Annotated in this window: 118 protein-coding genes, 1 tRNA gene and 1 pseudogene; 68 read left to right on the forward strand and 52 right to left on the reverse strand. The window is 61.4% G+C overall.

Translation table 11 applies throughout. The features are described from left to right. The 4 genes from EFD55_RS04530 to EFD55_RS04545 form a co-directional block, all read right to left on the reverse strand. On the reverse strand, positions 1-194 hold a 194-nt coding region (locus tag EFD55_RS04530; protein ID WP_502362131.1), incomplete at its 3' end, for a transposase. A 98-nt stretch (positions 195-292) separates the two neighbouring features. Next, positions 293-754, reverse strand: coding sequence for a BA14K family protein (locus EFD55_RS04535; protein WP_125843432.1), 462 nt, complete (start codon positions 752-754; stop codon positions 293-295). Between the two features lie 149 nt (positions 755-903). Further along, the gene (locus tag EFD55_RS04540) at positions 904-1,119 is read right to left on the reverse strand and encodes a cold-shock protein (protein ID WP_003561293.1); all 216 of its coding nucleotides are present in this window, start codon (positions 1,117-1,119) and stop codon (positions 904-906) included. Positions 1,120-1,604: 485 nt separating this feature from the next. Then, the gene (locus tag EFD55_RS04545; RefSeq protein WP_125843433.1) at positions 1,605-2,495 is read right to left on the reverse strand and encodes a DMT family transporter; all 891 of its coding nucleotides are present in this window, start codon (positions 2,493-2,495) and stop codon (positions 1,605-1,607) included. A gap of 100 nt (positions 2,496-2,595) precedes the next feature. On the opposite strand from EFD55_RS04545, the gene EFD55_RS04550 reads away from it, so the two are divergent. Beyond that, positions 2,596-3,060 carry a DUF3052 domain-containing protein gene (locus EFD55_RS04550; RefSeq protein WP_125843435.1) on the forward strand — a complete coding sequence of 155 codons (465 nt, stop codon included), beginning with the start codon at positions 2,596-2,598 and terminating at the stop codon, positions 3,058-3,060. A 4-nt stretch (positions 3,061-3,064) separates the two neighbouring features. Here EFD55_RS04550 and EFD55_RS04555 read toward each other — a convergent pair whose 3' ends face one another. The 3 genes from EFD55_RS04555 to EFD55_RS04565 are packed head-to-tail and all read right to left on the reverse strand — an operon-like array spanning position 3,065 to position 7,384. Beyond that, positions 3,065-4,207 (reverse strand): PQQ-dependent sugar dehydrogenase, encoded by a 1,143-nt coding sequence (locus tag EFD55_RS04555; RefSeq protein WP_125843436.1) that lies wholly within the window; start codon positions 4,205-4,207, stop codon positions 3,065-3,067. A 59-nt stretch (positions 4,208-4,266) separates the two neighbouring features. Beyond that, the gene (locus EFD55_RS04560; protein WP_125843437.1) at positions 4,267-5,040 is read right to left on the reverse strand and encodes a class GN sortase; all 774 of its coding nucleotides are present in this window, start codon (positions 5,038-5,040) and stop codon (positions 4,267-4,269) included. Next, entirely contained in the window at positions 5,030-7,384 is a 2,355-nt protein-coding gene (locus EFD55_RS04565; RefSeq protein WP_125843438.1) for a marine proteobacterial sortase target protein, read from the reverse strand. The genes EFD55_RS04560 and EFD55_RS04565 overlap by 11 nt, the downstream gene beginning before the upstream one ends. A gap of 384 nt (positions 7,385-7,768) precedes the next feature. Here EFD55_RS04565 and EFD55_RS04570 point away from each other — a divergent pair, with 384 nt between their 5' ends. From EFD55_RS04570 to EFD55_RS04595, 6 genes are all read left to right on the forward strand, one after another. Next, positions 7,769-8,971: a pyridoxal phosphate-dependent aminotransferase gene (locus EFD55_RS04570; protein ID WP_125843439.1), complete on the forward strand. Its 1,203-nt coding sequence runs from the start codon at positions 7,769-7,771 to the stop codon at positions 8,969-8,971. 97 nt (positions 8,972-9,068) lie between these two features. Continuing rightward, on the forward strand, positions 9,069-9,329 hold the full coding sequence (locus EFD55_RS04575; protein WP_125843764.1) for a type II toxin-antitoxin system Phd/YefM family antitoxin: 261 nt from the start codon (positions 9,069-9,071) through the stop codon (positions 9,327-9,329). 2 nt (positions 9,330-9,331) lie between these two features. Further along, complete coding sequence (locus EFD55_RS04580; protein WP_125843765.1) at positions 9,332-9,718, forward strand: type II toxin-antitoxin system VapC family toxin; 387 nt, start codon at positions 9,332-9,334, stop codon at positions 9,716-9,718. Positions 9,719-9,899: 181 nt separating this feature from the next. Further along, positions 9,900-10,805 (forward strand): glycosyltransferase family 8 protein, encoded by a 906-nt coding sequence (locus tag EFD55_RS04585; RefSeq protein WP_125843440.1) that lies wholly within the window; start codon positions 9,900-9,902, stop codon positions 10,803-10,805. Positions 10,806-10,852: 47 nt separating this feature from the next. After that, positions 10,853-11,722 carry a 3-deoxy-manno-octulosonate cytidylyltransferase gene (locus tag EFD55_RS04590; protein ID WP_125843441.1) on the forward strand — a complete coding sequence of 290 codons (870 nt, stop codon included), beginning with the start codon at positions 10,853-10,855 and terminating at the stop codon, positions 11,720-11,722. Between the two features lie 104 nt (positions 11,723-11,826). Next, positions 11,827-12,516 carry a glycosyltransferase family protein gene (locus EFD55_RS04595; protein ID WP_125843442.1) on the forward strand — a complete coding sequence of 230 codons (690 nt, stop codon included), beginning with the start codon at positions 11,827-11,829 and terminating at the stop codon, positions 12,514-12,516. A gap of 98 nt (positions 12,517-12,614) precedes the next feature. Here EFD55_RS04595 and EFD55_RS04600 read toward each other — a convergent pair whose 3' ends face one another. Then, complete coding sequence (locus EFD55_RS04600; protein ID WP_245438391.1) at positions 12,615-12,764, reverse strand: hypothetical protein; 150 nt, start codon at positions 12,762-12,764, stop codon at positions 12,615-12,617. A gap of 231 nt (positions 12,765-12,995) precedes the next feature. Between EFD55_RS04600 and EFD55_RS04605 the strand changes: the two genes are divergently transcribed. Next, positions 12,996-13,277, forward strand: a complete 282-nt coding sequence (locus EFD55_RS04605; RefSeq protein WP_125843443.1) for a DUF2188 domain-containing protein — start codon at positions 12,996-12,998, stop codon at positions 13,275-13,277. A 105-nt stretch (positions 13,278-13,382) separates the two neighbouring features. Here EFD55_RS04605 and EFD55_RS04610 read toward each other — a convergent pair whose 3' ends face one another. Beyond that, positions 13,383-13,892: a GrpB family protein gene (locus EFD55_RS04610; protein WP_125843444.1), complete on the reverse strand. Its 510-nt coding sequence runs from the start codon at positions 13,890-13,892 to the stop codon at positions 13,383-13,385. 62 nt (positions 13,893-13,954) lie between these two features. After that, entirely contained in the window at positions 13,955-14,851 is an 897-nt protein-coding gene (locus tag EFD55_RS04615) for a LysR family transcriptional regulator (RefSeq protein ID WP_125843445.1), read from the reverse strand. A 91-nt stretch (positions 14,852-14,942) separates the two neighbouring features. Between EFD55_RS04615 and EFD55_RS04620 the strand changes: the two genes are divergently transcribed. Continuing rightward, positions 14,943-15,965 (forward strand): NAD-dependent epimerase/dehydratase family protein, encoded by a 1,023-nt coding sequence (locus tag EFD55_RS04620; protein WP_125843446.1) that lies wholly within the window; start codon positions 14,943-14,945, stop codon positions 15,963-15,965. Here EFD55_RS04620 and EFD55_RS04625 read toward each other — a convergent pair. The 4 genes from EFD55_RS04625 to EFD55_RS04640 all read right to left on the reverse strand — a co-directional run bounded on the left by EFD55_RS04625 (position 15,962) and on the right by EFD55_RS04640 (position 19,451). Continuing rightward, positions 15,962-16,762 carry an aminoglycoside phosphotransferase family protein gene (locus tag EFD55_RS04625; RefSeq protein WP_125843447.1) on the reverse strand — a complete coding sequence of 267 codons (801 nt, stop codon included), beginning with the start codon at positions 16,760-16,762 and terminating at the stop codon, positions 15,962-15,964. The two genes, EFD55_RS04620 and EFD55_RS04625, sit on opposite strands and share 4 nt — an antisense overlap. A gap of 77 nt (positions 16,763-16,839) precedes the next feature. After that, a complete protein-coding gene (locus tag EFD55_RS04630; RefSeq protein ID WP_125843448.1) occupies positions 16,840-17,964 on the reverse strand; it encodes an alkene reductase in 1,125 nt (374 codons plus the stop codon). Positions 17,965-17,989: 25 nt separating this feature from the next. Further along, a complete protein-coding gene (locus tag EFD55_RS04635) occupies positions 17,990-19,156 on the reverse strand; it encodes an MFS transporter (RefSeq protein WP_125843449.1) in 1,167 nt (388 codons plus the stop codon). 1 nt (position 19,157) lies between these two features. Then, entirely contained in the window at positions 19,158-19,451 is a 294-nt protein-coding gene (locus EFD55_RS04640; protein WP_125843450.1) for an ArsR/SmtB family transcription factor, read from the reverse strand. A gap of 154 nt (positions 19,452-19,605) precedes the next feature. Between EFD55_RS04640 and EFD55_RS04645 the strand changes: the two genes are divergently transcribed. Continuing rightward, on the forward strand, positions 19,606-19,977 hold the full coding sequence (locus EFD55_RS04645; RefSeq protein ID WP_125843451.1) for a hypothetical protein: 372 nt from the start codon (positions 19,606-19,608) through the stop codon (positions 19,975-19,977). A gap of 26 nt (positions 19,978-20,003) precedes the next feature. Here EFD55_RS04645 and EFD55_RS04650 read toward each other — a convergent pair whose 3' ends face one another. Both EFD55_RS04650 and trxB read right to left on the reverse strand, forming a co-directional pair. Next, a complete protein-coding gene (locus tag EFD55_RS04650) occupies positions 20,004-20,900 on the reverse strand; it encodes a LysR family transcriptional regulator VtlR (RefSeq protein ID WP_004671024.1) in 897 nt (298 codons plus the stop codon). A 22-nt stretch (positions 20,901-20,922) separates the two neighbouring features. Next, complete coding sequence (trxB, locus tag EFD55_RS04655; protein ID WP_125843452.1) at positions 20,923-21,897, reverse strand: thioredoxin-disulfide reductase; 975 nt, start codon at positions 21,895-21,897, stop codon at positions 20,923-20,925. A gap of 231 nt (positions 21,898-22,128) precedes the next feature. Here trxB and EFD55_RS04660 point away from each other — a divergent pair, with 231 nt between their 5' ends. Beyond that, entirely contained in the window at positions 22,129-22,596 is a 468-nt protein-coding gene (locus EFD55_RS04660; RefSeq protein ID WP_125843453.1) for an Lrp/AsnC family transcriptional regulator, read from the forward strand. Between the two features lie 23 nt (positions 22,597-22,619). Here EFD55_RS04660 and EFD55_RS04665 read toward each other — a convergent pair whose 3' ends face one another. Together EFD55_RS04665 and EFD55_RS04670 are read right to left on the reverse strand one after the other, a co-directional pair. Next, positions 22,620-23,966 carry a sigma-54-dependent transcriptional regulator gene (locus EFD55_RS04665; protein ID WP_125843454.1) on the reverse strand — a complete coding sequence of 449 codons (1,347 nt, stop codon included), beginning with the start codon at positions 23,964-23,966 and terminating at the stop codon, positions 22,620-22,622. A 4-nt stretch (positions 23,967-23,970) separates the two neighbouring features. After that, on the reverse strand, positions 23,971-25,827 hold the full coding sequence (locus EFD55_RS04670) for a sensor histidine kinase (protein WP_125843455.1): 1,857 nt from the start codon (positions 25,825-25,827) through the stop codon (positions 23,971-23,973). A gap of 240 nt (positions 25,828-26,067) precedes the next feature. On the opposite strand from EFD55_RS04670, the gene EFD55_RS04675 reads away from it, so the two are divergent. Then, the gene (locus tag EFD55_RS04675; protein ID WP_125843456.1) at positions 26,068-27,399 is read left to right on the forward strand and encodes a dicarboxylate/amino acid:cation symporter; all 1,332 of its coding nucleotides are present in this window, start codon (positions 26,068-26,070) and stop codon (positions 27,397-27,399) included. Positions 27,400-27,462: 63 nt separating this feature from the next. Here EFD55_RS04675 and EFD55_RS04680 read toward each other — a convergent pair whose 3' ends face one another. From EFD55_RS04680 to EFD55_RS04700, 5 genes are all read right to left on the reverse strand, one after another. Further along, on the reverse strand, positions 27,463-28,521 hold the full coding sequence (locus EFD55_RS04680) for a glycosyltransferase family 4 protein (RefSeq protein ID WP_125843457.1): 1,059 nt from the start codon (positions 28,519-28,521) through the stop codon (positions 27,463-27,465). Between the two features lie 27 nt (positions 28,522-28,548). Further along, complete coding sequence (greA, locus tag EFD55_RS04685) at positions 28,549-29,025, reverse strand: transcription elongation factor GreA (protein ID WP_010028762.1); 477 nt, start codon at positions 29,023-29,025, stop codon at positions 28,549-28,551. 410 nt (positions 29,026-29,435) lie between these two features. Further along, on the reverse strand, positions 29,436-32,924 hold the full coding sequence (gene carB / locus EFD55_RS04690; protein ID WP_125843458.1) for a carbamoyl-phosphate synthase large subunit: 3,489 nt from the start codon (positions 32,922-32,924) through the stop codon (positions 29,436-29,438). A 169-nt stretch (positions 32,925-33,093) separates the two neighbouring features. Beyond that, complete coding sequence (locus EFD55_RS04695) at positions 33,094-34,122, reverse strand: zinc-dependent alcohol dehydrogenase family protein (RefSeq protein ID WP_125843459.1); 1,029 nt, start codon at positions 34,120-34,122, stop codon at positions 33,094-33,096. Positions 34,123-34,201: 79 nt separating this feature from the next. Beyond that, positions 34,202-34,978 (reverse strand): LytTR family DNA-binding domain-containing protein, encoded by a 777-nt coding sequence (locus EFD55_RS04700; protein WP_125843460.1) that lies wholly within the window; start codon positions 34,976-34,978, stop codon positions 34,202-34,204. Positions 34,979-35,025: 47 nt separating this feature from the next. Between EFD55_RS04700 and EFD55_RS04705 the strand changes: the two genes are divergently transcribed. Both EFD55_RS04705 and ypfJ read left to right on the forward strand, forming a co-directional pair. Continuing rightward, entirely contained in the window at positions 35,026-35,556 is a 531-nt protein-coding gene (locus EFD55_RS04705) for a DUF2306 domain-containing protein (RefSeq protein WP_125843461.1), read from the forward strand. Between the two features lie 76 nt (positions 35,557-35,632). Then, positions 35,633-36,556: a KPN_02809 family neutral zinc metallopeptidase gene (ypfJ, locus tag EFD55_RS04710; protein WP_125843462.1), complete on the forward strand. Its 924-nt coding sequence runs from the start codon at positions 35,633-35,635 to the stop codon at positions 36,554-36,556. A gap of 130 nt (positions 36,557-36,686) precedes the next feature. Here the strand turns inward: ypfJ and EFD55_RS04715 are convergent, their stop codons facing one another. Continuing rightward, complete coding sequence (locus EFD55_RS04715) at positions 36,687-37,682, reverse strand: aldo/keto reductase (RefSeq protein WP_125843463.1); 996 nt, start codon at positions 37,680-37,682, stop codon at positions 36,687-36,689. A 136-nt stretch (positions 37,683-37,818) separates the two neighbouring features. On the opposite strand from EFD55_RS04715, the pseudogene EFD55_RS34265 reads away from it, so the two are divergent. The 4 genes and pseudogenes from EFD55_RS34265 to EFD55_RS04735 form a co-directional block, all read left to right on the forward strand. Continuing rightward, positions 37,819-37,953: pseudogene (locus tag EFD55_RS34265) on the forward strand (LysR family transcriptional regulator); the annotation flags it as partial. 44 nt (positions 37,954-37,997) lie between these two features. Continuing rightward, positions 37,998-39,680, forward strand: coding sequence for an adenylate/guanylate cyclase domain-containing protein (locus EFD55_RS04725; RefSeq protein WP_125843465.1), 1,683 nt, complete (start codon positions 37,998-38,000; stop codon positions 39,678-39,680). A gap of 219 nt (positions 39,681-39,899) precedes the next feature. Continuing rightward, positions 39,900-41,144 (forward strand): TCR/Tet family MFS transporter, encoded by a 1,245-nt coding sequence (locus EFD55_RS04730; RefSeq protein ID WP_125843466.1) that lies wholly within the window; start codon positions 39,900-39,902, stop codon positions 41,142-41,144. 144 nt (positions 41,145-41,288) lie between these two features. Then, entirely contained in the window at positions 41,289-42,692 is a 1,404-nt protein-coding gene (locus tag EFD55_RS04735; protein WP_125843467.1) for an MATE family efflux transporter, read from the forward strand. A 73-nt stretch (positions 42,693-42,765) separates the two neighbouring features. Here the strand turns inward: EFD55_RS04735 and EFD55_RS04740 are convergent, their stop codons facing one another. Both EFD55_RS04740 and carA read right to left on the reverse strand, forming a co-directional pair. Beyond that, the gene (locus EFD55_RS04740; RefSeq protein WP_125843468.1) at positions 42,766-43,086 is read right to left on the reverse strand and encodes an antibiotic biosynthesis monooxygenase family protein; all 321 of its coding nucleotides are present in this window, start codon (positions 43,084-43,086) and stop codon (positions 42,766-42,768) included. A gap of 128 nt (positions 43,087-43,214) precedes the next feature. Continuing rightward, on the reverse strand, positions 43,215-44,420 hold the full coding sequence (gene carA / locus EFD55_RS04745; protein ID WP_125843469.1) for a glutamine-hydrolyzing carbamoyl-phosphate synthase small subunit: 1,206 nt from the start codon (positions 44,418-44,420) through the stop codon (positions 43,215-43,217). A 270-nt stretch (positions 44,421-44,690) separates the two neighbouring features. Between carA and EFD55_RS04750 the strand changes: the two genes are divergently transcribed. Further along, entirely contained in the window at positions 44,691-45,143 is a 453-nt protein-coding gene (locus EFD55_RS04750; protein WP_125843470.1) for a GatB/YqeY domain-containing protein, read from the forward strand. On the opposite strand, the gene EFD55_RS04755 is transcribed toward EFD55_RS04750, so the two are convergent. Next, positions 45,124-46,023, reverse strand: a complete 900-nt coding sequence (locus EFD55_RS04755) for a hypothetical protein (RefSeq protein WP_125843471.1) — start codon at positions 46,021-46,023, stop codon at positions 45,124-45,126. The two genes, EFD55_RS04750 and EFD55_RS04755, sit on opposite strands and share 20 nt — an antisense overlap. Positions 46,024-46,688: 665 nt before the next feature. Between EFD55_RS04755 and dnaG the strand changes: the two genes are divergently transcribed. The 16 genes from dnaG to EFD55_RS04835 all read left to right on the forward strand — a co-directional run bounded on the left by dnaG (position 46,689) and on the right by EFD55_RS04835 (position 63,451). Then, positions 46,689-48,680, forward strand: a complete 1,992-nt coding sequence (gene dnaG, locus EFD55_RS04765) for a DNA primase (RefSeq protein ID WP_125843472.1) — start codon at positions 46,689-46,691, stop codon at positions 48,678-48,680. Further along, complete coding sequence (gene recQ, locus EFD55_RS04770) at positions 48,680-50,548, forward strand: DNA helicase RecQ (RefSeq protein ID WP_125843473.1); 1,869 nt, start codon at positions 48,680-48,682, stop codon at positions 50,546-50,548. The genes dnaG and recQ overlap by 1 nt, the downstream gene beginning before the upstream one ends. A gap of 68 nt (positions 50,549-50,616) precedes the next feature. After that, positions 50,617-51,345 (forward strand): class I SAM-dependent methyltransferase, encoded by a 729-nt coding sequence (locus EFD55_RS04775; RefSeq protein ID WP_125843474.1) that lies wholly within the window; start codon positions 50,617-50,619, stop codon positions 51,343-51,345. Positions 51,346-51,408: 63 nt separating this feature from the next. Next, complete coding sequence (locus tag EFD55_RS04780; protein ID WP_125843475.1) at positions 51,409-52,596, forward strand: glycine C-acetyltransferase; 1,188 nt, start codon at positions 51,409-51,411, stop codon at positions 52,594-52,596. A gap of 218 nt (positions 52,597-52,814) precedes the next feature. After that, entirely contained in the window at positions 52,815-53,852 is a 1,038-nt protein-coding gene (gene tdh, locus EFD55_RS04785; RefSeq protein WP_125843476.1) for an L-threonine 3-dehydrogenase, read from the forward strand. Between the two features lie 9 nt (positions 53,853-53,861). After that, positions 53,862-54,209 (forward strand): GFA family protein, encoded by a 348-nt coding sequence (locus EFD55_RS04790; protein ID WP_125843477.1) that lies wholly within the window; start codon positions 53,862-53,864, stop codon positions 54,207-54,209. Positions 54,210-54,676: 467 nt separating this feature from the next. Continuing rightward, on the forward strand, positions 54,677-56,731 hold the full coding sequence (rpoD, locus tag EFD55_RS04795; protein ID WP_125843478.1) for an RNA polymerase sigma factor RpoD: 2,055 nt from the start codon (positions 54,677-54,679) through the stop codon (positions 56,729-56,731). A 243-nt stretch (positions 56,732-56,974) separates the two neighbouring features. Next, positions 56,975-57,268 (forward strand): GYD domain-containing protein, encoded by a 294-nt coding sequence (locus tag EFD55_RS04800; protein ID WP_018242976.1) that lies wholly within the window; start codon positions 56,975-56,977, stop codon positions 57,266-57,268. A gap of 167 nt (positions 57,269-57,435) precedes the next feature. Beyond that, on the forward strand, positions 57,436-58,176 hold the full coding sequence (locus tag EFD55_RS04805; protein WP_125843479.1) for a DUF930 domain-containing protein: 741 nt from the start codon (positions 57,436-57,438) through the stop codon (positions 58,174-58,176). A gap of 78 nt (positions 58,177-58,254) precedes the next feature. Then, entirely contained in the window at positions 58,255-59,340 is a 1,086-nt protein-coding gene (locus tag EFD55_RS04810) for a DUF930 domain-containing protein (protein ID WP_125843767.1), read from the forward strand. 106 nt (positions 59,341-59,446) lie between these two features. After that, positions 59,447-59,608, forward strand: coding sequence for a hypothetical protein (locus tag EFD55_RS33035; protein WP_165504922.1), 162 nt, complete (start codon positions 59,447-59,449; stop codon positions 59,606-59,608). Continuing rightward, a complete protein-coding gene (locus EFD55_RS04815) occupies positions 59,605-60,393 on the forward strand; it encodes an APH(3')-II family aminoglycoside O-phosphotransferase (RefSeq protein WP_125843480.1) in 789 nt (262 codons plus the stop codon). The genes EFD55_RS33035 and EFD55_RS04815 overlap by 4 nt, the downstream gene beginning before the upstream one ends. Before the next feature lie 89 nt (positions 60,394-60,482). Then, complete coding sequence (locus EFD55_RS04820; protein WP_125843481.1) at positions 60,483-61,286, forward strand: AraC family transcriptional regulator; 804 nt, start codon at positions 60,483-60,485, stop codon at positions 61,284-61,286. 84 nt (positions 61,287-61,370) lie between these two features. Then, positions 61,371-62,270, forward strand: a complete 900-nt coding sequence (locus tag EFD55_RS04825; protein WP_125843482.1) for a DMT family transporter — start codon at positions 61,371-61,373, stop codon at positions 62,268-62,270. Between the two features lie 3 nt (positions 62,271-62,273). Continuing rightward, complete coding sequence (locus EFD55_RS04830; RefSeq protein ID WP_125843483.1) at positions 62,274-62,972, forward strand: B3/B4 domain-containing protein; 699 nt, start codon at positions 62,274-62,276, stop codon at positions 62,970-62,972. 80 nt (positions 62,973-63,052) lie between these two features. After that, positions 63,053-63,451, forward strand: coding sequence for a DUF427 domain-containing protein (locus EFD55_RS04835; protein WP_125843484.1), 399 nt, complete (start codon positions 63,053-63,055; stop codon positions 63,449-63,451). 135 nt (positions 63,452-63,586) lie between these two features. On the opposite strand, the gene EFD55_RS04840 is transcribed toward EFD55_RS04835, so the two are convergent. Next, positions 63,587-63,832: a DUF6894 family protein gene (locus tag EFD55_RS04840; protein ID WP_125843485.1), complete on the reverse strand. Its 246-nt coding sequence runs from the start codon at positions 63,830-63,832 to the stop codon at positions 63,587-63,589. A 313-nt stretch (positions 63,833-64,145) separates the two neighbouring features. Here EFD55_RS04840 and EFD55_RS04845 point away from each other — a divergent pair, with 313 nt between their 5' ends. Further along, entirely contained in the window at positions 64,146-65,072 is a 927-nt protein-coding gene (locus EFD55_RS04845) for a LysR family transcriptional regulator (protein WP_125843768.1), read from the forward strand. A 28-nt stretch (positions 65,073-65,100) separates the two neighbouring features. On the opposite strand, the gene EFD55_RS04850 is transcribed toward EFD55_RS04845, so the two are convergent. Then, on the reverse strand, positions 65,101-66,027 hold the full coding sequence (locus tag EFD55_RS04850) for an NADP-dependent oxidoreductase (RefSeq protein ID WP_125843486.1): 927 nt from the start codon (positions 66,025-66,027) through the stop codon (positions 65,101-65,103). Continuing rightward, positions 66,024-66,494, reverse strand: coding sequence for an ester cyclase (locus tag EFD55_RS04855; RefSeq protein WP_125843487.1), 471 nt, complete (start codon positions 66,492-66,494; stop codon positions 66,024-66,026). Before EFD55_RS04855 ends, EFD55_RS04850 begins: the two co-directional genes overlap by 4 nt. 224 nt (positions 66,495-66,718) lie before the next feature. Here EFD55_RS04855 and EFD55_RS04860 point away from each other — a divergent pair, with 224 nt between their 5' ends. Then, on the forward strand, positions 66,719-67,939 hold the full coding sequence (locus EFD55_RS04860) for an MFS transporter (protein ID WP_125843488.1): 1,221 nt from the start codon (positions 66,719-66,721) through the stop codon (positions 67,937-67,939). 46 nt (positions 67,940-67,985) lie between these two features. On the opposite strand, the gene EFD55_RS04865 is transcribed toward EFD55_RS04860, so the two are convergent. Further along, positions 67,986-68,438 carry a VOC family protein gene (locus tag EFD55_RS04865; RefSeq protein ID WP_125843489.1) on the reverse strand — a complete coding sequence of 151 codons (453 nt, stop codon included), beginning with the start codon at positions 68,436-68,438 and terminating at the stop codon, positions 67,986-67,988. 164 nt (positions 68,439-68,602) lie between these two features. Here EFD55_RS04865 and EFD55_RS04870 point away from each other — a divergent pair, with 164 nt between their 5' ends. Beyond that, complete coding sequence (locus tag EFD55_RS04870; protein ID WP_245438394.1) at positions 68,603-69,202, forward strand: DUF922 domain-containing Zn-dependent protease; 600 nt, start codon at positions 68,603-68,605, stop codon at positions 69,200-69,202. A 31-nt stretch (positions 69,203-69,233) separates the two neighbouring features. On the opposite strand, the gene EFD55_RS04875 is transcribed toward EFD55_RS04870, so the two are convergent. After that, entirely contained in the window at positions 69,234-69,584 is a 351-nt protein-coding gene (locus EFD55_RS04875; protein ID WP_125843490.1) for a YidB family protein, read from the reverse strand. Positions 69,585-69,654: 70 nt separating this feature from the next. Then, positions 69,655-70,134: a hypothetical protein gene (locus EFD55_RS04880; protein WP_125843491.1), complete on the reverse strand. Its 480-nt coding sequence runs from the start codon at positions 70,132-70,134 to the stop codon at positions 69,655-69,657. Positions 70,135-70,394: 260 nt separating this feature from the next. Here EFD55_RS04880 and EFD55_RS04885 point away from each other — a divergent pair, with 260 nt between their 5' ends. From EFD55_RS04885 to EFD55_RS04905, 5 genes are all read left to right on the forward strand, one after another. Next, entirely contained in the window at positions 70,395-70,748 is a 354-nt protein-coding gene (locus tag EFD55_RS04885; RefSeq protein ID WP_125843492.1) for a DUF1428 domain-containing protein, read from the forward strand. A 108-nt stretch (positions 70,749-70,856) separates the two neighbouring features. After that, a complete protein-coding gene (locus EFD55_RS04890; protein ID WP_125843493.1) occupies positions 70,857-71,609 on the forward strand; it encodes a carbonic anhydrase in 753 nt (250 codons plus the stop codon). An 87-nt stretch (positions 71,610-71,696) separates the two neighbouring features. Next, positions 71,697-72,119 carry a secondary thiamine-phosphate synthase enzyme YjbQ gene (locus EFD55_RS04895; protein ID WP_125843494.1) on the forward strand — a complete coding sequence of 141 codons (423 nt, stop codon included), beginning with the start codon at positions 71,697-71,699 and terminating at the stop codon, positions 72,117-72,119. Positions 72,120-72,243: 124 nt separating this feature from the next. Next, positions 72,244-72,549, forward strand: a complete 306-nt coding sequence (locus tag EFD55_RS04900) for a hypothetical protein (protein WP_125843495.1) — start codon at positions 72,244-72,246, stop codon at positions 72,547-72,549. A 149-nt stretch (positions 72,550-72,698) separates the two neighbouring features. Next, the gene (locus EFD55_RS04905; protein ID WP_125843496.1) at positions 72,699-73,067 is read left to right on the forward strand and encodes a hypothetical protein; all 369 of its coding nucleotides are present in this window, start codon (positions 72,699-72,701) and stop codon (positions 73,065-73,067) included. A gap of 131 nt (positions 73,068-73,198) precedes the next feature. On the opposite strand, the gene EFD55_RS04910 is transcribed toward EFD55_RS04905, so the two are convergent. Next, positions 73,199-73,939, reverse strand: coding sequence for an SIMPL domain-containing protein (locus tag EFD55_RS04910; RefSeq protein WP_125843497.1), 741 nt, complete (start codon positions 73,937-73,939; stop codon positions 73,199-73,201). A gap of 371 nt (positions 73,940-74,310) precedes the next feature. Here EFD55_RS04910 and EFD55_RS04915 point away from each other — a divergent pair, with 371 nt between their 5' ends. Beyond that, a complete protein-coding gene (locus EFD55_RS04915) occupies positions 74,311-74,862 on the forward strand; it encodes a hypothetical protein (RefSeq protein ID WP_125843498.1) in 552 nt (183 codons plus the stop codon). A 63-nt stretch (positions 74,863-74,925) separates the two neighbouring features. Here EFD55_RS04915 and EFD55_RS33040 read toward each other — a convergent pair whose 3' ends face one another. Further along, positions 74,926-75,072, reverse strand: coding sequence for a hypothetical protein (locus EFD55_RS33040; protein WP_165504921.1), 147 nt, complete (start codon positions 75,070-75,072; stop codon positions 74,926-74,928). A gap of 222 nt (positions 75,073-75,294) precedes the next feature. Here EFD55_RS33040 and EFD55_RS04920 point away from each other — a divergent pair, with 222 nt between their 5' ends. From EFD55_RS04920 to EFD55_RS04935, 4 genes are all read left to right on the forward strand, one after another. Then, on the forward strand, positions 75,295-75,483 hold the full coding sequence (locus tag EFD55_RS04920; protein ID WP_125843499.1) for a hypothetical protein: 189 nt from the start codon (positions 75,295-75,297) through the stop codon (positions 75,481-75,483). A gap of 228 nt (positions 75,484-75,711) precedes the next feature. Next, positions 75,712-75,993, forward strand: a complete 282-nt coding sequence (locus EFD55_RS33045; RefSeq protein WP_165504920.1) for a hypothetical protein — start codon at positions 75,712-75,714, stop codon at positions 75,991-75,993. Between the two features lie 88 nt (positions 75,994-76,081). Beyond that, positions 76,082-76,567: a hypothetical protein gene (locus EFD55_RS04930; protein ID WP_125843500.1), complete on the forward strand. Its 486-nt coding sequence runs from the start codon at positions 76,082-76,084 to the stop codon at positions 76,565-76,567. A gap of 115 nt (positions 76,568-76,682) precedes the next feature. Then, positions 76,683-77,570, forward strand: coding sequence for a three-Cys-motif partner protein TcmP (locus EFD55_RS04935; protein WP_125843501.1), 888 nt, complete (start codon positions 76,683-76,685; stop codon positions 77,568-77,570). On the opposite strand, the gene EFD55_RS04940 is transcribed toward EFD55_RS04935, so the two are convergent. Together EFD55_RS04940 and EFD55_RS04945 are read right to left on the reverse strand one after the other, a co-directional pair. After that, on the reverse strand, positions 77,546-78,295 hold the full coding sequence (locus EFD55_RS04940; protein WP_125843502.1) for a DUF5131 family protein: 750 nt from the start codon (positions 78,293-78,295) through the stop codon (positions 77,546-77,548). The two genes, EFD55_RS04935 and EFD55_RS04940, sit on opposite strands and share 25 nt — an antisense overlap. Before the next feature lie 148 nt (positions 78,296-78,443). Then, positions 78,444-78,519: transfer RNA gene (locus EFD55_RS04945), tRNA-Ile, on the reverse strand. 203 nt (positions 78,520-78,722) lie between these two features. On the opposite strand from EFD55_RS04945, the gene EFD55_RS04950 reads away from it, so the two are divergent. Continuing rightward, positions 78,723-79,091, forward strand: coding sequence for a response regulator (locus tag EFD55_RS04950; protein WP_125843503.1), 369 nt, complete (start codon positions 78,723-78,725; stop codon positions 79,089-79,091). Between the two features lie 93 nt (positions 79,092-79,184). Here EFD55_RS04950 and EFD55_RS04955 read toward each other — a convergent pair whose 3' ends face one another. From EFD55_RS04955 to EFD55_RS04965, 3 genes are all read right to left on the reverse strand, one after another. Next, positions 79,185-79,379 carry a hypothetical protein gene (locus tag EFD55_RS04955; RefSeq protein ID WP_125843504.1) on the reverse strand — a complete coding sequence of 65 codons (195 nt, stop codon included), beginning with the start codon at positions 79,377-79,379 and terminating at the stop codon, positions 79,185-79,187. Continuing rightward, entirely contained in the window at positions 79,376-80,041 is a 666-nt protein-coding gene (locus EFD55_RS04960) for an acyl-homoserine-lactone synthase (RefSeq protein ID WP_125843505.1), read from the reverse strand. Before EFD55_RS04960 ends, EFD55_RS04955 begins: the two co-directional genes overlap by 4 nt. 217 nt (positions 80,042-80,258) lie before the next feature. Further along, on the reverse strand, positions 80,259-80,984 hold the full coding sequence (locus EFD55_RS04965; RefSeq protein WP_125843506.1) for a LuxR family transcriptional regulator: 726 nt from the start codon (positions 80,982-80,984) through the stop codon (positions 80,259-80,261). Between the two features lie 122 nt (positions 80,985-81,106). Here EFD55_RS04965 and EFD55_RS04970 point away from each other — a divergent pair, with 122 nt between their 5' ends. Beyond that, positions 81,107-81,301, forward strand: a complete 195-nt coding sequence (locus tag EFD55_RS04970) for a hypothetical protein (protein WP_125843507.1) — start codon at positions 81,107-81,109, stop codon at positions 81,299-81,301. Positions 81,302-81,690: 389 nt separating this feature from the next. Then, on the forward strand, positions 81,691-83,619 hold the full coding sequence (locus EFD55_RS04975) for a DUF5054 domain-containing protein (RefSeq protein WP_125843508.1): 1,929 nt from the start codon (positions 81,691-81,693) through the stop codon (positions 83,617-83,619). Between the two features lie 19 nt (positions 83,620-83,638). On the opposite strand, the gene EFD55_RS04980 is transcribed toward EFD55_RS04975, so the two are convergent. Both EFD55_RS04980 and EFD55_RS04985 read right to left on the reverse strand, forming a co-directional pair. Further along, positions 83,639-83,878, reverse strand: coding sequence for a DUF2934 domain-containing protein (locus EFD55_RS04980; protein WP_125843509.1), 240 nt, complete (start codon positions 83,876-83,878; stop codon positions 83,639-83,641). Between the two features lie 31 nt (positions 83,879-83,909). Beyond that, positions 83,910-84,116, reverse strand: a complete 207-nt coding sequence (locus tag EFD55_RS04985) for a hypothetical protein (protein ID WP_125843510.1) — start codon at positions 84,114-84,116, stop codon at positions 83,910-83,912. 360 nt (positions 84,117-84,476) lie between these two features. Between EFD55_RS04985 and EFD55_RS04990 the strand changes: the two genes are divergently transcribed. Together EFD55_RS04990 and EFD55_RS04995 are read left to right on the forward strand one after the other, a co-directional pair. Further along, positions 84,477-84,860 carry a BRA0787 family protein gene (locus EFD55_RS04990; protein ID WP_008531003.1) on the forward strand — a complete coding sequence of 128 codons (384 nt, stop codon included), beginning with the start codon at positions 84,477-84,479 and terminating at the stop codon, positions 84,858-84,860. A gap of 120 nt (positions 84,861-84,980) precedes the next feature. Beyond that, a complete protein-coding gene (locus EFD55_RS04995; RefSeq protein ID WP_125843511.1) occupies positions 84,981-85,394 on the forward strand; it encodes a DUF4174 domain-containing protein in 414 nt (137 codons plus the stop codon). 63 nt (positions 85,395-85,457) lie between these two features. Here EFD55_RS04995 and EFD55_RS05000 read toward each other — a convergent pair whose 3' ends face one another. Next, positions 85,458-86,165, reverse strand: a complete 708-nt coding sequence (locus tag EFD55_RS05000; protein ID WP_125843512.1) for a GntR family transcriptional regulator — start codon at positions 86,163-86,165, stop codon at positions 85,458-85,460. 267 nt (positions 86,166-86,432) lie between these two features. Between EFD55_RS05000 and EFD55_RS05005 the strand changes: the two genes are divergently transcribed. The 9 genes from EFD55_RS05005 (at position 86,433) to EFD55_RS05045 (ending at position 94,237) form a co-directional block, all read left to right on the forward strand. Next, a complete protein-coding gene (locus EFD55_RS05005) occupies positions 86,433-87,521 on the forward strand; it encodes an ABC transporter ATP-binding protein (RefSeq protein WP_125843770.1) in 1,089 nt (362 codons plus the stop codon). Between the two features lie 47 nt (positions 87,522-87,568). Next, positions 87,569-88,867 carry an ABC transporter substrate-binding protein gene (locus EFD55_RS05010; protein WP_125843513.1) on the forward strand — a complete coding sequence of 433 codons (1,299 nt, stop codon included), beginning with the start codon at positions 87,569-87,571 and terminating at the stop codon, positions 88,865-88,867. Positions 88,868-89,035: 168 nt separating this feature from the next. Further along, positions 89,036-89,950, forward strand: coding sequence for an ABC transporter permease (locus EFD55_RS05015; RefSeq protein WP_125843514.1), 915 nt, complete (start codon positions 89,036-89,038; stop codon positions 89,948-89,950). A gap of 1 nt (position 89,951) precedes the next feature. Further along, positions 89,952-90,773: an ABC transporter permease gene (locus EFD55_RS05020; protein WP_125843515.1), complete on the forward strand. Its 822-nt coding sequence runs from the start codon at positions 89,952-89,954 to the stop codon at positions 90,771-90,773. A 3-nt stretch (positions 90,774-90,776) separates the two neighbouring features. Continuing rightward, entirely contained in the window at positions 90,777-91,520 is a 744-nt protein-coding gene (locus tag EFD55_RS05025; protein WP_125843516.1) for an aspartate/glutamate racemase family protein, read from the forward strand. 4 nt (positions 91,521-91,524) lie between these two features. Then, positions 91,525-92,136 carry a flavin reductase family protein gene (locus EFD55_RS05030; protein WP_125843517.1) on the forward strand — a complete coding sequence of 204 codons (612 nt, stop codon included), beginning with the start codon at positions 91,525-91,527 and terminating at the stop codon, positions 92,134-92,136. 88 nt (positions 92,137-92,224) lie between these two features. Beyond that, on the forward strand, positions 92,225-92,719 hold the full coding sequence (locus EFD55_RS05035) for a heme-degrading domain-containing protein (protein ID WP_125843518.1): 495 nt from the start codon (positions 92,225-92,227) through the stop codon (positions 92,717-92,719). Between the two features lie 132 nt (positions 92,720-92,851). Continuing rightward, positions 92,852-93,475 (forward strand): DUF2799 domain-containing protein, encoded by a 624-nt coding sequence (locus tag EFD55_RS05040; RefSeq protein WP_125843519.1) that lies wholly within the window; start codon positions 92,852-92,854, stop codon positions 93,473-93,475. Positions 93,476-93,643: 168 nt separating this feature from the next. Then, the gene (locus tag EFD55_RS05045; RefSeq protein ID WP_125843520.1) at positions 93,644-94,237 is read left to right on the forward strand and encodes a DUF2799 domain-containing protein; all 594 of its coding nucleotides are present in this window, start codon (positions 93,644-93,646) and stop codon (positions 94,235-94,237) included. A 39-nt stretch (positions 94,238-94,276) separates the two neighbouring features. Here EFD55_RS05045 and EFD55_RS05050 read toward each other — a convergent pair whose 3' ends face one another. After that, positions 94,277-95,536, reverse strand: coding sequence for an AGE family epimerase/isomerase (locus EFD55_RS05050; RefSeq protein WP_125843521.1), 1,260 nt, complete (start codon positions 95,534-95,536; stop codon positions 94,277-94,279). Between the two features lie 272 nt (positions 95,537-95,808). Between EFD55_RS05050 and metH the strand changes: the two genes are divergently transcribed. After that, positions 95,809-99,582 carry a methionine synthase gene (gene metH, locus EFD55_RS05055; protein ID WP_125843522.1) on the forward strand — a complete coding sequence of 1,258 codons (3,774 nt, stop codon included), beginning with the start codon at positions 95,809-95,811 and terminating at the stop codon, positions 99,580-99,582. A gap of 120 nt (positions 99,583-99,702) precedes the next feature. Here the strand turns inward: metH and EFD55_RS05060 are convergent, their stop codons facing one another. From EFD55_RS05060 to EFD55_RS05075, 4 genes are read right to left on the reverse strand one after another with little or no spacing between them, the layout of a single operon-like run. Beyond that, a complete protein-coding gene (locus tag EFD55_RS05060; RefSeq protein ID WP_125843523.1) occupies positions 99,703-100,131 on the reverse strand; it encodes a hypothetical protein in 429 nt (142 codons plus the stop codon). Between the two features lie 7 nt (positions 100,132-100,138). Further along, positions 100,139-100,393: a type II toxin-antitoxin system prevent-host-death family antitoxin gene (locus tag EFD55_RS05065; protein WP_125843524.1), complete on the reverse strand. Its 255-nt coding sequence runs from the start codon at positions 100,391-100,393 to the stop codon at positions 100,139-100,141. A gap of 60 nt (positions 100,394-100,453) precedes the next feature. After that, positions 100,454-101,218: a GntR family transcriptional regulator gene (locus EFD55_RS05070; RefSeq protein ID WP_125843525.1), complete on the reverse strand. Its 765-nt coding sequence runs from the start codon at positions 101,216-101,218 to the stop codon at positions 100,454-100,456. Then, the gene (locus EFD55_RS05075; protein WP_125843526.1) at positions 101,215-102,099 is read right to left on the reverse strand and encodes a glucosamine kinase nucleotide-binding domain-containing protein; all 885 of its coding nucleotides are present in this window, start codon (positions 102,097-102,099) and stop codon (positions 101,215-101,217) included. The genes EFD55_RS05070 and EFD55_RS05075 overlap by 4 nt, the downstream gene beginning before the upstream one ends. Before the next feature lie 530 nt (positions 102,100-102,629). Between EFD55_RS05075 and EFD55_RS05080 the strand changes: the two genes are divergently transcribed. From EFD55_RS05080 to EFD55_RS05100, 5 genes are all read left to right on the forward strand, one after another. Further along, entirely contained in the window at positions 102,630-103,889 is a 1,260-nt protein-coding gene (locus tag EFD55_RS05080) for an ABC transporter substrate-binding protein (protein ID WP_125843527.1), read from the forward strand. A 218-nt stretch (positions 103,890-104,107) separates the two neighbouring features. Further along, complete coding sequence (locus EFD55_RS05085) at positions 104,108-105,055, forward strand: carbohydrate ABC transporter permease (RefSeq protein ID WP_125843528.1); 948 nt, start codon at positions 104,108-104,110, stop codon at positions 105,053-105,055. Between the two features lie 9 nt (positions 105,056-105,064). Further along, positions 105,065-105,904, forward strand: coding sequence for a carbohydrate ABC transporter permease (locus EFD55_RS05090; protein ID WP_125843529.1), 840 nt, complete (start codon positions 105,065-105,067; stop codon positions 105,902-105,904). Beyond that, the gene (locus EFD55_RS05095) at positions 105,901-106,962 is read left to right on the forward strand and encodes a Gfo/Idh/MocA family protein (RefSeq protein WP_125843530.1); all 1,062 of its coding nucleotides are present in this window, start codon (positions 105,901-105,903) and stop codon (positions 106,960-106,962) included. The genes EFD55_RS05090 and EFD55_RS05095 overlap by 4 nt, the downstream gene beginning before the upstream one ends. Before the next feature lie 10 nt (positions 106,963-106,972). Then, the gene (locus EFD55_RS05100) at positions 106,973-107,974 is read left to right on the forward strand and encodes an ABC transporter ATP-binding protein (protein WP_125843531.1); all 1,002 of its coding nucleotides are present in this window, start codon (positions 106,973-106,975) and stop codon (positions 107,972-107,974) included. Positions 107,975-108,043: 69 nt separating this feature from the next. Here EFD55_RS05100 and EFD55_RS05105 read toward each other — a convergent pair whose 3' ends face one another. The 4 genes from EFD55_RS05105 to EFD55_RS05120 form a co-directional block, all read right to left on the reverse strand. Further along, positions 108,044-108,349, reverse strand: a complete 306-nt coding sequence (locus tag EFD55_RS05105; RefSeq protein WP_012758329.1) for an NIPSNAP family protein — start codon at positions 108,347-108,349, stop codon at positions 108,044-108,046. A gap of 198 nt (positions 108,350-108,547) precedes the next feature. Beyond that, positions 108,548-109,609: an ABC transporter ATP-binding protein gene (locus EFD55_RS05110; protein ID WP_125843532.1), complete on the reverse strand. Its 1,062-nt coding sequence runs from the start codon at positions 109,607-109,609 to the stop codon at positions 108,548-108,550. A 12-nt stretch (positions 109,610-109,621) separates the two neighbouring features. Beyond that, the gene (locus EFD55_RS05115) at positions 109,622-110,410 is read right to left on the reverse strand and encodes an ABC transporter permease (RefSeq protein WP_125843533.1); all 789 of its coding nucleotides are present in this window, start codon (positions 110,408-110,410) and stop codon (positions 109,622-109,624) included. Then, positions 110,407-111,300 (reverse strand): ABC transporter permease, encoded by an 894-nt coding sequence (locus EFD55_RS05120; protein ID WP_125843534.1) that lies wholly within the window; start codon positions 111,298-111,300, stop codon positions 110,407-110,409. The genes EFD55_RS05115 and EFD55_RS05120 overlap by 4 nt, the downstream gene beginning before the upstream one ends. Positions 111,301-111,369: the final 69 nt, after the last annotated feature.

The following is a 111,369-nucleotide window of genomic DNA, read 5'->3' on the forward strand; positions in this document are numbered from 1 at the left end:
AGCGCCTTGAACATCAAGGTCGGATCGAGCGGTGGGCGGCCGTTGTCGGCGCAATAAAGCCCCGCAACGCGATCGTGGATGAAGGAAAAGTCGATCACCGCGTCGATCTTGCGAAGCAGGTGATCCTTCGGCACCAGGCTATCGAGCGTCACCATCTCAAGAGCCGTCTGGGTGGGGGCAGGTTTCTTCAACATGTCCCAATGAATCATAAACCCCTGGACGGTGCCAGGGGTTTGTCAGCAGTCTGAGCGCCGCTCGGAAGCGGCGCTTTGTATCAGGGATCGCTGAGCGATCAGCCGGCGGTGCAGAAATGGCTGCGGCCGTCACCGCCGATATAGGTGCCGCTGCGCGGGTCGAAGGAGCGGTAGCGGTAGGAGCAGTAACGCTCCCATTGCGGCGACCAGGGCTCGACCGCCGTGCGGACCGGCGCATAATACCGCGGCTGCTCGACGTATTGCGGCTGCTCGACATAGACGCGGCGCGGCGCGCGGTAGACCGGGGCGGGCTCGTAATATCCGGGCTGATAGGGCGGGTCGATGTAGCGAGGCTCATCGTAGACAGGACCGTTGTTGGCATTGGCGATCGCCGAGCCGACGATCAAGCCCGTGGCGAGGCCGACTGCGCCGCCGACAAGGGCGTCGTTGCGGTCATGATGGCGCCAATGATGGTCGCCGGCCGATGCCTCGCCGATGGCGGAGAGGGTGAGCGCGGCAGCCGTTGCCGTCAGAAGAAGAGTTTTGGCGAGCCTGTTCATAAGCGTAAAGTCCTAATCCCCGGGAACCGAACGCCGGTTCCTTCTCGATGGTGTTAGTACTAAAGATTTATAGCTGAACGAAGGCTGAACGACAAAACCCGGCATCGCTGCCGGGCTTCAACTCGAAATTCGACAGCCTTGTTAAGGGCTCAGCCTGCAATCTGCAGATTGACGGCCTTGGGGCCCTTGCCGCGGCGATCCGGCTCCGTGTCGAAGCTTACCTTCTGATTTTCCGTCAGACCGGCCAGCCCGGAGGCCTGAACGGCAGAAATGTGAACGAAGATATCGGCGCCGCCCCGGTCCGGCTTAATGAAGCCGAAGCCTTTGTCGGTATTGAAGAACTTTACAGTGCCAGTCTCTGCCATGCCTCAGGTCCTTTTCTCTCTGCCCGCCATCCACACGGGCAGCATCATAGCATTGCCTCCTTGCGGGAGGTGTTGGCAGGCAATTCTTGAAATGTGAGAAAAAGGTCCCCTCTACCTCGGCCTGTTCCAGGCAGAACTTTCGCCTGCCTTTTCGGAACCGGCTGACCGGGATATTAGCGTTCCCGGCGCGCAAATACTTAAGGACTTCCCATGCTCGCAAAATGCCCGAACGAGCCGAGAGTGCTGCGTTTAAAGGCTTTTGGCAAGCAAAAGTTTTTTAATGGATCCTTTCGGGCGCACCTCCGCCGATGCCGAATTTTCGCAAAAACGCAAAATTTCCTCCTCGAATAGGGAATGATTAACGTTTTATATCGTCTGCAATGTAAGTTCCGAGCAGATTTTGCCAAAAATGCAACGTAAACGCGCTTTTGAGGTCCGCTAAAATTTTTTTCGAATCCGGCACTCACCCATATTTGGACGCGTGTTCAGCCGGCCACTACGCGTCGGCGGGTGAATCCCGGCACGAGCTCGACTACAAGCATAGCGATAAACATTAGCGCACAACCTGTATAGCCGGTGGCCGGCATCGTCTCGCCGAGCAGGAGGGCTGCGAGCGATGCGCCGAAGAGCGCTTCGGACGAGAGGAAGATCGCCGCCTGCGAAGGCGTGGTGTAACGCTGGGCGATCACCTGCAGCACGAAGGCCAGGCCGGAGGAGAAGATGCCGACATAGAGTATCTCAGGTGCCGCGTCCGATATGGCCGAAAGGCTGATCGGTTCGACAGCTGCGGCAATGGCCAGCGCGCAGGCTGCGGTGACGGCGAATTGCACGGCGGAGAGGGCAAGCGGCCTTCCGGTCTCGGAGACCGTGGTGCCGGCAAGGGTAATCTGGATCGCCCAGAAGACGGCGCAGACGACGGTCAGGAAATCGCCTACCGTCAATGCCGAGAGATGGCCGCCGGACAGAAGATAGATGCCGCCGACAGCCATCAGCGCACCCGGCCAGATGATCCAATGTGGTGCACGGCGCAGGAAGAATACGGCAATGAGCGGCACGAACACGACATAGAGGCCGGTGATGAAGCTGGAATTCGTCACCGATGTCGTCTGCAGGCCCATCTGCTGCGTGGCTGCGCCGCTGAAAAGGGCAAAGCCGGTCAGGATATAGAGTTTTGCATGGCGCGCGCTTGTCTTCACCTTTGCTTTGCCAGCTTCGAAGACAACGAAAGGCAGCACGGCCAATGTGGCGACGGCGAAACGCAAGGCGATGAACCAGAAGGGACCGATCGCCTTCATTGCCGTCGATTGCGCGACGAAGCCGCCGCCCCAGATGGCGGCTGCAAGCAACAGGAGAAGGTTCGCCTGAACGCGCGTCATGTCGATCCTCGATCGGGAAGGGAGATATGCCCGAGCGGTTAGCAGTTGCGTTTCCTCGAGGCAAGGGCGAAGACTTCACGCCTGACGACGGAGGCGAGGCATGCGACGTGAAGAACGGGCCGGCGATACGACAACGCCGAGCACGGCAGGCTATTCCGGTACGCCGCTCGCGAGGAAGCTCGGCCTTGTGCGCGGGCAAGTGGCCGCACTTCTCGGCGTTCCCAAAATGATCGAAGACATCAATGGCTTCGATGGTTTTGCTTCGGTCGTCCACGCGCTTCCCGAGATGCCGCAGCGGGTCTTCGATTATGTGCATCTATTCGCAACTGAGCGCGCGGCACTGGAAGCGGTAGCACCTGCGCTCTTCCGTGCCTTGAGGCCGGACGGCATGATCTGGATCTCCTGGCCGAAAAAGAGTTCACGCATGCCGACCGACATTACAGAGGACGTGCTTCGGGAAATCCTGCTGCCGACCGGTCTGGTCGACGTCAAAGTCTGCGCCGTCGACGAGGTCTGGTCCGGACTGAAATTCGTCATCCGCAAGGAATTGCGCGGCGCGTTGTGACCGCTCAACCGTTGTTGGCTTCGGCTCTGGAGATCCTGAGCAGCGCGCCGTTATCCTCGTCCGTCACCATCAGCAGCGCGCCGTCGGGCGCGACGATAACGTCGCGGATGCGGCCGTATTCGCCTTCGAACAGGCGCTCCTCGGCGACGAAGGCACCGCTTCCGTCACGCTGCATGCGCGAAAGCAGCTGAAATTTCAGCGCTGCGACGAGGAAATTGCCGTCCCATTCCGGGAACATGGCGCCGCGATAGACGACGAGCGCGCCGGGCGCGATCGAAGGGTCCCAATAATGCAACGGCTGCTCAAGCCCTTCCTTGGCGGTGCCTTCGCCAATCTCGGCGCCTGAATAGTCGCGGCCATAGGTGATGATCGGCCAGCCGTAATTCTTCCCGGCCTCGGGCTGGTTGATCTCGTCGCCGCCGCGCGCGCCGTGTTCGACGGTGTAGAGCTTGCCGTCCTTGGCATCGAAGGTGATGCCCTGCGGGTTGCGATGGCCCTTCGACCAGATTTCCGGCAGCGCCTTGCCGCCGTCCCTGAACGGATTGTCGGCGGGGATGCTGCCGTCGGCGTTGATGTGGATGATCGAGCCGGCATCGTCCTTCCAGTCCTGCGAGCGGTCGCGGTCGCCGCGATCGCCGACGCTGATGAACAGCGAGCCGTCGGGAGCGATCGCGATGCGCGAGCCGTATTGGATATTGCCCGGCGTAAAGCGCCGCATGGTGAAGACGGGCGTGACGGCCTCGAGCTGCTTTTCATCGGCGGAAAGTGTCGCGCTGAAGGCTTCGGTGCCGGAGCCCTGGCCGCTGGCGATGGCGGCGGTGAAATAGAGTATGCGAGATGTCGCAAAGTCCGGAGCGAGCGCCACGTCCATCAGGCCGCCCTGGCCGCGATCGCTCACCTTGGGCACGCCGCCGATCGGATCGGAGACCTTGCCGTCGCGGACGATGCGCATGCGGCCCGGCCGCTCAGTGACGAGATAGGCGCCATCGGGCAACACCTCGACCGCCCAGGGATGTTCGAGGCCGTCGGCGAGTTTTTCGACGCGGACGGTTGGACCCTGCGTGTTGACGGTATCGGCCGCATCAGCGGATGTGGCGGCGAACACGATCAGCGCCGCGGCGAAATGGAAGGCAGATGTTCTCTTCATTGGCTTCCCCGTCGTTTCTCCATGCGGAACGTGGAGCGGGCAAGGGAAGGCTTCAACCCTCATTCGGCCTGCAATAACGGCTTTGTGTTTACCGGTTGAACGGAGCCTGTCGCCTGGCTATCGACCAGTTCCGCTTCGACGATGTAGCGCAAGGGGCCGCGTTCGGTGGCGTTGAAGGGCCAGCAGGTGGTCAGCACCAGGTGGCGGCCGTCGGAGGCGGAATCGATGCCGCTGGCATCCCATGGAGCGATGCGGCCTTCGCCTGCCTTGAAGGTCAACACCTTGCCGTCGCGGCGGGTAACTTCGATCGCATCGCCCGGTCTTATATATTGCAGCCAGCGGAAATGCGTGTCGCGATGGGCCGCGATGACGGAGGTGCCTTCTTCGCCCGGCTGCGGCGTATTGGCGAGCCAGGCCGGACCGAAGGCCAGAGCTTCGCCGGAGGCGCCGGCGAGCACGATCGCCTCCTTGCCGAGGCGCGGTGCGCGCACCTTGGCTTCCGTGGTGAAATCCGCCCAGGGCCAGGGCTTTGTCCCTTCGCCACGCAGTTCGGCGGCGAAAGCGCGTTTCAGCAGGACCTGCGAGAGCTCCGCCTTCGCCTTCAGCAGGAAGCCGTCGCCGATCAGCGCCAGGCCGTAAAGGGCAAGGCCGGCGATGGCAAAGGCGATCGCCTGTTCGATCGGCGAAAGACGCCAGAGGAAGAAACCTTTCTTCGCCCGCTTCTTCGGCCTGTCGTCAGCCGTGGCGGCAGCCATGGCGAGTTCCAGATAGGTCGGAAGCGGCTCGAATTCGGCCGCTTCCTCATTCTGGCTTTCCGAGAGCCTAGAGACCATTGCGCTTGGCTCCGGCCGTGATCAGCCCCTTGAGGCGGCGGCGCCAGACGGCGAGCCCGCTTGCCGCCGTCAGCGCCAGCAGCAGCATGGTCAGCCCGCGCAGGATCTGCTCGTCGGCGCGCGTCGCCGTCTGCGGCAGGTTTACGGTCGAGCTCTTCTGAGCAACCAGTGTTGCGGCCTTTGCCGTCGGCGCTGCGGCCATCAGGTTTGCGATCTCCGGCGATGCGGCGAGTGCCGGTGTTCCCGCCGGCGTCGCCGAGCTATGGTCTTCTCCGCCGCCAAGAGGGGCAGCGTTTTCGCCGAAAACCTTATCGAAGTCCCAGCCCTCGGGCAGGTTGAGCGGCAGCTTCGGCGAACCAAGCGGCTGATCGGCCGGTCGCGAGGGGGTGACGTCGACAGCGACCAGGCTGGTGACGCGGGAGACGAGATGGTGGGCGAGCGCCACGGTCTCGATATCCTTGTCGAGCGCGGCCGGATCCTGGCGCTCATAGGCGCGGGCTTCGAAATCGTCGATCTTGCGCCGCGCCCAGAGCTTGGAGATGCCGTTGCCGTCGGCGGCATTGGCGATATCCATTTCGACGCGCCAGGGCTGATTGCCTGTCCTGCCGACGATCTGCAGCTTGCCGGCCGGCTTCTCCTGCGGCAGTTCCGCCGTCAGCACGACAGGCTCGCCGCTGTAGAGGTCGGGCATCGGGTTCGGCGTGATATCCTGAGCTTCGATGCCTTCGAAGGTCGCGGCGATATCGGTCATGGCGGGGTTCTGCAGCTTGGCGAAGAGCTCGCCCATGCGGCTTGCCACCTGATCGGTCGAGCCGATCTCGGTGAAGGTGCCCCGGCCGATCTCGGCAGCCTTGGTCATGAAATAGGTGTTCGGCGCCGAGCCGATGCCGACGGTAAAGACGCGGGCGTCGCCGCGGTTTGCCGTGATTTCCTGGAAAAGCTGCTGTTCGTTGCCGATCGCGCCATCCGTCAGGAACACGATCTGGCGCAGCGCTCCGCTTGCGACCGGTCCCTGATTGCGCAACGCATCCTCAAGGGCGGGCAGCATTTCCGTGCCGCCGTCGGCGGTCAGGCCCCTAACATAGGCGATGGCCCTTTCGCGGTTGTCCGGTGTCGCGGCGACGAGGCCCTTGAAATAATCGGTCATCGTATCGTCGAAACGGATGACGTTGAAGCGATCGTCGGGGCCGAGCTTGGAAATGGCAAGCGCCAGGCTCTGCCTTGCCTGCTCGATAGACTGACCGGACATGGAGCCGGAATTGTCGATGACGAAGACCACCTCGCGTTTTGCCGGCGGCATGGCCGCATCCGGCGTCGTGGGCGGGGTGACGAAGGCAAGCAGATAGGTCTTGCCATCAATCACTTCGCGGAAGAGGCCGGCACTCGGCATCTTGCCTGAAGCGGCCTTCCAGGTGAGTTCGAAGTCCTTGTCGGCGGGAACGGCGTTGCCCTTCAGGCTGATCGTCCTCGCCTGGTCGCCGTCCTGCCGGATATCGACTTCGTGGAAGGAGGATTTGACGTCGCCGAGCGGGAAGCCGGCTTTCAGATCGACGGTCAGGGAGAGTGGGTTGATCTTGGCGTTCTCGCGCGGATCGAGCACCGGGGCTTCAATCTTGTCGCGGTTTTCCACCGGATCGCGCGGCGTGGCGAAACCGGCGCCGTTGTTGAACTCGACGGTCTGGACGATCGGCGCCGGATTGTAGCGCGGGGCGACGACCATCGGGAAGCGCAGCGAGAACTCGTCGCCCGACTGGCGGACAGCCTGCTGATATTCGATCTGCACGACGATATCTTCGCCGGGGCCGATATTGGCGACCTGGTTGGTGAAGACGTTCGGCCGCTGCTGTTCGAGAAGCGCCGTCTTCTTGCCCTCGGCCTTGGCCTGTTCATAGATCTCGCGAGCCTCCTGGCGCGGCTTGATCTGGCCTTCGATGAAGCGCTCGCCGATCTGCATCTTCAGCGCATCGACGGCGGAATTGTCCGGCAGCGGGAAGACGTAGGTGCCTTCGACCCAACCATGGCTCGGGTTCCGGAAGCGCTGCGTCACCTTCACCCTGGCGATCGGGCCGGAAACATCGATTGCGACGTCGGTCTTCAGCCTCGGAGCCTCGACATAGAAGCCCGGCTCCTTCGACGGAAAGAGCAGCGAGCCGCTGTTGACGTCGTTCGGCCGGACCAGGGCCGCGAGCTGGCTGGATGCCTGCTGTGTCTCGGCGCGGGCGACAGAGGCAAGCCCCAGCATCGCGGCGATGCAGGCGGCAAAAGCGGTGATGGCGACAAAACATGAAATGGAGATCCGGCGCATGCGCATGCGCCCGATGGCAAACTCATCTTCCAGAAACATTGGCCTACCCTCAATAACCAATTTTGGATGCCGAATGATGCGGCTTCGATCTCGGCGCGCTCGCGACGGAATTGCGGCGGCGTGCGGCATTTGTTGCGGCTTATTCGTGGCGACGGCCGAATCCGACGATGCCTCTGATTTTAGGGGTAAAATTCCGATGGCTTCGGAAAGGGATTCAAGATCTGCACCTGGTGGTCGTGGACTGTGGCGCAAGCTTGCCGAGAGGGGACCGGCGTGCCGGCGGGCCGTGCGGCGAATTGATCAATAAGAATCATGTCGCCATGACGCCTTTACGCTTGAAATGCCGTCATACATTGGACATAGAGCTAACCGCAGAACTCCGGTCCCGGCTTTCTGCCCGTTTCAACCATTAGGACCGATATCATGGCCTTCCTTGCCGATGCTCTTTCCCGTGTGAAGCCTTCAGCCACCATCGCCGTTTCCCAGAAAGCGCGCGAGCTGAAAGCAAAAGGACGCGACGTCATCGGCCTCGGCGCGGGTGAGCCGGATTTCGATACGCCCGACAATATCAAGAAGGCCGCCATCGACGCGATCAACCGCGGCGAGACGAAGTACACGCCAGTTTCCGGCATCCCTGAGCTGCGCAAGGCGATCGCCGCCAAGTTCAAGCGCGAGAACGGCCTCGACTATTCCTGGGAACAGACGATCGTCGGCACCGGCGGCAAGCAGATCCTGTTCAACGCCTTCATGGCGACGCTGAACCCCGGCGACGAAGTCGTCATCCCGGCACCTTACTGGGTCTCCTATCCTGAGATGGTGGCGCTGTGCGGCGGCACGCCGGTTTTCGTTTCGGCCACCCAGGAGCATAACTTCAAGCTCCAGCCGGCCGATCTCGAAAAGGCGATCACGCCGAAGACCAAGTGGTTCGTCTTCAACTCGCCGTCCAACCCGACGGGTGCTGCCTATACGCACGCCGAGCTGAAGGCGCTGACCGACGTGCTGATGAAGCATCCGCATGTCTGGGTGCTGACGGATGATATGTACGAGCACCTGACCTACGGCGACTTCAAGTTCGCCACGCCCGTCGAAGTCGAGCCGCAGCTCTACGACCGCACGCTGACGATGAACGGCGTCTCCAAGGCCTATGCGATGACCGGCTGGCGTATCGGCTATGCGGCAGGCCCGCTCCAGCTCATCAAGGCGATGGACATGATCCAGGGACAGCAGACCTCGGGCGCGACGTCGATCGCCCAGTGGGCGGCTGTCGAAGCGCTGAACGGCACGCAGGACTTCATTCCTGAAAACAAGAAGATCTTCGAAGGTCGCCGCGATCTCGTCGTTTCCATGCTGAACCAGGCCAAGGGCATCGTCTGCCCGGTGCCGGAAGGCGCCTTCTACGTCTATCCGTCCTGCAAGGGCCTGATCGGCAAGACGGCTCCGTCGGGCAAGGTCATCGAGACGGACGAAGACTTCGTTTCCGAGCTGCTGGAATCCGAAGGCGTCGCCGTCGTTCACGGCTCGGCCTTCGGCCTCGGCCCGAACTTCCGCATCTCCTATGCGACCTCGGAAGAGCTTCTCGAGGAAGCCTGCCGCCGCATCCAGCGCTTCTGCGGCGCCTGCAAGTAAGCGTGGGGTAATATCTATCGAAGGCCTGCCGGTGACGGTGGGCCTTTTTGTTTGCGCGGCGTTGACGGTGTGGCTGCATGTGGCTACATTTGATGTCATGAAGACCGTTTCGATCCGCGATGCGAAGAACCGCCTGACCGAGCTTGCCCGCGAGGTGGAGGCAGGCGAGACCATTGTGGTCACGCGGAACGGCCGGCCGGTGTTCGATCTCGTGCCGCATCAGAAGCGTGGCGGTTTGAATCTGGAGGCTGGCGAAGCCTATCTTCGTTCCAAGGGTATAACGAGGACGGAGATGTATATTGCCGACGACTTCGACGATCCTTTGCCGGAAGATTTCCTTCTCAAGCCATTGCCGTGACCATGCGCGTGCTGCTCGACACGCATATGGTCATCGCAATCGTCCAGCGAAAGCTGAAGGACCGTTTTCCTGACGTCCAGCATGTGCTTTTGGACGCGGCGACCGAAGGCTTCGTTAGCGTCGCCAGCCTTTGGGAAATCGCGATCAAGACACGACTCGGCAAATTGCAGCCGGGACTAGCCCTGGAGATCATTCCACCCTACCTGCAGGGGACCGGGCTGACGATCCTTTCCATCGATATCCCGCACGTCATCACCGCCGCCGACCCGGAGCCCGAGACGCGCGATCCCATTGACCGGCTGCTGCTGGCCCAGTGCAAGGTCGAGGGGCTGCAGCTTGCGACGGTCGACCGGCTGCTCGTCGATCATCCGCTTGCATTGCGGCTCTGATCTCACATCCCGATTCAACAGGCTGAGCATTCGATTCCGCTTTGCCTCGCAAGTCATTGAAATCCGATTCAAAACGTGACGAGGAGCGGCGGTTCGCCAGGTGATCTGCGGTTGCGGGCGGACGTCAAACCAACTAGATATCCGGCATCAAGTTTAAGTCGCCATTTCGGGAGGCCGAGTTTTGCAGCAGAGTGCCGTTATCGTATGTTCGGATGTCAACATGTTGCCGGCCGCCTGCTGTACCCTGCTTTCCGTCAAGCGCAACCTCGCAGTCTCTCCCGTGGAGTTCCTGCTTCTCGGCATCGACCTTAAGCCGAAGGAGATCGCCGAGGTCGAAAACTTCGCGCGGGTGCACGACATGGCAATCAAGGTGCTGCCTTACAATACGCCGGATGCGGCGCGGCAGACGCGGGGGCGCTGGTCCATGGCGACGCTGGCGCGACTTTATATGGATCTGCATGTGCCCGCTCATGTCGAGCGCCTGCTTTATCTCGACGCCGACGTGCTCGCGGTGGCGCCTCTCGACGAACTCTTCACAAGGGATCTGCAAGGAAAGGCGCTTGCCGCAGTCGATGATTACATCATGGCCTTTCCGGAGAAATCCGGCGCACGGCAGCGCAAGATCGGCATGCGCGAGGGTGGCCGTTACTTCAATGCCGGTGTGCTGCTCTTCGACTGGTCGGCCTGCCGGGCGAGGGGGCTTTTCGCCAGGACGCGGGAGACATTCGAGGAGCGGTCGCATCTTTTCCAGTACAATGACCAGGATGTGCTGAACGTCACTTTCGACGGCGACTGGCTGGTGCTCGATCTGCGCTTCAACACGCAGACGGGGCTCCTGCCTTTCGTCCGCCGGCCGGCGATCCTCCATTTCACCGGAAGAAGGAAACCATGGCAGGCGACCGTTCCCTGGGTGCACCGGCGGATGGCCAGGCGTTACGTCGAGGATCTCCGCGATACGCCATGGGCCTCCTTCTGCAAGCAGCCGTCGATGACACGCCGCATCGGTGGTTTCTTCACGTATCTGGGAAAGCGGATCAGCGGACGGACGCGGTTTGCCCAGACGCGCGCCTATTTCGGCAACAGCTAGTGCGGCGGGCAGAGCGCATCGTCCTTGGAAAGTGCATGTGAGCCGATATGGAAACAATCCCCAGCAACACGCAGACCATGATCGCCCCGGACGGCGGCCTCAATTTCCTGGCGCCGGATGCGTGGAAGGCGCTGCTGTCGCGCTATTCCCATATCGTGCTGGTGGCAAATAGTGAGGCGGTCGATTTCGAGCGGCTACGCAGCGAATTGCCGGTAACTGCGCTCTACGTCTTCTTCAACAAGGTCTACAAGGTGCTCGACGAACCGTTCGTCGGCAATGCCGTGCTGGTCGCCCGCAGCGGTGTGATGGGCGCCAATATCGTGCATAGGCGCGAAGTGACGGATGTCCTGCGTTTCTTTGGCGGCGACGATTTCCTGGGAATCGTCAACGTTCGCGTCGCTGCGGAGGAAAATTTCAGCGAGGAGAGCCGCTTCGAAGGCGCCAAAACCCGTCACCTTGATCTGACGCAAATACTCGGCGATCTCTATCCGGTAGGCAGGATTGCGACGAGCGGCTTTGCGCTGGCATTGTGGCTCGCCGACCTGCAGCTGCCGGGCAAGATCGTACTTGCCGGTTTTTCGGCAAAGAGGAGCGAGAAGTGGAAGGTCTTCGACGTGCACGACTGGACATTCGAGCAGATCTTCCTGCGTCTCTTTGCCAGAATGGGCACGATCTCGATGATGGGCGGCGTCGATGCCAGCCCCTATTCGGCGCTTGCCAAACGGTTTCCACAAGTGCCGCCGGTCGAGATTGCGATGACGGCGGCCGAAGTCTTATCGGAGCGGCTCGACAATGCGAACGGCCAGATCGACAGGCTCATGTCCGTCACCAAATCCATCCGCGCCATCGAGAATTTCTTCCGGCGCTTCAAGCCGAAAACCCGCAAGCAGCGGTTCCTCGAAAAGTCCAAGGAATGACTGTCTCAGGCCCTCGCCGACGGGCGCGGGCTGGCAAGAATGCTGTTTCGAAGATCGGTTCAACTCTTTATAACGCTCACGACCGTGGGCCATCGAGGTAGAAAATGGAACAACAGACCGTCAGGATTTTCGTGGGATTCGATTCCAAGGAAGTCGTCGCCTATCACGTCCTCGCGCAGAGCATCATCGAGAAGTCGTCGATCCCGGTCGAGTTCTCGCCGATCGTGCTTTCCAATCTCGGCGGGCTCTTCACCCGCGAGCGCAATGCGCTGCAATCGACGGAGTTCTCCTTCTCGCGCTTCCTGACGCCCTATCTCAGCGGCTATGAGGGCTGGAGCATCTTCATGGATTGCGACATGCTGATGCGCACTGACATCGCCGAGCTTTGGGCCCTGCGCGACGATCGCTACGCCGCCATGTGCGTCAAGCACGACTACCAGCCGAAGATCGAGACGAAGTTCCTCGGCCAGACGCAGACCAAATATGAAAAGAAGAACTGGTCGAGCTTCATCCTGTTCAACAATGACAAATGCCGGGCGCTGACGCCTGACTTCGTCAATACGGCGACCGGTCTGCAGCTGCATCAGTTCAAGTGGCTTGAAAATGATGACCTGATCGGCGAACTGCCGGTGACCTGGAACTACCTCGTCAACGAATACGACTACCGCGAAGACGCAAAGAATGTGCACTTCACCGACGGCGGGCCGTATTTCGATGAATACAAGAACGACGACTATGCCGAAGAGTGGTTCGCGGCCCGCGAACGCATGCTCTTCGTCCAGCAGCGCGCCTAAGCAGCCTGCTCTTTCTCTCCCTTCCCCGCTGGGGAAGGGAAGCCCTCAAAGCCCAACCACCGTCAGCATGACGAAGGTGGCGAAGAGGATGAAATGCGTCATGCCATCATGATGGCGAGGGCGGCGGCAATCAACGCGACGCTGCTCCGCATCTCCATTACCGCGTGTTCAAAGAGATAGGCGATCGTCGCAACGACACGTGCGGCGAGCAGAAACTTTTCCCCTTTAAAGCGCGACGCGATCCTCAACCCCCAGCTCCGATCCCGATTTATGTCCTTTATCTAAGTCACTGATTTTGCGTGTAGAGCAAGTCACGGTCCGGTCCTATTTGCAGTCTTCGGCGTTTAATGGAATACTGCACGCCATCGGGGCCGGAAAGCAGATCGCGGCGTCCTCGAATTCTTGTAAAGCGGCCGCGATGATCCGGACCCTGTCCGGAAGCGTGCGAATGCGCAACAAGAGGATGAGGAGTCGGATGCATGATCAAGGTGGTCTACGAAGTCGTGCCGCATGACGGCGGCTGGGCCTACAGGCTGGGAGGCGTCTACTCCGAAGCATTCCCGACCCATGCCGAGGCGCTCGAAGCTGCGCGCATCGTTGCGGACGAACAGCAGGTCGGCGGCGATTCCGCCGAGATCAGTTGGCAGGACGAGAACGGTAAATGGCATGAGGAATATGCCGAAGGCGGCGACCGGCCGGAAACCGAAGTGGTGGACGGAATGTGGCAGAATCGCGGGGCCGGGGCCTCACAAAGCGTCTGACACCAAAGCGCGGCGCGATCTTTCAGCTTCGCCTGCCACGCTTCTGGTCGTCGATTTTCGCATGTCCCCGTGGCAAAACCGCTGCACGCTTTTGCTCGATATGCTTTAGCCATTGCCCGCCCGCGCGACGATCGCGTCGACGAATTCGCGCTTCTCCGCGGTGTAGCGATCGCCGTCCATCCGGAATTCAACTGCCAGCCTGCGCTTGAGCGCGGCATAATCGGCCGCCGCCTGCGGATGCGCGATGAGATAATCCCGGAAAGCCAGCCTGTTTCGATGCGTGCCGTTGCCGGCCGGGCAAAGGTAGACCCGTTCCGCCGGCTCGGCGCCTCTCGATAAAAACGCCCAGACCTCGTCGTCATAGCGGTTGCCGCGCGGCTCGTAGTCTTGCGAGAGAAGCACACGTGTCGCATCCTCGATGTGTCCGAGGCCGGGAAGAACGATGTCGATATCGATGAGCGGCTTGGCCGCCATTCCCGGTATGGAGGTGCTGCCGATGTGATCTATGGAGAGCGCGTTCGGCAGCAAGGCCAGCAGCCTGGCGCGGATGTTCCGGAAGGCCTGCGGCCATTGCGGATCGTAGCTCACAAGTTCAACCGGCTTTTGCATCGTCATCTCCACCCCAGCGAGTGGGATTAGCGCATGATTCTTGCCGGATATCGATTCCGATTTTTGCGTCAGGTGCCTGTGGAATAGCGGTGGTAGTCCTGGAGACCCTTGACCAGCGCGTCGAAGGTGACGCGGCAGCGCGGGGAGGTTTTCAGGCTCTCATGCATCGCCACCCATGTGCCAAGGGGGATGTTGAACGCCTCGGGCAGGATATGAATCAGATCGGGGTTTTCCCGCGCAAGCCCGGTCTGGCAGATGCCGATGCCGACGCCGGCGCGGATGGCGGACAGCTGGGCGAGATTGCTGTCGGAACGAAAGGCGAAATTGATGTCAGGCATCGAATAACGGCTGATCATCAGGCGGATATAGGCCGTTTGCCGGTCGAAGCCGATGAGGCGGTGCCTTGCAAGATCGGCAAGGGTCTCCGGCAAGCCGTGGCGCTCGATATAGCGACGATGGGCGTGGAAGCCGAGCGGAAGATCGCCGATCCGACGCACGACGAGCGCATCCTGCCGGGGCTCGGCCATGCGCACGGCGATATCGGCTTCACGATTGAGAAGGTCCTCGATCGCATCGGACGCCGACAGTTCGATCTGGAGTTCCGGATAGGTCTCCTGCAGCGGCCCGAGGATGCGCGGCAGGATCTCGACGCCGACGATCTCGCTGGCGCTGACCCTGACGGTGCCCGCCACGCTCTCGCGCTGGCCGGATGCCGTCCGCAAAAGTGCTGCCGTGGTTGCGGCGAGCGTTTCGGCATAGGGCTTCAGTGCCAGTGCGGTGTCGGTCGGCAGCAGGCCGTTCGGCGAGCGGGTGAAAAGTTCGGCGCCAATTGCTTCTTCCAGCGCGTCGACATGGCGGCCTATGGTCGGCTGGGTCAATCCGAGTTCGCGGGCGGCGGCCGAAAGCGAACCTTGCTGCAGCACGGTCAGAAAACTGCGGTAGAAATCCCAACTCAGCTCGCTCATATATTTTTGTATATCAGGCGCACTTATTTAGTCAATTTTGTTTATCAGGCGCAGATGGCATCATGCCTTCATTCAATCGAAGGAGATGATCATGAGCAGCGACATGAATAAGACGGCACTCGTTCTCGGTGCCACCGGCGGTATCGGCGGGGCGGTCGCCCGCAAGCTTGCCGAGCGCGGCTGGCAAATCCGAGCGCTAAACCGCAATGCCGCCAAGGCATCCCGAAGCCAGCCGGCATTCGAATGGGTGCAGGGCGACGCCATGAATTCAGGTGACGTGCTGAAGGCGGCGGAGGGCGCCAGCCTGATCGTCCACGCCGTCAACCCGCCCGGCTATCGCGACTGGGAAAAGCTGGTGCTGCCGATGGTCGACAATACCATCGCGGCAGCCCGAAGCGTGGGTGCCCGCATCGTACTGCCCGGCACGGTCTATAATTTCGGTCCCGATGTCCTCCCGATGCCGACGGAGGAAAGTGCCCAGCATCCGGTGACCAAGAAGGGAGCGATCCGCGTCGAGATGGAGAAGCGGTTGAAGGCTGCGTCACAGTCCGGCGTCGGCGTCATCATTGTTCGCGCCGGCGATTTCTTCGGTCCAGGCACGACATCAAACAGTTGGTTCTCATCGGCCATGGTTACACCGGGCAAGCCGGTCGCCGCGATCAAGAACCCGGCACGACGCGGCATCGGTCATCAGTGGGCCTATCTGCCCGACGTGGCCGAAACCATGGTCCAGTTGATCGCGCGGGCCGATCAACTGCCGCCCTTCGCCGTCTATCATATGGAGGGCTTCTGGGATGCTGACGGCATGCAGATGGCCGAAGCGATCAAGCGCGTGGCTGGCGGCAAGGCCAAGATCGTCGGCTTCCCCTGGTGGATCGTGCCGCTTGCCGCGCCCTTTATGCCGATCATGCGGGAGATCAAGGAGATGCGCTATCTCTGGAAGGTGCCGCTCAGGATGCAAAACAGCAAGTTGACGGCCGAACTCGGCAAGGAGCCGCACACGCCGATCGACGAGGCGGTGAGGGCCTCGCTTGTGGCGCTCGGCTACCTGCCGGAGCCGCATCAAGGCGCGGCATCGACTTTCATCGGGCATTCGCTGAAGGATGCGGGTTAGTTATCAAGCTCGGCCAGCGCGATCCGGGCCACCGTCAAGGCTTTCTCTGCCTGCTCGATGTTCGGATCGCCAAGGAACCAGGCGGCGGAAAGGCCGGAATAGGCGGCGATCCATTGCAGCAGCCGTTTCGGCTCGAGCTCGGCCTCCGCCGAGACGACGGCGAGCTGGCGGCGGAAGCGAGCCGGATCGGTGATCGTCGGCAACTCCTCATTGGCGAAGATATTGGCGAAATCGAATCCGCGCTCGCCGTGGAGCCGCTTCGGATCGATCGCCAGCCAGCCGCGCGCTTCAAAATCAAGGATATTTTCGTGATGAATATCGCCGTGGAGGACGGCGAGGTCGCGCGGATCGGCAAGCAGGGCGTTGGCGATCGCCGAGCAATCGGAAAGCGTGCCGCCGTGTTTGGCGGCGGCCGGTTCGAGATCGCGGAGCCAGCGGCTGAGGGGCGCGGGATCGGGAAGCGGTTTTTCACGCGGCGCATGCAGCCGTGCGGCAGTGCGGCACAGGATGCGGCTTGCTTCATCGTCCTCACCGTCCATCGCCATGGTAAGCAGCGAGCGTTTTCCCATCGCTCTTTCCAACAGCACGGCGTCGTCCTCACGGGCGTAGACATGGGCTGCGCCGTCACCATCCCACCATTGCATCAGCAGCGCGCCATATCGTTCGTCGATATCGGCAGCCACCTTCAACATGGCAGGCTTACCCTGCCAGAGGACCGGCAGCAGGTGGCTCGAATGGGTTATGATAGGCTCGCCGTCTGAGATGAGCGACCAGCGATGGAGATGGGAATCAAACATGGCGGCACACTACAAAGCTGCATCGAAAATGGAAATCCCGCCTTTCGGCGGGAATTCTCGGTTCGTATCCTGAAGGTTCAGGCAACCTTTTCGAGGGTGGGATAGTCGATATAGCCCTTGGCGGTGCCGCCGTAGAAGGTCGACTGGTCGGGCGTGTTGAGAGGCAGCTTCTTTGCCAGCCGTTCGACGAGATCGGGATTGGCGATGAAGGGCTTGCCGAAGGCGACGAGGTCGGCACGGCCGCTTTCAACGGCGTCGACCGCCAGGTTGCGATCGTAGCCGTTGTTGACCATCCAACTGGCCTTGCCGCCGGCCTTTTCATAAGTCTGGCGCAGCGCCTTGTAGTCGAAGGAAGGGTTGTCGCCCTGTCGATAATCGCGGTCGCCGCCCGTCTGGCCTTCGATGACGTGGAGATAGGCGAGGTCGTATCTGGCCAGGCCTTCGACGACGCGGGTGAAGGTTGCCTGCGGATTGGAATCGTAGCTTTCGCCTGACGGCGTCACCGGCGAGATGCGGATTGCGGTGCGACCCGCGCCGATTTCCTTCACGACGGCGTCGACGACTTCGAAGGTCAAACGGGTGCGGTTTTCGATCGAACCGCCATATTGGTCGGTGCGGTCGTTGACGCCGTCGCGGATGAACTGATCGAGCAGGTAGCCGTTGGCGCCATGGATCTCGACACCGTCAAAGCCGGCATCGATCGCCGCACGGGCAGCCTTGCGGTAGTCCTCGACGATGCCGGGGATTTCGGCGGTTTCGAGCGCGCGCGGCTCGGAGGTGTCGGCAAAGCTGCCGGTGCCGTCGGCGTTGACCAGATAGGTCTTGGCCTTGGCGACGCGGTTGGTCGAGGAGACCGGCTTGGCGTCGTTCGGCTGCAGCGTCGTGTGCGAGATCCGGCCGACATGCCACATCTGCACGACGATCCTGCCGCCGCCAGCGTGAACGGCGTCGGTCACGCGCTTCCAGCCATCGAGGGCCTCTTTGCTATAGAGGCCGGGCACGTTGGCGTAACCCTGGCCCTGATGGGTGATCGCGGTCGCTTCGGTGATGATCAGGCCGGCAGAGGCGCGCTGGCGGTAATATTCGACGTTGAGGTCGTTCGGAATCGCGCCCGGCGAGCGGTTGCGGGTGAGCGGCGCCATGACGATGCGGTTCCTGACTGTGATATCGCCAACTTTGGCGGGGTCGAAAAGCTTGGCCATGATAGTCCTTTCTTTTGCGGGAAGATCACTCGGCAGGGGCAAGGGCGGCCCGGCCCCTGGCGGAGAGATAGGTGAGCGCCGTCGCGCCAAGGCCGATCAGGGCCATCAAGGCTGCGGCGAGCGGAACGCGGGTGAGATCGAAGCCGGCGTCGATGACCAGGCCACCTGCCCAGGCACCCAGCGCATTTCCGGTGTTGAAGGCGCCGATGTTGATCGTCGAGACGAGGTTCGGGGCATCCTTGCCGAAGCCGACGACGCCGACCTGAAGCGCCGGCACGGCGGCAAAGCTTGCCAGCGCCCAGAGGAAGAGGGTGATTTCAGCCGGGATCAAGAAGCGGCTCGTATAGCTGAAGGCGATCGAGGTGACGGCGATCGCCACGAAGACACCGGCAAGCGTCGCGCCGAGCCGCCAGTCGGCAAGCTTGCCGCCGACAAGGTTGCCGACAGTCAACCCGAGGCCGATCAGAAACAGCGTCCAGGTGACGCCTTCCGGCGAAACGCCGGTCACATCCCGCAGGAGCGGTGCGATATAGGTGAAGAGGGTAAACATCGAGGCGGCGAAGAAGACGGTGGTGGAGAGCGCCAGCCACAGGCCGCCATTTCTGAGCGCGGCGATCTCGCGCAGGATGCTGCCGTTTTCCTGCTGCCTGTCCTTCGGCAGGACGGCGATCAGGCCCGATATGGTGACGATGCCGATGACGGTGACGACACCGAAGGTGGCGCGCCAGCCATAGGCCTGGCCGATCGCGGTGCCGAGCGGCACGCCAAGGACGTTGGCGAGCGTCAGCCCGGTGAACATGAGCGCGACGGCGCGAGCCTTGCGGTCTTCCGCGACGAGGCCGGCGGCGACGACCGAGCCGATGCCGAAGAAGGCGCCATGGCAGAGCGCAGTGACGATGCGCGCGATCATCAAGACCCAATAATCGCTCGCGAGAGCGCAAAGCAGGTTGCCGACGATGAAGAAGGCCATCAGTGCGATCAACGCGGTGCGGCGTTTCAGCTTCGCGGTCAAAACGGCCATCACGGGTGCGCCGATGGCGACTGCCAGCGCATAACCGGTAACCAGCCACCCGGCCTGAGGAATGGTCACCTGGAGATCGGCGGCGACCTCCGGCAGAAGGCCCATGATGACGAATTCGGTGGTGCCTATCGCAAAGGAGCTCAAGGCAAGAACGAGAAGGGAAAGCGGCATGTCATAGATCCTGTGTCAGCTGCTTCAGGAAAGCGGCGATCGTTTCTTCGTTGCGCTTGTAGAAGATCCACTGGCCGACGCGTTTGGTGGTGACGAGGCCGGCGCGGTGCAGCGTTCCCAAATGGGCGGAGACCGTCGACTGCGACAGGCCGCAGCGCTCGAACTGGCTGGCACAGACACCCATTTCGAAAGGGTGTTCCTGCGAGGGGAAGTGTTCCTCAGGATTTTTCAGCCAACTCAGAATGTCCATCCGTGCGGGATGGGCGAGGGCTTTGATGATTTCGTCTTTATCCATCGTCATTCGCCGAACTATAAATCGTATTTAGCCGATATATGGATCGGTAGGTGTCGATATGCAAATCACGGAGATGTGAGGCGGCGGGTTTTGCTGAGTGAGCAAATTTTAGGCAAAAAAAGAGGGCCGCTGGAAAACCAGGGCCCTTATAATTGTGAAGGTCAAAAACCTCCAGAGGGGAACAGCTAATGCGGTGGTACTGGGAGAGAAACCACAAAATGCATCAGCTGGAATGGATATGGTGCTTCCTTGTGCAGGTTTCAATGCTTTTTTGTGCATGTCTGCTATGCGCCGCACAATTTTTTTGCGATGCGGCATTTATCGAGGAGGCAAGGCAAAAAAAGAGGGCCACTGGAAAACCAGGGCCCTTATAAGTGTGAAGGTCAAAAACCTCCAGAGGGGAACAGCTAATGCGGTGGAACTGGGAGGAAAAGCCACCATGTGCATCAGCTATGTGCGATATGGTCGTTTAATGGGCAAACAACAACCCTTTTTTGTGCATGCCAGTCATGCGCCTTCTGCATAGTTGCAATTTATTCCATAAAACCGGGATCAAAAGTTCCAGTTTCTGGCCTTGCTGACGATGAAATCTCGGAAGGCCTTCAACTTGGCGGCGTTCTTGATTTCGTCGGGATAGCAGAAATAAGTATCGAAAGAGGGGACATCGGCGTTGATCGCCAGCTGAATCAGGCCCGGGTCGCGGCCGACGATGTAATCCGGCAGGCAGGCGACGCCGATGCCGAGCAGGCAGGCCCGCTTGATCGAGGTCTGGCTGTTGATCTGCAGATGCGGGATGCGCTTGTTGTCGGACGAGCGACCGGCGACCTCAAGCCAGTTGACGTCGAGCAGGTAGCTCGGTGCCGGCTCGCCGAAGGTGATGATGCGGTGATTGTCGAGATCCTCGATCTTCTGCGGTTCGCCGTGGCGGTTGATATAGGAAGGCGCCGCATAGACGTGCATGTGCACGGTGAAGAGCTTGCGCTGGATGAGGTCGGACTGCTGAGGCTGGCGCAGGCGGATCGCGCAGTCGGCATGGCGCATGTTCACATCCACTTCCTCGTTGTCGAGGATGAGCTGGATCTGCACATCGGGATAGAGCTGCAGGAATTCCTGGATCTTGTCGGTCAGCCAGCCCTGGCCGAGGCCGACGGTCGTCGTGACGCGCAGCTTGCCGGACGGCGTCTCGGTCGTCTCGGTGAGCTGCATCTTCACGGTTTCGAGCTTCAGCAGCACGTCATGGGCGGTGCGGTAAAGCAGTTCGCCCTGTTCCGTCAGGATCAGGCCGCGCGCATGGCGGTGAAATAGCTTGGTGCCGACATCCTGCTCCAGCGCGCTTACCTGACGGCTGATGGCGGATTGGGACAGATGCAGTTTATCTGCCGCATGCGTGAACGAACCCGCCTCGGCCGCTGCGTGAAAAATACGCAGCTTGTCCCAATCCAATGGCATTCCCCCGCCTCTCATGCCGGTCTTACTCCGCGGCCACGGCGACGGGCATGTGGCCCGTCAGGTATCGTTCGGCTTCAAGCGCTGCCATGCATCCCATGCCGGCGGCGGTGATTGCCTGGCGGAACGTATCGTCCGTGACGTCGCCGGCGGCATAGACCCCCTCCAGGCTGGTCGCGGTCGAATCGGGCGCCGTCCAGAGATAGCCATTGTCCTTCAGCTTCAATCTGTCCTTGAAAAGCTCGGTTGCCGGGGCATGGCCGATCGCGACGAAGACGCCGTCGATCGCCATTTCCGTGATGGCGCCCGTGCGCGTGTCGCGCAGGCGCGCGCCGGAAACGGATTGCGGCATCGGGGGCTTGGCCGGCGTACCAGTGATTTCGGCCACCTCGGTGTTCCACAGCACCTTGACGTTTTCCTTGGAGAACAGGCGTTCCTGCAGGATCTTCTCCGCCCGGAAGAAATCGCGACGATGCACCAATGTGACCGATTTGGCGATATTGGAGAGATAAAGAGCCTCCTCGACGGCGCTGTTGCCGCCGCCGACTACGATCACGTCCTTGTTGCGATAGAAGAAACCGTCGCAGGTGGCGCAGGCCGAGACGCCGAAGCCCTGGAAATGCTGTTCACTCTCGATGCCGAGCCACTTGGCCTTGGCGCCCGTGGCGATGATCAAAGTATCTGCTGTCCAGACCTGGCCGCTGTCGGTGCGGGCGACGAAGGGACGCTGGTTCATATCGACTTCGGTCACGAGGTCGTTGACGATCTCGGCGCCGACATGTTTGGCCTGCTGCAGCATCTGCTCCATCAGCCAGGGACCCTGGATCGGATCGGCAAAGCCCGGATAATTCTCGACGTCGGTGGTAATCATCAGCTGGCCGCCCTGTTCGAGACCGGCGATCAGAACCGGTTTCAGCATGGCGCGCGCGGCATAGACCGCGGCGGTATAGCCGGCGGGTCCGGAACCGATGATGAGCACCTTCGTGTGGCGGGCAGGCATGTCATTTCCTTTCGACTGGCAGGAGAGCGGCGGCTAGGTGGCGATTGCGGCCGTTTCGCGGTCCATGCGCCATTTATGAACGTCCAATGCTATTATTCAAGGGCAGCCTTGCATTACCAACAAGGCAAATCTTCCTGTTGTGCAAGAATCCGTCATCACAGTGAAACTTTCTTGCGTATTCCGCGGCTTTATATAGAAGCTCGCCGCGGAGAATTAAAGAAAGGCAATGATGTGGGGCGGACGGAACTCGACGTCATCGACATAAAGATCCTCCGGGAGCTGCAGGCCGACGGCCGCATGACCAACGTGGAGCTCGCCGACCGGGTCGGCATCTCGGCGCCGCCGTGCCTCCGCCGGGTGCGCAAGCTCGAGGAAGCGGGGGTCATCGAGGGCTATCACGCGATGCTGAACAGCCCGAAGCTCGGCTTCGACCTCGTCGCCTTCTGCATGGTCGGCCTCAAGCACCAATCGGAAGGCAACCTCAAGGCCTTTGCCGCCGCCACCACCGAATGGCCGCTCGTGCGCCAGGCCTGGATGGTCTCGGGCGACAGCGATTTCCTGCTGCATTGCGTGGCGGAAAACCTCACCAGCTTCCAGGATTTCGTCATCGAGGTGCTGACGGCGAACGAGCACGTGGATACGGTGCGCACCATGCTGACGATCCGGCAGGTGAAGAAGCTGGGACTGGTGGAAGTCTGAACGGCCACGGACCTTGATCGCCGCTACTTGCGCGAGGCATAGCCGCCGCGGTTGATGCCGTGGCGCTGGAGCTTGTCGTAGAAGGTCTTCCTGGGAATGCCGAGCGCCTCGATGGTGCGGCGCACGTCGCCGTCATTGGCCGACAGAGCGTCGCGAATGATCTCCGCCTCATAACGTTCCAGCCGTTCGGGAAGCGTGCCGCCCGCCGGCGGTTGAGGAACTACTGCCGGTCCACGGCCTTCGACGCCGAGCACCACGCGTTCGGCATAATGGGAAAGCTCGCGGACATTGCCCGGCCAGGCATGTGCGGCGAGATGGCGTCGCACATCGGGCGAAAGCTCGGGCACATCGCGGCGGAAGCGCTCGGCGGCGCGAGCGGCGAAATGAGAAAACAACAGCGGAATATCGTCGCGGCGTTCTCTCAGCGGCGGAATGGAGATCGTCACGACGTTCAGCCGGTAATAGAGATCCTCGCGAAAATCGCCGCGCACATCGGGATCTCCGAGGTCGATCTTGGCAGCAGCGACCACGCGCAGATCGACCGGGCGCACCTCGTTGGTGCCGAGCGGCGTGATTTCACGCATTTCCAGCACCCTCAGCATCTTAACCTGCGTGGCGACGGGCATGCTCTCGATCTCGTCGAGGAAAAGCGTGCCGCCGCTTGCGTGTTCGATGCGGCCTGTACGGCGCTTCTGGGCACCGGTAAAGGCGCCGGCCTCGTGGCCGAAGAGCTCGCTTTCGATGACGGTTTCGGGGAGCGCCCCGCAGTTCAGCGCCACGAAATTACCCTTCCGGCGCCGGCTCCACTGGTGCAGGATCTGGGCGACGACTTCCTTGCCGCTGCCGGTTTCGCCGGCGACTAGCACGTCCACATCGGTATCAGCGATGTGGCGAAGAATGTTTCTCAGGTTTTCCATGACCGGCGTCTGGCCGATCAGGGGCAAGGTTTCCTGCGCATTTTCGGCCGCCCTGCGCAACATGCGATTTTCCAGAACGAGCCGTCGTTTTTCGCTCGCGCGGCGCACGCTTTGGACGAGCCGGTCGGCGGCGAAGGGTTTGGCGATGAAATCATAGGCGCCGTCCTGGATGGCCTGGACGGCCATGGGAATATCGCCGTGGCCGGTCATCAAAATCACCGGCAGGTCTGCATCCATGCCCTTGAGCGTGGCGAAGAACTGCAGCCCATCGATTTCGGGCATGCGGATATCGGTGACGACGGGGCCGGCAAAATCCGCCGGCAGGTCCGCCAGCGCGGCTTTCGCGCCGTCATAGGCTGAAACGGAAAAGCCGGCGAGTTCGAGCGTCTGGGCGGTGGCGCGGCGCAAATCCTTGTCGTCGTCGATCAGCGCAACGGGGCTTAGTGTGTCCATGATCTCAAGCCCTCCGGAGATGAACGATGAACCGGGTTCCCTTGTCGTCGCTGTCGACCTCCATCCGGCCGCCGTAATCGCCGACGATATCCTTGGAGATGACGAGCCCGAGCCCCAGGCCCTTTTCCTTTGATGTGTTGAACGGCGTGAACAGGCCTTTGCGGATATCAGGCGAAATGCCGGGGCCGTTGTCGGCGACCGTCAGGGTCACCGTCTTCGCATCGACCGAGGTCCGGACCTCGACGCGGCCGAGGTCGGCTTTCGGGGCGACAGCCTCCAGCGCATTCTGAAGCAGGTTGATGAGCACCTGTTCGAGGCGGATCCTGTTTCCCATGACCTGCAGGTCGGCAGGCGGCAGGTCGATATCAAGCGTGTCCATGCGCCCGGCAAAGCGGCTGCGGAGCAGCATCACGGCCCCCTCGATGACGTCCTTCAAGCCGGTCGGCTCGGCACTACCGCGGCCCTTGCGGGCAAAGGTCTTTAGTTCCTCGGTGATCGCGCCGATACGCTCCGTCAGCGTCGCGATATTCTCGAGGTTTTCGCCGGCGGGCGCGGTCTGGCCGCGGTCGAGGAAGGTGCGGGCGTTGTCCGCATAGGCGCGAATGGTCGCGACCGGCTGGTTGATCTCGTGGGCGACGCCGGCGGCCACCTGACCGAGGATCGCCAGGCGGTTCGCCTGCACCAGATCCTGCTGCACCGCCTGCAGCTTCTGCTCCGTGCTCCTGTGACCGACGATTTCGGCTTGCAGCCGGTCGCGCGCCTGGCTGAGATCGAGCGTCCGCTCGGTCACACGCCGTTCCAGTTCCTCGCGCGCCTGCTGCTCCCTTGATATCCTGAGGGTGACCGCCTGGCGCCGGCGCAGCAGGAAGGCGGCTGCGGCGAGCAGCGGCAGGAGTGTGAGGAGCGCCAGCATGCGGGCTTCGCGAATTCCGGCATCGACGGCGGGGCCGAGCGCCACCAGGTGCTGCAAACGCCATCCGGTCTCGGGAACCGGCGTGCCGACATCGAGAAACCTGGTCTTTCCGGCGCCGCCCGGCATGACGATCTCGACGACGTCGAGCCTGTCGCCGAGGTTTCGGACGGTATCGAGCGGCAGAGGCTGAAGCGGCGCATCGCCGAACTGCAGACTTTCGCGGATCGCCGTCAGCCGGTCCCCTGCGATCCGGCCGATCGTCATGAACCGCCATGACGGAATGCTGGTGATAAGGACGATGCCGCGATCGTCGACGACATAGGAAGGGGCGTCGGTGGCGTTCCAATCCGCCTCGACGTCGTCGAATTCCACCTTGACCACGACGACGCCGAGGAGGCCGTTGCTGCCGGATATTCGCTCCGAGATATAAAGGCCGGGTTTCTTGCTGACGGTGCCGAGGGCGAAATGCTCGGCCTGTCCTTGGGCGACGGCGCCCTGAAAATATTCCCGGAAGCGATAGTCATTGCCGACGAAACTGGTCGGCTCGCGCCAGTTGCTGGCCGAAACGGCCATGCCGTCCTTGTCGATAACATAGATGACGGCGGCTTTCGTGCCCGCCGCCAGCATTTCCAGCTTCTGGCTGAGCCGCTCGAAGGCGCCGGCATCGCCTCCGGCGAGTGCTGTGGCGAGTGCGTTGTCCTGTGACAGCACGAAGGGAAGGGCCCGGTATTTTTCAAGGACGGTGCGCAGCAGCGCGGCATTCAGCCTTGCATCCATGCGGGCCTGTTCCGCGAGGGCGGCCTCTGCCCGGCGCCGGCCGATCTCGCCGCTCGCCCAGAGGCTTGCCACGACGGCAAGGAGCGCGACGACCGCATAGGCCCACCACATCCGACGGATGCGATGGTGCAGGGGCAGGGCGGGCCACAGCGACGATACGGATAAGGACATGGGGGAATTTGTGCACTTTTCTGCACTAGATGCAAATGGATTTGTGCGGATTTCCGCATTTCTTAACGATGCATTGATAGGTGCGAAAATTTTTATTTAATCAAATCAAGTTGTTATGGCGGTGCTGCGAAACTGGCACGGCGGTTGCGAAGGAGGTGGTAACAACGGCTGAGCTGTTGGAGTGAAGCGAACGGCTCGGGAGGCCGGAGTTCGTTCCGGACGAGCCTTTAGGAGGACATCATGATCGCAGCACCATTGCATGCAGTCGCAGACAGCAAGGGCAAGAAGCCCTTTTACGCGCATCTTTACGTTCAGGTTCTCGTGGCAATCGCCGCGGGTATCGTTCTCGGCCATTTTTATCCCGACCTCGGCACGCAGCTGAAGCCGCTCGGCGATGCCTTCATCAAGCTCGTCAAGATGGTGATCGCGCCGGTCATCTTCCTGACGGTCGCAACCGGCATCGCCGGCATGAGCGACCTGAAGAAAGTCGGCCGCGTCGCAGGCAAGGCGATGCTGTACTTCCTGACCTTCTCGACGCTGGCTCTCATCATCGGCATGATCGTCGCCAATGTCGTCCAGCCCGGCGCCGGCATGAACATCGATCCGGCTTCGCTCGACCCGAAGACCGTCGCCACCTTTGCCGAGAAGGCGCATGAACAGAGCATCGTCGGCTTCCTCAGCAATATCATCCCGACGACGATCGTCGGCGCCTTTGCCGATGGCGACATTCTGCAGGTGCTTTTCTTCTCGGTGCTCTTCGGCATCGCGCTCGCCATGGTCGGCGAAAAGGGCGAGCAGGTCGTCAATTTCCTCAATGCCCTGACGGCTCCGGTCTTCAAGCTCGTCGCCATCCTGATGAAGGCCGCCCCGATCGGCGCCTTCGGCGCCATGGCCTTCACCATCGGCAAATACGGCATCGGATCGATCGCCAACCTCGCCATGCTGATCGGCACCTTCTATCTCACCTCGTTGCTCTTTGTCCTCGTCGTGCTCGGCGCCGTTGCCCGCTATAACGGCTTCTCGATCCTGGCGCTGCTGCGTTACATCAAGGAAGAGCTGCTGCTGGTCCTCGGAACCTCGTCTTCGGAGGCAGCACTTCCGGGACTGATGAACAAGATGGAAAAGGCCGGCTGCAAGCGCTCGGTGGTCGGTCTCGTCATCCCCACAGGCTATTCCTTCAACCTCGACGGCACCAATATCTACATGACGCTGGCGGCCCTGTTCATTGCCCAGGCAACCGGCATCCATCTCTCCTGGGGTGACCAGATCCTGCTGCTCCTGGTGGCGATGCTGAGCTCCAAGGGTGCCGCCGGCATCACCGGCGCCGGCTTCATCACGCTTGCCGCAACGCTCTCCGTCGTGCCCTCCGTGCCGGTCGCCGGCATGGCGCTCATCCTCGGCATCGACCGCTTCATGTCGGAATGCCGGGCGCTGACGAACCTCGTCGGCAATGCGGTCGCGACGATCGTCGTCGCGCGCTGGGAAAAGGAACTCGACACCGTGCAGCTCGCCGCGGCGCTGGGCGGCCAGATTGACGAGACGTCAACCGCCGGGCTCCAGCCCGCCGAATAATCAGTCCTATTATTCACAATCCCGAGAGCGGCCCGTTATCCGACGGGCCGTTTTCTTTTCCGCTCAGCCGCGGTTGTCGCCGAGAAGGCTGTTGTAGACGGCGCCGATCGCGCTTGCTTCCTTCTCCAGCGCGAAATTCGCCCTGACATGGCGCAGCGCATTCTCGCCATGCGCAATCGCCAGAGCGGGGTCTGCAATGTAAGGGGCGATCGCCCGCGTCAGCGCTTCGCCGTCGCCGGCAGCCACCACGGTGCCGGTCTCGCCTTCGGCGACGAGCTCGGCATAGGCGCCGGCATTCGATGCCACCACTGTAGTTCGCGAGGCCATGGCTTCGAGCGGCGTCAGGCCGAAGCCCTCATTGCGGGAAGGGGCGACGTAAAGCGTCAGGCGGCGATACCAGACCTTGATATCGGGCACCTCGCCGAGGAAGAGGATACGGTCGCTGAGGCCAGCGGCGGCGACATCCGCCTTGAGCTTGTCGCCGAAAGCGGCGTGTTCCGCCGTCACCCGGCCGGAGACGACGGCCGTCCACTCGGCGTGTTGCGGCAGCAGTTCGATCATCGCCTTGACGAAGAGGTCGGTGCCTTTCTGATGGCGAACGCGGCCGAAACAACCGACGAGATAGCGGCCGGGCAGGCCGGTGGCGGCAATGTCGTCCTCCGCCGTTTCAGGCGGGTGGAACAGGGAAAGGTCGACGCCGTGCTGGATGACCGTATGAGGCACCTCGAGGAAGGAACCCGACCGGTCGCTGGTCGCAATTACCGCGTCCATGCGGCGGATCAGCCATTTCGTATAGGCGGTGTGGCGGCGTTGCGCGGCCGAGGTGAAGAGCAGCTTCACCGGCATGCGCAAGACATGGCGAAGCAGAATGCCGGTGGCCATTTCGTTGTTGCGGCGGGCGTGCCAGACGCGGTGGTGGCGGCCGACCGGCGGGCGCCAGAGGCTAAGGAGTTGCGACCACCTCAGCTGCGCCAGGCCTTCGGGCAGGCCTGGGCCGAGGGTTGCGATCCGGATGCCCAGCCGGATCTGGCATGGGATGAGCTGGACGATGGTCGACGTGACGCCGGAGAGCCGGCGCTTGAAATTGGGCGCGATGATCTCGACGTCACGTATATCAGGCAAGGAATGGATCTCGTGTCTGGCGGGCGATCAGCCCCAGGAAACCTGGAGGATTTCGTAGGCCTTGGAGCCGCCGGGCGCATTGACCTCGATGGAATCGCCGACTTCCTTGCCGATCAGCGCACGCGCGATCGGGGAGGAGATGGAGATGCGGCCGGCCTTCACATCGGCTTCCTGGTCGCCGACGATCTGGTAGGTCTTTTCTTCCTCAGTATCCTCGTCAACGAGCTTCACCTTGGCGCCGAACTTGATCTTGTGGCCCGACATCTTGGTGAGATCGATGACCTCGGCGCGCGCCGTCAGGTCTTCCAGCTCGCTGATGCGGCCTTCATTGTGGCTCTGGGCTTCCTTGGCAGCGTGATATTCGGCGTTTTCGGAAAGGTCGCCATGGGCACGGGCTTCGGCGATCGCCTCGATGATTCGGGGGCGCTCCTCCTGCTGACGCCAGCGCAGCTCTTCCTGCAGCTTGACGAAACCACCCTGTGTCATCGGTACCTTTTCAACCATTTTTCTGTCCTTCAGTCTTCGTGTCCGCGCAGTCAGGCACACACAAAAGAAAACAGGTCCCGAAGGGGAGCTTCGGAACCGTGCCACAATCCTAGTCGAACGCTTATAGCAGATCGCCAAGGCCGATTTCCAGAAAATTCGCATAAATGAAACGCAACCCATTGCGACGTCAGGTGGTACGCTTCAAAAATGGGCACGGGGAGAGCAACGCGATCCAAGAGGACGCGCGCTCTTCCTGAGCGTGCATCCATCCTATCTGCCGCGCATTCCGGACGAGCGGCCGAAGGTGGAGGAGATGGCGCGGTTTGGCGAGGATATGCTGAAGATTCAGCTAGATATGACGGAGTTCGGATAAACCGATTCCGGCGAAGGTCGCGCCACCGCCCGTCGAGCGGTGGCGCCGCCATGTTTTATGCGAAATAGCTTTGCAGCGGCCGCACTTCGAGATTGCCTGCCTTCAGCGCCTTGATCGCCTGGGCGGCGGCTTCGGCGCCTGCCATCGTCGTGTAATAGGGCACCTTTTGCATCAGCGTCGCACGACGCAGCGACTTGGAGTCCGAGATCGCCTTGTTGCCGTCGGTGGTGTTGATGACGAGCTGGACCTGGCGGTTGCGGATCGCGTCCTCGATGTGCGGGCGGCCTTCCAGAACCTTGTTGATCTTGGTGGCGGTGATGCCGTTTTCGCCGAGGAAGCGGGCGGTGCCGCCGGTTGCCAACACCTTGAAGCCCTGTTCGACGAGGATGCGGATTGCCGGCAGCACGCGTGCCTTGTCCTCGTCGCGCACGGAAACGAAGACCGTTCCGTCACGTGGCAGCTCGACGCCGGCGCCGAGCTGCGACTTGGCGAAAGCCAACGCAAAATCGGTGTCGAGGCCGATGACTTCGCCGGTCGAGCGCATTTCCGGGCCGAGCAGCGTGTCCACGCCGGGGAAGCGGGCGAAGGGGAAGACGGCTTCCTTGACGGCGATATGCGTGAGCTTGCGCGGATCGGGCTTTTCGCCATAGGCGGCGAAGGTCGCATCGAGCTTTTCGCCGGCCATGACGCGGGCGGCGATCTTGGCGATCGGCGCGCCGATAGTCTTGGCGACGAAAGGCACGGTACGCGAGGCGCGCGGATTGACTTCGAGAACGTAGATCGTGCCGTCCTTGATGGCGAACTGGACGTTCATCAGGCCGCCGACATTGAGCGCCTTTGCCATGGCCTTGGCCTGGCGTTCCAGTTCGTCGAGCAGTTCGACGGGCAGCGAGCGCGGCGGCAGCGAGCAGGCGCTGTCGCCGGAGTGGATACCCGCTTCCTCGATATGCTCCATGATGCCGGCGACATAGACGTCGGTGCCGTCGGAGAGGCAGTCGACGTCGACTTCGATGGCATGAGAGAGATAGCTGTCGAAGAGCAGCGGGTTCTTGCCGAGCAGGGTGTTGATCTGGCCGGTTTTGTCGTTCGGATAACGCTGCTTGATGTCCTCGGGCACCAGTTCCGGAACCGTGTCGAGCAGGTAGGTCTGCAGCTGGCCTTCCGAATGCAGGATCTGCATGGCGCGGCCGCCGAGCACGTAGGACGGGCGCACGACCAGCGGGAAGCCGATTTCGGCGGCGACCAGGCGGGCCTGCTCGACCGAATAGGCGATGCCGTTGTTCGGCTGGTTGAGGTCGAGCTTCATCAGAAGTTTCTGGAAGCGGTCGCGGTCTTCGGCAAGGTCGATCATATCGGGCGCGGTGCCGAGGATCGGGATGCCGTTCTTTTCGAGTGCCTCGGCAAGCTTCAGCGGCGTCTGGCCGCCGAACTGGACGATGACGCCGACCACTTCGCCCTTTTCCTGCTCGGCGCGCAGGATTTCGATCACGTCTTCGGCCGTCAGCGGCTCGAAATAGAGGCGATCCGACGTGTCGTAGTCGGTCGAGACGGTTTCCGGGTTGCAGTTGATCATGATCGCTTCATAGCCGGCATCCTTCAGCGCGAAGGCGGCGTGGCAGCAGCAATAGTCGAACTCAATGCCCTGGCCGATGCGGTTCGGGCCGCCGCCGAGGATGACGACCTTCTTGCGATCGGAAACCTGGGCTTCAGAACGGGCGGCGCCGACGAAGGGCGTTTCGTAGGTCGAATACATATAGGCGGTCGGCGAAGCGAATTCGGCCGCACAGGTGTCGATGCGCTTGAAGACGGGGCGAACGTTCAGGCCGTTGCGGAGTTCGGCCACTTCTTTCGGGCGCTTGCCGGTCAGTGTCGCCAGACGCGCGTCGGAGAAGCCCATCGCCTTCAGCATGCGCAGGTTCGCGGCATCGCCAGGCAGGCCGTGCTCGCGGATGCGGGCTTCCATGTCGACGATGTTCTTCAGCTCAGCGATGAACCAGGGATCGATCTTGCAGCCTTCATGCACCTCTTCGATGCTGAGGCCCTGGCGCAGCGCCTGGGCCACCATGCGCAGGCGGTCCGGCGTCGGTGTGCCAATGGCGGCGCGGATGGCGTTCTGGCTGGATTCGCCTTCCTCGAAATCGGGAATTTCGATTTCGTCGAGGCCGGTCAGGCCGGTTTCGAGGCCGCGCAGCGCCTTCTGCAGCGATTCGGCGAAGGTGCGGCCGATCGCCATGACTTCGCCGACCGACTTCATCGCAGTCGTCAGAACCGGCGAGGCGCCGGGGAATTTCTCGAAGGCGAAGCGCGGGATCTTGGTGACGACGTAATCGATCGACGGTTCGAACGAGGCGGGCGTTGCGCCGCCGGTAATGTCGTTTTCCAGTTCGTCGAGCGTGTAGCCGATGGCAAGCTTGGCGGCGACCTTGGCGATCGGGAAACCGGTGGCCTTGGAAGCGAGCGCGGAGGAGCGCGACACGCGCGGGTTCATTTCGATGACGACGAGGCGGCCGTCTTCCGGATTGACGGCGAACTGGACGTTCGAGCCGCCGGTCTCGACGCCGATCTCGCGCAGCACCGCGATCGAGGCGTTGCGCATGATCTGGTATTCCTTGTCGGTCAGCGTCAGCGCCGGGGCGACGGTGATCGAATCGCCGGTGTGGACGCCCATCGGATCGATGTTCTCGATCGAGCAGATGATGATGCAGTTGTCCGCCTTGTCGCGGACGACCTCCATCTCATACTCCTTCCAGCCGAGCACCGATTCTTCGATCAGCACTTCCGTCGTCGGGGACGCATCGAGGCCGCCGCCGACGATCTCGAAGAATTCCGAGCGGTTGTAGGCGATGCCGCCGCCGGTGCCGCCAAGCGTGAAGGAGGGGCGGATGATGGCGGGCAGGCCGACATGGTCGAGCGCCTGGGCGGCGATCGCCACGGCATGGTTCATGTAGCGCTGCTTGCGGTCGCTTTCGCCGAGGTTCCACTGGTTTTCCAGCTCGTCCAGCGCTTTATCGAGATCCGCGCCGGAAAGGCTTTCGCGCAGCTTGGTGCGCTCGGCTTCGTGGGTCTTGCGGTCGAGGTCCTTGATATCGGTGGCATTAGCCAGCATCGAGCGTGGCGTTTCCAGGCCGATACGGGCCATGGCCTCGCGGAACAGCGCGCGGTCCTCGGCCATGTCGATGGCGGCGGGTTTGGCGCCGATCATTTCGACATTGTAGCGATCGAGCACGCCCATGCGCTTCAGCGAAAGCGCGGTATTCAAAGCCGTCTGGCCGCCCATGGTCGGCAGCAGCGCATCCGGGCGCTCCTTTGCGATGATCTTGGCGACGACCTCGGGGGTGATCGGCTCGACATAGGTGGCGTCGGCAAGGCCCGGATCGGTCATGATCGTCGCCGGGTTGGAGTTGACGAGGATAACTCGGTAGCCTTCCTCCTTCAGCGCCTTGCAGGCCTGGGTGCCGGAATAGTCGAATTCGCAGGCCTGGCCAATGACGATCGGTCCCGCGCCGATGATGAGGATCGATTTGATGTCTTGGCGCTTCGGCATGGCGATATCCGTTTCTAGCTGCGCAAAAAGCCGGCCAGGGTGGGAGGTCACCGGGTCGGGTCGCGCATTGAGGTCTTTTCAGGCTAGAAGCGGCTTATAGGCAAATGTTTTTGCAAACGGAACCCCATAAATCACGGAATCGACAGGAATTCCGATGCGATGCGAAAGGCTATTTCCCGTCGGGCACGACGAGCACCCTGATTTCGCCGTCGCGCGCCGGATTGATGATCGCTTCCGGCGCTTCGGAAAGACCGATGCGCCTTGAGATCAGCGGCTCGACCTTGATCCTGCCCGAGGCGATGAGATCCGCGGCGCGCCCGTGGGTGAAGGGGTTGACGAAGGAGCCTGTCAGTCTGACTTCGCGAAAGAGCAGGTCGAAGGGCTCGATTTCGATCATCGCACCCTGCGCCATGACGCCGAGGATGACGGCGGTGCCGCCGCGCCGGGCAAGCCGGGGCGCCTGCTGCATGGTTTCGTCCACGCCGGCACATTCGAAGACGACATCGGCGCCACCGGGCAGAAGCCCGTCTTCGCCGGTGATGCGGGCAATGATATCGCCGTCGCCGGGGGCGGCGGTCGCCGTGGCCCCGAGGCTTTCGGCCAGCCGGCGCTTTTCGGCGCTCCGCGTCACCAGCACGACACGGGTCGCACCGGCAAGCCTTGCCAGTTGAATGGTGAGAAGGCCGATGACGCCGCCGCCGAGCACGATCGCCGACGAGCCGGCTTGTAGCCCGCCGAGATCGACGCCGTGAATGCAGCAGGCGAGCGGCTCGCAGAAGGCGCCGTGAAGCGGATCGAGATCACCAGGCAGCGCGAAGGCCTGGCTTTGCGGCATGGAGACATAATCTGCGAAACCGCCGTCGCAATGGATGCCGATCGCCTGCAGGTTCCGGCAGAGATTGACGCGGCCGCGCCGGCATTCCTCGCAGCCTCCGCAGGCGATGTTCGGGTCACCGGTCACGCGCATGCCGGGGCGGAAATCGGTGACGCCAGCTCCGACCGCTTCGACGATCCCTGCGAATTCATGGCCGAGCGTTACCGGGGACTTCGAGGGAAATTCGCCATGAAAGATATGGCGGTCGGTGCCGCAGATGCCGCAGGCTTCGACGCGGACCAGCAGTTCGCCCGGGCCAGGCGCCGGCTTTTCGACCTCGCGCAGCTGCAGTTTTCCTGTTGCTTCCAGGCGTACGGCCTTCATCGGCATTTCCTCCCGCATTCTCCTCTTGGTTCAGGAAGAGCGAAATCCGGAGTCCCGTCAAGCGCTTGGCGGCGCTTCCTTACGTGAAGCGGCGGCGCACATCCTCGGCATAGCTGCGGCTGACCGGGATTTCCGTGCCGTCGCGGGTGAGAATCGTAAGCCGGCCATTGTCACGTCTGATGCCTTCGACATGAGCGTCGGCCACCCAGTGCGAGCGATGGACGCGAAGGCCCGATGTCGCGGCGGTTTCCTTCAGCGCATCGGCGAAACGCAGGAGCACCAGTTCGCGCCCACGGCTCGTCACGACCTCGGTATAATGATCGCGAACGGAAAGGCGCAGCAGCGGGCCGCGATTCCCGGGCTTCAGCCGGTCGAGGATCGAGGCGCCGGGATTGTTTTCCTCGGGTGCGGCCGCTTCCGCGATTCTTTCGCTCATCGCCATGTAAGTCAAAAGGCAGAAGAGGGCGCAGAGTGGCACCGAGAAAAGCGCGCGCTGCAGGCCGCTTTCCAGCGTGGTCGTTTCGCCGGTGAAGGCATAGTGGACAAGGCCGACGGCAAAGCCGATCGGCAGGGCGGCGGCGAGCGAGCCCGTCATCATGCGGGTGAACATCGAAGCGATCATCTCGCGCAGCAGCTTTTCTGCTACCACCGCGCAGAGAATGGCGATCGTCCAGGCAAGAGCATGCAGGCTTAGCCAATAGGTGAGGCGTTCGCCGAAGGCCATGCTTTCCATCGTGCCGTAGGGGCCGGTGACGGCGAAGATCAGAACGATCGCGGCAAAGGTTCCCCAGAAGCGCCGGGAATGGAGAAAGACCTGCAATTCGCGAAGCGTGGATTGCAAGAAGGGGTGATTCACGAAGTTTTCCTGCCGTTCGCGCGGTTCAGATTGAGGACATGGAAGTCTTGGCTGAAAGAGGGATCGAATTCAACCGGATGCCGCCCATGACCCTCGAACCGCTTCTTAGTGCCCCGTTCGCCGTCCAGATCCATGTCGCCACCGTTACACCAGCCGCACTTCTCGGCGCCTATATCCTGCTCAACCCGAAGGGCACGCCGCGGCACCGGCTGCTCGGCAAGCTCTGGATGGCGCTGATGGTGGTGACGGCGACATCGAGTTTCTTCATTCACCAGATCAATCTCTTCCACGGGTTCAGCCCGATCCATCTTCTGTCGATCTCGACACTGTTCGGGAGCTGGAATGCTGTCGCTGCCGCCCGCCGCGGCGATATCCGCCGGCACAGGCGCATCGTCACGGGTCTCTATCTCAGCGGGATCGTGCTGGCCGGCCTCTTCACTTTCCTGCCCGGCCGGATCATGCACAGGGTCGCTTTTACCGGCGCGGAATGGCCGGCCGCCTTCGTCGCGGCGTTGATCGGCGCGATCCTGGTTGCGATCGTGCTGCGCAGCAGGCGCGGTGACCCGATAGCCCGATGAAGTTGCTGGAATTCCATCCGCCGGCGGATATATAACTCCTTGAGCATACGCACGGGCATTGCCGGGGAGAGAGAAGATGGAATGGAGAGGCCGGCGTCAGTCCGACAATGTCGAGGATCGCCGTAGCGATCCGACGAGCGGAGGCAGTCCCTTCGGCCGCGGCGGCGGCTTCAATTTTCCCTCCGGCGGCGGCGTTCGCCGTGCCGGCGGGGGCTTGAGCATCGGCACGATTATCTTCCTCGTCGTCATCTATCTAATCTTCAAGGCGATGGGCATCGACCTGATGCAGGTGCTCGATACCGGCGGCACGTCGAGCGGCCCGGGCTACGAGCAGACCCAGTCGGGCACGCGCACGCCCGCCAATGACGAGATGACCGCCTTCGTGCGCACCGTTCTTGCCGAGACCGAGGATACCTGGCACGGCATCTTCCAGGCGCAGGGCAAGGAGTATGAAGAGCCGCGCCTCGTTCTCTTCTCCGGCCAGACGGAGTCGGCCTGCGGTTTTGCCTCGGCCGCAACCGGGCCGTTCTATTGCCCCGGGGATCACAAGGTCTATCTCGACACCGCCTTCTTCCAGGAGCTTTCCGACCGGTTCGGCGCATCCGGCGATTTCGCCGAGGCCTATGTCGTCTCCCACGAGGTCGGCCATCACGTGCAGAACCTGCTCGGCATCCTGCCGAAGTTCAATCAGGCCCGTCAGCGCATGAGCGAGGAAGAGGCCAACAAGATGTCGGTGCGCGTCGAGCTGCAGGCCGATTGCTTCGCAGGCATCTGGGGCAAATATACCCAGCAGAAGGGTATTTTGGAGGCCGGCGACCTTGAAGAGGCGCTGAACGCCGCCCAACAGATCGGAGACGACACGCTGCAGAAGCGCTCGCAAGGTTATGTCGTGCCGGAAAGCTTCAATCACGGCACGTCGGCGCAGCGGGTCAGGTGGTTCAAACGTGGGTTCGACAGCGGGCAGTTGACGGCCTGTGATACGTTCTCCGGGCCGGTTTGAGGGGGTAGCGGCTTCTCCTGACGGGAAGGAGTGATTGCCCTTGGCTTGCGCTCAGCGCATTCGCTCCTGTCGTCGCGCGGATGAGGGGCCGCACGGCACAACGTTCAAGCCCCTTCAATCCGCCCTTTGCTTACTTCTCACTGTCCATATGCTGCAGCATATGTTCGGGGTAACGCCCGCCAGCCGCCGCATCCTTCGGCACGGCACGTTCGATGGCGGCGAAATCGTCTGGCGACAAGTCGACCGCGCGGGAGCCGAGCGCCTCGCTCAGCCGGTCGCGGCGGCGGGCGCCGATGAGCGGGACGATGTCCTTGCCCTTGGCGGCGACCCAGGCGATGGCGATCTGGGCGACAGAGACGCTCTTTGCCTCGGCAATTTCGCGTAGCTTTTCCACCAGAGCGAGGTTCTGCTCGACATTGCCTTCCTGAAAGCGCGGGCTGTGGGTGCGGAAATCGCCGGCGGAGGCGGCCTGGTCCTTCTGCCAATGGCCGCTGATCAGGCCGCGCGAGAGCACGCCATAAGCGGTGATCGAGATGCCGAGCTCGCGTGTCGTCGGCAGGATGCGGTCCTCGATGCCGCGTGAGATCAGCGAATATTCGATCTGCAGGTCGACGATCGGGGCAACGGTGGCGGCGCGGCGGATCGTGTCGGCGCCGACTTCCGACAGGCCGATATGCCTGACATAGCCAGCCTGGACCATGTCGGCGATGGCGCCGACCGTATCCTCGATCGGCACGTTCGGGTCGAGGCGAGCCGGCCGGTAGATGTCGATATAATCGACGCCGAGGCGCTGCAGCGTATAAGCGAGGAAATTCTTCACTGCGGCCGGGCGGGCGTCGATGCCGCCCCAGGCAGAGGCGGGATCACGCAGGGCGCCGAATTTGACGCTGATGACGGCATTCTCAAGCTTGCGGCCTTTCAATGCCTCGCCGATCAGCATCTCGTTATGGCCCATGCCGTAGAAGTCGCCGGTGTCGAGCAGGTTGATGCCGGCATCGAGCGCGGCATGGATCGTGGCGATGCTTTCGGCGCGGTCGGCAGGGCCGTACATGCCCGACATGCCCATGCAGCCGAGCCCGATGGCGGAGACTTCGGGTCCGGTTTTTCCCAAACGATAGGTCTGCATTGTCTTCTCCATCATATGCGCCGTGCGGCGCGATTGGGCATTGCGCCGGAGCGGCGCTGTCGGATGTCGTTCTACCGCTTTCGCATTTGTCCGATAATCCGGATGGTATCGAACGGGCCGTGCGGAAAAATGCACAATGAACGATCTTCCCTTGAGTGATCTGGATGCCTTTGCGGCGATTGCAAGGGAGCGCGGTTTTCGCGCCGCCATCATCTTCTGCTCGGGTTTGTCTGCCCGCGCGAAGACGGAGGAGCGGTTCTGTGTTAGCCTCGCTAAACTTGCGGCTGCGATCTGTGGGAACTTCTCGGAGGGCGAATGGCGAGCGTTCCTGTCAAGCGACGGTTGGCGGCAATCATGGCCACGGACGTGGTCGGTTACGCCCGCCTCATGGAGAGTGACGAAGAGGCGACCCTTGCTCTGATCAAGGCGTTGCAGGCTGACGTCATCGCGCCGAACATCGAGCGCAACGGCGGCAGGATATTCAAGCTGATCGGCGACGGAACCTTGTCCGTGTTCGATTCCGCCACCGGGGCGGTCGAATGTGCGATGGCGATCCAGGGCGAACTGGTGCGCAGCGAGCCGGGCGCCCGCATGGTTCTCAGGATCGGGATCAACCTTGCCGACGTGCTGGTCGACGGTACCGATATGTTCGGTGACGGCGTAAATGTCGCCTCCCGGGTTGAGGCAGGCGCCGTGCCCGGCGGCATCAGCATTACCGATGGTGTCTATCACCAGATTGCCGCGCGGATCGGCGGCGAGTTCGTGGAGGGCGGCGAAAAACGTCTGAAGAATATCGAGCGGCCTGTTCGCGTCTGGCACTGGCAGCCGCCTCATACGGGAACCATGAAAGCGGAGCCCTCGCGCATTGCCGGATCGGCAGCATCGTTGGATAGAGAAAAAGTCCTGGTCAGGGTTGGCGTCGCGTCTTCGGCTCTTCCCCATCAGCAGGAGGTCATGGGGTTGATCACCTCCGGCCTCGAACAGTTCCTTTCGGAGCGACACTGGATCGACGTCGCGTCCGCCTCGGCGGCTGAAATGGGCAGCCGCTCCCACGACTACACGGTCAGCATCGGCATTCATGGGGCGGGTCCGTTCCGGTTGAACGTCAGGTTCCTGCGCACCTCGGCCACATCCATCCTCTGGTCGAGGGCTTTCGATCTTCCTGCGGATTGCGATATCGACGCCATCGAATCGGTGGCGGCGGGGATCGTGTCGCTCGTCGTCGACAAGGTGCTTTCCGCTGCATCAACGACGATTGCCAGGAAATCAGAGGCTTCCTGGTCGGCATACGAGTATTTTCTTTACGGCAGGATGCTCGACGCGAAACATCTGCTGCCCGACGCAGAGCGCTTCTTCCAGAAGGCGACGGAACTTGATCCAACGCTCATCGACGCGCATGCGATGTATGCGCTTGCACTGACCTATTCCTTCTCTATGGAAGGCGTGATCGAGCGACTGCGTCGCGCCGAAGACATCTCGCGCATTGGCCTGCAGCTCGACAATAACCATGCCTTTTCCCACTACGCGGCGGCATCGGTTCAACTGGTGATGCGAAACTATGATGGCGCGGAATCCCACTATGTCAAAGCACGCGACCTGGCGCCGGGCGACATTGAGATTCGCGCCGATCATGCCGAGATGCTTCACTACGTCGGTGATCTGGAAACGGCTGCAACCGAAATCGAAGAATGCTTCAGGAAGGCGAAATATCCGCCTGTGTGGTTCTGGGCGGTCAGGGGGATTATCCGGTTTCAGCAAGGCCGGGCGGATGATGCGGTCGAGGATTTCGAGAATATTCCCAAGAAGTCGTGGCGGTCGCTGATCTTGCTCGCCGCAGCTCATGCTCTGCGCGGTGATGAAGTGCGGCGGAGGCACAATGAGGTCGAGGCGCGCAGCCTCCAGCCGCGGCTGAGCCCGGAGCTGGTGCAAAGAACATTTCCCTATCGCAACGAAGGTGCGCTTGCGAAGCTCCTTGGCGCTTTCGGAGCCGTGGCATAGATTTCGATGCATTCACCGGACTGAGATAACAGGCAAGATCCCTTCAGTGTCCACTTCTTCGGGGCTTGGGGCACTTGCAACCAGGATGCTGCATAAATTTCCCGTACAGCACATCGAAACTTTGAATGTTCACGGATTGTTTCGGTTTCTTTTCTGAGCTATGTCACTTTGGCGGCGACGAAATCGTCTTTCCAGAAACAACCGCTGTAGAGATGCCTCATGTTGGATCCAAAATTCGTTCGTCGCGGCCTTTTCCTGGTTTTCATCATCCTCTTCCTCGACATTATCGGCATCGCCATCATCATGCCGGTTCTGCCGGCCTATCTCGAGCAACTGACCGGCGGTAGCGTCAGCGATGCGGCGGTCGACGGCGGCTGGTTGATGCTGGTCTATGCCGGCATGCAATTCCTGTTTGCACCGCTGCTTGGAAACCTGTCAGATCGTTTCGGCCGCCGGCCGGTCCTTCTGCTTTCGGTGCTGACCTTCGCGATCGACAATTTCATCTGCGGCATCGCCACCAGCTTCTGGATGCTGTTCGTCGGCCGCGTTCTTGCCGGCATCAGCGGCGGCAGCTTCGCCACCTGCTCGGCCTATATCGCCGACATCAGCACGGAGGAGAACCGGGCGAAGAATTTCGGGCTGATCGGCATCGCCTTCGGCGTCGGCTTCACGATCGGCCCTGTGGTCGGCGGGTTTCTCGGCGAATTCGGCCCGCGCGTGCCGTTCCTCGGCGCGGCTGCGCTATCGCTCCTCAACTTCATCGCCGCCTGCTTCCTGTTGCCGGAAACGCTGGAGGCGAAGAACCGCCGCCGGTTCGAGTGGAAGCGCGCCAATCCGCTCGGCGCGCTGCGGCAGATGCGCCATTATCCCGGCATCGGCTGGGTCAGCCTCGTCATGTTCCTGTTCTTCCTGGCGCATGCCGTCTATCCCTCGGTCTGGTCGTTCGTCTCGACCTATCGCTACGGCTGGAGCGAAGGGCAGATCGGCCTGTCGCTCGGCATCTACGGCATCGGCGCAGCACTCGTCATGGGACTGGTTCTGCCGCGCGTCGTGCCTCGGCTCGGCGAATGGAAGACCGCACTTCTCGGCCTTTGTTTTTCGGCTGCGGGGCTGACCGGCTATGCCTTTGCCTGGGAGGGCTGGGTCGTCTACGTCGTCATCGTCGCGACTGTCATGGAAAACGTCGCCGACCCGCCGTTGCGCAGCATCGCCGCCGGCAAGGTGCCGCCTTCGGCGCAGGGCGAGCTGCAAGGCGCGCTGACCAGCCTCAGCAGCATCACGACCATCGTCGGGCCGCTGATCTTCACGCAGATGTTCGGCTATTTCACGCGCCCCGATGCGCCGGTCACCTTCGCCGGCGCTCCCTATCTGATGGCTGCCCTGTTCATCCTGCTGGCTGCCGGCGTGTTCCTCATGCGCGTCCGGGTTCGCCAGCGGACCGAGGTGCTGGAAGCGGCGGGTTGACCGATCAGAAACGCTGATACGATGATGAATTTTTCATCATTTGCCCCTTTGGGGTGGTTCTTTGCGGGGCTTTCATCTAAATCCAGATGATATTTCGCCGAGAAACTGCGCGGCGACGCATATTTCAACCACAGGAATGGTGTCATGGACACGCCGATCGACGCGCGCAGGATTGCGCCGACAACCGATAACCGCTGGGGCGCGCATTTCCGCGCAACACTGGCGCTCGGTATTCCGCTGATCGGCGCCCAGCTTGCCCAGCTCGGCATCAACACCACCGACGTGATGATCGTCGGCCGGCTCGGGGCAGAACACCTGGCGGCGATGGTGCTTTCGGCGCAGTTCCTGTTCACGATCCTGCTTTTCGGCTCCGGCTTTGCCATCGCCGTCATTCCGATGGTGGCGCAGGCCTATGGCCGTGGCGACGTCATCTCCGTGCGCCGGTCGCTGCGCATGGGCCTCTGGGTGGTGACGGGATACTGGATCATCATGCAGCCCGCCTTCTTTAATTCGGAGCAGATCCTGCTCTTCGCGCAGCAGAAGCCGGAGGTGGCACGGCTTGCCCACGGCTACATCGTCATCGGCCAGTTCGGTGTGCTGCCGGCCCTGCTTTTCAACGTCATGCGGGCGCTGGTCAGCGCCATCGGCAAGGCGGGCATCATCCTCAACGTGACCATCGCCACGCTGGTGCTGAACGCGATCTTCGCCTACATGCTCGTACTCGGCCATTTCGGGTTCCCGGCAATGGGGCTCGAGGGTGCGGCGATCGTTTCGGTCGTTGTGCAGACGGCCGGTTTCCTCTTCATTCTCGCCTTCGTCCAGAAGCGGGAGGAGACGCGGCGCTACGAGATCTTCGTCAGGTTCTGGAAGCCCGACTGGCATGCGCTGTTGGAGGTCATCCGGCTCGGTTTTCCGATCAGCGTCACCGTGCTTGCCGAGGTCAGCCTGTTCACGGTGGCTTCGCTGCTGATGGGCTATATCGGCACCATCGAGCTTGCCGCCCACGGCATTGCACTGCAATGGGCTTCGATCGCCTTCATGATCCCCCTCGGCCTCAGCCAGGCGGCGACGGTGCGCGTCGGCGTGGCGCATGGGCAGGGTGATTACGATGGGGTGGTGCGTGCGTCGATCATGGTGGTCATTCTCGCCTGCGCCATCTCGGCGGTGGGCTCGGTCCTCTTTGCCACGATGCCGCAATTCCTCGGCAGCTGGTTTCTCGACCTCAGTTCGCCCGAGGCGCCCGAGGTGCTGGCCTATGCCGGCCCGCTGATCGTCGTCGCCGGGCTTTTCCAGCTCGTCGACGGGCTGCAGGTCGTCGCCAACGGATTGCTGCGCGGCCTCAAGGATGCGCGCGTGCCGATGATCATGGCGCTGATCGCCTATTGGCCAATCGGCTTCCTGCTCGCCTGGACCTTCGCCTTCCCGCTGGGTTTCGGGGGCATCGGCATCTGGTTCGGCTTCCTCGTCGGGCTGGCAGCTGCCGCCGTCATGCTCTGCGGGCGGTTTTACCTTCTCCTTCGTCGGGAAGGGTCTACCGTCGGCGCCTAGAACGTTGGAGCATGATGTCGTCCGAAAACCGCTTACACTTTTCGGCATCACGCTCCGGCCGACCGTCTTTCCCTCAGGCCGCGACAGGCTTGTAGCTGGCGAGATCGGCGCGAATGCCAAGACGCGCAAACATTTCCTGCGGATCGAAATTCGCGGCCTTGTGCGCGGCCGCGACGGCTGCCCGCACGCGCTCGACGACATCGGCGCTTTTCCACTGGGCGATCGTCACGAAATTGAATTCGCCGGGACCGGCGACCTGCTCCAGCACCGTGTGATCGATGAAGCCGTCCTGGGCCTCCAACACCTTGTGGACCATCATCACATTGACCAGAAACTCCTCGCGCGCCGCCGCCGGCACGATGAACTTGTCGACTCGATAGAAAGCTCCGCTCATCCGTTTTCTCCTGCATCAGATGTCTGCAGGCAGTTCTGTAATTCCTCAAGCTAAGTTGAGGTCAATATGGTGGCAAAGAAAAAGGCCCGGTCGAGCGGGCCTTCATCCGAAATCGTCATGCCTTGAAATCAGCGTTCGGCCAGCGCCGGCTCGCCCTTCTTCTCGCGCACCATGTTGATGAAGCGGCGGAAGAGATAGTGGCTGTCCTGCGGGCCGGGAGAGGCTTCCGGATGATGCTGGACCGAGAAGACCTGCTTGCCGAGGACGCGCAGACCGCAATTGGTGCCGTCGAAAAGCGAAATATGAGTCTCTTCAACGCCATCGGGCAGCGACTTCGAGTCGACCGCGAAACCGTGGTTCATCGAGACGATCTCGACCTTGCCTGTCGTATGGTCCTTGACGGGGTGGTTGGCGCCGTGATGGCCCTGATGCATCTTCTCGGTCTTGGCGCCGAGGGCGAGACCCAGCATCTGATGGCCGAGGCAGATGCCGAAGAGCGGGATGTCGGTCTTAATAAGCGTCTTGATCACGGGCACGGCATATTCGCCTGTCGCTGCCGGATCGCCAGGGCCGTTCGACAGGAAGATGCCGTCCGGCTGCATGGCGAGCACGTCTTCGGCGCTCGTCGTGGCCGGCATAACCGTCACCTTGCAGCCAAGGCCGGCAAACAGGCGCAGGATGTTACGCTTGACGCCGTAATCGAGGCAGACGACGTGGTATTTCGCGTCCGCAGCGGCGAGTTCGCCGTAGCCTTCGTTCCAGGCCCACGGGGTCTGGGCCCATTGCAGGGACTGGCCCGAGGAGGCGATCTTGGCAAGGTCGAGGCCTTCGAGGCCGCTCCAGGCTTTGGCTTCGGCCTTCAGCGTCTCGATGTCGAAGACGCCGTTCGGGTCATGGGCGATCACCGCGTTCGGGGCGCCGTTCTCGCGGATCCAGGCGGTCAGCGCGCGCGTGTCGATGCCGCAGAGGCCGATGATGCCGCGCGCCTTCAGCCACTGGTCGAGGTGCTTGGCGGCGCGGTAGCTCGAGGGTTCGGTGATGTCGGCCTTGAAAATGACGCCGACGGCGCCGTGACGGGCGGCAGGCGTCAAATCCTCGATGTCTTCATCATTGGTGCCGATATTGCCGATATGCGGAAAGGTGAAGGTGACGATCTGGCCGAGATAGGACGGATCCGTCATGATCTCCTCGTAGCCGGTCAGCGCCGTGTTGAAGACGACTTCGGCCTGGACCTTGCCGGTGGCGCCGATGCCCTTGCCTTCGATGACAGTGCCGTCGGCAAGAACGAGCAGGGCGGTCGGCTTTTCGATTGTCCAGGGTGCTGTCGCGGTCATCTTCATCCCGTTTCCGGCGGTCGGCGCGCGTTGCCGCGCTCGTCGCCATTTGATCTCGCAGGCGTGTGGGCACGGCAATGCCGCGCGCTTGAGGCCTGATCACGAATTTTGGTGCAGGTGGCGGTAAATAGCCACGCAATCGCTTAGCGTCAATCTTTGTAGCCGAGATCTCGGCCGTTTTCTTGCGCTTTATCGCGCTGACCGCGCAATTTATTTGATCCCCCGCATCAGCGTGGTTTATGAAGCGGCATCAAAAAAGGAGTGAAGACCATGCTGCGCGATCAACTCGGCACCCAGCTGAAAGAGGCGATGAAGGCCAAGGATGCGGAGCGGCTTTCCACCGTCCGGCTGATTCAGGCCGCGATCAAAGACCGTGATATCGCCAATCGGGGCACCGGCAAGGAGCAGGCGAGCGACGACGAAATCCTGCAGATCCTCGCCAAGATGGTGAAGCAGCGCGACGAATCGGCAAAGATCTACGAAGAAAATTCCCGGCCGGAGCTTGCCGCCAAGGAGCGCGCCGAAATCGTTGTCATCCAGGATTTCATGCCGAAGCAGCTTTCCGAGAGCGAAGTGCGGGCCAATGTGTCGGCGATCATCGCCGAGACGGGTGCGGCGGGCGCCAAGGACATGGGCAAGGTGATGGCGGCGCTCAAGGAGCGTTATGCCGGCCAGATGGATTTCGCCAAGGCGTCTGCGACCGTCAAGGAACTTTTGAGCTGATGGGTTGCGCCTGCGGTTCGTCGTGGACCGCAGGCCCGAGCACCGCTTCGGCGGCTGCATCGATGATGGCGAATTTCGACGCCTGATAATTCCAGTATTCCAGAATGAAGGGACCGGACAGCCAGAAGTCGCCCTTGCGGGATGGCTCGGTCCAGCCGACGCTTCCCATGTTTGCTGCCTGCGTCAGAAGCCGCTTCAGGTGGGTGTTTGAGATCATGAACTGTTCGCGGATTTCCCGGAGCGACAGAGGGCCGATCACGACGCGCTCGGCCGTCCGGGGAAATTCCGGAAGTCGCGAGATCAGGTAATCCATCACCAGCCCGCCGGAATTTGCCCAGTTGAACAGGTTGAAGGTCGGGCCCGGATTGCGCACCGCCTCGCTGCCTATGATCGCCTTTGCGATCAGCGGCTGGATCGCCGCCATCATCGCCGAGGGATCGGCGCTGATCTTGTCGGCGCGTTTGGCGCCGTCGATGCTGTCGAGGATCATCATGTGGGCGACGAGCCACCGGATGAAATGCTGTTCGGCGATTTCGGTGGGCTCCAGGTAGCGTGTGCGCTTATCGGGACCGGGAACGGCGCGCAGGAAGCGGTAGGCCAGCATTTCCTGCATGAAGGCCGCGGCCGTGTTGCGGCTGGCGATGTCGTTCTTCACGGCGAAATCGATGAAGCGCCCGGAATAAAGGCCGCTTCTGCCGTCGTCGGGATAACCATAATGAAGCGCGAAGCCGGCATGTGCCATCAGCCAGCGTTGCTGTGCAGCAAAAATCGAGGCGATGCGCGGGCTCTCGCGATAGATCGAAAGCATTTGATTGGCGCAATGCAGGATCGCAGCGAGAAAGCGATCTTCGGCTGAAAGATTTTTCGCGGTAAAGGCCATTGGGAGGTCCAGGATTTCGGCGCATACATCTTCACGCAAGCGCCGCCTGTCAACGGTTTTGTTAATAATCAGTTAATTTCAAAGGGAAACTGTACCAAAGGAAGCCAAAAATTTAAGAAGGCAGGAGCTGGGGGCGCTCCTGCCTTCTTGCTCTTTGCTTCCGCCGGCACGCAGGGCCGAGGCCCAAGCCGGAGGGTATTTGCAAAGGCACCCTTGCGAAGCGGCGCCGGGGGTAGGGATGGTGCTTCGCTTGGGGATCGCTTTGTTGAGATCGAACCTATTGCGGTGCGGTGGCTTATTCAAATTACAAAAAAATAATGATTGGCGGAAACGGCGGTTTGGGAGGTGTCAAGGCGCATGCCGGGCCGTCGGCCCGAAGATGAGGGCGCTCAATCGTTTCGATTGATAACATACTGTTTTAAAATGGTTTAATCAGAGCTTTCCAAAAGCTTCGGTTCCTGGCGGAGGACTCGCGTCGACGGAATTCCTGGTCTGCGCGGACAATAATGTCGCACCCCTGTCGCAGGGGCGATAACGTGTTTTTGATTGGATAACCGACGCCGCCGACGGCCGGTGCACTTGCCTGTGAATAGCGGGTTTTCCTGACGAGTTTCGTGGCATGGCATGGCAAAGCAGCTTATATGGAGGTTGGCCAAGAGGTATAAATGCGCTTTTCCAACACCTTTCTCGATGAGATCCGCGATCGCGTTCCGATTTCGAACGTGATTGCGCGTCGCGTGAGTTGGGACAAGCGCAAGACCAACGTCTCGCGCGGCGACTACTGGGCCTGTTGCCCGTTCCACGGCGAGAAATCGCCGAGCTTCCACTGCGAGGATCGCAAGGGCCGCTATCACTGCTTCGGCTGCGGCGTCACCGGCGACCATTTCCGCTTCCTGACCGAGCTGGAGGGCCTGAGCTTTCCCGAGGCCGTGCAGCAGGTCGCCGACATGGCCGGCATGCCGATGCCGCTTGCCGATCCCGTGATGGAGAAGCGGGAGAAGGAGCGCGGCTCGCTGATCGACGTCATGGAAATGGCGACGCGTTTCTTCCAGGACCAGCTGCAGACCGCCAACGGAGCCAGGGCGCGCGCCTATCTGCGCGACCGCGGGCTGACGGGACGAACTATCGAAACCTTCCGTCTCGGTTATGCGCCGGACAGTCGCAACGCGCTCAAGGAATTCCTTGCCGGCAAAGGCGTCACCAAGGAGCAGATCGAGGCCTGCGGCCTGGTCGTCCATGAAAATGTGCCGGTGTCCTACGATCGCTTCCGCGACCGCATCATGTTCCCGATCCTCTCGTCGCGGGAAAAGGTGATCGCCTTCGGCGGCCGGGCCATGTCGGCTGATGCGCCGGCGAAATATCTGAACTCCAACGAGACCGAACTCTTCCACAAGGGCAATGTACTTTACAATTTTGCCCGCGCACGCCGCGCGATCCAGGGGCCGGGCCGCGATGCCCAGGACGACAGCGCGTCCGGCACTATCATCGCCGTCGAAGGCTATATGGACGTGATCGCGCTCTATCAGGCGGGGGTGGAGAATGCCGTTGCGCCGCTCGGGACAGCGCTCACCGAAAACCAGCTCGAACTGCTCTGGAAAATGGTGCCGCAGCCGGTGCTCTGCTTCGACGGCGACGGCGCCGGCATCCGCGCCGCCAATCGCGCCGCCGAACTGGCGTTGCCGCATCTGAAGCCCGGCCGCTCCGTCCGCTTCGCGCTGCTGCCCGACGGCAAGGACCCCGACGATCTCGTGCGCGACGATGGTCGTGCGCCCTTCGATAAGGTGATGAGCCAGGCAAAGCCGCTTTCCGAAATGCTCTGGAACAGGGAAATCAACACCGGCAAGTTTGATACGCCCGAGGCGCGCGCCGAACTCGAGGCGCGACTGAAGCAGCTCGTCGCCGTTATCGCCGACGAGAATGTGCGCCGCCATTACCAGCAGGACATCCGCGACCGGTTGAACGCCTTCTTCCAGCCGCAGTTCCAGAACCGCGGCAATGGCGAGCGGCGCGGCTTCAACGGCCGCGCAGGCCGCGACAATGCTGGAAAGGGAGGGCCGAAAAGCCCGAACGTCATTTCCGACCGGCTTGCCCGCTCCGGCCTAGTGCGCGGCCATCAGGACAATACGGCGCTACGCGAAAGCGTGCTGGCGCTGACCGTCGTCAACCATCCCTCGCTGATGATCGACGACTATGACGAAATCGCCGCGATCGAATATGACAGCAAACCGCTGCAGCGGCTCTGGTCGGCGATGCTGGGGGCAGCCGCTGCCGTCGCCAGCCAGCATCTGACCCGGGAATATCTGACCGAGCGGTTGGAATTCGAGGGCTTCGGCCCGCTTATCCAGAGCCTCGACCAGCAGGTGCGCAATGCCCGGCTGTGGACGGCGACCGAGGAAGCGGCGATGGAGGATGCGCGCGAGGGGTATCGCCAGGCGCTTGCCTTCCACAAACGCGCCAAGGCGCTGCGCCGCCAGAAGATCGAACTTGAGCGCGAGATTGCGCTTGCGACCGAAGCCGGCGACGGCGAGGCGATGGTCCAGCTGATGCGAGCGCAGCAGGAGGTGCATTTCGAAGGGGTACGCCTGGAAAACCAGGAAGCCATCATCGACGGCTTCGGTGTGCTCTCCGGCCGCGTCAAAGGAGCGGCGAACCACTGATGCCGCTCAGCGAACGCAATGAACCGGGCTTTTCCGCTTCCGGCGCGCTGTTTTCCGACCGCCGCGCGCCGCTCGATGTCCTGAAGCAGGTCTACGGCTATTCCTTCTTCCGCGGCAAGCAGCAGCAGGTGGTCGAGCACGTGGTTTCGGGCGGCGACGCGGTGGTGCTCTTTCCGACAGGCGCCGGCAAATCGCTCTGCTTCCAGATCCCCGCACTTTGCCGTGAGGGCGTCGGCATCGTCGTCTCGCCGCTGATCGCGCTGATGCGCGATCAGGTGGAGGCGATGAAACAACTCGGCATCCGCGCCGCCGCCCTCAATTCGTCGCTGTCGCGCGAGGAGTTCGGCGAGGTTCGCCGCGCACTTTCGGCAGGCCAGCTCGACCTTCTCTACGTGACGCCCGAGCGTATTCTGACCGATGGTTTCCGCGAACTGATCGCCAATGAGAAGATCGCGCTGTTTGCGATCGACGAGGCCCATTGCGTCTCGCAATGGGGCCATGATTTCCGCCCGGAATATCGCGAGCTCGGCCGGCTCGGCGAACAATATCCCGGCGTGCCCAGGGTGGCGCTGACGGCAACCGCCGATCCGCACACGCGCGACGATATCATCGAGCGGCTGGGGCTCGGCAATGCCGAGATCTTCACCACTAGCTTCGACCGGCCGAACATTGCCTATGAAATCGTCGAGCGCGACCAGCCGCGCCAGCAGCTCCTACGCTTCCTCTCCGGCCACAAGGGTGACAGCGGCATCGTCTATTGCCTGTCGCGGGCCAAGGTCGAGGACACGGCCGAATGGTTGAACGGGCAGGGCATCCGCGCGCGTGCCTACCATGCCGGCATGGACAGGACGGTTCGTGACGCCAATCAGGATGCCTTCCTGAAAGAAGAAAATCTCTGCCTGGTCGCCACCGTCGCCTTCGGTATGGGCATCGACAAGCCGAACGTGCGTTATGTCGCCCATCTCGACCTGCCGGGCTCGGTGGAAGCCTATTACCAGGAGACCGGGCGTGCCGGGCGCGACGGCCTGCCGTCGGAGGTTTGGATGGCCTATGGCATGGCCGACGTCATCCAGCGCCGCCGGATGATCGACGAGGGCAATGCCGCCGAGGAGATCAAGCGGGTCGAGCGTGCCAAGCTCAACGCCTTGCTGGCGATCTGCGAAACCGCCTCCTGCCGGCGGCAGGCGATCCTTGCCCATTTCGGCGAGGCGCATGGCGGCCAGTGCGGCAATTGCGATACCTGCCTGAAGCCGGTCGAGACCTGGGAGGGCACGGAGGCGGCGATCAAGGCGCTGGCCGCTGTCTATCGCACCGGCGAGCGTTTCGGCGCCGGCCATGTCGTCGATGTGCTCCTCGGCAACGTCAACGAGAAGACCGAGCGTTTCGGCCATACCGAGATGCCGGTCTTCGGCGCCGGCAAGGATATTCCGGCACGCACATGGCAATCCGTCTACCGCCAGTTGCTCGCCATGGGGCTGATCCGCATCGATCATCAGGCCTATGGAGCGCTGAAGCTGGAGCCGGAGGCGCGCGCGGTCTTCAAGCACGAGCGGCAGGTGTTCTTCCGCAAGGACCGCCCGGCCTCGGAGCGGCGCACGAAGAAGGCCGAGCGCAGCGAGCGCAAATCGGGGCTGTCGGGCGCCGACGGCACCCTCTTCGAGGCGCTGCGGGCTGAGCGCATGGCGATTGCGAAATCACTCGGCGTGCCACCCTATGTCGTCTTCCCCGATACGACGCTGATCGCCTTCGCAACGGAGAAGCCGCGGAGCCGCAAGGAATTGCTCGCCATATCAGGTGTCGGGCAGGCGAAGCTCGAACGCTATGGCGATGCGTTCCTGGAGATCATTCTCTCGCACGACAAGGATTGAGCGGGCCGGCCGATGCTTGAGATCGGCTCATGAGGCGTGGTAGAGGCTACCGCCCGGGAGGAGTGCCGATGGCCCAGAATATCTACGACCGGCCGGATTTCTTCGCCGGATACAGCGACCTCAGCCGCTCCGTCCGCGGGCTCGACGGTGCGTCCGAATGGCCGGCGGTGCGTGCGCTTCTGCCCGATCTTGCCGGCAAACGTATCGTCGATCTCGGCTGCGGCTTCGCCTGGTTTTCGCGTTTCGCCATGAGCCAAGGCGCCAAAAGCGTGCTGGCGCTCGACATCTCGGAAAACATGATCGCGAGAGCCAGGGCCGATACGGCTGAAGCGGCGATTACTTACGAGATCGCCGATCTCGAGCATCTCGAACTTGCAAGAGCCTCCTTCGATTTTGCGTACAGCTCGCTGGCGCTGCATTATATCGAGGATTTCGCCGGTCTCGTCGCGACCGTGCACCAGGCGCTTTTGCCGGGCTCGCACTTCGTCTTCACCATCGAGCATCCGATCTTCATGGCGCCGACCAGGCCGGACTGGGCAACCGATGCCGAGGGGCGGCGCATCTGGCCGCTCGACCGCTATTCCGTCGAAGGCGCGCGCACGACCGACTGGCTCGCAAGCGGCGTCGTCAAGCAGCACCGCAAACTCGCCACGACGCTCAACACCTTGATCGCGGCCGGTTTTTCCATTCGCCATGTCGAGGAGTGGAGCCCGAACGATGAGGAATTGCGGGACAATCCCGATTGGGCCAGGGAAATGGACCGGCCGATGTTCCTGCTGATTTCCACCCAGCGCTGAAAGAAGACAAGCCGGCGGCGATATGCTAACCCGGAAGCTATAAAACGTCAGGAAGGGCCGTCCATGACCTCGCAATTTCTCTCCCATCTCCGATCCGAGATTTCGGCGCTGAAGGATGCCGGCCTCTACAAATCCGAGCGGGTCATCACCTCCAAACAGGCCGGCGAGATCGGCATTTCCACCGGTGAGCGGGTGCTGAATTTCTGCGCCAACAACTATCTCGGCCTTGCCGATAACGAGGAGCTGGCCGAGGCCGGCAAGCAGGCGCTCGATCGCTACGGCTACGGCATGGCCTCGGTGCGGTTCATCTGCGGCACGCAGGAGGAGCACAAGCAGCTCGAGGCGCGTATCTCCGCCTTCCTCGGCATGGAAGACACGATCCTCTATTCCTCCTGCTTCGACGCCAACGGCGGTCTCTTCGAAACGCTGCTGTCCGAAGAGGACGCGATCATCTCGGACGCGCTGAACCACGCCTCGATCATCGATGGGGTCAGGCTTTCGAAGGCCAAGCGTTTCCGCTACGCCAACAACGACATGGCGGCGCTCGAAGAAGAATTAAAGAAGGCCGAAGGCAGCCGCTTCAAGCTGATCGCGACCGATGGCGTCTTTTCGATGGACGGCATCATTGCCAATCTCGGCGGCGTCTGCGACCTCGCCGAGAAATATGGCGCAATGGTCATGGTCGATGACAGCCATGCGGTCGGTTTCGTCGGCAAGCATGGCCGCGGCTCGCCGGAATATTGCGGCGTCGAAGGGCGGATCGACATCATCACCGGCACGCTCGGCAAGGCGCTCGGCGGCGCTTCCGGTGGCTATACCTCGGCAAAGGCTGAAGTGGTGGAATGGCTGCGGCAGCGCTCGCGGCCTTACCTGTTCTCGAATACGCTGGCGCCTGTTATCGCGGCCGCCTCGCTCAAGGTGTTCGACCTCATCGAAAACGGCGATGCCTTGCGACAGCGTCTTTCGGACAATGCCGATCTCTTCCGCAGAGAAATGACTAAGCTCGGCTTCACGCTTGCCGGCGAAGGCCATCCGATCATTCCCGTCATGCTTGGCGACGCCAAGCTCGCGCAGGACATGGCGAGCCTGATGCTGAAGAAGGGGATCTATGTGATTGGTTTCTCCTTCCCCGTCGTGCCGAAGGGGCAAGCTCGCATCCGCACGCAGATGTCGGCGGCCCATTCGCGGGCGGATGTGGAAAGGGCGATTGCGGGTTTTGCCGAGGTGGGACGGGAACTGGGTGTGATTTGAGCGAGGCTGCCACCCCTTCTCCCCAGCGGGGAGAAGGTGGCCCGAAGGGTCGGATGAGGGGGTGAGCGAAGCGAAGTTTCGAGCGGCAAGCGAGAAACAAAGTAAGCGTTATATGGCGTGCCGTGCCGCCCCCTCATCCGCCCTACGGGCACCTTCTCCCCGCTGGGGAGAAGAGGGAGTAGCGAGGTCGAGCGCCAACCAAAGGGTGGAAAACAAATATGTCGAACATGATGAAGGCGCTGGTCAAGGCGAAGCCGGAAGTCGGGCTCTGGATGGAGAACGTGCCGGTGCCGGAGGTGGGGCCGAACGATGTGCTGATCCGCGTGAAGAAATCGGCGATCTGCGGCACCGACGTGCATATCTGGAACTGGGACCAGTGGGCGCAGAAGACCATTCCGGTGCCGATGGTCGTCGGTCATGAATTTTCAGGCGAGATCGCCGAGATCGGATCGGCGGTCACCAAATACCATGTCGGCGAGCGGGTTTCCGGCGAGGGGCATATCGTCTGCGGCAAATGCCGCAATTGCCGGGCGGGCAGGGGGCATCTCTGCCGCAATACGCTCGGCGTCGGCGTCAATCGGCCGGGTTCCTTCGGTGAATTCGTCTGCATTCCCGAAAGCAACGTCGTGCCGATCCCGGACGATATTTCAGACGAGATCGCCGCGATTTTCGATCCGTTCGGCAATGCAGTGCACACGGCACTCTCCTTCGATCTCGTCGGCGAGGACGTGCTCGTCACTGGCGCCGGGCCGATCGGCATCATGGGAGCGCTGGTCGCCAAGCGCTCCGGCGCCCGCAAGGTGGTCATCACCGATATCAATCCGCACCGGCTGGAGCTGGCGCGCAAGCTCGGCATCGATCATGTGGTCGATGCCTCCAAGGAAAACCTTGCCGATGTGATGAAGGCGATCGGCATGACCGAGGGTTTCGACGTCGGGCTCGAAATGTCGGGCGCCGCACCCGCCTTCCGCGACATGATCGACAAGATGAACAATGGCGGCAAGATCGCCATTCTCGGCATTGCGCCGGCCGGTTTCGAGATCGACTGGAACAAGGTGATCTTCAAGATGCTCAATCTCAAGGGCATTTACGGCCGCGAGATGTTCGAGACCTGGTACAAGATGATCGCCTTCGTCCAGGGTGGCCTCGATCTCGCGCCGGTCATTACCCACCGCATTAAGATCGACGAATTCCGCGACGGCTTCGAGGCGATGCGGTCGGGCAACTCCGGCAAAGTGGTCATGGATTGGATGTGAGGGGACGACATGCTCTATGAGGGAAGCTGCCATTGCGGCAACGTGGCTTTCGAGGTCGAAGGCGAATTCACCGAGGCGCTTGACTGCAACTGTTCGCTCTGCCGTCGGCGGGGCGGGCTTCTGGCTTTCGCACCGCTCGAGAAGCTCGTGGTAAAGACACCCGAAGACAATATCTCGACCTATACTTTCAACAGGCATGTCATCCGGCATCACTTCTGCGCCAATTGCGGCATCGCGCCGTTCGGCGAGGGGGTTGGCCCGAACGGCGCGGCGATGGCTGCGATCAATCTGCGCTGCATTCCCGCGATCGATCTCGGCGCTCTGACGGTGAAGCCCTATGACGGCGCGGCGCTTTAGCCAATATTTGCCCGAGAGAGATGAATATACCGTCGGCACAACTGCAAAACGGCCGAAACAATTGGGGGCGGCGGGGCAAAATCTTTGCCGCCCTTGTCTTTTGTTCGTTGCCTCTTAAATAAGGTTCGCAATCGCAGCCGCGGTTCAAAGCCTGTGGATAAGGCTTTTTCCGATTTTTCGTGGGCTTTTTTTCTGGAAAAGCTTGACGAGAACAAAAAATGTGGGAATCACCGTTCGACTTGTTGAAACGGTGAACTGGGTCAAGGCGGATCGCGCAACCGTGGCCGGAAATCCTAAAGCAAGAAAGCTTTGCTGTCCGGTGCCGGCTATCGTGGTTAATCAGGCTTTAAATGTCATCCCGTTAGGTGGGCAAAGGTGATTCTGGGCGGCGCGTGCGATGCGTCAGGCCCTGAGACGGCCCATTCACCGTAGCGAGATTGGATAGCGTCAGGAAGGCGACGATATAAATGGCAACCAAGGTCAAAGAGAACGAAGACGCGGAAGTCGAACGCGACGGCGCAAGCGACGGCCCTCTTCTCGATCTTTCCGACGACGCGGTCAAGAAGATGATCAAGGCCGCCAAGAAGCGCGGCTACGTGACGATGGACGAGCTCAATGCCGTCCTGCCGTCCGAGGAAGTGACGTCCGAGCAGATCGAAGACACGATGTCGATGCTGTCGGACATGGGCATCAACGTCATCGAAGATGAGGAAGCCGAGGAAGCCGGCGCCCAGGGCGGCGATGACGACGACGCCGGCGGCGACGAAGAGAGCGAGGGCGGCGAACTCGCGCCTTCGAGCGGCACCGCACTTGCGACCGCCAAGAAGAAAGAACCGACCGATCGTACCGACGATCCGGTTCGCATGTACCTGCGCGAGATGGGCTCGGTGGAGCTTCTCTCCCGCGAGGGCGAAATCGCGATCGCCAAGCGCATCGAGGCCGGCCGCGAAACGATGATCGCAGGCCTCTGCGAGAGCCCGCTGACGTTCCAGGCGCTGATCATCTGGCGCGACGAACTCAACGAAGGCACGACGCTGCTGCGCGAGATCATCGATCTCGAAACGACTTATTCGGGTCCTGAAGCCAAGGCTGCGCCGCAGTTCCAGAGCCCGGAGAAGATCGAGGCCGACCGCAAGGCGGCGGAAGAGAAGGAAAAGACCCGCCGCGCCCGCTCCGGCGACGACGACATCACCGATGTCGGCGGCGAAAGCATGCCTCCCGAGGAGGAGGAAGAGGACGAGGACGAATCCAACCTTTCGCTGGCGGCAATGGAAGCCGAGCTTCGCCCGCAGGTGATGGAGACGCTCGATACGATCGCAGAGACCTACAAGAAGCTGCGCAAGCTGCAGGACCAGCAGGTCGAGCAGCGCCTGTCGGCATCCGGTACGCTGTCGACCGCCCAGGAGCGCCGCTACAAGGAACTCAAGGATGAGCTCATCAAGGCCGTCAAATCTCTGTCCTTGAACCAGAACCGCATCGACGCTCTGGTCGAGCAGCTTTACGACATCAACAAGCGCCTCGTTTCCAACGAGGGCCGCCTGCTGCGCCTGGCCGAATCCTATGGCGTCAAGCGTGACTCGTTCCTGGAACAGTACCAGGGCGCCGAGCTCGATCCGAACTGGATGAAGTCGATCGGCAATCTGGCCGCTCGCGGCTGGAAGGAATTCGCCAAGGGCGAAAACACGACGATCCGCGACATCCGCCAGGAGATCCAGAATCTCGCGACCGAAACCGGTATTTCGATCTCGGAATTCCGCCGCATCGTGCACATGGTGCAGAAGGGCGAGCGCGAAGCACGCATCGCCAAGAAGGAAATGGTCGAAGCGAACCTTCGCCTCGTCATATCAATCGCCAAGAAGTACACGAACCGCGGCCTGCAGTTCCTCGACCTCATTCAGGAAGGCAATATCGGCCTGATGAAGGCGGTCGACAAGTTCGAATACCGCCGCGGCTACAAGTTCTCGACCTATGCGACGTGGTGGATCCGTCAGGCGATCACCCGCTCGATCGCCGACCAGGCCCGCACGATCCGCATTCCGGTGCATATGATCGAGACGATCAACAAGATCGTCCGCACATCGCGCCAGATGCTGCACGAGATCGGCCGCGAGCCGACCCCGGAAGAACTGGCCGAAAAGCTCGCCATGCCGCTCGAAAAGGTCCGCAAGGTCCTGAAGATTGCCAAGGAGCCGATCTCGCTCGAAACCCCCGTGGGCGACGAAGAGGATTCGCATCTCGGCGATTTCATCGAGGACAAGAACGCGCTGCTGCCGATCGACGCCGCCATCCAGGCGAACCTGCGCGAGACGACGACCCGCGTTCTCGCCTCGCTGACGCCGCGCGAAGAACGTGTCCTGCGTATGCGCTTCGGCATCGGCATGAACACCGACCACACGCTCGAAGAAGTCGGCCAGCAGTTCTCGGTTACTCGCGAGCGTATCCGCCAGATCGAAGCGAAGGCGCTGCGCAAGCTGAAGCATCCGAGCCGCTCCAGAAAGCTGCGCTCGTTCCTCGACAGCTGAGGGACGATACGACCTCTACGATTGCGAAAGCCGGGCTTCATGTCCGGCTTTTTGCTTTTCGTCTTTGCGCCACTGCCGCACACTTTTGGGCGACACGCCTAATACCAATGATCCCGGCGGCTTTCTTGTCGCTCGGTGGTGACAAGATTATAGTCCGGCCACGGGGGAAGAAATCGATCGCGATGCGCGAGCGAGGACCGACGCATGCCCGTGTCGGGCGAATCCTCCGGTGGGAGGTGCGATATGACCACTTACATCGTGTTGATCAACTGGACGGACCAAGGTGTGCGCAACGTTCGCGACTCGTCAAAACGGCTGGATGCGGCGAAGAAACTGCTCGGCGACATGGGCGGCTCCTTCAACCAGTTCTTTCTGACGATGGGCGGCCACGACATGGTGGCCGTCTGCGAAGCGCCTGACGATGCCGTCATGGCGCGGTTTGGCCTCTCGCTGGCGATGGGCGGCAATGTCCGCACCCAGACACTGAAGGCATTCCCGGAGGCCGCCTATCGAGAGATCATCGGCTCGCTTGGTTGATCGCGACAAAGGACCGCTATCGGCGATCATAAGCGTTGCACAACTCGCGTCAGACTGGCACTGTCGCCCTGTCCTTAATTCCTCGTGGCGTATCGGCAGGGCTCTTGATGAAAGCGTTCCCGGGTTTCATGGCCGCCTTCGATTGCCCGACAGCTGCTTCCTGAGCGATGGCACTGGTGTGGGAAAATCGGGATGGAGGCATCGAGCGGGGCGCTTTCGCCTCGTTCGCGTTGCATGCCGTCATGCTTGCGCTGCTGCTCCTGCTGCTTCCGAGACCTGAGCCGCCGGCACCGTTGCCGGACGACGGCATAACGGTCGATATCGTTCCCGAAGTCGCCAAACCTTCCGCGATAGCGCAGCGGGTCGCGACGCCTGCACCCATTGCGACAAAGCCGGATGCGAGTGTGTCGGCGCAGGAGATCCCTCCGCCGCATCAGGAGAAGGCGCCGGCGGCCTCGACGTCGCCTGAAGTGGCTTCCGTCCCTCCGGCGCTGCCGAAGCCCGATGCATTCGTTGAGGCGGGCCAGCTGTTTTCGGAGACGGTGTTATCAGATCCGCGCAGCCGGCGCGCCCGCGAAGCGTTGCGTGGCCTTGCCGGCGGCGAGCGCAATTTGCAGCTTTGTGACCTGGAGGCGATGGAGCAGGTCCGCCGGGCGCGGCAAGACATGCGTCCGGACGCGTTTGCGCCCTATGCAATGGCGGCAGAAAAGGTCAGCGGCAACAGCGTCGAGGTGAGGGGCGGCGCCATCAGAACCGAGAAGGCGTGGTACAACATCCAGTTCAGGTGCGAACTCGATGCCCGCTCCGGCAAGGTCGCTTCCTTCGCCTTTCTCATCGGCAGCGCTATCCCGAAGGACGAATGGCAGGCGCATGATCTGGCGGCCGATGACGGGCCTGCCGACCAATGAACCCCATGGTTGCTGCGATCACAAGGTTTTTTACTTTTTTGGCTTGATGCTGCCGGTTTTAGAGGCCACATCGCTGCTGTGACAGACGAAGTGGTACAAACGGAAGAGCATCACGAAGCGGGAAACCGGCGGCCTGAAATCCGCTGGGGCGTCGTCGCGTCGGTTGTTGCGCATATTCCTATCGTCGCCCTTCTTATTTTCGGGCTGCCGAAGATTGAGCCGAAGCCTGCCGAGGATGAGAGCGTGAAGGTGGAACTCGTTCCGCCGCCGGAGGAGAAAAAGCCGGAGGAGAAGAAGCCTGAGGAGAAGAAGCCCGAGGTAAAGCTGCCGGAGCCAAAACCGCCGGAAGAGGCAAAGAAGCAACCACCTCCGCCTCCGCCGCCCCCACCGCCGCCTCCGCCACCGGCGACTGAAAATAAGTCTTCTTCGCAAGCCAAGTCCGCGCCCATGCCCAGTTTGGCTCCCGTCTTCGAGTTTGGTGAGAGGGACAGTGGACGTGAAAAAACGACGGTGGGGAATTCTTCCGAAGGCGACGTAAAGTCTGCGACGACAGCACCCCAGCACGGCGCAAAGCCGGAACAGGCGCCTGCGGAGGCGTCCGCAGAAAAGCCACCGGCTGAAACGCCGCCGGCAAAGCCGGTTCCAGATGACGTGCAACTCCCCGAGGTTGCGACGACCGATGTTTCTTCCGAACACAACGCGCCGCTTGCAGAAGCGACCGGTGAAGCAAAGACCGATATCGAGATCGTCAAGCCATCGGAGCAGAAGCCGCCTAAACCGCCCAAGGCGGATACCGCAAAGGACGATCTGCCCAAAGCGAAGACACTATTTTCGCAGGCGGACGACGACGATCCGGTGGCGAGAATGGCGATGAATGGTATGTCGCGCGGCAAACGCGTCGCCCAGCTTTGCGGCAACGAGCTCCAGCAACAGCTTATTCACGATTCGCCCAGCTTTCAGCCGATTATCGTGCCTACTTTCGGGCTATCGAGCGGCACAGTTCTCGATATCAAAAGTGCCGCTTTCCGCACCGCTAAAGGCTGGTACCAAATTCGTTTCCGTTGCGAGGTTGATGAGGATGCCACGAAAGTCGTTTCGTTCGGCCATGAGGCCGGCGGGTTAATCCCTCGCAGCCAGTACGCAACCTACAGCATTCGTGAGTAGCTAATGCAATCCGCGACCGTATCTCGCTGGAACCAGCTAGGCGCAAGGAAGCGCTCCTATCGTTTCCCCATGGCCGTGATGGTTACGGTGAAGAAGGGACAATGACATGTCGAACGAAATCGAGCAGTTCTTGGAGCGTCAGGACGAAGCCGTGAGCGCGCTGTTCCTGGAAAACAAGGGCGAGGAACTGACCGATATTCTGGTGGCGGCACTGGAAGAAGCTTTCGAGATCCTTCTCGAAGCGGCGCCCGCCGAAACGTTTCATTGAAAGTTTCCGAGAAATTGCCTGCTGGTCCGTTGGTGGCGCGCCTTTCTGGTTACCGGATGGAGCAGGATGCGCTCGGCCGATCGGCGGCAAGTGTCTTCCGCCTCGAAGGCGAGGGGCTACCGGCGCTCTATCTGAAGGTCGAGGAGGTGGCTCCCTTCGGCGAACTCGCCGACGAAGCGGCCCGGCTCGGCTGGCTCAAGGCCGCCGGCTTGCCATGCCCCGATGTGATCGCGCGGGAAAGCGACGGCGAGCGCAACTGGCTTTTGATCAGCGCGCTGCCGGGGAGCGACCTTGCCAGCGCATCGGCGCTGACGCCGCTTGCATGCGTCGAGCTGCTGGCGGCGGCACTCCTCGACCTCCATCGCCTTCCGATCGCCTCCTGCCCCTTCGATCATCGCCGAGAAAAGCGCCTGCCGATCGCCAAGGCGCGCATGGAGGCGGGGATCGTCGATGAGGAGGATTTCGATGCGGCCAGGCTTGGGAAGAGCGCTGCCGAACTCTTCGCCGAACTTGAGAGCCTGAAGCCGGGCGACGAGGATCTAGTCGTTTCGCATGGCGATGCCTGCCTGCCGAATTTCATCGCTTCCGACGGCCGCTTCGCCGGCTATATCGATTGCAGCCGTCTCGGTGTCGCCGACCGCTATCAGGATATCGCGCTCGCCTGTCGCAGCATTGCCGATAACTTCGGCGAGGGGCTGTTACAGCCCTTCCTCGCTCGCTACGGCATGTCGGTTCCCGATCCGGCAAGGCTCAACTACTATCAACTGCTCGATGAGTTCTTCTGAGCGTCGCTGCTGTAGGTGCCCGAACAGCGACGGTTGCGTGCTATCCGCCCGGCTGGCAAAGTAGCCGAGATCGGACATACGGACCGGAAATGCTAAAAAGCCAGTTCAGGATGCTGCGCTCGGCGCTGGCGGGCGTCGAAGCCGTGGAAGCGGAAACGCATCACAGCTTTGCGCGCCACACCCATGAGCAGTTCGGCATTGGCCTCATCTTTGCAGGCGCGCAGAAATCGCTGAGCGGGCGCGGCATGGTGGAGGCCGAGGCCGGCGAGATCATCACGGTCAATCCGAACGAGGTGCATGACGGCGCGCCGATCGGCGAAGGGCGATCCTGGCGCATCCTCTATTTCGATCCTGCCATCGTCGCCGATCTCCAGCGTGAGATCAGCGAAGGTGGGGCGGGGCGGTCGGAAATCCCGCGCCCCGTCATCCGCAATCCTGAGATCGCCGTCCGTTTCGAATCGCTGTTTCGCGCGGTGACCGGTGCGGCGGCTGATACATTGCTGCATGAGGAACTGCTTCTGCAACTCGTCGCCGATGTCATGCGGGAACGCGCCGAGCAAGAGGACCGAACGGCGGTGCCGGCATCCATCCGCGCGGCGCGGGATCTGATCGACAGCGACCCGCTTGCGGTCGTTTCGCTTGCCGATCTATCCAGGGAAAGCGGGCTCAGCCGTTTCCAGGTGCTGCGCGGTTTTGCCAAGGCGACCGGCCTGACGCCGCATGCCTATCTCGTGCAGGCCCGCATCCATATCGCCCGGCGGCTGATCGCTCAGGGCATGCCGCTCGCGGAAGCGGCCTTTGCCAGCGGTTTTGCCGACCAGAGCCATATGACGCGCGTCTTCGTGCGCAAATACGGGTTGTCGCCGCGCGTCTATGCCAGCGCCTTTCTCTGAGCGACGGCACGGCACCTGCAATTTCGTTCAAGACCTTCGACCGGCTCCTGCTGTTTCCTCGACGCTTCCAACAGGAGAGACGGAATGTCGAGACAGGTTCAAGGGTATCTCTATCTGGCGCTGGCCATGCTGACTGTGGGAAGCACGGTTATTGCGAGCAAGCTCATTGCGTCGGGCCTGCCGCCGTTTACGGCTACGGCTCTGCGCTTCGCTCTCGCTTTTCCCGTCTTTCTCGTGCTGATGCGGGCGACCGGCGCGCGGCTGCCGAAGCTCTCGCGGAATGACCGCCTCATTCTCGTCATTCAGGCAGGCGCCGGCAGCGTCGGCTATACGACGCTGCTGATCTCCGGCCTCAGCCTGACCTCGGCGGCCAATGCCGGCGTCATCATCGGCACGCTGCCGGTGGTGTCGGCTGCAATTTCCATCCTGCTGCTTCGCGAACGGCCGCAGCGCGCCTTGCTTTTCGCAATAGGTTTTGCGACGGCCGGCGTGCTTTCGATCGCCGTCACGCCGAATGCGGCCGGCGGGTCGCTCTTCGGCAATGCACTGATCTTCCTGGCGGTCGTCTGCGAGGGACTGTTCATCCTCTTGAACAAACGGCTGAAGGCGGAGATCCCGCCGCTTTGCCAATCGACACTGATGACTGGCATCGGCCTGCTCGTCTCCGTCATCCCAGCCGTTTTCGAGGCGCCTTTCGCATATGATGTTTCCGCAAGCGCCATTGCTGCCGTCGTCTATTATGCGTTGGTGCCGACCGTCGGCGGGTTCCTGCTCTGGTATGCGGGCGCGGAGCGCGTGAGCGGAACGGAAGCCTCGCTCTTCACCGCACTTGCTCCGGTTTGCGCCGTCGTACTCGCCTTCGCCATCCTCAGCGACCCAGTCGAGCTCAACCAGATCGCCGGCATTGCCTGCGTGCTGGCGGCCGTGTTCGGGCTTGCCTTGGCCGGGAGCCGTACCGCAACGAAGATCGCCGAAGGGAGATAGGCCATGCAGTTCGGTCATTCCGATGCCGTGTGGCAGACCTTTCCGGAGCTTCGCGCCGGTGCGCTCCATGCCGAAGGCATCCATGCGGCGGCAGACGTCGAGGCATCGGTCGTAAGCTTCAGCGCGATTGCCGCGGCCCGGCTCGCCGAAGTGCCGGAAGGCGAATTCCCCGAGATCCAGGCCTGGCGGCGCGGCTTTTCCCGCATGGGGCTGAAGCCGACGCAATATCGCTGCGCGTCCGAAGCGCTGCTACGTCGCTTCCGCCAGGAACAGGCGCTGCCGCGCCTGCATCCGCTCGTCGATCTCTGCAATGCGATTTCGCTCGCCTTCGCCATTCCGATCGCCGTCTTCGACACGGAAAAGATTGCGGGCGATCTCGAGGTGCGCCGGGCTGTTGGTGAGGAGAACTATCTTACCTTCGGCGGCGAGAACGAGCATCCCGAGCCGGGCGAGGTGATCTTCGCAGATGGCAAGGGGAGAGCGCATGCGCGGCGCTGGACGAACCGTCAGAGCGGGCTTTCGGCGGTGCGGGAGACGACGCGCTCGGTTCTGATCGTCGCCGAGGCGCTGCATGCTTCCGCCGGCGATGATATCGGCAGGTTGGTCGCGACGGTCGCCGATGCGCTCGCGCAACACTGGCCGGTCGCACCAAAGACGGAGATGCTCACCTCGGTCTCGCCGCGTTTCGAATTCCAGGCCTGAGGGAATGTGGCTTTCGTGGCTTGGGCCGGGGGCATGGCCGCCCTATGTCAGTGGGATCGATATCTTCTGGAGAAGAATCCATGTCGGACAAGTCATTCAAGATCCCGGGGCCGGATCATCCGATTTCCATCGAACACAATCCCTCCCGCGTCGTCGTCACCGTTGCAGGCAAAACGATTGCCGATAGCCACAATGCGCTGACGCTGCGCGAGGCCTCCTATCCGCCGGTGCAGTATATTCCACGCAGGGACGTGGACATGTCGCAGCTTCAGCGCACCGACCACGGCAGCCATTGTCCCTATAAGGGTGATGCGTCCTATTACAGCATCATCCCGGGCGGTGAGCGTTCGAAGAATGCCGTCTGGACCTACGAGGCGCCGAATGCAGCCGTCAGCAGCATCAAGGAGCATCTCGCCTTCTATCCCGACCGCGTCGACGGTATCGAGGAAATGGCGTCGCCGGAGGCAGGCACCTACTGACGATCCGGCTTGAAGATCCGATTTGGCGAAACATGTCGTCAACCGCGACGGGGGCAACCGGGATGGGACAGGATTTGCGTCCGTCGAGGTCGCGAAAGTGGCGGCGCTGCCGGCGACTCCCGTCAATGGCCGCCGCTATCCTAAGACATCAAGCCATTCATTGCTGAAGACGAGGCTGGCAACGGTGACCGGATCGCCGCTTTCGTCGCGAACGGTGATGGCGATCGTCATGCGATCTCCCGCGGGAAGTTCGTCGCGGGCGACATCCAGCAGAATGCGGGCCACTTCTTTCGGAATGTCTGCACGAGATCTGAGTTCGGTGCCGTGCTCGTCGCGCGTGGGACCTTCTCCGTTGTGCAGATCGAAATAATAACGAGCCATGTTCTTTCCTGTGCATCACAGAGAGAAATCACAGAGGAAGACAATGTTCCCGCGGCTAGGCATTGATTCTTAAAGAAAATATATGGTCGCATCGAAATCGGTCCGACCCTTCGCGATATTGGCGGGCAAGGCCGTGATCGAATCCCTGCTCTTGAAGCCGCGATGTGTTGTCGGCCGAAGAGGGCAGGCCCTTCGCTGGTGGAGAGGACCTCAGAGCCGCGCTGGAAATCGTCGCAGAGATTCCTGTGACACGGTTGCCAAGTGCCTCTGACATGCTTGCTGCGGATAGTGCTTGGTCGCTATTATCCATGCCATGGATAATCTCTCCTCGATCGACCTCAACCTCCTCGTTGCATTCGACGCCATCATGGCGGAACGGAGCGTCACCCGGGCGGGCGCCCGGATTGGCCGCACCCAGCCTGCGATGAGCGCGGCTCTTGCCCGCTTGCGGCAGGTTTTCAACGACGAACTCTTCGTGCGCAGTTCAAGCGGGTTGCAGCCGACGCCGCGGGCGCTCGATCTTGCAGAGCCGATCGGAAAGTCGCTGCGGCATGCGCAGGAGGCGCTGGCCTTCAGCGGCGTTTTCGACCCGCGCTCGTCTTCCGTCTCTTTCCGTCTTGGTCTTTCGGAGCATCCGGCCTTCGTGCTGCTGCCGAAGCTGTTGGCGGCGATCGGACGTGTGGCGCCCGACGTCACCGTCGAAGTCAAGGGTTTCGTCGCGCGTGAAAGGGCGGTGGAGATGCTGGATGCCGGCGAGGTGGACGCTGCTGTCGGCGTGCCGGTTTCCTCCTCCCCACGGATTCTGTCCCGGCCGCTTTTCGAGGAGAGCTTCGTCTCGATCCTTCGCGCCGATCATCCCGCGGCGGCAAAGCGCCTCGATCTCGAGACCTTCGTCGGCCTCAAGCATCTGCTCGTATCACCGGAAGGGGATCATTATGGCCACGTCGATCGAAAGCTTGGGGAACTCGGGCTGCGCCGTCACCTCGGTCTGACGATGCCGCAGATGTACGTCGCCCCGGCGGTCGTTGCGGAGACGGATCTTGTGGCAACCTTGATGCGCGGCGTGATCGACGCCTTGGGCAACCGTGCGAGATTGTCGATCCACCCGCCTCCGATCGAGCTTCAGCCGGTCTCGTTCGCGCTCTCCTGGCACCGCCGCAACGATTCGCATGTCGGACAGCAGTGGTTTCGCGAGCTGATCCAGTCTGTCGCGGCAGACCGAAACAGCGCGAAAGATTGAGCTGACCCGTTTCCGCGGCCGCGGCCGGTTATGGTCTGACCAGTATCTTGCCGCGGGCGCCGCCCTTCAACAGCAGCCGGAAGGCATCGATCGTATCGGCGAGGGGGAACTGCCTGCCGACAACGATCTGAAGACGGTCCTCAACCGCAAGCGCGGCCACTGCTGCCAGACGGCCGGCATCGCTCTGATGGAATAGAAACTGAGCATCGATGCCTCGCGCCTTTGCCGCCTCGGTATCAAAGGGGGCCGAAAGGCCGATAAGCTTTCCGCCGGGACGGATAATGCCGAGCGAACGCTCCAGCGTCTCGCCGCCAATCGTATCGATCACCACGTCGGCGGTCGGCGATATGGCGGCGAAGTCCTCATGGCGATAATCGATGACCTTTTTGGCACCGAGCGCGTGGACGAGGTCCAGATTGGCTGCAGAGGCCGTCGCCGTCACATGCGCGCCTGCAAGGCTTGCGAGCTGAACCGCGAAACTGCCGACCCCACCTGCACCGGCATGGATCAGGACCGATTGGCCGGGCCGGATCGCCGCAGCCTCGAACAGCGCCTGCCAGGCGCTGCCGGCAGCTGTGGGCAGGCCGGCAAGGCTTGCTAGCGCAAGGTCGGGCGAAACCCGGGCGACCAGCCGGGCGGGCACGGCCGCCAATTCGGCAAAGGCACCGCCGGCGGTCGGATCTGTCCGCGCGATCACCTTGTCGCCCGGGCTAATGCCGGCGACCAGCGCGCCTGTTGCAACGACGGTTCCGGCGAGGTCGGTCCCGAGCGTATAGGGAAAAGCAAGGGGAAAGAAATCCTTCAGGTAACCTGCCATCAGCTTGTTATCCATGGGATTGAGGGCGGCGGCCTCGACGCGGACAAGGACGTCGTCGAGGCCGATGACCGGCTCGCGAACATCCTCAAAACGGATGTCGTCGATCGTGCCGTAGGCGTGGATGCGGGCGGCCCTCATGACGCGCGCTCCTCAGGAAGCGATGCCGTCTTCGGCGGCCAGGCGCCCAGTTGATGCAGCATGCCGAACCAGTCTTCCAGATGCCAGGTGTAGGAGATTCTGTCGCCTTCGAAGCGGTGGAATTCATGCAATGCGATCTCGATCCGGCGGTTGGTGGCCGGTATGCCGAAGAGCGTGCCACGATGCGTGCCGACGATGCGGGCGCGTACGCCGGCGCGGTTGTTGAAGCCGATGACTTCGTCGACCACGATCTCGACATCCGGCAGGGCGTCGATGAAGCCGAGGATGATCGGCTTCAGCCCGGCCGGTCCCGGGCCTTGGCCCGGGGATAAGGGAATGTCCTGCCACTCCGGGGTGACGGCTTCGTCGAGAAGATCCGGGTTTTTGCGCGTGAATGCGCCATAAAAGATTTGAAGTGTCGCGTGCTGGTTTGCGGTCAGGGCGCTTGCGGTGGTGTCGGGTGTCATTCACAGCCTCTCGTATTGACGAATGCCTGGAGGCTAGGGCGGACCGAATCATAAGTGAAATCGATATACGTTATCTGGTATTATCCATGAGATTTATGTGGCGAGCACAATTTGGTGAGTGCCATTCCTCGCGATTGACAAACCGGTCGTTGCGGCAGAACACGGGCCGCATCTGCAAACTCTCATGAAGGCCGCGCGGCCGTATGGCCGGCCGACAATATTGCATGGACATATCCCAAAGCCCGGGGAGCGTTCTTCGCCATCCCGGCTATCTGAATTTCGCCGCTTCCCGCGTCTTTTCCTCACTCTCCTTCCAGTCCGTCGCCATCGCGATGGGCTGGATGATCTACGACCAGACGCATAGCGCCCTTGCACTCGGCCTCGTCGGCTTCTGCCAATTCTTGCCGATGGCGGTGCTGACCTTCGTCGTCGGCCATGTTGCCGACCGGTTCGACCGGCGGCGCATCGGCCTTGCCTGCCAGCTGATCGAGGCGGTGACGGCGCTGGTGCTGGCGGTTGCCACCTGGCAGCAATGGCTGACGCCGGCCGGCATCCTTGCCGCCGTGACCGTGCTCGGCGCGGTCGTCGCTTTCGAGCGGCCGACCATGGCGGCGCTGCTGCCGAACATCGTACCCGCCTCGATGCTGCAGAAGGCGGTCGCCACCTCCACCTCGATGATGCAGACGGCGCTGATCATTGGCCCCTCGCTCGGCGGCCTGCTCTACGGCCTGAACCCTGTCGCTCCCTTTGCAATGGCCGCGGTGCTCTTTGCCGCGGCGAGCTTCAACGTCATCTCGATCCGCATGCAATGGAGCCCTGCCAAGCGCGAGCCGGTGACACTAGCCTCTGTCTTTGCCGGCGTCTCCTTCATCCGCAGCCGGCCTGTCATGCTCGGCACGATTTCGCTCGATCTCTTCGCGGTGCTGCTCGGCGGCGCGACCGCGCTGTTGCCGATGTTTGCTAGGGATATCCTGCATACCGGCCCCTGGGGGCTCGGTCTTTTGCGTGCCGCGCCGGCGATCGGTGCGCTCGCCATGTCGATCGTGCTTGCCCGACGGCCGCTCGAGACCAATGTCGGGCGCAAGATGCTTGTCGCCGTTGCCGTATTCGGCGTTGCCACCATCGTCTTCGCGCTTTCCACCAATATCGCGCTTTCCGTCGCGGCACTGTTGGTCGTCGGCGCGTCGGATACGGTGAGCGTCGTCGTGCGCAGCTCGCTCGTGCAGCTTCTGACGCCGGATGAGATGCGCGGCCGCGTCAGCGCGGTCAACTCGCTGTTCATCGGCACCTCCAACCAGCTCGGCGAATTCGAATCCGGCATGATGGCGGCCGCCCTCGGGCCTGTTGCCACCGGCATCGTCGGCGGGCTCGGCACGATTATCGTCGTCATCCTCTGGATGCGGCTCTTCCCGGATCTCACCAAGGTCAAGACGTTGCAGGGTTAAAGCACGATGCCGAAAAGCGTCAGCGGTTTTCGGGCGACATCATGCTCTACCCGGCATAGGCCTTGTCGAGTTCGGCGACGTCGATCTTGACCATCTGCATCATGGCGGCCTGGACACGCATGGCCTTCTCGGGATCCGGATCGCTGAAATAACGTATCAGCGCATCGGGAATGATCTGCCAGGAGAGGCCAAAGCGATCCTTCAGCCAGCCGCATTGCTGCGGCTTGCCGCCGTCGAGCAGCTTCTCCCAGTAGTGATCGACCTCGGCCTGGTCGTCGCAGCGCACGAAGAACGAGACCGCTTCGGTGAAGTTGAAATGCGGCCCGCCGTTCAGCCCCATGAACTCCTGGCCTTCAAGCGCGAAGGAGGCCGTAAAGGCCTTGCCGTCAGGGCCGCGCTGGATGTCGCTGACGCGGGCATTGCTGAAAATGGACGTGTAGAAGCCGATGGCCTCTTCGAGCTGATTGTCGAACCAGAGAAACGGCGTGATCTTCTGCATGCTGATATCCTCCCGTCAGCGGTGTTCGCAGCAAGGACGTATGACCGGGCGGGATGCCGACAAGGGGAAGACAGTTTTTTCGGTTGTGTGCCCGGTAAGCCTCGTTGAAATCGACGTTTGGCCCTATGAAGGGTCGGCGCGAAGCATTATCGAGTGGGGATTGCGTGACGAGACGTTCTTCAATTTGCGTGCTGGCGGCGTTTTTCGCATCGGTGCCGGCTATCGCCTTGGCCGAGTGGCAGGCTGTCGAAGAGGTGCGGCCCTATTCGATATCAGGCAAGACCGGGGCCGAACTTTATGAATCGATCGGGGCGCGGGGGCCCGAGGTTGGCGGCACGGGCAGGACGATCGCGCATACGACGTTTAAGCTAACCTGGACCCGGAAATACGAACCGCAGGGCAATGCCTGCACTATCGTGACCAACCGGCCGAAGCTCGTCATCACCTATACGCTGCCGAAACCTTCGGCTGAGCTGCCGGCCGCCGTCAAGAGCAGCTGGGAGGGCTTCATTTCAGGTGTGCAGGCTCACGAGCGGGTGCATGGCGAGACCATCAAGGACATGGTCAAGGAGATCGAGGCGACGAGCATCGGCCTGACCGTTGCCGACGACCCAAGTTGCAAGAAGATCAGGACCGAACTGACGCGGCGCCTTGGCGAGATCTCCCAGAGACAACGCCAGCGCGGCCGCGACTTCGACAAGATCGAACTCGGCGACGGCGGCAATATCCGCCAGCTCATCCTCAAGCTGGTCAATGGGCCCTGATCGGGCGAAGCGCGCTACTGCGCGTTGACGGTCACGAACTGCGGATCGTCCCATCCGGGCTTGCCTGATCCACCGCTGCCGGCAGGTGTTGCGCCAGGATATTCGCCACCTGATCTGTGGGCACGCCGAGCTTCTGCGCCAGCGAGACGAGATACTCGTTCGATAGCGCGGAACGGATTTCTTCAGGCGTGATCGGCTGGTTTTCGCCGCGTCCGAGCCAGGAATTGACCTGTGATCCGAGGCCGGCCTCGTTCAGCTTCGCCACCACTCCGTCCAGCCCGCCGAACTGGGAAAAGGCATCGGACATCAGGCCGCTGAGGCCGCCCGGATGGCTGCTGATCGCCTTGCTCAGCATGCCGCCCAAATTGTCAAAGAAACTCATGGTATCCTCCGTGTGGATCGTTGCCGACGCCGCCTTCAGGCGGCGCCGACGATTGCCGAGCGAGATGACGTCAGGACTTCAGTTTGCTGTTGCAGATGCTGTAATAGCCGCCGCCCTTCTTGATCCAGGTAAGGCCGTTCAGGGTGTTATCAGCCTTGTTGGCTTTGTATTGGTCGAGACAGGTATGCATTCTCGCCTTGCCGGGCGACTCGCTTGCATATTTCGCTGAAACCTTCGTGGGGAAGACCACACCCTTCGGGGCTTTGGTCGTGGTGGCCGCCGGCTCTGGTGCATTGTCGGTGTTGGCCATCGTCGGCTCTTCATCCTTGGCATCGCCTGCAGCAGGTGCCGCGGGCGCTGCCGCTGCATCGGTTCCGCATTGCGCCTTGCGGAAATCATTCCATTTCATTCCGTTCAGGCTGTTGGCCTCCTGTGCCGCTTTGTATTTGGCGCTGCATTCCTTCATGGTCAGGGCATTCGCGTGAGACGCGAAAGTGAATGCTCCGATACCAAGGGCGATGGCTGTTCCGATAGAAGCAAGCTTGATCATGAATACATCCTCCACGAACTGTGTTGATGCCGACGCCTGAACGCGGGGTGGGTACCGTCAGGCCACTCCAGATCGCGGAGCAATACTGTCGAATTTTAGGCAATAATTATATAAGTACGGAATAAAACAGTATTTTTTGATATTAAGCATGCTGCTGGCCCGCTTCCAACCGGGCGAATGGTTCGCCGGGGTGGACCTCTCCGATCCGTTTCCTATCTCTCCCGTCAATACGAGGCGCAGACGCGCGGAGGAGGAGTGAAATGTCTTATGTCGATGGTTTCGTGGTGGCGGTGCCGAGGGAGAATATCGAGGCCTATAAGAAGTTCTCGACTTTCGCCGGCTCGATCTGGAAGGAATATGGCGCGCTCGAATATGTCGAATGCCTCGGCGACGACGTGCCCTATGGCGAATTGACCTCCTTTCCCCGCGCCGTACAGGCCAAAGAGGACGAGGTGGTGGTCTTTTCCTGGATCACCTATCGCTCTCGACAGGAGCGCGACGAGATCAATGCCAAGGTGATGGATGATCCGAGACTGAAGGGCGACGGCTGGCAGATGCCGTTCGATGGCAAGCGGATGATCTACGGCGGCTTCGAGACGCTGCTCAAGCTCTGACGCCCGTCTTCCAAATGTCATGTGCTTGATGTTTCAATCTGCACGATAAGCGTGCATAATTTCCGCGGGGCTCGGCCGGCCGCCGGCTGCCTCGTTGGGGGGACGGAGATGCAGCGACGTGATTTCATCAGGGGATTGATCGTGCTTGGCGCCTGTCCGGCCTGCGCCCGGGCGGGCTTTGCCGCGGAGGCTGGGAATTGGAGCTATGAGGGACAATCCGGCCCTGACCACTGGGGTGCGCTGGCGCCTGAGAACGCCGTCTGTTCGGCCGGTTCGCAGCAATCGCCGCTCGACCTGACCGGCGCCGTCAAGGCTGAGCTTCCGCCGCTTGCGATCGACTGGAAGCCGGGCGGGCAGATCGTCAACAACGGCCACATGATACAGGTCAACATGCCTGACGGCAGCAGGCTTTCGCGCGGCGGCAAGAGCTACGAGTTGCTGCAATATCATTTCCATGCGCCGAGCGAACATCATGTCGATGGCAGAAGCTTCCCGATGGAAGTCCATTTCGTCCATAAGCACCGGGAAAGCGGCGCGCTAGGCGTGCTCGGCGTGTTCATCACGCCGGGTGCCACCAATGCTACTTTCTCGCGGCTGGCGGCCGCCTTTCCGAAAACATCGGGCGGCGAAGCGGTAGTCGAAGATGTCGATCCGAACGGGTTGCTGCCGAAAGAATTCTCCTACTGGTCCTATGAGGGGTCGCTGACGACGCCGCCCTGCAGCGAGATCGTCGACTGGATGGTGGCGAGACAGCCGATCGAGGTCGATGAGAAGGATATAAAGACCTTCACGGCGGTCTATCCGATGAATGCCCGGCCGGTGCTTGCCGCCAACCGGCGCTTCATCCTCTCCTCACCCTGAAACGGCCATTGACTTGCCCGGGCAAGCTTGACTTGCCGACCGCGGCTTGCCACCTCGCGGGGATATCCTTGCAAGATGGAGAGCGCCTTGCCTCAGACGATCCTCACCCTGTCCACGCGCGGGCAGGGCCTTTACGAATTCACTGACCAGGCTGATGCTTTCGTCAGCGTGTCAGGGCAGGAGGAGGGCTTGCTCACCGTCTTCGTGCGCCACACCTCCTGCTCGCTGCTGATCCAGGAAAACGCCGATCCCGACGTGCGCACCGATCTTCTCGCCTTCTTCCGCCGCCTCGTGCCGCCGGCCTCCGATCCCTCGATGGGCTGGGTCGTGCATAGGGACGAAGGACCGGACGATATGCCGGCGCATATCAAGTCGGCGCTGACGCAGGTGTCGATCGGCATTCCCGTCGCCAGGGGGCGCCTGATGCTCGGCACCTGGCAGGGCATCTATCTCTTCGAACATCGGGACCGGCCGCACCGGCGCGAAATCGTGCTGCATCTCAGCCCCTGAAAGGGGTAATCCTTCTGAATGAGAAGTGAATGCCCGGTTCGAACGCCATTCAGTTTGCAGCGTCTACTGTCGAGGCAATCCCTGAAGGGAGACCTTGGGTAAAACCGATCGACGGAGACACTCCATGACGCATTTCCTCACCAAGGCTTGCTTTGCCGCAGTGCTGGCGCTTTGCTCCATTCCGGCCACTATTTCCACCGCCGCCGCCGCGGGACCGCAGACGAATCTCGTCGTCGAGGCGCAATATCATCGCCCGATATATGGCTGCTCGCCGATGCGGGCCGTGCGCAAGGCGCATTATCTCGGCCTGCGGGATGTCCGCATTGCCCGCATGTCGCCGCGCGTCGTCGTCGTTGCCGGGCGCGACCGCCGTGGCTGGGACAGGATCACCTTCGCGAATGTCCGCGGCTGCCCGCTGATCCGGCGCTGAGGCGGCACTTGGCGCCGTTTTGCCTTGACGGCGCCACTTTCAGCCGTCTTGTGTCTAATCCGTATGGGTGATTCCCGCATGATGGTGCGGCGTGATGCGGAGAGTGGGAGGGCGGCTCGGCCGCACGACCTTAAAGGAGAGGTTCTTAAATGATGCAGTTTCTGGCAAAGGCGGGTCTTGCCGCCATGCTGACAGCCGGCACCCTTGCCGGCACGGTGGCCCCGGCTGCCGCCCAGTTCAATATCATTATCGGTGAGCCGGACCGTGGTCCGCCGCCGGATTACCGCCGCCCGCCGCCGGATTATCGCCGTCCGGGTCCGCCGCCCGGTTACGGCCGGCCGATGCGCGGCTGCGATCCGCGTCTTGCCGAAGATATGGCCCGGGATTACGGCTTCCGCCGCGCGCGCGTCGTCGATATCACCCCGCGCCGCGTCATCGTGCAGGGCTGGACACGTCGCGGCCCCGACGAGATGAGCTTCGCCAATGTGCGCGGCTGCCCCGCTCTGCGCCGCTACTAAAACCATTGCCGCCTCGTCTCCCCGATGCGGCGGCCAAGAACCGCCTTTGCCCGTCTCCCCAGGTCGGCAAGGGCGGTTTCTTTTTGTGCGGCCAAGCGGAAGAAACGATCTTCTTCCGCCCGGCCAAAGGCTTACTGGTCGATCGCGAAGGTCACGGTGACGCTGACATTGTAGTTGTTCTCGCCGCCCTGGACGGGAACGGCGCCGTCTGAAGCTTCCTTCATCATCGTGGCGCGATAGACCGGCTGCGGCAGCGGGCGCGGCACATTTTCGTTGATCTCGATGATGCGGCCGAGCTTGACGCCGGCGGCTTCGCTCAGCGTCTTCGCCTTCTTCACGGCATCGGCAACGGCATTCTTGCGCGCCGTTTCGAGGGCTGCTTCCGGCTTGTCGTTGGTGAACTGGATGTCGCCGCCCTGGTTGATGCCGAGTGTGACGGACTGGTCGATCACCTGGCCGAGCTTGGAAAGATCGCGCAGCCGGACGGTGACGGAATTGATGGTCTGGTAGCCGACCAGCTGCGGTTGCGCGGGCTGGCCGTCGGTCGGCTGCGGATAATTGTATTGCGGTTGGATCGAAAAGCCCGAGGTCTGCAGGTCGCGTTCGGCGATGCCGCCGTCCTTCAGCGCCTTGAGCACCTCGTTCATTGCCTTGTTGTTCTCATCAAGCGCTTCGCGGGCGGTTTTCGCCTGCTTGACGACAGCGAGATTGACGACGGCCATGTCAGGCGCCACGGCCGATTCGCCGTCCCCCGTCACCGAGATCACCGGCTCGCGCGGCTTTGCCTCCTGCGCAAATGCCGGCGCTGCGGCGGCCAGCGGCAGGGCCAGAAGGGCAGTCATCACAATAGTCTTTGATAGAATCGGCGCCATGTTTCATTCCCTAGTTGTCGTTTCCCGGATGAGCTTTCTGTCGGTTGATTGTGAAGCTATTGCGGCGGAAAAGACAGGCGCATGTGTATCGGGAGAAAAATGTGAGGGATGCGTGCGTTGGGGCTTGAGCACGAAGGCTATTCGCTGATCCTTAAAAGCCAAAACGCCTGGACAGGAACCGACGGGTTGCTATCCCGCGACATTGCAAGCAAACAACACTCCTCCCAGCACAAACCGACTTGGCAACGCGACCGCTTCCCAAATCCCGCAAAGCTGCTAGCAATGACAGCGGGTTAAGAAACAGACGGCGGCCGCTTCAAAACGGGCGCCCAAGGGGCTTCCGGACACAAAGTGGCCGGCGAGGGGGCAGGATGCGTTTCATGGCAGTTTTTTCGATCGTCCTCGCCATCGGGTTGGCGGGGTGCACTCAGGTGGCGGAAAAGGTGGAGAACGCCGCCAACCGCTCTTACACCAGCTATGCGCTGGGCAAGCCCTATTCAGAGATTGCGAATCTTGGCCAGTCGCCGATGGCGCAGCTTTCGGGCTCGGAGGCGACCTTCGGGCCGATGATCGGCGCGACGCCGTTGAAGAACGGTATGATGATCTACCGGCACATGGCGCCGGCCGCCAAGACCGAGACCGGCACGAATTTCGCCGGCCTGGTCGGCAGTTCCACCGTTTCGCAGAACAACCGGCTTTCCTATTTCCTGGTGGGTGCCGACGGGATCGTCAAGGATTGGGCGACGGGCTCGGTGCAAGGCAGCGCCAGCGACTGCGTGCAGTATATCGGCGGCATCATCAAGCGCTGCAGCGATATGCGGCAGCTCCAGGCCTCGCTCGCGCTCTACGACATGCGCGTGGCGACCAAGGGCGGCCAACCCATTTCCAGCTGGGGCGAGCCGGCTGCACCCGTTGTGAACTGAGGGGAAGGGCCGGCCGGGATAAGGTCGTTTGCCTTATCCCGCGGCCAGCGGACGCGTTGACGATCAGGCGCCGAAATCATCCATGAAGGATGGATGGATGGCGGGCGTGCGTTCTTCGCGGGCTTCGCGAATGCGCTGGGGAACAGCCCCGAGACCGCTAACGAAACGGCTCAGGAGCCGGCGGTTGAAAAGTTTCTGTATGGCACTCATTGCAATTCACTCATTCTTTTTTTTGTTAGCCGGCAGCGTATATTTTGCGCAGGCTGCCGGAACAATGGGCAATTTTGCATGACAGTTATGTGACAGCGCATAGGCTTGAGAAAGCAGCCTGTTAGGCGATCACATTGACGTTAAGAGGGGTCGTCCAGGCGGTCGGGCGCTATACATCGTCCATTTGGGGCAAAGTCATGCCCTTGCGAAGGAGAAGCTCAGATGACCCGATTTTTCGCATTTATCACAGTGGGAACGCTGATCAGCCTTGCCACGATCACTTCGGCCTGCACCTCGTCCGGAAGCCTCGACCAGACTTCGTCGATTGGTGGCTATTATGAGAGCCAGCCGCTCAATCCGGCTTGCGGGGGTGGGTTCAGGCCTAGTGATGGGCGGTCTTGTAGTTATTAGGGCCGCGCTCGGCTCGCAATCGATGACGACGTGGCGAGTAACAGGTAAACAATCGCCCCGGGGCGTAGCGTGCATATGTCGTTGCTTGGACATAACGAATATGGAAGCTGCAGTCTGTTCAAAAAATGCCTCATTCACTCGATCGATTAGCTACTTAGCTTAGGGGAATCGGTATGAGATGCGAAGGCGCCAGCCCTTGAGGGCGGGCCTCGGCTTGGTGGGGAATGAATGAGCACGGCATTTGCTTTTCTAGGTTTGTTCACCATCATTTACATGGGCTGGAACCTGCTCACGTCACTATTCGTGTGGCGCCGAAGAAAGTCTAAATTTAAACGTGCCGGGATCGCCTTCCTTGTCCTAACTGGCTCGACTTTAATCTGCGGCATTCTGTTGGAACACGAAGCGCGGGATGCCGGCTTCGAAAGTACCAGTGATAGGGAAGACGCGAATAGCGTCGGTATTTACGATCCGGCAATTTGGAACGCCGAGAAGGCGGCCGAGCTGCGATAGCCGAAGGCTGAGCGAGCGACGGTGAAGGCCGAGTGAACTAAGCAGGCAGATCACGCCTGCCTAACGGCAATAGGTTGGGGAGCAGAGTTTGAACGGTCGGGGATTGATCTTTGGTATTGCCCTTGTGGCATCTTCCAGCTTGGCGATGGCTGATGAAAGGGTGGTCGAGAAATATGGGGACTTCCAATGCCTTAATGGGTTTGGACTTGTCCAGCCGCGGAGCAATCTGGTGAAAGTCTCTATGCCGCAGATTACCGAGGAACAGGATTTGGGGAACCCACTGCGTACAGAAGTCAGAATCAACCTGCCGATCCAAAACAAGGCGCCGACCGATCTTTATTTCGCGTCTGACTTTTTGTTTCTCAATAGCGCTGGCAGGCCGATTGCCGCTCTGAATGTCAGTTCATCGGACTTTCGAGTGGGTCGAGGCCAGAGTATTACGGCTAGCGGTGTTACATCGGTTAGCGGCAGTGTAGGGCTGCAGGCGAAGCAACTATGCATGCGTTGGTTTATTATGCAGGTTCCGAAATCCGTATCATCAGGAGGTGATCGCGTCGAAGATACGGCGCAATAGGAAAAGCTTAGGCAGTATTCCTTGGATGTTATTAGAGACTAGCTTGACTGTGAGACTTAGCCTGCCAGATTGCTATCCATCGGCGAGTATCTGATTCAGTTGTAGGCAAGGCAAATTGGACGCTAGGCACTTCTTTGGTAGTTCCGAAACGGAAAGAAAGCTGGATTGCCTCCGCAGGTATCTCACCGCCTATACGACGGCGCTGCAAAACAAGGCGTTTTCTCGCATCTACATTGATGCTTTTGCCGGCACGGGAAGCAGAACGGAGACGAAAGCGGTCCTCCCCTTTATGGGCCACGGCGAAGAGTCGGTCGTCGAGGTTTCCACGCCCGGCAGCGCGCGGATTGCTTTGGAGACAAGGCCAGCGTTCCATCATGTTCTGTTGATCGAGAAGGACCCACAACGCGTCGCTGCGCTCAAAGGTGTGCTGAGTGAGTATCCTGAAAGCCGAGCACAAGTCCGTGAGGGAGACGCAAATAGGATCGTCCAACACGTCTGCAACCGGTACCACTGGCAACGAGAGCGGATGAGAGGAGTCGTATTTCTCGATCCTTATGGGATGGAAGTCTCTTGGGAAACTGTCGAGGCGGTAGCCAAGACGGAGGCGCTCGACTGTTGGTATTTCTTCCCGTTGTCAGGGTTATACCGAAACGCGCCAATGGATCCTGAGCGATTGGATGCTAGCAAGGTCGCGATTCTCAACAGGGTCTTCGGCACTTCGACCTGGCGAGATGAATGGTATGAACATAGAGCCCATCAACTCGACATATTCGGGGAACGGGTCGTTGAGGAACGTCGGACGTTTGACGTCAATCGAATCGAAGCTTGGGTCGGCGACAGACTTCGATCCGTGTTCAAGGGCGGAGTTCTGGAACCCATGCGGCTGCATCATCCGAATGGCGCCCCAATGGCTTCGCTCTTCTTTGCAATCGCAAACCCGAACAAAGCCGCCGTCAGATTGGCAACCGAGATTGCAGGTCACATACTCACGCGCGGCATCTGATCCCAGGTTCGCTGACGGTAGATTCTCCCTGTAGCCTTCTTGTTCTTGCCACCCCATTGTTTGAAAAAGAAGGCCGCATCGGCGTCGCTGCACATGTCGAAAATCTCGTCAATCCACGAGGGCTCGATATGTCGGGCGTTAGGCCCAGATTCTCCGCCTACGATAGCCCAATGAATTCCATCTAATGAACCGCCTGCCACAGAGCCGATGAGGGGCTCGAACGAGACGAAGCGGATTGCTGCAGGGATTACTCGAAGCTCGTCTAGACGGTGGAGTACGCGACTGTCTTCTACGCTCGTTCCCAGCCAAACATTTGGCAAAACCCGGAAACCATCACGAAGGGTTTGTGCCATTCGATCCGGTCGCTTCGTTAGGATTTGGTATGTGTGACGTTCAGTCCGCGCCATAACATCCCAAACTTTCCGTACAAATTCCACGGGAACGCCCGGATGAAAGAGGTCGGACATCGAGTTGACGAATACGTTTCGAGGCTTCACCCAGGTATCGGGAATGCTCAGCGCGGTGGCGTCCAATCGAATGTCACCCGTCCATTTTGCGCGGCTACCGCTCTTTCGCGTAAGCCCGCGATATTTTTCTAGGCCCATCGCATCAAGACGGGCTGCCATTCTCATAGCATAGCAGTTTGTGCAGCCCGCACTCATGATTGAGCAACCAGCAACAGGGTTCCAGGTGGCATCAGTCCACTCGATAGATGTTTCTGCCATTGCCTCGTCCTGACAAACTGCAAACCAAATTACATCGAAAATCGTTTAGGAGCAGTTTCTATGCAAATTATAGGCCGTCATGCGACGTTTTGCTTGGATAGCTATTCGAGATCCTGGCATCGGCCGCGATGTGAAAAGCCTGAAAAAATGGTGGGCCCGGAGGGACTCGAACCCCCAACCAAGCGGTTATGAGCCGCCGGCTCTAACCATTGAGCTACAGGCCCTTGGGCGCCGAAGGCCGGCACCGTGGATGCCGGGGCAATGGTTCCCGCGGCATGGGTTCGCTCTAACGCAAATTGCTGGGAGCCACAAGCGGAGAGCGCAAGCATCTGTGGATGATGCATGTTTCATGGGCAGAGGTACTGGAACCTTCTCGCGCGGGCCGCACTTATGCGAATCGCATACCGCATGAAAAGGGCGATCTGAGATGGTGGGATTGAACAGTGCCGTGGTGCTCATCGTGGAGGACGAGCCGGTGATCCGGTTCAATGTCCTCGATGCGCTTGAGGACGTCGGCCATGTGGCGCTGGAGGCGGCCAATGCCGATGAGGCGCTGGTGGTGCTGAAGGGGAGGCAGGATATCGATATCCTCTTCACCGACGTCAATATGGCCGGTTCGATGGACGGCATCCAGCTTGCCAAGCGGGTGAGGGCGATGCGGCCGAACATCGGCATCATCATCACCTCGGGCTTGGTGCAGCTCGATCCGATGGCGCTGCCGGCCAATGCCGCCTTCCTGCCGAAGCCCTATATGCACGACGCGCTGATTTCGGCGATCGATTCGCTGATGACGTGACGCGGCGCGCAGCCCGAAAACCTGTTGCGGGTTTTCGGGCTGCGCGCGGGGGCGCCGGGAGCATGCTCGTCTTCAGATGTGGCGGAGGGAACCTCAGCTGAAGCTGCTCTTCAGCGCCTCGTTTTCGTAATGGGCCTTCTTCTCATAGATCGTGAACAGAGCCATCGAGAGGAGATAGGAGAGGAAGGGATCCCCTATCTGCGTAGCGATGTCGCGAGATGCGAGCACGTGGCGCTCCAGCGCGGTGATATCTTTCTGCATAGTGGTGTTTTCAGCGAGGCGGTTCATGCTGCCATCTCCAGGAATTGGGTCACGACCGAGCGGGCCGGCACGTGCCTGACATATAGGGGGAGGGTCAGGCCGAGGGCGGCGCGCATCTTGCGCAGCACGCGGTCCGACACTTCGAAGGCGCCGCAGCAGACGGGGTACTTGCCGTAGCCGTCTGCGCGGCCGAGTTCTTCCACTTCGGCGCCTGCGCGCTTGTAGACGCGCTTGAGATAGGGTTCGTAGTTGGAAATCATTGTGTGGATGCCGTGATCGAGCGCGCATTCGCAAAGGGCGAGCAGCATCATCGAGAAGGCGCGGCCGGCGTCGATATTCGGGAAATCCCGGGCGATCGCCTCTTCGTCGATGCACATGCGCGTGCCTTCCCAGATGCCGGGGGCGATGAGATCGGCGGCAGCGGGGAACGTCTCACGGAACACGTCGTAGAGAAGGGTCGGGCCGGTCGTCGGCATCAGGCGCATGCCGCCATAGAGACGGGTGCGGCTGTCGTTGCACCAGACGAGATAGGCAGGAGAAAGAGAATCGTAGCTGTCGCGCTCGTAGGGGCCGATGACAGGAACGTCCCAGCCCAGCGTATCGGCGAAGACCTTCTTGCGCAGGCGAAACATCTGGTCGAGTACGGCGGCGTATTTCTGATACTCATGTGCCTGAATGATAGCGAACATTTTGCCCTCCAGCGTTTGCAAGTCCGTGGAAAGCAGAATGGTTCAGGCGGGCCGGATCGGAAATTCCCTCAGATAGGCCCCCCCAGATGGGGGGATTAGCCCAAAAGTATGATGAAACGGGTTAGGACACGTGCAACCGCGGCGCGGCAAGGACCGCGACGCTCCGGCTCTTTTAATCGAGGCATCGCGCCGTCCGAAAACCGATTTCGGGTCGATACTAGGGATTGATGATGCGCAACTGTACGGCCCGCGAGGCGGCCGCCGAAATGGTGGCGCAGCCGAGCTTGAAGCGGGCGGTCTTCAGGTAATCGCGCGTGGTGTGCTCCGATATGCCCAATATGACCGAGATGTCCTTGTAATCCTTGCCGAGAGCCGTCCAATGCAGGCATTCGATCTCGCGCGGCGAAAGCGCCGGCACGGGATCGTTCTCGCCGTAGAGCTCGTAGACGGCTTTCCGATGGATCAGATGGGCGATCTCGATCCATTCGTTGCGGTAGCGGCGGACCAGCTCGACCCATTCCTCCTGCGGTATGCGGGCATTCACCGACAGCAGGGCGCGGCGCTGTGCCTTGTCGGCGACAGGAATGGAATAGCCGTTGCCGCCGATGCCGTGCTTCTGGGCGTCGACCAGCATGGCATAGGCCTCCGGCGTCGGCTCGACCTCGCTCCAGTCGAAAGGCAGCTGGCGTTCGAAGCCCTGCTTGACGATCGGATCGACCTTCACATAGCTGTTGAGGAGGTAGCGCGAGACCCAGGCATCCGGGTAGGTCCTGCGCACGAAGGGGGAATCGATCTTGCTCGCGATCGTCTGGGCGAGATGGTAGGTCACGAAATCGAGCGCATATTCGGCCTGCAGAATGCGGATGGCGGCATCCACATTGGCCGCGCCCTTGATCTGTTCGAAAGCGGACTCGAACTTTTCGCTATAGGTATTCTCGCTCATTTCCTACCGCCCCAATTCCTCAAACCTAACGTGACTTTCGTAACAAATACAAGGCATCCCCACATATGCGGGGAATGACTATTTCGGCCCCATCTGTTAGCGCCTTCATGAGGAGACCTCATATGGACAGCAAGAGACCATTCGAGATTGTCGAATGCCAGCAGGCGGCCAAAGGCCTGAAATCCAGCTGGCAGGACATGGCTGGTTCCGAAGCGCTGATCCGCGCGCTCGTTGCCGAACGCAACGGCGACACCCCGCTGGCGCTGTTCTGGACTGCAGTCCATAAAGCGCTCTGCGAGGAAAGCAACGCCTTCTGAAAAGGCGCTGCGAGCGGGCTCCGGCTTCTCCCCCCGATTTCCACAGGCTTGGCCGGACATCGAAACCGGCACCCGCGTCGCGACCAGCGAGGCCTTGCCACGGGTGAATACGTTTTCATCTTACTCCCGTACCCGATCTGCTTGGAGCACCGAACGGCGGCATTCCAAGGAGGTCAATGAGATTCGACATTCCTCCATCGATTTGAGCCGTTATGCTTGACGAAGCGTTTCCGACAGGCGCAATGGTGCCCGTGTAAACGGTTACACTGTGTCGCGGCGGTGCATGTTGGCGGAATAACATACGGCGTTCAGGAGCTGTTTCCCATGTCTGCCGCCGCCGGCACGAATGATTCGGGATGCCTGGGGGCTGTGAGCACAACGGAATTGAAATGACTGAAAAGCGCGTGCATCTCATCTTCAAGACCCATCTCGATATCGGTTTTACCGACCATGCCGAGAAAGTCCGCCGGCAATATCACGAGCGCTTCATTCCGCAGGCGATCGAGACGGCCAAGCATTTCCATGCCGAAAATCCAGACGTGCCGAAATTCATCTGGACGACAGGCGCCTGGCTGATCTGGGACCATCTGAATTCGCGCTCGGCGGGAGAAGTCGCGGCACTGGAACAGGCGATCGAGCGCGGGCTGATCCGCTGGCACGGCCTGCCGTTCACGACCCATACGGAGCTGATGTCGCCGGATCTCTTCCGGGCCGGGCTTTCCTATGCGCAAGAGCTCGACCGCCGCTTCGGCAAGACGACGATCGCCGCCAAGATGACCGACGTGCCCGGCCATACGCTCGGCATGGTGCCGCTGCTGGCAGAGGCCGGCATCCGCTTCCTGCATATCGGCGTCAACACGGCCTCGCCGCCGCCCGATGTGCCCGAGATCTTCCGCTGGCGGGCGCCTGACGGCGAGGAGGTTGTCGTCATGTACCAGCGCTCCTATGGCGAGACTTGTTTCCCGGAAGGCTTTGCGGACGGCCTGAGCTTTGCCCATACCAACGACAATATCGGCCCGCAGAGCGTGCCGCAGACGGCCGAAGCCTATCGGGAGCTACGCGCCCGCGAGCCGGACGCGGTTATCCGTGCTGCGACGCTCGATGACTATGGCGCCATTCTCTGGAACGGGCGCGAGCGCTTTCCCGTCGTCGAACTGGAACTTGGCGACAGCTGGATCCATGGCTCAGCCAGCGATCCCGTGAAGACGGCGCGGTTCCTGGCGCTGCAGCGGCTCTACGACAGCTTCGCGGCGGATGGTCTCGACCAACGCCGCCTTGCCTTCGGGCGCGGGCTGGCGATGGTGGCCGAGCATACCTGCGGCGTCGATATCAAGTCCTATCTGCGCGACGAAAAGGCGTGGTCGCGGGCCGATTTCGAGGCCGCGCGCCGGTCCGATTATCGCTTCGCCTATACCGAAGCCTCATGGGACGAGCAGCGGGCCTATCTCGACCAGGCGGTTTCGGAACTGGACGAGATAGACCGGAGCGCCGCCCAAGCCGCGCTTGCCGAATGCGCCGCACCCGCCGTGGTCGAAGGCGGCGGCCGGGACCTTACCCTCCGCGCCGGCGGCTGGTCGATCGCGCTCGACGCTGTCAGCGGGGATGTCGTCGAGATCGTCGCGCCCTCCGGCAGGAGGATTGCCGGCCGTAACGGTTCGCTGATCGCCTATCGATACGAAAGCTACGATGCCGGCGACGTCGAGCGGCACATGCGGACCTATCTGACCCATCGCGAGGAATGGGCGGTGCTCGACCACGACAAGCCGGGGCTCGCCCGCTCGGGTGCTGCCCTTTCCAAGGTCTTTCCGCCGGTGCTGGAGGCGACGCAAGGGACGGGTGTGCTTCTGTCGATGCCTGATGAGGCGGTGCAGGCGTACGGCGCGCCGGCCCGTGTGATGCTGCATTTCACCGCTACGGACGACCGGCTCGAATTGCGCCTGACATTGCGCGACAAGCCGGCCAATCGCATGCCGGAGGCGAGCTTCCTTTCCTTCACGCCCGAAAGCGTCACCGACTGGAGTTTCCTCAAGATGGGCCTCTGGCATCGATCGCCAAACATGGCGCCGGGCGGCGGGGCGCAATTGCAGGCGGTGAGTGCTGCGCGTGGCGATCTTGGCGGAGGAGATCGGCTCACGATCGAAACCTTCGATGCGCCGCTCGTTGCGCCTCAGAGTTGGGATTTCATGACGTTCTGCCGGACGCGGCCGGATTTTGACGCCGGCATCCGCTTCAATCTGCACAACAATAAATGGGGAACCAATTTCCCGATGTGGTGGCGGGGAGATTTTCAGGCTCGCTTCCGGCTCAGCATCGACTGAGCCGGAAGCGAGGCAAAGGTCAGCCGACCTTTGTCGAAGGATTGACCCAATCTTGTCGCGGCATTTCGGGCCGCGGCGGTTTCGGGCGAAACTTCACCAGCACCTCGCGGCCATCGGCGGAGGCCTTCGTGCGTTCCAGAGCATTGCGTTCAGCAACCGCCTGGCGCCAGTGTTCGTCATCACGGCCGTGGGGACGGCCGTGTTCTTCCCAAATCGCGTAAGCTCTTTTGCTGATCCATTCGTGGCGTCTGTCGCTCATCTATCCGTTCCATTCCATTGGTGAAAGAAAGTTATTCGGCAATTCTGTCTGGCAGAACCGGCTGACGGCGCTTGGCTGCCATCAACAGGTCGAGCTCGATCGAGGAGGGCCCGAAACGGGTGAACAGGCTTTCTGCCTGCTCGCTGCGCAGTCCATATTTGGAGGCGAATTCATCAAGGCTATAGGGGCGGCCGCGCAAGATTTTGCTTCGGCGCTCCGGTTCGCGAATTTGCGTCATTGTTGGTGATCCCAGTCGGTTTGGCGAGTTGTGAGAACAAAACAGATTACAGCGATAAAAGTTCCGTGAATTTTCAGGGTTTTTTGGCTGCGTCGTGCCATTCCCGAGCGATTTCGCGCTGGTGGCATAGAATTTTAACGATGGCGCCCAGCGAGAAAATTTCAACTAAAAAATGAAGCTAAATCATAGCGTTAGGAAATTCGCTTCCGCGACCGGGGATAAATGGCTTTATCCCCAGCGCGTTACTCTATAGAATCAATAGTGTTATTCGGTTCGCAGGGGGCAAAATGTTCGCCGTTCCCGCGTCGATGCGACCGATACCGGAGGACTTTGGCTTCAATCCATCAAGAGGAGACAGACATGATGAATGCCCTGCCGCCACTTCATGACGGCCACGCGCCGTTTACCCTCCAGCAGCTGTTTCGCGAAGCGCTGTATGCTTTTGAGGAATGGGATAGCGAATTGACCGAGCCGATCGTGACTCACGAAGGTCGGGTCATGCCCATCAGCTTCGTTTTCGAAGCCATGCGCGAATGCACCGACATCGTGCCGATGAACATCGTCGGCGCCGTCACCGAACGGCTGACCAAGCCGTGGGAGGGCGAAGGCCCGCTCGACCAGATGACCTTCTCGACGGCTGCGCGCGTCATGCGCGTGCTGGTGCGCAAGCGCCTTCTTGCCAACGGCACCGCGGATCTCGTCGCCGTTTCGGCCCATGCGGCTGAAGATCAAAGCCGTGACTGACAGACTTAGGGATCGCGGCCACGGCTGCGATCCTTTTCCGTTTCTTGGCGGAACCTCGCTCATTCCCAGCCGTTAATCCGGCAGCACGGCCGCATCAAGAAATGGCCTGGGAATGAGCACATGCTGAAATCCATCGTTCATGAAATCATCGGCACGCCCCGGCGCGAGCCGGCTCTCCCGCGATCGCTCGAGCAGTTTCGCGACAACAAGCGCGTACTGATCATCTTTGCCGATGCACAGGACGATCGCCCCCTCATCCAGGACGAATGGCTGCGCAAGGCGCAAATGCGCCTCATCGAGGAAGACATCGAGGTATTCACCATCGCCGGCGGCGGTGCCTTTGCGCTGTTCGACGATGACTGGGAGCTCGATGCCGACGATATTAGAGAGCGGCTGCAGGGGCCGCCGTCCGGCGAGTTCGGGCTGATCCTGATCGGGCGCGACGGGACCGTCAAACTGCGCTCCAGCGAGCCGCGCACCGTGGAGGAAATCTTCAAGGCTCTCGATGACCTGCCGAAGACGACGCCCTGGTGACTGCTCTAGACTTCGCTTCATTCGGGTGCGGGCATGCGAAAGCTGTCCGCGCCTTTTCCACGTTCAGAGTTCGAAGGCCTCTTTCAGTCCAAGGCTTTTGCGTTCGCGCAGGTCGAGATCGGCCTCGATATGGGCGATGTGGTGCAGCATCAACTGGCAGGCGCGGTCGAGATCCTTGGTTTCGATCGCCGAGATGATGTCGCCATGTTCCGAATGGCCGCAGCTCGATGCGGTCGACTGACCGTAAAGGGCGATGACAAGAGAGGAACGGGCGACGAGTTCCTCCATGAAGCGCTGCATGATCGCATTGCCGGAGACTTCCGCCAGCATCAGATGAAAATCGCCCGATGCCTTGATCTCGGCGCGGCGCGCGGTCTGGCCGCGCTCGCTCATCAGGCGGCCTTCCTCCAGCAGAAGCTCTTTCATCCGCTTGATATCGATGGGCGTGATGCGTGCCGCCGCCTCGCGCAATATGCCAGGCTCGACCAGGCGGCGGGCGGAAAAGATCTGGCGGGCTTCCTCCGGCGAGGGATAGGCGACGAAGGCGCCGCGGTTCGTCTCGACGCTGACGAGCCCTTCATAGGAGAGCGCCTGTAGAGCGGCGCGTGCAAGCGTGCGGCTGACATTGAAGAGATTGCCCACATCGCTTTCCGACAGCTTGGTGCCGGGCGAAAGCCTGCGCTCGACGATCGCATCGCGAATAGCGTCGCGGATCTGCTGTGCGCCGGTTTCGGAGGTATCTTCGGACAGTGCCTTGGCGGCGGATTTCATCAAATCGTTTCCTGGTGAACGTGCAAACCATATCCGGCTTCGCGGCAAAAGTTAAACGAATTTGCGTTCGAAATGACGGTTAAATTGTATACGATTTTTTGCACGAATTGAGGACGAAAGCCTAATTCATGTGCATATGCAGACCTGCCTATAAATTGCTCTCATGCGCCGGCTGATGCTGAAATCCTTTCTCCGTAAGGGTTTAAGAGGACGCGACACAATCTGGCACGGCGGATGCATCGTCTTTTCCGAACAGGGGAAGGCATGATGTCGAAAGCGGCAGAGATCGATATAGTATCCGTTTCGAAGGTGTATGGGGCGACGACAGCGGTCCATGCAATCAGCCTGAAGATTCCGGCCGGCTCCTATTGCTGCTTCCTCGGCCCGTCGGGCTGCGGCAAGACCTCGACGCTGCGCATGATCGCCGGCCATGAGAGTATCTCCTCGGGCGATATCCGCCTTGGCAATGTCGTCGTCACCGATTTTCCGCCGGCCAGGCGCGGCACGGCGATGATGTTCCAGTCCTATGCGCTCTTCCCCCATCTCGACCTGATCGACAACGTCGCCTTCAGCCTCAAGATGAAAGGCGTCGACAAGGCGGAGCGCCGGGCAAAGGCGCTCGAGATGCTGCAGCTGATGCAGATGGAGCCTTATGCCAACCGGCGTCCGGCGCAGCTTTCCGGCGGCCAGCAGCAGCGCGTGGCGCTAGCACGCGCGCTGATCACCGATCCGGAGGCGCTGCTGCTCGACGAGCCGCTGTCGGCGCTTGATCCGTTCCTGAAGATCCGCATGCGCGCCGAACTGAAGAAGCTGCAGAAGTCGCTCGGCATTACCTTCGTCCACGTCACCCACAGCCAGGAAGAGGCGATGGCGCTCGCCGATGTCATGGTCATCATGAACGACGGCCGGATCGAACAGGCGGCTGCACCCCGCGAGGTTTTCGAGCGGCCGGCAACAGCCTTCGTCGCCCGCTTCATGGGCGACCACAACGTGCTCTCCGGCCGGGTGACATCGAGCGAGAACGGCGTGATCGTCATGACCGTGCCGGAGGGCCAGAGCTTTTCCGTGCGCGGAACGGGCAGGGAGGTCGGCGAGCCTGTCGATATCGGCATCCGCACCGACCGCGTCCGCCTGCAGGTGGCGACCGAATGGACGCTCGGCTTCAACGGCATCGTCTCCAACATCGAATATCGCGGCTCGTCGGTGAAGATCACCGTTCTCGGCGCCGGCAGCGACGACTTCACCGTCATATCAGACGACGGCGATTATTTCGACCGGCCGGTCTCGGTCGGCGATACCGTTGCGCTCAGTTGGGCGCTCGACGATGCGGTGCTGCTCGGCCGTGCCTCCGCATAAACCATCACCATCAAGAACCATGAACCTTCAAGAAAAGGGGAACTGACATGACGACTGAAACGACATCGACCAAGGCGGAGAAGGGTCTTTCCCGCCGCACGCTGCTGAAGACGGGTGCTGCCGCCGTCGGCGCCATCGCCGGCTCCGGCGCGATCACCGGCTTTCCCACCATCTGGGCAAAGACGAACATCACGCTTCGCCAGTTCGGCACCGGCGTTTCGAACATCAATGCCATCGCCGAGAAGTGCAAGGCTGATCTCGGTATCACGCTGGAGATGACGGCGACCGATTCCGACGCTGCCGCCCAGCGCGCCGTCACCCAGCCCGACAGCTACGACATTGCCGACATCGAATACTGGATCGCCAAGAAGGTGTTCCCGACTGGCGCCCTGCAGCCGATGGACGTCAAGAAGCTGAAGTACTACGACAAGATCGTGCCGCTGTTCATCAACGGCAAGCTGAAGCCGGATAGCGTGATTGCCCAGGGCACGGCGCCGCACACGGTCGGCTTCGTCGAAGCGCAGGGTTCGAAGAAATTCGCCAAGGAACCGACGCAGTGGATGACGATGGTTCCCACGATCTACAACGCCGATACGCTCGGCATCCGCCCCGACCTGACCGGTCGTCCGATCACCAGCTGGGCCGACATTCTCGATCCGGCCTTCAAGGGCAAGACCGCGATCCTCAACATCCCGTCGATCGGCATCATGGATGCGGCGATGATCATGGAAGCCGCCGGCAAGATCAAATATGCCGACAAGGGCAACATGACGAAGGACGAAATCGACAAGACGATTGACTTCCTGATCAAAACCAAGGGCGACGGCCAGTTCCGCGCCTTCTGGAAGTCCTTCGACGAAAGCGTCAACCTGATGGCATCGGGCGAAGTCGTCATCCAGTCGATGTGGTCGCCGGCTGTGGCCGCCGTCCGCTCGAAGGGCATCGCCTGCACCTTCCAGCCGCTCAAGGAAGGCTACCGCGCATGGGGCGGCGGCCTCGGCCTTGCCTCGCACCTCAAGGGCGCTGAACTCGACGCGGCTTACGAATACATCAACTGGTACACGTCAGGCTGGGTCGGCGGCTACCTCAACCGCCAGGGCTACTATTCCGCCTGCATGGAGACCGCCAAGAACTTCATGACGGCAGACGAATGGGGCTACTGGATCGAAGGCAAGGCTGCGACCGGCGACATCCTGTCTCCTGAAGGCAAGGTCATGGAGAAGGCCGGTGCGGTCCGCGATGGCGGTTCCTTCGAAGCCCGCATGGGCGCGGTCGCCTGCTGGAACTCCGTCATGGACGAGGACCGCTACATGGTCCGCCGCTGGAACGAGTTCATCGCGGCCTAAGGCGATCGCCGTTTTTCCCCTCCCCAACCCTCCCCACAAGGGGGAGGGAGTCCGGAGGCGGTGCGGCAGAGAAACTTCCTCCCCCTTGTGGGGAGGGTTGGGGAGGGGTCTTTCTTGAGCCCTCCCTTTACCGACAGGACGAATGACTAGAATCCGAAAGGGCAAGGGATGGCGACCATCGCAGCGGAAACGGAGGAGAACGGCCAGGGCGCGCGCGGCGGGCGTGGACTGAGGCTTTCCCCATCCGCGATCTCCTATCTCCAGGCGACGCCGCTGATTGCCATTCTCGGCTTCTTCTTCCTGCTGCCGATCGCCATGATCGCGGTCGTCAGCTTCTGGGATTACGATTTCGCCGGTCTCTATCCCGATTTCCTCACCATGAACTACACCGATACGCTCGGTTCGTGGGTGACGTGGAAGACCTATCTCAACACGCTGAAATTCACCGCCATCGTCTGGTCGTTGACGCTCGTCATCGGCTTCTGGGTCGCCTATTTCCTGGCCTTCCACATCCGCAAGACCTCGACGCAGATGATCCTCTTTCTCGTCTGCACCGTGCCGTTCATGACCTCGAACATCATCCGCATGATCTCGTGGATCCCGGTGCTCGGGCGCAACGGCCTCGTCAATTCGACGCTGATCCAGATGGGTATCATCCCGAAGCCGATCGAATGGCTGCTCTATTCCGACTTCGCCGTCGTGCTCGCCATGGTGCACCTCTACACGCTGTTCATGGTGACGCCGATCTTCAACACGCTGATGCGCATCGACCGGTCGCTGTTCGAGGCGGCGCGCGATGCGGGTGCCTCCGGCTGGCAGGTGCTGTGGAACGTCGTCATTCCGCTCGCCAAGCCCGGCATGGCGATCGGCACGATCTTCGTCGTGACGCTCGTCATGGCTGACTTTTCGACGGTGCTGGTGATGTCCGGCGGACAGAGCGCCTCGGTGGCGCTGATGATGAAGAACCAGATGTCGCTGCTGCAATATCCGGCCGCCGCCGCAAACGCCGTGGTGCTGCTCGCCGTCGTGCTCCTGATGGTCGCGGCCATCCTGCGCGTCGTCGATATCCGCAAGGAGCTTTGAGATGAGCCACGAAAAACGCGGCCTGGAATTCTATCTTCTGGCGATCTTCTTCATCGTCTTCGTGCTGTTCCTCTACGGCCCGCTCTCGGCAATCCTGATCCTCTCCTTCCAGGGGCCGGACGGCGGCCTGACCTTTCCGATGAACGGCGTTTCCACGCACTGGTTCTTCAATCTGTTCGAAAAGCAGGCGGTCGGCGATTTCGGCGCCTCCTTCCGGCGTTCCTTGTCGCTCGGGCTGATGGTGATGGTGGTGACCGTCGTCGTGTCGCTGCTCGCAGGCCTTGCCTTCCGCCGCCGCTTCCGCGGATCAACCGTGCTGTTTTACGCCACCGTCGCAAGCCTCGTCGTGCCGTCGATCATCGTCTCGCTCGGCATCGGCGTCGTCTTCCAAGAGGGCGGGTTGAAGCCCGCCTGGTATTCCTCGGCCTTCGGCGCGCATCTCACCTGGACGCTGCCTTTCGGCGTCCTGATCATGTTTGCCGTCTTCAATCGCTTCTCGCCGGCCTATGAAGAAGCGGCGCGCGACCTCGGCGCAACCTCCTGGCAGACGTTCCGCCATGTCGTGCTGCCGATGATCGCGCCGAGCCTGATCGGCGTCGGCCTGTTCGGCTTCACGCTCTCCTATGACGAATTCGCCCGCACGCTGATGACCTCTGGCACCTACAATACGCTGCCGCTCGAAATCTACGGCATGACGACCAACGTCACGACGCCTGTGCTCTATGCGCTCGGCACGGTGACGACGCTGTTTTCCTTCACCATCATTCTCATCGCGCTCGGCATCATGACCATGCTCAGCCGGCGACAGGCAAAGACAGACTGAACAATGCGCATCCTCATCGTTAATCCGAACACCACGGCCTCCATGACCGAGAAGGCCGCGACCGCCGCGCGCGCGGTAGCTGCATCAGGCACGGAGATCATCGCGGCCACCTCCCGTATGGGTCCTGTCTCGATCGAGGGACACTATGATGGAGCGCTGGCGATCCCCGGCCTGCTCTCAGAACTCAAGGAGCGGCAAAGCGCGGGTTACGACGCGGCTGTCATCGCCTGCTTCGACGATACCGGGCTCGAAGCGGCCCGCAGCTTCGCCGATGTGCCGATCCTCGGGCTTTGCGAATCCGCAGTCGTGACAGCGGGCTTCCTGGCGCAGCGTTTCACCGTGGTGACGACGCTGGAGCGATCGCGGGTGCTGATCGACAATCTGGTGCGCCGCTACGGCATGGGCGAGCGCGCCAAGGTGCGCGCCTCCGACATTCCAGTGCTGGAATTGGAGGATGCCGCATCAGGCGCGATCGGCAAACTCAGGGCCGAGATCGAGCGGGCGCTGGCGGAAGACGGCGCCGAGGCGATCGTGCTCGGCTGCGCCGGGATGACGGATCTCGCCAGGGAATTGCAGGCGATCTACGGCGTGCCCGTCGTCGATGGTGTGGCGGCGGCGGTAAAGCAGGCGGAGGCGCTGGTGTCGCTCGGGCTTTCCACCAGCAAGCACGGTTCCTATGCCTCGCCGCTGCCGAAACCCTTCATCGGGGCGATGAGCGGTTTTTCGCCGGTTCTGAAGGTCGGCTGAACCGATGGCCGTTTCCTTCGATTTCGAGCAGTTGACGGAGCGCGAACGCTACAAGCTGATGATCGGCACGATCATTCCCCGGCCGATCGCCCTGGTGACGACGGTCGACGAGCACGGCCGGATCAACGCCGCGCCCTTCAGCTTCTTCAACTGCCTTTCGGCCGATCCGCCGATCCTGGCGATCGGTGTCGAGAACAATGCCGACATGTCGTTCAAGGACACCGGCCACAATATCCGCATGACCGAGGTCTTCACGGTCAACATCGTCTCCTTTGCCATCGCCGAGGCGATGCATGTCTGCGGCGCCAAATATCCGCGCGGCGTCGACGAGCTGAAGGAGGCGGGGTTGACCGCGATGCCGGGCGAGAAAGTGGCTTCGCCCTGGATCGCCGAGGCGCCGGCCGCCTTCGAATGCCGGCGGCATGTGACGCTGGAACTCGGCCGCTCCAGGCAGATCATCATGGGCGAGATCGTTTACGCGCATTATCGCGACGGCGTCGTCGATCCGGAACGGCTGCATGTCGATCCGGCCGAAGTCGATGCCATTGCAAGGCTCGGCGGAGATACCTGCGCCACCATCCGCGACCGGTTCGAGATGCTGACGCCGAAGCTCTGAAACGGGATAGGCTCAAGTTTTGCTTTACTTTTTTGCCTCTGGCGAGAATGGTCTGCAGCGGATCATTGCGGCAGAGGAGGGCTTATCCATGACAATCGAGGACGATCTCAGCCGGATCGCGGAGCAGGAGAAGGCGCTGAGCTTCGATGCTTTCGACCTGACGACGGCATGGCAGCTCGGCAGGCTTCTGCAGGAACTCGCGACCGAGCGCGGCCTCGGCATCGTGATCGACGTAACACTGCATTCGATGCCGGTCTTCTATGCGGCGCTTCCGGGTGTGACGCCCGACAATGTCAACTGGGTCCGCCGCAAGCGCAACATGGTGCTGCGCTATTTCCGCAGCAGTTATTCTTCCGGCCTGAAGCTTAAGAAGGACGGCAAGACGGTTGAGGATAACGGGCTCGATGGCGCAGACTATGCGCCGCATGGCGGCAGTTTCCCGATCAACGTCAAGGGCACGGGCTGCATCGGCGCGGTCACCGTCTCCGGCCTGCCGCAGCGTGACGACCACAATCTCGCGGTCGAGGCCCTGGCGCTGATGCTGGCGAAGGATCTGGATACGCTGCGGCTCGCCCCGCTTTGATGCGGCTGCGCCAGCCATAATTTTGACAGAAAAAAGCCATGGAAACTGCAAAATCGCGTCATCGCTCCGGTGACGCGGGCTTATCCTGCGGTTAAGGTGCGGCATCGCCCTCCTTAACCTATCCGGGACATCATGATCCGACTGTTCCTTGCGCTTGCCGCCGCCATCGGTTTTGGTCTTTTCCTCGCTTCCTGCAACACGCTTTCCAAGGAGGAGTGCATCGCCGCCGACTGGCGGGTGATCGGCGAGAGCGACGGGGCGGCGGGCTATGAGCCGCAACAGCGTTTTGCGGCACATGCCAAATCCTGCGAGCGGGTCAAGATTGTGCCCGATCAGACGATCTGGTTTCAGGGATACCAGGCTGGCCTGGTGCGCTACTGCACGCCGCTCAGCGGCCTTGCGCGCGGCCAGTCGGGCAGCGGCTATGCCAATGTCTGCCCGCCGGAAACCGTATCGGGCTTCCTGCGCGGCTTCAACCTCGGCAGCAAGCAACACGGACTGCAGGACCGCCTGAACTCGATGCAGAACGACTACAGCTCCAAGGAGACTGAGATCGACGAGCTTTCCGACAAGCTGAAGGACGCGAAGGATGGGGACAGATCCGAGCTGCGCCGGCGGATCGAGGATCTGGAAGACGATATGCACGAGATCCGCCGCGACCAGCGCGACGTGCAGGACGATCTCGATCGCGTCAACGAGGATGTCGAATGGTTCCAGCGGAACCCGAATGTTGCATTGCCTGCGCCGGGGTATTGACCTGGCCTCGGAGCCTGCGGCCGGTCTCGACGATACCTGTCGCTGCGTCGTGACTTCGCACCCAAAATAAAGCTGCCGAAACGGAAGATCGCCACGAACGCGCGTAGTGACAGGCGGATACGCAACTGGTAATAATGTTCCCGTTTTGTTCTATTTGACGGGTTTGTTATGCTGCGTTTGCTTTCTATCTTTGCCGTCATCGGCATCAGTCTGCTGCTTACCTCCTGCTACACGATCTCCAAAAAGGAATGCCTGGCTGGCGACTGGAAAGGGATCGGTTTCACTGATGGGTTCAACGGTTATCAGCCGCAAGCACGGTTTGAAGGGCATATCAAATCCTGCAAACGAGTGAAGGTTGTCCCGAACCTCACACTTTGGAACCAGGGCTACAAGAAAGGTCTGCTCCGTTATTGCACGGCGTCGAGCGGGCTGTGGGAAGGACAGCATGGGTACGGCTACAATGGTCTGTGTCCGCCCAAGACGGAAGCTGAGTTCCTGCGTGGCCACGAGCTTGGTTATCGTCAGTATTCGCTCGAAGCTGAACTAGAGCGATTGAAAGACGAGGCCAATGACAAAGAGGAAGAGCTCGAGGATTTGTCGGAAAAACTCAAAACAGTGCCGGAGGCGCAGAAGTACGAGATACGCTCCGACATCCGCGATCTGGAATGGGAGCTTACCAAGATCCGTGATAAACAGCGGGATGTTGAGAGTGATCTCTACCTTGCAGAAGGAGCTGTGGCCAGATTCCGGAGCCAGCTGTAACCGCAGCGATACCGGTTCGAGGCTCGAGAGGCTTTCGCCTCAGAGCCTGCCGCCGGCCTCGGCAATGCCCTTCGTCAGGCTGCCCGTTGCCGGGAAGAGCGGGATGAGGCAGGCTTGCAGGGCGTGGTAGATGTCGCCCTTGCCGGGGAAGAGCGAGTGCGAGGGAACGAGATCTTCCGTCAGTTCCTCATTCCAGCCGCCGTTCTTGTGGTCGATGAAGGCGCGTTCGATCACGTTCCAGATCTTGCGGTAGCTCTCTTCGTGGAAATCGCTCGGCAGGTGTTCGTTGAGGAAATGTGCGGCAGCCGCACCCTCGCAGGCCGGCCACCAGAGCTTGTTGCGCTTGGCGGGCTTGTCGTCCCAATCGAGCGTGTAGAAGAAACCGCCCTTGTCGTTGTCCCAGCCGAGCGCCATGGATTGGGCGAAAAGGGCCTTGGCCGCATCCGGCATCCATTCGATGCGTTTGCCGCCGAGCGCCCAGAGCTGCAGGATCAGGCGGGCCCATTCCAGCCAGTGGCCGGGCGTCGTGCCGGCCGGGCGGAACATTTCGTTCGGATGATAGTAATCCTTGTCGAGGTTCCATTCGGCATCGAAATGCTCGGCGACGCGCCAGTCGACCGAACCGGCCGAGCGGCGGATGACGAGATCGGCGATGCTTTCGGCCTTGGTCAGGTAATCCCTGTCGCCGGTGGCTTCGAAAGCCGCCATCAGCGCTTCGGTCAGGTGCATGTTGGAATTCTGGCCACGATAGCTGCCGCCGTCGAGCGGCTGCCAGTCGGCGGTGAACTCTTCGGCGATCGCGCCGTGGCGCGGTTCCCAGAACCTGGTGTTCAGGATCTCGGTGATATCGGCGAGCATGCCGTCGGCCAGCGGATGACCGATCGTCTTGGCGGCGGAGGCGGCCAACAGAACGAAAGCATGGCCGTAGCCCTGCTTGTTGGAATCGACAGGACCGGCATTGTTAAGCGACCAGAAATAGCCGCCGTTTTTCCGGTCGCGATGATGGTTCCAGATATAATCTATGCCATGGTCGACGACGTCGGAGGCGCCGGGACGGCCGAGCAGGGCGCCGATCGAGAAGCAATGCACCGCGCGCGCGGCGATATGGATGCCGCGAACCTGGCCCTCGGCATCCAGCGGCCTGCCGGTATCGTCGAGATCGTAGAAGCCGCCCTTCGGGTTGATGGAATTGTGCTGGAAGAAATCGAAGAGGCCGTTTGCCTGGGCGAGCAGCCAGCCGCGATGATAGGCGCGGCTCGTCCAGTTTCCGAGTGCGGCGTTGCCGGTTGCGGGTGCCATGATAATCCTCCGATTTCGTGCGCACTATGTCGCAAACGCCTATATAGAGGTCGGGCGAGTCTGTCATCCGGTTAGCGCATCGGCGCGAAAATCAGAGCCGATTGTCGGAAAGCGCAATGCCAGGATTGAAAGTGTGGAGCGTCCTTTGCGCGTTTGAAAAGACGCGCGGCGCTGCAGGCTTGAAAAGCACGAAATAGACAGGCATATATTGACATAAAGATATCTTTATGTGATTTGGTCTGTCTGGTCTTATGACGTCAAGGAGCCCTCCCGTGTTTGATAATCTCTTTGGTCCCGAAGGGGGCAAGCGTGACGGCAGTGAAGTTTTCGCAGCTTTGAAGAAAGCCGCGAGCGAGCGCATCCTTGTACTCGACGGCGCCATGGGCACGCAGATCCAGGGATTGGGCTATGACGAGGACCAGTTCCGCGGAACGCGCTTCATCGGCTGCGCCTGCCATCAGAAGGGCAATAACGACCTTCTGATCCTGAGTCAGCCGGACGCGATCGAAGAGATCCATTACAAATACGCCAAGGCCGGCGCCGATATCCTCGAGACCAACACCTTCTCCTCGACCCGCATCGCGCAGGCCGATTACCAGATGGAAGGCGAGGTCTATGCGCTGAACAAGGAAGGTGCGGAGATCGTCCGCCGGGCGGCAATCCGCGCCGAGCGCGAGGACGGCCGCCGCCGCTTCGTCGCCGGCGCCATCGGCCCGACCAACCGCACCGCCTCGATTTCGCCCGACGTCAACAATCCCGGTTTCCGCGCCGTCACCTTCGATGATCTGCGCGATGCCTATGCCGAGCAGATCGACGGGTTGATCGACGGCGGCGCCGACATCATCCTCATCGAGACGATTTTCGACACGCTGAACGCCAAGGCTGCGATCTTCGCCTGCGAGGAACGTTTCGCGGCCAAGGGCGTGCGCCTGCCGGTGATGATCTCCGGCACGATCACCGACCTTTCCGGCCGCACGCTCTCCGGCCAGACGCCGTCGGCCTTCTGGAACTCGGTGCGCCATGCCAATCCGTTTACGATCGGTCTCAACTGCGCGCTCGGCGCCAATGCGATGCGCCCGCATCTACAGGAGCTTTCTGGTGTCGCCGACACCTTCATCTGCGCCTATCCGAATGCCGGCCTGCCGAACGAGTTCGGCCAGTACGACGAAACGCCGGAGCTGATGGCGGCGCAGATCGACAGCTTCGCCCGCGAAGGCCTGGTCAACATCGTCGGCGGCTGCTGCGGCTCGACGCCCGAACATATCAGGGCGATCGCCGAGACCGTGGCGAAATACAAGCCGCGGCCGATTCCGGAGCATCGCCCCTTCATGTCGCTGTCGGGCCTCGAACCCTTCGAACTGACCAAGGACATCCCCTTCGTCAATGTCGGCGAGCGCACCAACGTCACCGGCTCGGCGAAGTTCCGCAAGCTGATCACCAATGCCGATTACACGGCGGCGCTCGATGTCGCGCGTGACCAAGTCGAGAACGGCGCGCAGGTGATCGACATCAACATGGACGAGGGCCTGATCGACTCCGAAAAGGCGATGGTCGAGTTCCTCAACCTGATCGCCGCCGAGCCCGACATTGCCCGCGTGCCCGTGATGATCGACTCGTCGAAATTCTCGATTATCGAATCCGGCCTGAAGCGCGTCCAGGGCAAGCCGATCGTCAACTCGATCTCGCTGAAGGAAGGTGAGGAGAATTTCCTCGCACAGGCGCGGCTCTTGCACAATTATGGCGCGGCCGTCGTCGTCATGGCCTTCGACGAGACGGGGCAGGCGGACAGCTATGAGCGCAAGGTGGAAATCTGCACGCGCGCCTACAAGCTGCTGACCGAGAAGATCGGCTTCCCGCCCGAGGACATCATCTTCGATCCGAATATCTTCGCGGTCGCGACCGGCATCGAAGAGCACAATAATTACGGCGTCGACTTCATCGAGGCGACGCGGACGATCCGTCAGCGTATGCCGCTGGTGCATATTTCAGGTGGTGTCTCCAACCTGTCCTTCTCGTTCCGCGGCAACGAGCCGGTGCGCGAGGCGATGCATGCCGTGTTCCTCTACCACGCCATCCAGGCGGGCATGGACATGGGCATCGTCAATGCCGGCCAGCTTGCGGTCTACGACAATATCGATCCGGAACTGCGCGAGGCCTGCGAGGACGTGGTGCTGAACCGGCGTCCCGACGGCACCGAGCGGCTGCTCGAAGTGGCGGAGAAATTCCGTGGCGGCGCGGCACGCGAAGGCCGCGTCCAGGATCTCTCCTGGCGCGAATGGAGCGTCGAGAAGCGCCTCGAACATGCGTTGGTCAACGGCATCACCGAATATATCGAAGCCGATACCGAGGAGGCGCGCCACCAGGCCGCCCGGCCGCTGCACGTCATCGAAGGGCCGCTGATGGCCGGCATGAACGTCGTCGGCGACCTGTTCGGCTCGGGCAAGATGTTCCTGCCGCAGGTGGTGAAGTCGGCGCGCGTCATGAAGCAGGCGGTCGCCGTGCTGCTGCCTTATATGGAAGAGGAAAAGCGCCTCAACGGCGGTGAAGAACGCCGGTCGGCCGGCAAGATCCTGATGGCGACCGTCAAGGGTGACGTGCACGACATCGGCAAGAACATCGTCGGCGTTGTGCTCGCCTGCAACAATTACGAGATCGTCGACCTCGGCGTCATGGTGCCGGCGACGAAGATCCTTGAGACGGCGATCGCCGAAAAGGTCGACGTCATCGGCCTTTCGGGCCTGATCACGCCGTCGCTCGACGAGATGGTGCATGTCGCGGCCGAAATGGAACGGCAGGGTTTCGAGATCCCGCTCCTGATCGGCGGAGCGACGACCAGCCGCGTGCATACGGCCGTGAAGATCCACCCCGGCTACAATAAGGGGCAGGCGATTTATGTGACTGATGCGAGCCGCGCGGTCGGCGTCGTCTCGGCACTGCTCTCGCCGGAGACGCGGCAGGGTTATGTCGATGATATAAGAGCGGAATATGCCAAGGTGGCCGCCGCCCATGCGCGCAGCGAAGCCGAGAAGGTGCGCCTGCCGCTGCCGCGCGCCCGCGAGAATGCGCACAAGGTCGACTGGTCGGCCTACCAGCCGACGAAGCCGCAATTCTTCGGTACGCGGGTGTTTGAGGATTACGATCTCGCAGAGCTTGCCAGATACATCGACTGGACGCCGTTCTTCCAGACCTGGGAACTGCGCGGCCGTTACCCCGCCATTCTCGAGGACGAGAAGCAGGGCGAGGCGGCGCGTGCGCTCTGGGCCGATGCGCAGAGCATGCTGAAGAAGATCATCGACGAGAAGTGGTTCCGTCCGCGTGCCGTCATCGGCTTCTGGCCGGCCGGCGCCGTCGGCGACGATATCCGCCTGTTCACGGATGAGAGCCGTAGCCGCGAGCTTGCGACCTTCTATACGCTGCGCCAGCAGCTTTCGAAGCGGGACGGGCGGCCGAACGTGGCGCTCTCCGATTTCGTCGCGCCTGTCACAAGTGGCGTGCAGGATTATGTCGGCGGCTTCGTGGTGACAGCAGGCATCGAGGAAATCGCCATCGCCGAGCGCTTCGAACGCGCCAACGACGACTACTCCTCGATCCTCGTCAAGGCGCTCGCCGACCGCTTCGCCGAAGCCTTTGCCGAGCGCATGCATGAGCAGGTGCGGCGCGACTATTGGGGCTATGCCAAGGACGAGACGCTCAGCAACGAGGATCTCATCACCGAAGCCTATGCCGGTATCCGCCCGGCGCCGGGTTACCCCGCCCAGCCCGACCACACTGAAAAGGCAACCCTCTTCAAGCTGCTCGACGCGGAAAAAGCCGCCGGCGTGAAGCTGACGGAGAGCTATGCGATGTGGCCCGGCTCGTCCGTATCCGGCCTCTATATCGGCCACCCCGACTCCTATTATTTCGGCGTCGCCAAGGTGGAGCGGGACCAGGTGGAAGACTATGCCAAGCGTAAGGGCATGGAGGTTTCCGAAGTCGAGCGCTGGCTCGGACCGGTGCTGAACTACGTGCCGCGCAAGGTTGACGAGGAGATCGAGGACGCGGCGTAATCGGCCGCTTGGCACGGTTCGTTGATAAAATGAATCAAGGGACGATGAAGCCGGAAAGTGATTCATTTTCCGGCTTCATGCTTTTGAATATAAAGATAAAAATGTCTGCTAGAGTTTCACCTAACGGCGAACGGGCTCGCTTTTCCTGGCCTTGGCGAGGTCAAGAAATCTCGCCTTGATCAGTGTAAAAAGTCCAGGAGGGATGAAGCCATAAGCGAATATTCCGCCGCTGCCCGGCACTGGTGAAAGCCCGCCATTCGGCCATTCATCGACATTGTATTCCGAGATGATGACCCAACTCGGCTCATCATCTAGGCCGATCGCCTGTTTCACTTTCGGCGGGATTTCGATTCCGATCGTTTCGCCGGATGGCGGCGTGTGCGTGATCGGCAATAGAACGACGTAGCGGGGATTGGCGAGGCTATCGCTCGCCGCGACGAGGCAGGTTGGCCTGTCCTTGCCCTGATTGCGACCCGCCAATGCTTCGTGCGACCAGAGATAATCATAGCGCACCACAAGGCCCGGCCTTGGTTCGGGAATCGTCGCCATGGCGATGTTATTTCAGCAACTCATCGAGAGGGGCGTGGGTAGGATCCATTTCCGCGCGCTCGACGGCATCGATCACGATGGAGAGGGCATCGGCGGTTTTGTGCGTCCGTTGCGCGGCGGCCTTCAGCCAATCATAATGTTCGGCGGACATGAGAACGAATTCACGGCGGCCATGCCGGGTGATCTCGACAGGTTCCCGTTGCGCCTGGTGCTGGAACTCGCCGAATTTACGCTGAAATTCCAGAGCCGTGGTCTGAGCCATGATAATCTTCCAAACTGTGACATCCGAATTATACGTATAATTCGGATGAATTCAAGATCGTCATGTCACCCCGATCGTCAGCTCCGCGACAAAGTCATAAGCGTCGCCGCGATAGAGCGAGCGGGTGAATTCCACGGCGCGGCCGGAGCCGAGATAGGAAATGCGCTCGATCGACAGGCCGGCGGCGCCGACAGGGACGCCGAGAAGCTGGGCGTCGGCTTCCTTCATATTGGTCGCCGAAATGCGCTGCACGGCGCGCACAGGTCGGACCTGGAGGCGTTCGAGTTCGGCATAGAGCGAATTGGTGACGGCCGACGGATCCGGCAGGAACTCGCCGGAGACACTGGCATTTTCGATCGCCAGCGGCTGGTCGTCGGCGATGCGCAGGCGGGAGAGGCGCGAAACCTTCACGTCGGCGGCGAGGCCGAGGATCATCATCTCGTCGGGCGAGGGGGTGTGGATGCCCTTATGCAGCCATTCGGAGCGCGAGGACATGCCGCGGCGCGCCATGTCCTCGGTGAAGGAGGTGAGCTGCGACAGGCGCTGCTCGACCTTGGAGACCGGCTTGGCGACGAAGGTGCCCGAGCCGTGGCGGCGCACCAGCAGGCCGTCGGCGACGAGTTCGTCGATCGCCTTGCGCACGGTGACGCGGCTGACGGCGGCAAGTTCGGCGATGTCGCGCTCCGGCGGCAGCGCGTCGCCGTGGCCAAGCGTGCCGGTGCGCACGGCTTCTTCGAGCGTGCGGCGCAGCTTGACATAGAGTGGGCCGGTGCCGGCCGCCTGCAGCCGCTCCAGGGATAGAATGGTCGCGAGGTCGTCGCTCATGCCGCACCTCTCTGCCGGTCGTTCAGGAGTTTGACCGCAAGTTCCACCGCGCCGTGCAAGGCATCGTTCTTCGGTCTAGCGAGCAGCGGCCTGTAGCGTTCGGAAAGCCACGGTTCATAGGCCTGTGCAAGGCCGCCGAGAAGGCAGATCGACGGGCATTCGGGCCAGAGGAGCGCTTCGAGACTTTCGCCGATTGCCGTTGCGGCATCCGTGACGATGCCGACAGCGACGGGATCACCTCTTGTCGCATGTTCGAAGACGGCGGGCGCATAACGGGCGAAATCCGTCGGCCGTGCCGAATGGGCGAATTCGACGACGCGCTCGGGGTCGTTGCCGTATTCGGCCATAACAGCCTCGGTGATCGGCGATGCCGGGCGCACCCGATCATGGGCGAGCAGCGCTCGCTCCATGAGGTCGCGGCCGAGGCGGGCACCGCTCGCCTGGTCGCCCACGACGAAGCCCCAGCCGCCAATGCCATTCAGCCGGCCATCCCTGCGGGCATTATAGACCGAGCCGGTGCCGAAGGCGCCGACGATGCCGTCGGCATCGCCGAGCGCGCCCTGCAGCGCGATCAGCGCATCGGTGACGACGCGGCCTTCGGCAAAGGGCAGGGCTCTTTCGATTCGCTGGCCGTAATCCGTGACATTGGCGCCAGCGACGCCGACGACTGATACGACAGAGGAAGCGGCTTCAGCGCCGAGCCCCGCATCGCGCAGCGCCTGGTGGGCGGATTCGACGATGTTGAGAAGAGAGCTTTCGAGATCCGACAGGATATTGGCAGGGCCTGATTTACCGCGGCCGATGACATTGCCGCTCCTGTCCGCCACCGCGGCCCGGCAGCTCGTTCCACCGCCATCTATGCCGATTGCAAGCTCCGTCATCGGACCTCCGAAATACGCCGTTCCCACTTGTTTTTAGTACAATACCAAAAAAATACCATTTACCAAGTGGGGAGAAGGGTGAAATTTCATCTTTTTATCATATTGATTTTATTGACTAAAATTTTTTAATGAATTTTTGGCGACAAAAAAGTTAAATTCGGCTGGACAATTGGTATTTTTTTGGCCTTAATTTGATCAAAGGGAACAGCGTTTCGAAGCCCACGAAATCTGGCAGCAAAGCCAAGCCGGAACTGCTTCGAGGATGATTGCAAGAATACCCGCCGGCCCGTGTGGTCAGTCGTTGAGTTCAGGCATCCATCGGCTTTCCCAGTCATTTCGCCACGCCCGGTGCAGGCCACCGGGAAGGCGCGCAGTCCGGCCGCAGGCGATCCGTCTTTGCGTCCGTCGAGCTTTCGGGGCCGGCAGTCGTTGGCGGCCCTCAAGGGGCGTTGGGTGTTTCCTCAAGCACGCCAACTGCTTGTTTCAGATCGAAAACGGCGCCTTCCGGCGCCTGAAAACAGGAGAGGGAAATGAAAAACACTGCTCTGAAAAGCTTCCTGCTTGCCTCCAGCCTGCTGACGTCAGCAGGTCTCGTCCATGCCGCCGACGTCACGCTGACGGTCGAAAGCTGGCGCAACGACGACCTGCAAATCTGGCAAGAGAAGATCATCCCGGCTTTCGAAGCCAAGAACCCGGGCATAAAGATCGTCTTCTCGCCGACTGCGCCGACCGAATACAATGCTTCGCTGAACGCCAAGCTTGATGCCGGCTCCGCGGGCGACATCATCACCTGCCGTCCGTTCGACGCCTCGCTCGAACTCTTCAACAAGAAGCAGCTCGTCGACATCACCAGCCTGCCCGGCATGGAGAACTTCTCTCCGGTCGCCAAGGCCGCCTGGTCGACCGACGACGGCAAGTCGACCTTCTGCGTGCCGATGGCTTCCGTCATCCACGGCTTCATCTACAACAAGGATGCCTTCGACAAGCTCGGCATTTCTATTCCGAAGACGGAAGACGAGTTTTTCGCAGCCCTCGACAAGATCAAGGCCGACGGCACCTATATCCCGCTCGCCATGGGCACGAAGGACCTCTGGGAAGCCGCGACCATGGGCTACCAGAATATCGGCCCGAACTACTGGAAGGGTGAGGAAGGCCGCGAAGCCCTGATCGCGGGCAAGCAGAAGCTGACCGATGCCGACTGGGTCAAGCCCTATGAAGAGCTTGCCAAGTGGAAGCCCTATCTCGGCGACGGTTTCGAAGCCCAGACCTATTCGGACAGCCAGAACCTCTTCACGCTCGGCCGTGCAGCGATCTACCCAGCCGGTTCGTGGGAAATCTCGCTGTTCAATACCCAGGCGCAGTTCAAGATGGGCGCCTTCCCGCCGCCGGTTCCGAAGGCTGGCGATACGGGCTACATCTCCGACCATCCGGATATCGGCGTCGCCCTGAATGCAAAGAGCAAGCATGCCGAAGAAGCCAAGAAGTTCTTGAGCTGGGTCGCTTCGCCCGAGTTCGCCGACATCTATGCGAACTCCCTGCCGGGCTTCTTCAGCCTGAACTCCAACCCCGTCAAGATGTCCGATCCGCTGGCCCAGGAATTCGTCTCCTGGCGCGGCCCGTACAAGTCGACCGTGCGCTCGACCTACCAGATCCTGTCGCGCGGCAAGCCGAACCTCGAAAACGAGACCTGGGTCGAATCGGCCAACGTGATCAACGGCACGGATACGCCGGCGGTTGCTGCCGAAAAGCTCCAGAAGGGCCTCGACAGCTGGTACAAGCCGGCCAAGTGATGTGATCGAGGGGGCGGTGTCTGCTGCCCCTCATCCGGCCTGCCGGCCACCTTCTCCCCGCTTGCGGGGAGAAGGAGACTCGCAGCGACCTCCCAGCCCCGACATGACATCTCAGCAGGGCGCGTTCCTTCTCACATACGGAGAGAAGGTGAGGGTGAGGCGCAACGTATCCATCTGCGCTGCGCCTTGCGGCCAGTCGACTAGAACGGGCAAAAGCCATGAGCCAAACCGACAACGCGGCCGATATCGTCCCGATCAAGCGCCCGATGCGCTGGCATATCTTCGTCTTCATGCTGCCGGCAGTGATCGTCTATTCCGCCGTCATGGTGCTGCCACTCATCGAAACGCTCAGGCTTTCGCTCTACAATACGGTCGACGGACAGCCGGCCTTCGTCGGCCTTGCGAATTTCAAGGTGCTGTTCGGCGATCCGCGCTGGGCGCATGATTTCTGGAACGCGCTCGTCAACAACCTGATTTTCTTCGTCATTCACATGTGCGTGCAGAACCCGATCGGCGTCGCGCTGGCTGCGCTGCTTTCGGTGCCGAAGCTCAAGGGCGTTGCCTTCTACCGCACGGCGATGTTCCTGCCGACGCTGCTCTCCTTCGTCATCGTCGGCTTCATCTGGAAGCTGATCCTTTCGCCGATCTGGGGTGTCGCCCCCTGGATGCTCGATCTCATCGGCCTGAAATTCCTCTTCGCGCCCTGGCTCGGCAAGCCGGGCTCGGCGCTGATCGCCGTGTCGCTGATCTCCAACTGGCAGTATATCGGCATTCCGATGATGCTGATCTATGCAGCGCTTCTCAGCATCCCCGAAGAGGTGATCGAGGCAGCCGAATGCGACGGGATCACCGGCTGGGCCCAGTTCTGGAAGATCAAGCTGCCGCTCATCCTGCCGGCGATCGGCATCATCTCGATCCTGACTTTTGTTGGCAATTTCAACGCCTTCGACCTGATCTACACCGTGCAGGGCGCGCTTGCCGGGCCTGATATGTCGACCGATATTCTCGGCACGTTGCTCTACCGGACCTTCTTCGGTTTCCAGCTGCAGCTCGGCGACCGTTCGATGGGCGCGACCATCGCCACGGTGATGTTCCTCATCATCCTCGCCGGCGTCTCGCTTTATCTCTTCGTCATCCAGCGGCGCATGCGTCGCTACCAGTTCTGAGGAGCGCGCATGTCCAAGGCACGCACATCTCCCATCCGCACCGGCCTCGTGCACCTGGCGCTCAGCGCCTACACGCTGGTCGCGCTGTTTCCCGTGTTCCTGACCATCGTCAACTCGTTCAAGGATCGCGCCTCGATCTTCCGCGAGCCGCTGATGATCCCGACGCCGTCGACCTTCAGCCTCGTCGGCTACCAGACGGTGCTCGGCCAGGGCGATTTCGCCACCTATTTCCAGAACAGCTTCATCGTCACGATCGTCGCGATCCTGCTGGTGCTGCTCTTCGGCGCGATGGCTGCCTTCGCGCTCTCGGAATATCGCTTCCGCGGCAATATGTTGCTCGGGCTCTATATGGCGATCGGCATCATGATCCCGATCCGTCTCGGCACGGTGGCGATCCTGCAGGGCATGGTGGCGGCCGGCCTCGTCAATACGTTGACGGCGCTGGTTCTCGTCTACACCGCGCAGGGCATACCGCTGGCGATCTTCATCCTGTCGGAATTCATGCGCACGGTTTCGGACGATCTGAAGAATGCCGGGCGCATCGACGGGCTTTCCGAATATGCGATCTTCTTCCGCCTGGTGCTGCCGCTGGTGCGCCCGGCCATGGCGACGGTCGCTGTCTTCACCATGATCCCGATCTGGAACGACCTCTGGTTCCCGCTGATCCTGGCGCCTGCAGAAGCGACCAAGACCGTGACGCTCGGCTCGCAGATCTTTATCGGCCAGTTCGTCACCAACTGGAATGCGGTGCTGGCGGCGCTGTCGCTCGCGATCCTGCCGATCCTCGTCCTCTACGTCATCTTCTCGCGGCAGCTGATCCGCGGCATCACGTCGGGAGCCGTCAAGTGAACCAGGAAAAACCGATCCGCGTCCTCGTTGCCGGCCTCGGCAACATGGGCCGCAGCCATGCGCTCGCCTACCATAACAACCCCGGCTTCGAGATCGTCGGTCTCGTCAACCGCTCGACGCCGGAATTGGCGCCGGAGCTGCAGGCCTACACTGTTCATCCAGACTTCATGACGGCGCTTGCCGAACTGAAGCCGGACCTCTGCTCGATCAACACCTATTCCGACAGCCACGCCGACTATGCTGTCGCCGCCTTCGAGGCCGGCTGCCATGTCTTCGTGGAGAAGCCGCTGGCGACCACGGTTGCTGATGCCGAGCGGGTCGTCGCGGCGGCTGAGAAGGCGGGGCGCAAGCTGGCGATCGGCTATATTCTTCGCCATCACCCGTCCTGGATGAAATTGATCGAGGAGGCCCGCAAGCTCGGCCCGCCTTACGTCTTCCGCATGAACCTCAACCAGCAGTCCAGCGGCCCGACCTGGGCGACGCACAAGTCGCTGATGCGCACGACCTCGCCGATCGTCGATTGCGGCGTGCATTATGTCGACGTCATGTGCCAGGTCACCGATGCAAGGGCCGTCGAGGTGCGCGGCATGGGGCTGCGCATGTCGGAGGAGATTGCCGACGATATGTACAACTACGGTCACCTGCAGGTGCTTTTCGAGGACGGCTCGGTCGGCTGGTACGAGGCCGGCTGGGGGCCGATGATTTCGGAGACCGCCTTCTTCGTGAAGGATGTGATGTCGCCGAAGGGCGCGGTGTCGATCGTCATGGATCCGAACGCCAAATCGGACGACATCGACACCCACACCAAGACGTCGGTGATCCGTCTGCACACGGCCGAGACCGGCCCTGACGGCAAGTTCATCCGGCCCGACCAGGACATGAGGATGACGGGCGAGCCCGATCATCAGGCGCTCTGCGACCTGGAACAGGCCTTTATGCTGAGGGCGATCCGCGAGGATCTGAACCTCGATCGCCATATGGCGGATGCAGTGGCATCGCTGCGCATCTGCCTTGCCGCCGACGAGAGCGTGCGTACCGGCCAGCCGGTCAGATTGTAAGGGAAAACCAGTGGGATCGCTTCAACTCAAATCCATCCGCAAGACCTATGGCACGCATGAGGTGCTGAAAGGCATCGACCTCGAAGTCAAGGACGGTGAATTCGTCATTTTCGTCGGGCCGTCGGGCTGCGGGAAATCGACGCTGCTGCGCAGTATTGCGGGCCTTGAGGACGTCACGTCAGGCGCCGTGGTCATCAACGGTCGCGATGAGACGCTGACGCCGCCGGCCAAGCGCGGCATCGCCATGGTGTTCCAATCCTACGCGCTCTATCCGCACCTGACAGTCAAGGACAATATGGGGCTTGGCCTCAAGCAGGCCGGTACGGCCAAGGACGAGATCGACAAGCGCGTCAACAAGGCGTCCGGTATGCTCTCGCTGGAACCTTATCTGGCGCGGCGGCCGGCCGAGCTTTCCGGCGGCCAGCGCCAGCGCGTCGCGATCGGCCGCGCCATCGTGCGCGAACCGGAACTCTTCCTGTTCGACGAACCGCTGTCGAATCTCGATGCGGCACTGCGCGTCCAGACCCGCCTCGAGATCGCCCGGCTGCACCGCAGCCTGCAGGCGACGATGATCTACGTCACCCACGACCAGGTCGAGGCGATGACGCTTGCCGACAAGATCGTGGTGCTGAATGCCGGTGCGATCGAGCAGATCGGCTCGCCGATGGAGCTTTATAACCGCCCGGCCAATGTCTTCGTCGCAGGCTTCATCGGCTCGCCGCAGATGAATTTCATTGCGGGCGAGAAGGTCGGCGATCACAGCGCCAAGACGATCGGGGTACGCCCCGAACACATGACGCTGTCGCGCGAGCAGGGGACCTGGGCTGCGAAGGTCGTGCATGTCGAGCATCTCGGCGCGGACACGATCATCTATCTGGAATCCGACCAGTGCGGCCTGCTGACGGCGCGCCTATTCGGCGAGCACCAGTATGAGCCCGACGAGATCGTCTATGCGAGCCCGGACCAGGCGCATGTGCATCGTTTCGATGCCGACGACCGCGCGATCCGCTGAACCGATGACAGAACGAAAAGCCCGGCCAGCGTGCCGGGCTTTTTGCTTCCCGTCGGCGTGCGGGTGCGATCAGCCGAGCACGGGCCGCATGAAGCTGCGTTCATAGCTGACGATACTGCGGTTGCGTTTGTCGAGCTCGAAAGCGGCCTGACATTCCGGATCGCTTGCCATGCGCGTGCGATAGTCTTCGTAGGCGGCAAGGCTCGGGAAGGAAAACAAGGCCACGGCAATGTTGTTGGCGCCTTCGGACGGCAGGAAATAACCGTGATGGGTGCCGCCCATCCTGTTGACGATCGGAATCCAGAGCCGGGCATATTCCTCGAATTCGGCAAGCTTGTATGGATCGATCACATAGCGCAGGTGGCAGGTAATCATTGAAATATCCCATCGTGTAAAATGCCGGGCGGAAAGCTGCCTGGCTGATTTGGTTTGTTCAACTTCTGGCACGGAGCTGGGGGAGTTCAAGTGCTTCGCAGTGATGGCTGCATCACCTTTTCTGACAGTTCGGGCGGCCTGAAATGAAAAAAAGGCGCCGCGTCGGCGGCGCCTTTCGGACGAGGTCGCGTTGCCGGATCAGTCGCGGATGATCAGCAGGTCGGCCGCCATGAAGCGCAGCGTGACGGTTTCGCCGGCCTGCGGCGGGGTGGTGCCCGGGCTGTTGAACATGTCGAACGAGATGACGTTGCCGCCGACGTTCATGCGGGTGCGGATAACCGAACCCAGGAAGTGAGCCGAGACGACCTGACCGGTCAGCGCGGTATCACTTCTGGCGCTGTCGGAGAGCGAACCTGCTTCCGGGCGCAGCGCCAAAGAGACGGTCTCGCCTGCCTTGTGGGCTGCGACCGACTGTTTCAGCGTAATTTTCTGATCGCCGATCTGGATGAGGTTGGTGTCGGGATCGACGACCTTGGCTTCGATGAGGTTCAGCGTGCCGACGAAGGAGGCGACGAAGCGCGTTGCCGGCGTGTTGTAGATCTCGAAGGGCGAACCGATCTGGTCGGCCTTGCCGGCATTCATGACGACGATGCGGTCGGAGATCGACAGCGCCTCTTCCTGGTCGTGGGTGACGAAAACAGTGGTGATGCCGAGCTGCTGCTGGATCTGTCTGATTTCCTCGCGCAGCGACACGCGGATCTTGGCGTCGAGTGCGGAGAGCGGCTCATCGAGCAGGAGGACCTGCGGCTTGACGGCAAGCGCGCGGGCAAGGGCGACACGCTGCTGCTGGCCGCCCGACATCTGGTAGGGGTAGCGGTCGGCCAGGTGATCGAGCTTGATCAGGCCGAGCATTTCCTTGACGCGGGCGTCGATATCGGGCTTCGGCGCGCCGGCGACCTTGAGGCCGAAGGCGACATTGTCGTGCACGGTCATGTTGGGGAACAGAGCGTAGGCCTGGAAGACCATGCCGATATTGCGCTGGTTCGGTTTCAGCGAGCTCTGGTCTTTGCCGTTGATCGTCAGCGTGCCGCCGGTCGGCGTTTCGAAGCCGGCGATCATGCGCAGGACGGTCGTCTTGCCGCAGCCAGACGGTCCGAGGAAGGAGACGAACTCGCCCTTCTCGATATTCATGTTGAAGTTCTTGACGACCTGAACCGGGCCGAAGGATTTCTGAATGTTGGTCAGTGTGAGAAAAGACATGAGCCAGATACCTTAAGCCTTTGCCGGGGCGGCTTTGCCGAAGCGGGAAACGAGATTGAGCAGGCCCATGCTGAGCCAGGTGATCGAGAAGGCGATGACAGCGAGCGCCGAAGGCTCATAGGCCTTGTTGGCGCCGACGAGCTGTAGGTAGGGACCGAAGGCCGGACGGTTGAGCAGTGCGGCGAAGGTGAATTCGCCCATGACGATCGCGAGCGTGATGAAGGCGCCCGAGAGCACGCCGCTCATGACGTTCGGGAAAATGCACTTGAACATGATGGTCGTCCAGCGGGCGCCGAGGCTCTCGGCCGCCTCCGTCAGGGTGCGGACGTCGATGGCGCGCATGGCAGTATCGACGGCGCGGTACATGTAGGGCAGGGACAGCGTGATATAGGAGAAGACCAGCAGGATGTTGGTGCCGGTCGTCGAACCCGTCAGCGGCAGATAGGACGACGAGTTGTACATCCTGAGGTAACCGAAGACGATAACGATTGCCGGAATGACGAGCGGCAGCAGCGTGATGAATTCGACGACGGGGCGCATCTGCGGCAGACGCAGCCGCACCCAATAGGCCGTCGGCACGACGAGCAGCATGCCGAAGACGATGGTCAGCAACGCCATCAGCATGGAATAGCCGAAGGTCTCGCGGAACTGAATGTCTGAGAAGACCGATTCATAGGCATCGAAGCTGTATTCTCCGCGGCGCATGCGCAGCGAAAACTCGATCGTGCCGATCAGCGGAATGACGAAATAGGATGCACCCAGAATGACGGCAATCCAGGCTCCGAGACGTTGAGCTTTCATTTCTGCCACCGTTCGGCGCGCATGCGCAGCATGAGGTAAAGGACGTTCGAGACCCCGGTTATGACGATCATGCCGAGCGCGATGGCGTAACCAAGGTTGGCATTGTGCAGGACGTCGCCGCGGATCTGCGCGTAGAGCAGGATCGGCACGATGTTCAGCGAGCTGCCGGTGAGCGCGAAGGCGGTAGCGATGGCGCCGAAGGCGTTGGCGAAGAGCAGCAGCGTCGTGCCGAGCAGGCTCGGCCAGAGGATCGGCATTGCGACCATCGTCCAGTATTGACGGTTGGTCGCGCCTAATATCTGCGAGGCTTCACGCCATTCCTTCTTCATGCCGTCGAGAGCGGGCGTCAGGATCAGCACCATCAGCGGGATCTGAAAATACATGTAGGTGATGGTGAGGCCGAAGAAAGACAGCAGGTTGAAACCTGTGCTGTAGAGATTGAAACCGAACCATTCACGCAGCAAGAACGTCACAAGGCCGGTGCGGCCGAGCGTTGCGAGAAAGGCGAAGGCAAGCGGCACGCCGGCGAAGTTCGAGGCGACGCCGGAGAAGGTCAGCAGCGTCGAGCGCACGGAGGCGGGAAGACCGCCGAGCACGACGGCCCAGGCGAGAAAGAAGCCGATCAGCGCACCGCCAAGGGCTGACGCCACCGAGACGCGGATACTGATCCAGTAAGCGCTGATGATCGATGGGGTAAAGAGATCGCCGATATTCTTCAGCGTGAGGTCGCCCTCGGGCGTCAGGAATGCGCCCGCCACGAGATAGAGCGTGGGGATGATCAGGAAAAGCAGGGAGAAAATGATGAAGGGTGCAATGCCCAGCCAGTCGATCACACGGTCTCGGTTGATCAAGGGGGCGCTGCTCACCATAGGCGTTGACACGGTGCTCATGGAAAAGCTCATCCTGGGGCGTGGAGTGAGAAAACCTCCCCGCCTTTTGGGCGGGGAGGCTGGATCGGA

The sequence above is a fragment of the Rhizobium pisi genome (genome assembly GCF_003938655.1).
Classification (GTDB): Bacteria; Pseudomonadota; Alphaproteobacteria; order Rhizobiales; family Rhizobiaceae; genus Rhizobium; species Rhizobium pisi.

Coding starts and splice junctions, on each gene's coding strand:
- EFD55_RS04535 (WP_125843432.1), bottom strand. CDS start 754: ATGAACAGGCTCGCCAAAACTCTTCTTCTGACGGCAACGGCTGCCGCG.
- EFD55_RS04540 (WP_003561293.1), bottom strand. CDS start 1,119: ATGGCAGAGACTGGCACTGTAAAGTTCTTCAATACCGACAAAGGCTTC.
- EFD55_RS04545 (WP_125843433.1), bottom strand. CDS start 2,495: ATGACGCGCGTTCAGGCGAACCTTCTCCTGTTGCTTGCAGCCGCCATC.
- EFD55_RS04550 (WP_125843435.1), top strand. CDS start 2,596: ATGCGACGTGAAGAACGGGCCGGCGATACGACAACGCCGAGCACGGCA.
- EFD55_RS04555 (WP_125843436.1), bottom strand. CDS start 4,207: ATGAAGAGAACATCTGCCTTCCATTTCGCCGCGGCGCTGATCGTGTTC.
- EFD55_RS04560 (WP_125843437.1), bottom strand. CDS start 5,040: ATGGTCTCTAGGCTCTCGGAAAGCCAGAATGAGGAAGCGGCCGAATTC.
- EFD55_RS04565 (WP_125843438.1), bottom strand. CDS start 7,384: ATGTTTCTGGAAGATGAGTTTGCCATCGGGCGCATGCGCATGCGCCGG.
- EFD55_RS04570 (WP_125843439.1), top strand. CDS start 7,769: ATGGCCTTCCTTGCCGATGCTCTTTCCCGTGTGAAGCCTTCAGCCACC.
- EFD55_RS04575 (WP_125843764.1), top strand. CDS start 9,069: ATGAAGACCGTTTCGATCCGCGATGCGAAGAACCGCCTGACCGAGCTT.
- EFD55_RS04580 (WP_125843765.1), top strand. CDS start 9,332: ATGCGCGTGCTGCTCGACACGCATATGGTCATCGCAATCGTCCAGCGA.
- EFD55_RS04590 (WP_125843441.1), top strand. CDS start 10,853: ATGGAAACAATCCCCAGCAACACGCAGACCATGATCGCCCCGGACGGC.
- EFD55_RS04595 (WP_125843442.1), top strand. CDS start 11,827: ATGGAACAACAGACCGTCAGGATTTTCGTGGGATTCGATTCCAAGGAA.
- EFD55_RS04605 (WP_125843443.1), top strand. CDS start 12,996: ATGATCAAGGTGGTCTACGAAGTCGTGCCGCATGACGGCGGCTGGGCC.
- EFD55_RS04610 (WP_125843444.1), bottom strand. CDS start 13,892: ATGACGATGCAAAAGCCGGTTGAACTTGTGAGCTACGATCCGCAATGG.
- EFD55_RS04615 (WP_125843445.1), bottom strand. CDS start 14,851: ATGAGCGAGCTGAGTTGGGATTTCTACCGCAGTTTTCTGACCGTGCTG.
- EFD55_RS04620 (WP_125843446.1), top strand. CDS start 14,943: ATGAGCAGCGACATGAATAAGACGGCACTCGTTCTCGGTGCCACCGGC.
- EFD55_RS04625 (WP_125843447.1), bottom strand. CDS start 16,762: ATGTTTGATTCCCATCTCCATCGCTGGTCGCTCATCTCAGACGGCGAG.
- EFD55_RS04630 (WP_125843448.1), bottom strand. CDS start 17,964: ATGGCCAAGCTTTTCGACCCCGCCAAAGTTGGCGATATCACAGTCAGG.
- EFD55_RS04635 (WP_125843449.1), bottom strand. CDS start 19,156: ATGCCGCTTTCCCTTCTCGTTCTTGCCTTGAGCTCCTTTGCGATAGGC.
- EFD55_RS04640 (WP_125843450.1), bottom strand. CDS start 19,451: ATGGATAAAGACGAAATCATCAAAGCCCTCGCCCATCCCGCACGGATG.
- EFD55_RS04650 (WP_004671024.1), bottom strand. CDS start 20,900: ATGCCATTGGATTGGGACAAGCTGCGTATTTTTCACGCAGCGGCCGAG.
- trxB (WP_125843452.1), bottom strand. CDS start 21,897: ATGCCTGCCCGCCACACGAAGGTGCTCATCATCGGTTCCGGACCCGCC.
- EFD55_RS04665 (WP_125843454.1), bottom strand. CDS start 23,966: ATGGACACACTAAGCCCCGTTGCGCTGATCGACGACGACAAGGATTTG.
- EFD55_RS04670 (WP_125843455.1), bottom strand. CDS start 25,827: ATGTCCTTATCCGTATCGTCGCTGTGGCCCGCCCTGCCCCTGCACCAT.
- EFD55_RS04675 (WP_125843456.1), top strand. CDS start 26,068: ATGATCGCAGCACCATTGCATGCAGTCGCAGACAGCAAGGGCAAGAAG.
- greA (WP_010028762.1), bottom strand. CDS start 29,025: ATGGTTGAAAAGGTACCGATGACACAGGGTGGTTTCGTCAAGCTGCAG.
- carB (WP_125843458.1), bottom strand. CDS start 32,924: ATGCCGAAGCGCCAAGACATCAAATCGATCCTCATCATCGGCGCGGGA.
- EFD55_RS04695 (WP_125843459.1), bottom strand. CDS start 34,122: ATGAAGGCCGTACGCCTGGAAGCAACAGGAAAACTGCAGCTGCGCGAG.
- ypfJ (WP_125843462.1), top strand. CDS start 35,633: ATGGAATGGAGAGGCCGGCGTCAGTCCGACAATGTCGAGGATCGCCGT.
- EFD55_RS04715 (WP_125843463.1), bottom strand. CDS start 37,682: ATGCAGACCTATCGTTTGGGAAAAACCGGACCCGAAGTCTCCGCCATC.
- EFD55_RS04725 (WP_125843465.1), top strand. CDS start 37,998: ATGGCGAGCGTTCCTGTCAAGCGACGGTTGGCGGCAATCATGGCCACG.
- EFD55_RS04730 (WP_125843466.1), top strand. CDS start 39,900: ATGTTGGATCCAAAATTCGTTCGTCGCGGCCTTTTCCTGGTTTTCATC.
- EFD55_RS04735 (WP_125843467.1), top strand. CDS start 41,289: ATGGACACGCCGATCGACGCGCGCAGGATTGCGCCGACAACCGATAAC.
- EFD55_RS04740 (WP_125843468.1), bottom strand. CDS start 43,086: ATGAGCGGAGCTTTCTATCGAGTCGACAAGTTCATCGTGCCGGCGGCG.
- carA (WP_125843469.1), bottom strand. CDS start 44,420: ATGACCGCGACAGCACCCTGGACAATCGAAAAGCCGACCGCCCTGCTC.
- EFD55_RS04750 (WP_125843470.1), top strand. CDS start 44,691: ATGCTGCGCGATCAACTCGGCACCCAGCTGAAAGAGGCGATGAAGGCC.
- EFD55_RS04755 (WP_125843471.1), bottom strand. CDS start 46,023: ATGGCCTTTACCGCGAAAAATCTTTCAGCCGAAGATCGCTTTCTCGCT.
- dnaG (WP_125843472.1), top strand. CDS start 46,689: ATGCGCTTTTCCAACACCTTTCTCGATGAGATCCGCGATCGCGTTCCG.
- recQ (WP_125843473.1), top strand. CDS start 48,680: ATGCCGCTCAGCGAACGCAATGAACCGGGCTTTTCCGCTTCCGGCGCG.
- EFD55_RS04775 (WP_125843474.1), top strand. CDS start 50,617: ATGGCCCAGAATATCTACGACCGGCCGGATTTCTTCGCCGGATACAGC.
- EFD55_RS04780 (WP_125843475.1), top strand. CDS start 51,409: ATGACCTCGCAATTTCTCTCCCATCTCCGATCCGAGATTTCGGCGCTG.
- tdh (WP_125843476.1), top strand. CDS start 52,815: ATGTCGAACATGATGAAGGCGCTGGTCAAGGCGAAGCCGGAAGTCGGG.
- EFD55_RS04790 (WP_125843477.1), top strand. CDS start 53,862: ATGCTCTATGAGGGAAGCTGCCATTGCGGCAACGTGGCTTTCGAGGTC.
- rpoD (WP_125843478.1), top strand. CDS start 54,677: ATGGCAACCAAGGTCAAAGAGAACGAAGACGCGGAAGTCGAACGCGAC.
- EFD55_RS04800 (WP_018242976.1), top strand. CDS start 56,975: ATGACCACTTACATCGTGTTGATCAACTGGACGGACCAAGGTGTGCGC.
- EFD55_RS04805 (WP_125843479.1), top strand. CDS start 57,436: ATGGCACTGGTGTGGGAAAATCGGGATGGAGGCATCGAGCGGGGCGCT.
- EFD55_RS33035 (WP_165504922.1), top strand. CDS start 59,447: ATGTCGAACGAAATCGAGCAGTTCTTGGAGCGTCAGGACGAAGCCGTG.
- EFD55_RS04820 (WP_125843481.1), top strand. CDS start 60,483: ATGCTAAAAAGCCAGTTCAGGATGCTGCGCTCGGCGCTGGCGGGCGTC.
- EFD55_RS04825 (WP_125843482.1), top strand. CDS start 61,371: ATGTCGAGACAGGTTCAAGGGTATCTCTATCTGGCGCTGGCCATGCTG.
- EFD55_RS04830 (WP_125843483.1), top strand. CDS start 62,274: ATGCAGTTCGGTCATTCCGATGCCGTGTGGCAGACCTTTCCGGAGCTT.
- EFD55_RS04835 (WP_125843484.1), top strand. CDS start 63,053: ATGTCGGACAAGTCATTCAAGATCCCGGGGCCGGATCATCCGATTTCC.
- EFD55_RS04840 (WP_125843485.1), bottom strand. CDS start 63,832: ATGGCTCGTTATTATTTCGATCTGCACAACGGAGAAGGTCCCACGCGC.
- EFD55_RS04845 (WP_125843768.1), top strand. CDS start 64,146: ATGGATAATCTCTCCTCGATCGACCTCAACCTCCTCGTTGCATTCGAC.
- EFD55_RS04850 (WP_125843486.1), bottom strand. CDS start 66,027: ATGAGGGCCGCCCGCATCCACGCCTACGGCACGATCGACGACATCCGT.
- EFD55_RS04855 (WP_125843487.1), bottom strand. CDS start 66,494: ATGACACCCGACACCACCGCAAGCGCCCTGACCGCAAACCAGCACGCG.
- EFD55_RS04860 (WP_125843488.1), top strand. CDS start 66,719: ATGGACATATCCCAAAGCCCGGGGAGCGTTCTTCGCCATCCCGGCTAT.
- EFD55_RS04865 (WP_125843489.1), bottom strand. CDS start 68,438: ATGCAGAAGATCACGCCGTTTCTCTGGTTCGACAATCAGCTCGAAGAG.
- EFD55_RS04875 (WP_125843490.1), bottom strand. CDS start 69,584: ATGAGTTTCTTTGACAATTTGGGCGGCATGCTGAGCAAGGCGATCAGC.
- EFD55_RS04880 (WP_125843491.1), bottom strand. CDS start 70,134: ATGATCAAGCTTGCTTCTATCGGAACAGCCATCGCCCTTGGTATCGGA.
- EFD55_RS04885 (WP_125843492.1), top strand. CDS start 70,395: ATGTCTTATGTCGATGGTTTCGTGGTGGCGGTGCCGAGGGAGAATATC.
- EFD55_RS04890 (WP_125843493.1), top strand. CDS start 70,857: ATGCAGCGACGTGATTTCATCAGGGGATTGATCGTGCTTGGCGCCTGT.
- EFD55_RS04900 (WP_125843495.1), top strand. CDS start 72,244: ATGACGCATTTCCTCACCAAGGCTTGCTTTGCCGCAGTGCTGGCGCTT.
- EFD55_RS04905 (WP_125843496.1), top strand. CDS start 72,699: ATGATGCAGTTTCTGGCAAAGGCGGGTCTTGCCGCCATGCTGACAGCC.
- EFD55_RS04910 (WP_125843497.1), bottom strand. CDS start 73,939: ATGGCGCCGATTCTATCAAAGACTATTGTGATGACTGCCCTTCTGGCC.
- EFD55_RS04915 (WP_125843498.1), top strand. CDS start 74,311: ATGCGTTTCATGGCAGTTTTTTCGATCGTCCTCGCCATCGGGTTGGCG.
- EFD55_RS33040 (WP_165504921.1), bottom strand. CDS start 75,072: ATGAGTGCCATACAGAAACTTTTCAACCGCCGGCTCCTGAGCCGTTTC.
- EFD55_RS04920 (WP_125843499.1), top strand. CDS start 75,295: ATGACCCGATTTTTCGCATTTATCACAGTGGGAACGCTGATCAGCCTT.
- EFD55_RS33045 (WP_165504920.1), top strand. CDS start 75,712: ATGAGCACGGCATTTGCTTTTCTAGGTTTGTTCACCATCATTTACATG.
- EFD55_RS04940 (WP_125843502.1), bottom strand. CDS start 78,295: ATGGCAGAAACATCTATCGAGTGGACTGATGCCACCTGGAACCCTGTT.
- EFD55_RS04950 (WP_125843503.1), top strand. CDS start 78,723: ATGGTGGGATTGAACAGTGCCGTGGTGCTCATCGTGGAGGACGAGCCG.
- EFD55_RS04955 (WP_125843504.1), bottom strand. CDS start 79,379: ATGAACCGCCTCGCTGAAAACACCACTATGCAGAAAGATATCACCGCG.
- EFD55_RS04960 (WP_125843505.1), bottom strand. CDS start 80,041: ATGTTCGCTATCATTCAGGCACATGAGTATCAGAAATACGCCGCCGTA.
- EFD55_RS04965 (WP_125843506.1), bottom strand. CDS start 80,984: ATGAGCGAGAATACCTATAGCGAAAAGTTCGAGTCCGCTTTCGAACAG.
- EFD55_RS04970 (WP_125843507.1), top strand. CDS start 81,107: ATGGACAGCAAGAGACCATTCGAGATTGTCGAATGCCAGCAGGCGGCC.
- EFD55_RS04975 (WP_125843508.1), top strand. CDS start 81,691: ATGACTGAAAAGCGCGTGCATCTCATCTTCAAGACCCATCTCGATATC.
- EFD55_RS04980 (WP_125843509.1), bottom strand. CDS start 83,878: ATGAGCGACAGACGCCACGAATGGATCAGCAAAAGAGCTTACGCGATT.
- EFD55_RS04985 (WP_125843510.1), bottom strand. CDS start 84,116: ATGACGCAAATTCGCGAACCGGAGCGCCGAAGCAAAATCTTGCGCGGC.
- EFD55_RS04990 (WP_008531003.1), top strand. CDS start 84,477: ATGATGAATGCCCTGCCGCCACTTCATGACGGCCACGCGCCGTTTACC.
- EFD55_RS04995 (WP_125843511.1), top strand. CDS start 84,981: ATGCTGAAATCCATCGTTCATGAAATCATCGGCACGCCCCGGCGCGAG.
- EFD55_RS05000 (WP_125843512.1), bottom strand. CDS start 86,165: ATGAAATCCGCCGCCAAGGCACTGTCCGAAGATACCTCCGAAACCGGC.
- EFD55_RS05005 (WP_125843770.1), top strand. CDS start 86,433: ATGTCGAAAGCGGCAGAGATCGATATAGTATCCGTTTCGAAGGTGTAT.
- EFD55_RS05010 (WP_125843513.1), top strand. CDS start 87,569: ATGACGACTGAAACGACATCGACCAAGGCGGAGAAGGGTCTTTCCCGC.
- EFD55_RS05015 (WP_125843514.1), top strand. CDS start 89,036: ATGGCGACCATCGCAGCGGAAACGGAGGAGAACGGCCAGGGCGCGCGC.
- EFD55_RS05020 (WP_125843515.1), top strand. CDS start 89,952: ATGAGCCACGAAAAACGCGGCCTGGAATTCTATCTTCTGGCGATCTTC.
- EFD55_RS05025 (WP_125843516.1), top strand. CDS start 90,777: ATGCGCATCCTCATCGTTAATCCGAACACCACGGCCTCCATGACCGAG.
- EFD55_RS05030 (WP_125843517.1), top strand. CDS start 91,525: ATGGCCGTTTCCTTCGATTTCGAGCAGTTGACGGAGCGCGAACGCTAC.
- EFD55_RS05035 (WP_125843518.1), top strand. CDS start 92,225: ATGACAATCGAGGACGATCTCAGCCGGATCGCGGAGCAGGAGAAGGCG.
- EFD55_RS05040 (WP_125843519.1), top strand. CDS start 92,852: ATGATCCGACTGTTCCTTGCGCTTGCCGCCGCCATCGGTTTTGGTCTT.
- EFD55_RS05045 (WP_125843520.1), top strand. CDS start 93,644: ATGCTGCGTTTGCTTTCTATCTTTGCCGTCATCGGCATCAGTCTGCTG.
- EFD55_RS05050 (WP_125843521.1), bottom strand. CDS start 95,536: ATGGCACCCGCAACCGGCAACGCCGCACTCGGAAACTGGACGAGCCGC.
- EFD55_RS05060 (WP_125843523.1), bottom strand. CDS start 100,131: ATGGCGACGATTCCCGAACCAAGGCCGGGCCTTGTGGTGCGCTATGAT.
- EFD55_RS05065 (WP_125843524.1), bottom strand. CDS start 100,393: ATGGCTCAGACCACGGCTCTGGAATTTCAGCGTAAATTCGGCGAGTTC.
- EFD55_RS05070 (WP_125843525.1), bottom strand. CDS start 101,218: ATGAGCGACGACCTCGCGACCATTCTATCCCTGGAGCGGCTGCAGGCG.
- EFD55_RS05075 (WP_125843526.1), bottom strand. CDS start 102,099: ATGACGGAGCTTGCAATCGGCATAGATGGCGGTGGAACGAGCTGCCGG.
- EFD55_RS05080 (WP_125843527.1), top strand. CDS start 102,630: ATGAAAAACACTGCTCTGAAAAGCTTCCTGCTTGCCTCCAGCCTGCTG.
- EFD55_RS05085 (WP_125843528.1), top strand. CDS start 104,108: ATGAGCCAAACCGACAACGCGGCCGATATCGTCCCGATCAAGCGCCCG.
- EFD55_RS05090 (WP_125843529.1), top strand. CDS start 105,065: ATGTCCAAGGCACGCACATCTCCCATCCGCACCGGCCTCGTGCACCTG.
- EFD55_RS05105 (WP_012758329.1), bottom strand. CDS start 108,349: ATGATTACCTGCCACCTGCGCTATGTGATCGATCCATACAAGCTTGCC.
- EFD55_RS05110 (WP_125843532.1), bottom strand. CDS start 109,609: ATGTCTTTTCTCACACTGACCAACATTCAGAAATCCTTCGGCCCGGTT.
- EFD55_RS05115 (WP_125843533.1), bottom strand. CDS start 110,410: ATGAAAGCTCAACGTCTCGGAGCCTGGATTGCCGTCATTCTGGGTGCA.
- EFD55_RS05120 (WP_125843534.1), bottom strand. CDS start 111,300: ATGAGCACCGTGTCAACGCCTATGGTGAGCAGCGCCCCCTTGATCAAC.